This window comes from Paraburkholderia sp. 35.1, assembly GCF_050436525.1.
Lineage (GTDB): Bacteria > Pseudomonadota > Gammaproteobacteria > Burkholderiales > Burkholderiaceae > Paraburkholderia > Paraburkholderia tuberum.
Map to the genome: position 1 here is coordinate 2,928,225 of NZ_JBNDMJ010000002.1, position 115,343 is coordinate 3,043,567.

Sequence of the window (115,343 nt, forward strand, 5' to 3'; positions counted from 1 at the left end):
AGAAGGCTCTGACCTCATTGCGGAACGCCAGCTCTTCGTCGGTATATCGCAGATCCATGAGTGTCTCGTTTCGTCTTTATGGGTCGCCTGTCGGGTGCGGCTCAGGCCAGCGTTCCCGCTTCTTTCAACTCGCCAATGCGGCCCGGTTCGAGCCATGCCGCCAGCGCGGCGTCGATCGTAGTCGCGTCGGGCGCCTCGGGCGCCGTCGGCTTCGCGGGCACCGTGGCGGAGAAGCGCGGCGCCGGCGCGGGCTGCACAATGCCGTCCACTTCGATGAACGTGCCGCGCGCCTTCAGATGCGCATGCTCGGGTGCCTCGGTCCACGACAGAACCGGTGCGAAGCACGCGTCCGTGTGTTCGAGCAAGGTGGTCCATTGCTCGCGTGTGCATCGCTTGAATTTCAGCGCGAACAGTGCGCGCGCGGCGGGCCAGTTGCTTGCGTCGAGCTGCGTACCCAGCGTTTGCGGATCGATGTCGAGCAGGCGGAGGAGTTCGAGATAGAACTTGTCCTCGATGGGGCCGACCGTAATCCACTTGCCGTCCGCGCATTCATAAACGTCGTAGAAGTGCGATCCCGAATCCGTGATATTCGTCCCGCGCCCGTCGCGCCAGATGCCGGCAGCCTGCATGCCGAAGAACGTGGTAGCAAGGTTGGCCGTGCCGTCGACGATCGCGGCATCCACGATCTGTCCGGCGCCGCCGTTGCGCGCATGCAGGATCGCCGACAGGAGCCCCATTGCAAGGTACAGCGAACCGCCCGCATAGTCGCCGATCAGATTCAGCGGTATCGACGGCGGCTGATCGCGGCGGCCAATTGCGTTGAGGACGCCGGTGATCGCGATGTAGTTCAGGTCATGCCCGGCGTACCGCGCGAGCGGACCTTGCTGGCCCCATCCCGTGATGCGCCCGTAAGCGAGCTTCGGATTGCGTTCGAGGCAGGCCTGCGGACCTAGCCCGAGTCGCTCGGTCACGCCGGGTCGGAAACCTTCTATCAGGGCATCGGCGCGCTCCACCAGCGTGAGCACGAGTTCGACGGCCTCCGGGTCTTTCAGGTCGAGCGCAATCGTCTTTCGGTTGCGCAGCAACAGGTTGTAGCGCAGTGGACGCTCGATACCGAGCTTGACCGGCTGGCGACGTTCGATGCGCAACACCGTCGCACCCAGATCGGCGAGCAGCATCGCCGCCATGGGCCCCGGGCCGATGCCGGCCAGCTCGATGATTCGAACTCCTGCAAGCGGACCCATGGTTCAACCCTTGCGAGCGTGGGCGCGCATGGCGTCCCATTGCTCGTCGGTCCAGTCCTGCATCGCGCGGAAGGTCGGGCCGCCCACCCCCTGCATCCAGCGGCCGCCGTCGATCACGATCATGTCGCCGGTGATGTAGCCGGAGCCATTGGACGCCAGATAAGCGTAGAGATTGGCAAGTTCCGCGTGATCGCCGAAGCGCCGCAGCGGCACCGAGCGCTCCTGCGGCTCGACCTGCGAGCCCGGCGGGTACAACTGCTCCCATGCGCCCGGCGTCGGGAACAGTCCGGGCGCCACCGCGTTCAGGCGAATGCCCTTCGGGCCCCACTCGACCGCAAGGCTACGGGTCATGGCGAGAATACCCGCCTTCGCGGCCGCGGACGGCACGGTAAAGGCCGAGCCGGTCATCGTGGGCGTCGATACGGTACTGATCACGTTGCCCGGGTGACCCGCGTCGATCCAGCGCTTGCCCGCCGCGATCGTGCAATAGAAGCTGCCGTGCAGCACGATGTCGAGCACCGCATCCACCGCGCGCGCCGACAGGCTTTCCGTGCGCGCGATGAAGTTGGCCGCCGCGTTGTTCAGCAATACGTCGAGCGGACCATCCCGCCAGATGGTCTCCATCATCGACTCGACGGACTCGGCGCTGCGCACGTCCGCCTGCACCGTCGTGACACGCGCGCCAGGCACGACGCCGCGAAACTCGTCGGCCGTCGCGTCCAGCACTTCCTTGCGGCGACCGCAGATGACGAGATCGGCGCCCAGTTCGAGGTAGCGCAGGCCGATACTCTTACCAAGGCCGGTGCCTCCCCCGGTGATGAGGATTCTTTTGTTCTTCAGCAGGTCAGGCGTAAACATATGCGTTGAACTTCCAGTAGGGACAGCAACGGAGAATGGCGGCGTCAGGCACCCGTGAAAACCGGCTTGCGTTTTTCCATGAAGGCCGTCACCGCCTCCGCGTGGTCGCTCGTTTGACGGGTCAGCGGATTGAGGTCAGTTTCGAGGCGGCATGCGTCTTCGATCGAATTGCCCGCATTGACGAGGCTCGCCTTCAGGAGCGCCAGCGTCACTGGCGGATAGCTCGCGAAGCGCGCCGCGGCCTCGATCGCCGCATCGAGCGCGCCGCCGCTCGCGACCACCTCGCTGACCAGGCCGATGCGGCGCGCCGTGGCCGCGTCGATGACATCGCCTTTCAGCATCAACTCACGCGCCTTGCTGCCGCCGACCTTTTGCGGCAGCGTCCATAGAATTCCCGTGTCGGGAAGCAGTCCGACCTTGCCGAACGCACATGAGTACTTCGCGGTATCGGCACCGACCACGACATCGCATGCAGCCGCCAGCGACAGCCCCGCTCCATAGCACGTGCCCTCCACCGCCGCGACGACCGGCTTCGTGCCCGTATAAATCAGCTTGAACAGACGCACGCCCACCGCGATGCGCTCACGAAGCGCCAGCAACTGTAGAGTGGTCGCGTGCATTTCGGACAGGTCGCCGCCCGCGCAAAAATGGCCGCCCGCGCCTGTCAGCACAATGGCGCGCGTTTGCGGATCGTCGTGCATCAGCCGGTGCAAGACCTCGGTCAGCGCAACGCGCATCCTCATGGAGAACGCGTTACGGCGCTCGGGATAGTTCATCGTGACAATGCTCACGTCGCCTTGACGGCGCACCTGCACGATCTCGTCGGCGCCCGCGGCTTTTTCCTTCTGCTCGATACTCATCGCATTGCTCCCCGCGCTCACTCACCCGTGAAGACCGGTTTGGTCTTTTCCATAAACGCCTTGCAGGCAGCCTGATGGTCTTTCGACTGACGCAGGATGGGCTGATAGTCGATCTCGGCTCGCAGCGCGCCTTCCATGGTCGTCGCGGCGTTGGTCAGCGCGTCCTTCAGCAGCGCCACGCCGAGCGGCGGCAAGTCGGCAAGACCGCGCGCAACTTCGATTGCCTTTGCGCGCGCAGTACCCGGCCCGACGACTTCGTTGGCAAGGTGAATCGTGCCGGCCTTGTCGCCGTCGATTTCAGTGGCGAGCGAGAGCATCTCCCTCGCGCGGGCCATGCCGATGCGCTTCGGAAGCGTCCACAGAATACCGGTGTCCGGAATCAGGCCAACGCGCAGAAACGCCGCGCAAAAGCGTGCATTCGAAGCAGCCACGACATAGTCGGTCGCGACCGCGAGCGACAGCCCGGCGCCGAAGGCTACGCCTTCCACGGCCGCCACGACCGGCTTGGGTCCCGCCTGCATTTCACGCACTACCACGCACGACTCCGCCAGAATCTCGCGGCTTTGCAGGATCGTGCGCTGCGTCATCTCGGAGATGTCGGCGCCGGCGCAAAAGTGCTCGCCCGCGCCCGTCAGGACGATTGCCCGCGAGTCCGGATCGTCCACCATCAGCCGATGCATTGTGTCGCGCAACAACTGACGCATCTGACGTCCCATCGCGTTGCGGCGTCGGGGATTGTTTAGCGTCACGATCGCGACCGGTCCCTCGCGGGTCACCTCGATCAGCGACGTCGTATCGTTTTCTGCCGTTTCTTTTTCGCTCATGTTGGCTTCCTTCAGTCGGCCACGAACACCGGCTTGCGCTTTTCCATGAAGGCGCGCACGGCCTCCTGGTGTTCGCGGCTGCGGCGCAGGATGGGCTGCAGGTTGACTTCCGCTTCGATGGCGTCGTCGAGCGTACGGATGCCCGTCGCGAGCGCGGCCTTCAGGTGCGCGGTGGCCACCGAGGGCAGTTCCGCGTACTGTTGCGCCACCTTCGAGGCCGCGTTCAGCGCCTCGCCGGGCTCGACGACCTGATTGGCAAAACCGGTCTCGCCCGCTTCGACGCCGTTGAACTCACGAGCACTCAACATGAGCTCGCGTGCAAGGCCACCGCCCACGCGCTGCGACAACGACCAATAGAGCCCCGTATCGGGCAGCAGCCCGACCTTGACGAACGCGCTCGCATAGCGCGCGGCCGATGACGTGACGACATAATCGCAAGCAGCGGCGAGCGACAGACCAGCGCCAAACGCAAACCCTTCGACGGCGGCGACGATCGCTTTCGGGCCTTCCACCATCAGTCTGAAGATATCGAGCGGCAGTTCATTGCGCTGTCGATATTCGAGCACCTTGCGCGTCTGCATCTCCGAGATGTCGCCACCCGCGCAAAACGTATTGCCCGCGCCGGTCAGTACGATCGCACGGCAGGCTTCCTCATGATGCATCAGGCGATAAAGCCGCGCGTACAACGTCTCGCGCATCTTTAGCGAAAACGCGTTTCGCCGTTGGGGATAGTTCAATGTGACGATCGCGATTGCACCGTCTTGCCGGACCTGTACGATCTCTGCTGCATCGTTGCTGGTCTCTTCGCTCATCTGTCCGTCTCCTGTCGATCGGGGTTAGCGCTTTAGCGCTTACTCCGATCCCATGCAAAGCTGTTGACAGTGACCCTGGCGGGCGGCGTGTCTTTACAGGGTTTCCTGCGTCCCGAGAATCACCGTGGCCTGGCTCGAGAGCACACCACCGTTACCGTGCGCGATCGCCAGCTTCGCACCGGGTATCTGGCGCTCACCAGCGCGGCCCGTCAATTGCCGCATCGATTCTTCCATCAGGAAGAGCCCATACATGCCGGGGTGAACGCACGACAAACCGCCGCCGTTCGTATTGACCGCGAGCCGGCCGCCCGGCGCGATGCCGCCGTCCGAAACGAAGTGGCCGCCTTCGCCTTTAGGGCAAAAGCCGAGGTCTTCGAGAAACAGGATGGTGTTGATCGTGAAGGCGTCGTACAGCATCGCGACATCGATATCGTTCGCCTTCACGCCCGCCATTTGATACGCACGCCTGCCCGATTCCGCTGCGGCAGTCACCGTGAGATCCGGCATGCTCGCGATTTCGCGGTGCGAAGTGGCCGAGGCCGCGCCGAGCAGATACACCGGCTTGTCGGTGAGATCACGCGCTCGATCGGCGCGCACCATGACGATCGCTGCCGCGCCATCCGTCACGAGGCAGCAATCGCGCACGGAAAGCGGATCCGACACGAGGCGCGCGCCCATCACGTCGTCGATCGACAGGGGCGTGCGCATATACGCATCCGGATTCAGTTGCGCCCACTTGCGCGCGGCGACGGCCACCTCGGCCAGATGCTCACGCTTCGTGCCGTACTGATGCATATGACGCGCCGCCGCAAGCGCATACGACGACACCGGATTCATCGGCTTATACGGGCTCTCCCACGGCGAAGGACGCGACGACTGCACGAGCTTGCCCGCCGCGCTGCGCTGATTGCTCCCATATGCAATCAAGGCAACATCGATCTGTCCCGTACACAACGCCATGGCCGCCGTGTGCGCGTAGATTTCGAACGCCGATCCGCCGCTTCGGTTGTTGTCGGTGAACTTCGGGTTAATACCGAGGTATTCGGCAAACGTGAGACCCGACAGCATGTCGTCCGGCGTGCACACGAAAAGGCCGTCTACATCGCCAGGCGTAAGTCCCACCTGGGCGAGCGCGTCAACGGACGCACGCGCAGCAAGGTCCAGCGACGACAAGCCAGGTGCTTCCCCCATCCCATAGGTGGCGCCTGCCACCAGTGCGGTACGCCCGCGCAAGTTGAATTCCATTCGATCTACCTTTCATCGGTGTGACCGGCTGTTGACGGCCGGCTGCGGGTTAGCGGGCGTCAGGCCGGTTCGAACACAAGCAATGCCGCATCCCCTCGGTACACGATCTTCGCCTGCACCGGCATGCCGATGCGCACGGCCTCCGGCTCGATGCCCTCCACACAACTCAGCATGCGCACACCTTCTTCCAGATCGATCACTGCGACGTTGTAGCTGGGCGTGGGCGATTTCTGGCGCACCACGGTAGTGGAATAAACCGTCCCCTTCCCGCAGGCTTCGACCCACTCCAGATCGCGCATCCCGGTAACCGGCTCAGCCACCCGCGGGTAGAAGACATAGCGGCCGCTGCCGCGGCTGCGCTGGATCATCAAGCGGCCCTCGGCCAGGAATTTCTGATAATCGACTTCAGGACAAAGAGAATCCATTCCCCGCTCCTCCAAATCGTTTTGCCATGGGCTCGCGCCGAATCGAGCTGTTCTGTCGGGCCAAAATGGAACAAATAACCGAACACTGTTCCAAATCTTAAACGCACTGGGAGCGCGCTGTCAACGCCGGGAAAGCCCTGCCGTGCCCCGCCGTACAAGGCTGAAACTACATCCCGACCAAATTCCCGACGCACCTCGGACAAACCCGCGGGAGCCGGTTTCAGCGCTTGACGATCACCCGGCCCTTCGTTTAATTTATCGAACATCGTTCATAAAAGTGAAGACTTCGAATGTGATCAGGAAGTGGTCGGCGGGGGCGACGTATCCCCAGTCCGGAGACGAATCCGGGGGGCCGGCCCGAAAAAACCGTTAGCAAGAGAGCTCGAAGTGACATACGAACTAACAGACGACCAGCTTCAGATCCGCGACCTCATCCGTCGCGTCGCACGGGAGCGCGTGGCGCCGCGGGCCGACGAGATCGACCGTACGGCCGGGTATCCGCACGACATGTACGCACTGCTCAAGGAACTCGGCCTCTTCACGTTGCCGTTTCCTGAAGCGTATGGCGGTGCCGGCAGCGTGATGTCGGCCTGCATCGCCGTCGAGGAGTTTGGGCGGGTTTGCTACAACACGGGCTATCTGCTGGTCGTGCAATGGACACCCTTCGGAGCGATTCTCGAAGGCGGCACCGAAGAGCAGAAGGCTCGCCTGCTGCCGGGTCTCGCCTCCGGTGAGTTGCGCGGTGCGCTGTCCATTACCGAGGCTCAAAGCGGCTCCGACGTTTCGGGCATTCGCACGACAGCGCGCCGCAAGAACGGCGGCTATGTGCTCAACGGCTCAAAGATCTGGTGCACGAATTCGCATATCGCCGACTTCATTCTCGTCGCCGCCAGGACGCTCGACGAGGAAGGACAGGCGCTCGGGATCAATCTTTTCATCGTCGATCGCAACACGCCGGGCCTGACGATCGGCAACGAAGAAGACAAGATGGGCGCGCGCGGCGTGGCGTCGTGCCCCCTTTATTTCGACGATGCCTTCATCCGCGCGGAAGACCGTCTCGGGCCGGAAGGCGGCCAGGGGTTCAAGGTGGCAATGGAGGCGCTCAACACGAGCCGTCCCATCGTGGCCGCGCGCGCGGTTGGCATCGCGCAGGGCGCGATCGATCACACCGTCAAATTCATTCAGGACCGCGTTGCGTTCGGCCAGAGCATCAGCAACTTTCAGGGTGTGCGCTGGATGATCGCTGACATGGTCACCCAGACCGAGGCCGCGCGCCAACTCGTCTATCGCACGGCGTCGCTCGTCGATGCGGGCGTTAGCGGCCGTGAACTCGCCCCAATGGCGGCGATGGCGAAGATGTTCGCGTCGGATGTCGCCATGAAGGTCGCGACCGATGCCGTGCAGCTATTCGGCGCCGCAGGCATCTCCAACGAGTACCCGATCAACCGTTATTTCCGCGACGCGAAGGTGGTGCAGATCATCGAAGGCACCAACCAGATCCAACGCAACATCGTCGCGGACAGCGTGCTAGGCCGCATCAAGAAGAACTGACAACGACAGCTCAGCTAACAGCCGAGCCGACAACGACAGAGGACAGGCAATGGAAGAAATCGAAACGGTTGGTCTGGGAATTCACTGGGAGGACCTGCCCATTGGACGCAAGTTCAAGACCGTGGGCCGCACGGTGACCGAAACGGATGTCGTGAATTTTGTTTCGGTGACCGGCATGCTGGAAGTTCTGTTCACCAACACCGAGTTTCTTCGCGAGCAGTCGGCCATCAAGGGGCGCGTCGCGCCGGGCGCGCTGGTCTTCACGCTGATGGAAGGGCTGCTCACGCAGGCCACCATGCAGGGCGTTGGCTTCGCGTTCCTCAACATGGAACTCGACATCAAAGGCCCGACCTATGTGGGCGACACGATTCACGTGGAATGCGAGGTGATCGAATGCAGGCCTAGCAAGGGGCGCCCCGGACTTGGGCTGGTTCGCACCCGTAACCGCGTGATCAGGCAGGACGGCACGGAAGTGATGGTGTACACGCCGCTCAGACTCGTTAAAGGCAAGGACTACAAGGCCTGAGCATGGAAAATCCCCAACAACCCCTCGAACCGGCGACCGGCCCGTTAGCCGGTGTCCGCGTGATCGACCTGACCATCAACGTGCTCGGTCCGGTCGCCACGCAGCTACTCGGCGACATGGGCGCGGACGTCATCAAGATCGAACCGCCCGAAGGCGACCAGAACCGCAAGAATGGCCCTGGCCGCAACCCCGACATGGCAGTGTTCTATACGATCATGAACCGCAACAAGCGCAGCGTGATCCTGAACCTGAAGCAGGCCGAATGCCGCGAAGCGCTGCTCAAGCTCGTCGAGACCGCCGACGTCATCGTGCACAGCATGCGCCCGAGTGCCGCCGAGCGCCTCGGCATCGACTATGAAACCGTGCGGGCGCGCAACCCACGCATCGTGTACGCGTCGGGTGCCGGCTATCGAATCGACGGACCCTACAAGGACCGCCCCGCTTTCGACGACGTGATTCAGGGCGAAACCGGCATTGCCGCGATGAACCGCGACGCGGACGGCTCGCCGCGGTACTTCCCCACCGTGATCGTCGACAAGTTCTGCGGCTACGTACTGGCGTCGTCGATCGGCATGGCGCTCTATCACCGCGAGCGGACCGGTGTCGGCCAGCTCGTCCATGTGCCGATGTTCGAAACGATGCTGCAATTCAATCTTTTCGAGCATCTTTGGGAAGGTGCGCTGGGCTCCAATGACGGAACCGGCCTCGGCTATCCGCGCATGTTCTCGCCGCACCGCCGGCCCTACGCGACAAAAGACGGGCATATCTGCCTGCTCGCCGTGAATAACGAGCAATGGCGCCGCGTGCTGTGCGCAATCGGTGCAGCGCATCTGCTCGACGACCCGCGCTTCCACCACATGGCCGAGCGTATGCGCAACATCAGCGAGCTGTATCGCATCGTCGGCGACGCCATCCGCAACAAGACGACTGCGGAATGGAATGCGATCTTCGCCTCGGCGGACGTGCCGCACGGTCCCGTGCGCGACCTGAAAGACCTGATGCACGACGCGTACATCAAGGAGACCGGGTTCTTCCAGCGCTTCGAGCACCCGACCGAAGGCGACATGGTCATGACCTCGATACCGGTGCACTTCTCCGAGTCGCCCGGCAACGTTCGCTATCTGCCGCCGAATCTCGGCGAGCACAGCATCCAGGTTCTGGTCGAAGCGGGATATAGCGCGGACGAAGCAAGCGCGCTCCTCGCCCTGGCCACAGGAAGGGGCGAAGCCGTATCGGAAGCGCTGAGCAAGGATTAACTGGCGCGGCAGCGCCTCGCACATCACGGAGGGAATCAATGAAGGGGCTCAAGGAGAAGGTCGTCGTCGTCACTGGCGCGGCAGGTGGGATCGGAACCGCCATCAGCAGACGATTCGGCGACGAAGGTTCGACCGTCGCGCTGTTCGACCTGAACGAAGAAGGCGCCGTGCGTGTCGCGGCGGAAATCGAGGCGGCGGGCGGCAAGGCGCGAGCCTACCGCGTCGACATCACGGATCACGAAGGTGTGCATGCTGCGGTGGCGAGAGTCGAGGAAGAACTGGGACCGATCGAGGTTCTCGTGAACAACGCCGGCTGGGACATGGGTGCGTTCTTCCTGCAAACCGAGAAACCGTTCTGGGACAAGGTGGTGGCGATCAATCTGTACGGACCGCTGAACATGCACCACGCCGTGCTGCGACGGATGGCCGAACGTGGCCGTGGCCGCGTCGTCAACATCTCGTCGGATGCGGGACGCGTGGGCTCCTCGATGGAAGCGGTGTACTCGTTCTGCAAAGGCGGCCTCATCGCCTTCACGAAGACGATGGCACGCGAAATGGCCCGCCAGATGATTCCCGTCAACGTCGTTTGCCCCGGCCCGACCGCGACCCCGCTTCTCGACAACCTCGCGCAGGGCGAGAAAGGCGAGCGCATCAAGGCCGCCCTGGTGAAGGCCGTGCCGTTCGGCCGCATGGGCGAACCTGGCGACATCCCGGGCGTGGTGGCCTTTCTCGCGAGTGACGACGCCGCGTTCATCAGCGGTCAGGTCATCAGCGTGTCGGGCGGTCTGACGATGGCTGGATAAACGGCAGCGCGAACGCAATCAATCAACAACATTGGAATACGACATGGAATTCAAGGACATCGGCTATCAGGAGGCGGACGGGGTCGCGACGATCACCATCAATCGCCCGAAGGTGTACAACGCATTCAGCGCCAACACCGTTGAGGAACTCATCAAGGCCTTCGGCGCCGCGGGATGGAACAAGGATATCGGCGTCGTGGTGCTCACTGGCGCCGGCGACAAGGCGTTCTGCACGGGCGGCGACCAGTCCGGCGACGGCTACAACGGGCGCGGCACCGTCGGTCTGCCGATCGAGGAACTGCAAAGCATCATCCGCGACATTCCGAAGCCCGTGATCGCACGCGTGAACGGCTATGCAATCGGCGGCGGCAACGTGCTGGTGACGCTCTGCGATCTCGCCATCGCTGCCGAGACCGCGGTCTTCGGTCAGGTCGGCCCGAAGGTCGGGTCGGTCGATCCGGGCTTCGGCACCGCCTACCTCGCGCGCATCGTCGGCGAGAAGCGCGCGCGCGAAATCTGGTACCTGTGCCGCAAATACAGCGCGAAACAGGCGCTCGACTGGGGTCTCATCAACGCCGTCGTGCCCGCGGAACAACTCGACGCCGAAACGAAGAAGTGGTGCGACGAGATTCTGCAGATGAGCCCCACCGCTATTGCGCTCGCCAAGCGCTCGTTCAATATCGATACCGAGAACATCCGCGGCATCGGCGCGTTCGCGATGCAGGCGCTTGCGATGTACTACGACACGGACGAATCGAAGGAAGGCGGCAATGCGTTCCGCGAAAAGCGCAAGCCTGAGTTTCGCAAGTACGTGAAGTGACCGGCGGAAATGCCGGCGGGGCGACGCTCGGCTCGGCGTCGCCCTTTGCGCATACGCGCGCCGAAGTTCAGTATTTGCGGAAGTTCACGCCGACACGCGTGCCAAGCCCCGGGAGCCGGTTGATGGGGCGGCTGCCATGCTCCGGGGCGGCTTCGCCCCATGCGAACCACACGTCAGGCTCGCGCGCGTCGCCCACGCGCCGCCAGCGGCCGTCCACCTGCGGATTCCTGAGCGTCCCGAGACCGACCAGACGCCCGCGCGGATCGGGCATGAACGCCCACTCTTCGCCGAACGCCGAGTAACGGAGGCGTTCCTGCCAATACCCATTCGCGCCGAAATCGATGGTGCCCGTCACGTCATAGGTAAAGCGCACCTCGCCCTTCTCGTTGCCGAGAATCGCGAAGCCGAACATGTCGTTACCTAGCGTGAAGTGCCCGAAGTCGATGCTGCCATCCTTATAACGCGTCGCCCACGTGTACCAGACGAGTTCCAGCTTCTCCCGCACCAGCGCATCTTTCGTCTTGTAGATCTCGCCGCCTGCGTTGACGACTGCCGCGACATACCGTGCGTGGGACACGCGCGGCCCAAGACCGCCGCAAAGTAACGGGTGACGAATGCCGAGCGCACTGGCATAGCCAATGCCGCGACTCGATCCGGTGACGATTGCGACCTTGTCCGTGAGGTCAAAAAGCGATGAGGGCATACGTACTCCACAAAAATGGAGGCTTGTCGATGAAAGCCCTCGCGTCGCGCGCTTCGCTCAGGCAAGCGATTATTTCCCCACCTGCCACGCCATGCCGCCGCTTTGCTTTCTTTGCGCCAATGCCGCCTTCTCGATCCGCAACGCCTCTTCCAGCGAAGCTAGCGCACCCTGATCGATCACGCGCTTGACCGTCGCGACGAGCTCGGGTCGGCGGCTCGCAATCGTCTTCGCTAGTGACGCTGCCCGCTCCATCAGTTGCTCGTGGCTGACCACCTCGTTCACGAGGCCGATGCGCAACGCCGTGGCGGCGTCAATCGGATCGCTCGTCAAGCTGAACTGCTTCGCCCACCGCGGACCCACGATATACGGCAACCTCGCGGTCATGCCGCCCCCCGCGAGCGCGCCGATTTTCGTGTGCGTGTCGGCAAAGCGCGCACGCTCGGACGCGATGATGAAATCGCACCCCATTGCAAGTTCCAGCCCGCCTGTAACGGCAGCGCCGTTGACCGCCGCGATTACCGGCTTGGTGATGCGCGGCCACATATCGATCATGTCCGCGACCCGCGTGCGCGGCGCATCGGGCGCGGAAAAATCATTCAGGTCGAGCCCAGCACAAAAGGCCGGATCGGCGCCCGTCACGATAAGGACGCGCAGGCTTTGGTCCGCTTCGAAACGATGCAATGCGTCGACCAGCGCTTCGGTCAATGCGAGGTTCAGTGCGTTGCGGGCCGCGGGCCGGTTCAGTGTCAACGTGAGAACCGTTCCGTCACTCTGCACGCCGAGCAGATCGGTTGCATTTGCGTTCATGGCAATGCCTCGAAAGGGTTCACGCCGCCGCGACCAATGCCTCGTGCTGAATCTGGCGTGCGTAGCGATTCAGGTGGTAGTCCGTGTTGCCGAACAATGCGTCGAGCACCAGATGACGGCGATAGTGATGGCCCACCTTGTATTCATCCGTGATGCCGTAGCCACCGTGCAACTGGATACCCTGTTGCGTGACGAACTTCGCGCCACGAGTGGTCTGTGCCTTGCAGCCCGAGATTTCGACGCTCCGGTTCTCCCTGTCCTCGCTGATAGAGAGCAACGCACGGTGCAGTGTTGCGCGCGCCTGCATCGCTTCGATCGCCATGTCGGCCATCCGGTGTTGCAGCGCCTGGAAGCTGCCAATCGCCACCCCGAACTGCTTGCGCGTTTTCAAGTACTCCGCCGCGAGCTCGATAGCGTCTTCCATATCGCCCACCAGTTCGGCACAGATCGCAACGACCGCTTCGTCAACGGCGGCCTGCAGTCCTTCGAACGCTCGCCCAGCCTCACCCAGAACATTCGATTCCGCGACGATCACACCATCGAGCAGCAAGTCGGCAGATGGCGTGCCGTCGAGCAGCGCGCAAGTCTTCAGCGTCACGCCTGCCTGCTTCGGATCGACGACGAAAACCCCGATGCCGTCCGTGGCATCGGCTGCACCCGCCGCGCGAGCGACGACGAGCAGACGGTCTGCAACGGGCGCTCCAACCACGAGCGTCTTATAGCCGTCCAGCCGCCAAGACCCGTCCTCTGTCTTCTTCGCGGCGGCCGTCACGTAATGCACCTGACCCCGCGCTTCACGTTCACTTTGTGCGACCGCATAGACAGTCTCGCCCGAAACGATCTCGCCAAGTATCGCCTCGCGCTGCCCGTCTCGCCCGCAGCGCGTGACAAGCGACGCAGGAAACACACCACACATCACGTATGGTTCCAGCACCAGCGCGCGCCCGATCTGCTCGGCCACGATGGCGCTTTCGACTGACGAGAAACCGAGCCCGCCCAATTCATCCGGCACCGCGACACCGAGCCAACCCATTTCGCCGAACGTATGCCACGTCTCGCGCGAAAATCCGCCTCCTTGCGAAGCAAGATTGCGGCGATGTTCGAACGTATAACTCTTTTGCAAGAAACGTTGCGCGCTTTCCTGCAACATTCGCTGTTCGTCGCTCAACTCGAAGTCCATGCTGCACCCTCTTTATGCCGGCAATTGATGCGATCCCACGTCTCGGGGATCGAAGACCGTCGTGACTCGATACGGCGTCAAAGATCGAACAGTGCTTTGGCGATGATGTTTCGCTGAATTTCGGCCGTCCCGCCATAGATCGAGCAAGCCCGTCGATAGAAGACCTCTGCCGCCAGGCCTGGCGCGTATTCAGGTCCGATGAACCGGGCTTCGCGCAGCTCTCGCTCTTCATTCGGATCGGGATAGAACACGGCGCCGTAATCGCCGATCACCTCCAGCAGCATCTCCGTGAGCTTCTGATGGAGTTCAGATCCGCGTACTTTGAGCATGGATCCGATCGCCATACCGCCACTGCGCTCGTCGATCCCTTGATGCAGGATTTTCTGCACCGCCATGTCGATCGCGCGAACCTCCAATTCGTGCTGCGCCAAACGTGCCGCAAACGTCGGATCCTGGATCAATGGCTTGCCGGCCATCCGTTCGCGCGAGGCGTAGTGCCGGATCTTGCGCAGATAGCGCTTGAGGGAAGGCGCTTCAGCGCCAAGAAACGCCCGCTCGTTAAACAGCAGAAACTTGGTGTATCCCCACCCCTTGTTGACCTCGCCGATAAGGTTTTCAGCGGGCACACGCACGTTGTCGTAGAAGACTTCCGCCAGATGATGGCAGCCATCGAGCGACGCGATCGGCCGCACGGTAACGCCCGGCGACGACATGTCGAGCAGCAGGAAGGAAATGCCCTTTTGTGGCTTCGCTTCGCTATCCGTGCGGACCAGCACGAAATTCCATTGACCGTAGGCGCCGAAGCTGGTCCAGATCTTCTGTCCATTGACGATGTAGTGGTCTCCATCGCGAACCGCCGTCGTACGTAGCGATGCAAGATCGGAACCCGAGCCCGGCTCTGAAAAACCCTGTACCCAGAACACTTCACCACGCTGAATAGGAGGAAGAAAGCGCCGCTTCTGCTCTTCGTTGCCAAACTCGCAAATCACGGGTCCGACGAGCGACACGCCCGCCTGATTCTGTATCGGTGCGCCTGCCAGATAGCATTCTTCCTCGAAGATGTAACGCTGCATCGCGGTCCACCCCGTGCCGCCGTCAGCAACCGGCCAATGCGGCACCGACCAGCCGTGCGTTTCGTGCAAGATGCGCGTCCAGCGCTGTGAATCGTCGTCACCTGCCAGAAAGCCCTGCTGCCCGCGAAAGGCCAGGTCGGCCGGCAAATGCTCGTTGAGGAACGCACGAACTTCTTTGCGGAACGCGATGTCCGCGGGATCTACGCGAAAATCCATGGTTTAGCTTCCAGCGTTTTCAGTACGTTGAACCGCGGCGCGCGCCTCGATCTGCGCCCGCTGCTGCGCCAGCGTTGCCGACCAATGTGCGCGGCGTGGGCGGCACGCAATAAAGCTCGTCCACGACACCGCGCCGTCGCTCGAGCACATTGCGTTGGCTGATTGCGCTCTTTGCACTCAATTCGCCGTTATCGAGCGTCGGCTGCTCGCTTTCGAGCACGATGCGCGCAATGCGCGTCGAGCTGCCGCCAGGACGCGCGGCGAGCTGGTCGAGTCCGGTCTGGAAGAACGCGCGCACGCCGCGGCTGTTAATGATCTGGTCGACGCCCGGCGTCGGATCGTGAAGGTCGTCGCAAAGCGCACGGCACGCTTCGACGTCAGGGAAGACGAGCGCGCTCAGGTAGTCGCGGTCGTGCCCGGCAATCACGATATCCCGCGCATACGGGCCCAACACGTTCAGCGCGTACAGTCGCAACTCGGCGACGTTGACCCAGGTGCCCGAGGACAGCTTGAAATTTTCCGCAATGCGTCCGTCGAAGCGCAGTCCCAGTTCGAGGCGCTGCGGGTCGATGAACGTTGCTGCGTCACCGGAGCGGAAATAGCCTTCCTCGTCGAACGCGGCGGCGGTGCGCTCGGGATCTTTCCAATAGCCGGGCGTCACACAGTCGCCGAGGAAACGGATTTCCAGCTTCGCGCCGACCGGCGCCACCTTCACTTTGACGCCGGGCACGGGCAACCCCGCAATCGCTTCCCGTCGCGGATCCCAGGCCGCCGATAGCGGCGTTGGGCCTGCTTCCGTGCTGCCGATGCCCGACATGATGAGCACACGCTGGCCGATGGTACGCACCGCGAGCTCGTCGAGTTGAGCCCAGATGTATTTCGGCAGACTTGCGCCGCCGTAGTAGATGAGCGCGAGTTTGCTAAAGAATTTCTCGCGCAGTGCCTTGTCCGCCTGCAGATGCGGAATGAGCGAAGCCAACCCTTGCGGCGTATTGAGGTAGACCGCCGGCGCGATTTCACGCAATGCCTGCACCGTCGGGCCAATTTCCTCCGGCGTTGGCTTGCCTGGGTCCAGGTAGTAAGTCCCCCCGCCGTACAGCACCATGCCGAAGTTATGCGTGCCGCCAAAAGTGTGATGCCAAGGCAGCCAGTCGACGAGATCCGATGGCCCGTCCTGAAGAAACGCGAACACCTGGGCGACTTGCTGTCGATTGCTGCACAACATGCGCTGCGGGTAGATCACGCCTTTCGGTGCGCCTGTCGTTCCCGAAGTAAACATGATCTTGCCCACCGTATCCGGGCCGACTGCCTTGAACGCCTTGTCGACGTCGGCTGTAACCGGCGTCTTCAGCCACTGCGCGACGCGCGAACCGCCACGACCCTCCGGCAACGGACCGACGACGACACATTCCACGTCGCCGAACACCTCACGCAATGCACGGCCATACTGCGCGCCGTCCTCCGCGAAGACGAGGCCGGGCGTGCATACCGCCGCGAGTTGCCTGAGCTTCGAAAAGTCCTGCGATAACAGCGAATACGCGGGTGTCACCGGGATATAGGGAATCCCGACGTGCAATGCGGCGAGCGCGAAGAGCGCGTGTTCAAAGCTTCGATCGGAAAGAATCATCAACGGACGAGACGGCGACAATCCTCGATCGAGCAGCGCCTGCCCCAGCGCACGCGCACCGTCGAACGCCTGGCGGTAGGTCAGAGACTCCCATGACTTGCCGTCCGACGTCCGCCGCGCGAGCAACGCGCGCTCGGGCGTGACGCTCGCCCAGTGTTCGAGCCGCTCCGTCAAGCGGATCGGATACGCCTGGAGCGGTTCCTTCAGTTCATACACAACGCTTCCGTCTGGCCTTCGCTCGACGATGGCATCCATGCTGCCGACGCGAATCGGGCGAAACGGCACATCCATCAGGGCGTCGTGCGAAGCCGTACCTGCATCCATCTGAGTCGTCCTGTTGTTATCTGGCAAGTCATGTCCCGCGAGCGCTCGCATCGCCTTCCGATACCTGGAAATGTTGCGGGCCAAGTTCAACCAATAATTGAACGTCGATCATATTTCTGAACCAGAATAACGCGAAATCCCAGCCACGTCTATCCGTTGTCACCCACAAGGAAGGCCTGATAGCACACACGCAATCTGGCGCGAATGACGCGCGCAATGTCCGGCACGATCGCAGCCTTGCGCATCGCACAACAACGTGGACAGAAAACAAAAATTGTGCCAATTTCTGAACGCCATTCTCATTGTTAAACACGACACCGGAATTGCTCGGTGGCGATTTGCTGACACTGCCGACCGGTTCGATCGACGACTGGCTGCGTCTTGCTTATACCGATGTTCCCGAAAGGCTCTGGCCAGCGGCATCCCGGTCGCTGCTGGCGCATCTCGAACGACTCGACGAACAAGGTCGTCCGACTTCGCAGGCCTGATTGCGATCGTCATGCATGCATCGGCTGCCACGCCCGCTAAAACCGGGGGCGCGGGCGGCCTTGTTCGACGGCCGTCTTGTTGCGGACTCAGCTCTCTTCTACAAGCGCGGCCAGCCGGCCATGAATGAGTGCGCGCGCCTCGCCGACCATCCGACTCACGAGTTCCGCGCAGGTGGGAATATCCTCGATAAGCCCGATTGCGAGGCCAGCCGGAAACGTGCCGTCTTCGGTGTCACCCGTCTCGTACACTCGCTTACCGCGCTCACCGCTCACCAGCGGCTTGAGATCCGCAAACGTCACACCCTCTTTTTGCTCGAGTTCCAACACCTGCTCCGCTACCGAATTCCTGAAGATACGCGACGTGTTCTTCAGCGTGCGGAAGATCAACGCCGTATTGCGCTCGTCATGCTCTACGAGCCTGCGCTTGACGTTCTCGTGAATCGGTGCCTCCCGCGTTGCCATGAAGCGCGTACCCATATTGATCCCGTCCGCGCCGAGCGCGAGCGCGGCGACCATGCCGCGCGCATCGGCAATGCCGCCTGACGCAAGCATCGGAATATGCAGTTTCGCGGCCGCGGCCGGCAACAGGATCAGATTGGGCACGTCGTCCTCGCCCGGATGTCCGGCGCACTCGAATCCGTCCACGCTCACGGCGTCGCAGCCCAACGCCTCCGCTTTCAGCGCGTGACGCACCGACGTGCACTTGTGGATGACCTTGATTCCCGCAGCCTTGAATGCGGGCATATATGGCTCGGGATTGCGTCCCGCCGTCTCGACGATCTTCACACCGTTCTCCACGACCGCTTGCACGTACTCGTCGTACGGCACTGGCTTGATGGTCGGCAGAATGGTCAGGTTGACGGCGAACGGCTGATCCGTCATTGAGCGAACCCGAGCGATCTCGTTGCGCAGCGCCTCGGGCGTGGGCTGCGTCAGAGCAGTGATGGTGCCGAGCGCACCGGCGTTCGAGACGGCGGCGGCAAGTTCAGCGCGACCCACCCACATCATGCCCCCTTGAACAATGGGGTATCGAATCCCAAGCAGCTCTGTAATGCGCGTTTTCATGTGCTGATCCCTGTGTAAGTGCAACCTGATCTTTCGACCGGCAATGGGTCGAACGCCGCGTGTAAGATGCGCCGGTAGTTTGTATTTACGAACACTGTGCAATTATATACACTTCCTCCACATCGCCGACACTCGTGTGCCGCACTCGCGGACGCCGATGCGATTGCACGAGGCATGAATGATCAGGAGAGTTGATGAACAAGCGAGACAATCAGATTGGCGCTGAGGAAGTGTCGATTCGCCCCACGCCGGACGAGGCGGAACAAGCCGTGCGCACGCTGATCCGATGGGCCGGTGACGATCCCGAAAGGGAAGGTCTCATTCAAACACCTGCACGCGTCGCGCGCGCATACCGCGAGTTCTTCTCGGGCTATGACTCCGATCCGATGCAGATTCTCGCCACCACGTTTTCCGAAGTGGATGGCTACGACGAGATGGTGGTGCTAAAGGACATCCGTTTCGAGAGCTACTGCGAACACCATATGGTGCCTATCATCGGACGTGCGCACGTTGCCTACTTGCCCGAGCATCGCGTGGTCGGCATCTCCAAACTCGCCCGCCTCGTCGATGTCTATGCCAAGCGCCTACAGATTCAGGAGAAGATGACCGTTCAGATCGCCGATGCGCTGAACACCGTGCTGCAGCCGAAGGGAGTCGCTGTCATTCTCGAAGCTGCGCATCAGTGCATGAGTACGCGAGGCGTGCACAAGCCCGGCGCATCGCTGGTGACGAGCCGAATGCTGGGCGCATTCCGTGACGATCCTTCCACCCGCCGCGAGTTTCTGTCGATTGTCGGTCACAGCACGATTGCTCCATTACCCAATAGCTGAATGCCAACGTCGGCTTGCTGCCGACGTTGGCTTTCATGGCAAATCGATGCTGGTATCCGTGGCAAGCGTCGTTGCCGGCTTGCGTCTGGCCTTAAACCTCGCTGGGTTGGCGCGTCTTTAAAGGCCGTTCGTAAGAGACGTCTTCACGATTTCGTGCACTGACGCCATTGCCCATCAGGATTTCTCGCCACGCAGTAGGCACTTCCGCAGGGGTCAGTTCGTTGATCGCTTCGGAGATGCAGACACGGGCGGCAATCGCCCACACGCCATCACGCTTTTCGAAGCGGTCGATATAGCGCCCCACCGCTAGCGTGTCTGGCTTGACGCGATTTTCTCCGAAGAAAAGCCAGTACGTCTCCCCGTGCGCCTCGTCGCCCTGCAATTCGACGCTGTGATTGAACACCATATGGTGGTGCGACAACTGATGCTCGGTATGATACGCAAAGGCCCAGTCGACGAATTCCTCTGCATCCCCGACGAATGCGCCGTGGTCGTCGATTGCGTCCGGATGGTACGCCGACAGCGTCAACTTCCGGTCCATGCGATCGACCCCGCGGCAATAGCGGTGTACGCATTCGAGTATGTCCTGCTTATCCAACAGTGCTTCGACGCGCGCGCTCAGTTCTTCATTCATGGCTTCTACCGTTAGATAGTCATGGCGACAAAAAAGACGACCGCACCGATCACGGCGCCAATGAAGCAACAACCCTCGCCTGTCGACAAATCGGCTTCCTGCGCTCGCGCACGGCTCGCAATCGCACATCCGACGATGCCCGCCAATGCCGTCGCCCCGAGCACGGCAAACATCATCACGACGTCGAAGAGTGCGGACCGGCCTAGCTCTTCCATGCGCAGATCGCGTTGCAGCAGCCAGACTGCCGCCGCCGAAATCGACAGGAGAATGAGTGGGAGCCATACTCTACGCGCTTCCCGAGCGCTCTCGCGAGTCAGCGTTTTCATCGCGCCCGGCCCTCCGTCCGCAGCTTGCCCAGAGCACGAGGCGCCACCGCGCCCAACACGCGCGCCGCCCAATTCGATTGTTTTGCGCGAGCCGATTCGTCCGACGACGGAGCGCCCTTTTCAGCGCGCTGGCGACGATAGTCGTACGTATAGTCTGCAAGAGGACCACGTAAATCGCTGTCGAGAAAGTACATCGCATGTCTCCGATCAGGCTTATGCTCTCGGGCGCTTGCGTGGCGCCTCTTGATGGACATCCTAGGCCATGGAATATGGTTATGCAACAAGTCGTTCAATTAATGGCGTCGGTGTTTTCACTACCCGACAAGGCACAGACCGACGCGCATGCGCGAGCGCCCGCGGCACACATGGACGTGTGTGCGAACGGGTCGGCAATCAATCGGGGAAAGGGAATGGCAGCGCTAAGCCGCGTTTTCGACGCAGCTTAGCGATTCGAAAATGACACGCAGACGAGTGATCAGGAGACCTGGAAGCCGCCGTCGACAGCGAGAAGCTGACCGGTGACGTAGTCCGATGCCGGCGACGCGAAAAACAACACTGCCCTGGCGATATCGGAGGCAACGCCGATGCGGCCCAGCGGCATGCGGCCAGGTTGGGTGATCGGCCCGTGAGCCTGATGAACCTTCGTCGATGCGGCCGCGCCCTCGGTTGCCACGCCGCCGGGCAGCACTGCGTTCACGCGAATTCCGTCTGCTGCGAATTCGAGCGCTGCCACCTTGGTGAGGTTGTTGACGCCCGCCTTCGACGCGCCGTAGTCACCGTTGTCGAAAATCACCGGCTGCAGCGAAGCCACCGACGAAATATTGATAATGGAACCGCCGTTTTTGGCACCTTGCATTCGCTTGATCGCTTCGCGCATGCAGAGGAAGGTGCCGCGCAAGTTGATGCCGAGCACCTTGTCCCACTTTTCTACCGACGTCTCGACGAATTTCGTCTTCGGATAGATGCCCGCGTTGTTCACGAGAATGTCGAGGCGCCCAAGTTTGGCCTGCACCGTTTCGTACATCGCAAGAATCGACGATTCATCGCTGATGTCCACTTTGATCGCGATAGCCTTGCCAGACGCACTTTCGATTTGGCTGGCCGTCTGCTGCGCCGCTTCCTCATTCAGGTCCGCCGCGACCACCGCCGCGCCGGCCGACGCCAGCAGCAAAGCCGTCTCGCGGCCGATGCCTGAGCCTGCCCCTGTTACCACCGCCACTTTCTGATCGAGATTGAAAAGACTCGCCACATTCGTGCTCATTGCTCCTCCTTTGGCTCGCCGCGCGAGCGGGTGATTTTCTGAACGTCATTCGCAAAGATAAACACACCACTTTGGCGTGTCAAGATGAACGAGAAGCGGATGACGAAAGGAGCAGCATGAACGAAGCTGTCGAGCAGTGCGATTGCGCGTATCACCCCGCCGCCGGCGACGCGATATCGCGCATGATGTCGAGCATCGAACGGTGGTAGGGCTTGTGAGGTCTATCGGCCCACACCAGCGACACCTCAGTTTCGCCTGAAGCCGGAACATCCTCGATGTCGACGAAGGCGACACCCTCCACGGGCAGGTATCGCGCCGAGTCCAGCATCAGACCGATGCCCAGTTCATGAGACACGAGGTTGAGCATCGTGTATGGATGGCGCGCTTGCTGGGTCACCCGCGGCGACAGCCCCGCCTCGCGGCGCGCTGTCTCGAACGCAGCGAACAGCGGCTGCGACATCTGCTGAGGGAACATGATGAGCGGGTATCGCGCGAGATCCGCGATACGAATTGAAGGCTGCGCCGCCACGGGCCACTTCGCCGGAACCGCGGCCACCACACGCAGACGCTCGATGACCACGCTTTCCAAACCGGAGACGTCCGCCGAGCTGGTGACTACCACGCCCAGGTCGATGCTGCCGTTTTTCACGCTGGCGACGGTCAAAGCACTGCCGCGCTCGATCAACCGGACGTCAACGCCCGGCCATTGCTTGCGAAGCCCCTGAATGGCTAGCGGCATGATTCGCAGCGCACACATCGGCACGAACGCTACGCTCAGGCTCGCCAGTTCGTCGGCGGCTTGCCGCACGCGCCGTTCGGCCAACTCCGCTTGCGCGATCAGCGGCTTCGCTTCCGCGAGCAACGCGGCTCCGGCGGCTGTGAGCGAAACGCCTCGCGGTGTACGTTCGAGCAGCTTGATACCGAGCTGCTCCTCCAGCCGCATGATCGACTGGCTGAGCGGCGGCTGCGCCATGCCCAGGCGCGCAGCCGCACGGCCAAAGTGCTGGGTCTCCGCGACCGCAACGAAGTGTCTGAGATGCCGCAATTCCATGACGTGATATGGCTTTGATATCGGGTGTCCCCAGCATATTGCCTTTGTCCCGTTGCGGTGCACTACGGACGAACCCTGGTCATATCGGGTGCGCACTATCTTGACGTCCAGCACCGTTCAACATACATTTTAGAATGTCGTTCCACAATACGAACAATGACCAAGGCGGCTCGGGTGAGTCGCATCCGCTATCAATAGCCGCGCCGCCGCGGTTAAACAGGAGACACAAGTGAAGAGCCTCGAAGAAAAACTTGCCTATGGTTTAAAGGTATTCGGCGAAATCATGGGTGAAGACAAGGCAGCCGGCTTACGGGCCGCAAGCGAGTCCACCGGCTTCGGATCCGACATTTCACGCCTTGCCATCAACTACGCGTTCGCGGATGTCTGGGGCGACGACAAACTCGAGCGCAAGCAGCGCAGCCTCGTCACGCTGGGCATTCTCATCGCGAGCCGGCAGACGCTCGAACTGAAGAACCACGTCCGCATTGCCGTGCGCAACGGTCTGAGCGCACGCGAACTCGAAGGGGTGCTGATTCAGGCGCTTCCGTATGCCGGGTTCCCAGCCGTCGCCTCCGCGACCACGGCCGTTCTGGAGACACTGCGGGAACTTGGCATCGACACCACGACCCGCACTTCGGAAGAACGCGGATTGCTGTGAGCCGACATCAGAGCGCCCCCGCGACCAAAGGAGACAATTTATGAGCACACCAGGCGTGGATATCGTGCCGACGATGCGCGAATTCAACGTTTCCAATGACCTTCTCGACAATCACGCCGAGTTGCAAGAACGCTGGAACGAAGACGGCTACCTGTTCTTTCGCGACGTTCTCGACCACGAGCCGCTGGAGCGCATGCGCGGTCTGCTTGTTGATCACCTCGACAGCAACGGCTTCGTGGACCGCAACGACCGAGACGTGCGATGGACTGGCAAAGACCGCGAAAATTTCAGCTTTTTTCCCGTGAAGGCGATGAACGAGCAGCGTGCGGCACGCACCGTGATGGAAAACCCCGCAGTTCGTGCATTCTTTCAGCGGCTCTTCGGCGTACCGCTTTATTGGGTACCTTTCACCGAATACCGCACGTCGCCGCCCGCTATCGACAAAAGCCGCACACGGTTCGACTTCATTCATGAAGATGCGATCTACAGCGACCGCCTCGATTTCATTATCTGCTGGATTCCGCTCAGCGATATCGATGCGCAAGTCGGCGGACTGGCCGTCGCGGAAGGATTGCATAAGCTTGCATGCCTGCACAGGAAGGACGGCGACAAAATCGTTCCCATCGATCTCGCGAGCGTGCCAGAAGACGCATGGCGCCGCACGAACTACCGCTTGGGCGACGTCCTGTTGATGAGCCGACGCACGCCGCACTCTGGTCTCAGCAATCATTCGGACCGTTTTCGTCTGTCACTCGACACGCGCATCCTGCCGCACGGCGGAAGTTTCCCGTTTGAGCCCCGGCTGCCCTATGTGGGCACGCTGACGTCGATCGCATCGGACCAGATCGTCGTGCGCGACGTGCATGGTGAACATGTGTTGCGACTCGACGACACGAGTTATCTGCGCGGCCTCCAGGGCAACCGCCTGCGCGCAGACGAAATTGCCGGGGTTTATCAGCCGGGATCCGAGGTGATCGTTGCACATGAAGGCGGCCTCGTTCAAACGCTGCGCCCGCAGCATTGATCGTCGTGTCAGGCGCAAAGACGAAGCTTCGTCTTTGCGCCTCGCGCCATTCGCCTTGCCCTTTGGCCTGGCAATTCCGAAGCATCGATCACGGGCAGCCTTTGCTCGCGGTTTTATGAACATCGTGCTAATATCGGAACGATACGCTTGTGAACAACCAGGCCGCGAGCCTGCAATGGCTGTCACAGGGTTAGCGGCATCGCGCGCAAGCCGCCCAGGCGTGACACGCCTGGCCAACGTCTAACGTTCGACCTCAGGACAAGTCATGATCGATTCATCCGCCGCGGTACTCGTCATCGGCGCCACTGGCGCACAAGGAGGCGCCGCGGCTCGCCATCTTCTTGCGGCAGGACGCAAGGTACGCTTCCTGACACGCAATCCAGACTCGCCGGCTGCGCGGGCACTCGTCGATATGGATGCGCAGGCGCTACGGGGAGATCTGGACGACCGCGACTTGCTCGCAAAAGCGATGGAGGGCGTCGGTTCCGTCTTCTCCGTTCTCCTGACTGATTTTGATCGCAGCGACAGGGAACGCCGCCAGGGTTTTGCGCTCGTCAACGCAGCGCGCAACGCGGAGGTCCCGCAGTTCGTTCACACGTCCGTGGCGCAGGCCGGCAATCATGAGACGTTTCCTGGCTGGAGCGAGAAACGTTGGAACCGAAAATACTGGACGGACAAATGGGAAGTGGAAGAGGCCGTTCGCGCCGCGGGTTTCGAATCATGGACGGTCTTGCAACCGGCATTCATGATGGACAACCTCGCTGAGCCGAAAGCGGGCGCGATGTTTCCGCACCTGCGCGAAAGCTTGCTGCTCAGCGCGTTGCTACCCGACGCGCGACTCGACTGGATTGCCGCCGACGACGTGGGCGCGCTCGCGGCCAGCGCGCTAAACGATCCGCAACGCTGGCACGGTGAGACTGTGCCGCTGGCGTCGGAAAGACTCACGATGTCTGAAGTTGCGAATCGCCTCGGCAACGTTCTGGGCGCACAGATCAACGTTTCGCACGTGTCACCGGATGAAGCCCGAGCAAAAGGTCTCGCACCCGGATGGGTGAATGCACAGGAATGGATCAACGCGGTCGGGTACCGCGTCGATATCGATTCGCTTTCCAAACGTGGTGTCCAGCTCACCCCGATGGTGGACTGGATCGATGCGAATCGACAGCACATCGTACTCGCATAGCTGGTCGATGGACCGCGTGTGCAAGCCTCAGGTAATGGAAAATCCGCAATGAATGATCGTGTCCCCTCATGGTTCGACCACGCCATGGCCCAGCCGCGTCGATCTCACTTCACCGAAGGCGGCGGGGTGACTGTCCATTATGTCTCGTGGAACGCCGCAGACACCGGTAAGCCGCCACTTGTCTTCGCACACGGTTTTCTCGGGCACACGCACTGGTGGGACTTCATTGCGCCCTTCTTCACCGATCGCTTTCGCGTCTTTGCTCTGGATTTCCGCGGCATGGGCGACAGCGCCTACAGGCAGGAATACAGCGCCGACGTTTTCGTGCGCGACCTCGTCGCTGTCGTGGATGCAATCGGCTCTGGACCGTGCGTCGCGGTGGGCCACAGTTTCGGCGGATCGCGTCTGCTCCAGGCGTGCGCGACCTTTCCCGATCGTCTCTCGCATGCAGTCGTGCTCGATTCGTATTTCATGCTACGCGGCGAAACCTTGCCTGCAGTGGAACGACGCCCGCCGCCCCGCCCCTATCCGGACTGGAATACTGCACTCAGTCGCTTTCGACTCATCCCGGAACAAGATTGCGAGCCGTGGCTGCTCGAGCATCTCGCGCGGACATCACTTCGTCAAACCGCCGACGGCTGGGTATGGCGCTTCGACCCGAAGTTGCGGAATCTCCAGCCGGTCGAAGGCGAAGAAGACCTGCTGACCCGCATCGCGGTTCCGGTCAGCTACGTTCACGCCGAGTGCAGCAGCGTAGTCAGCGCCGATCGCGCGCGCCGCATCGTAGCTGCGATTCCCGGCGCGAAGGGTCCCATCACGATGCCACGCGCAGGCCATCACATGATGCTTGACCAGCCACTCGCGCTGGTGAGTCTCTTGCGAGCATTGCTAGCATGAATTCCAATCTGCGCGAATCGAAAACTGCGCCGTGGTCGAGCGGTTTGCCTCTTGCGGCCCTGATTGCGCGCGCCGTCGAAAAGCACAGCGCGACGCCACTCCATTTTCATACCCAGGCCGGTGCCTACACTTGCACCACCGAGTCCCTGCTGCGCGACGCGAAAGAGATTGGCAAGGCACTCACAGCCCTCGGTCTGCGTCGAGGCGATGTGATCGCGATACAGCTTCCCACACAGCGCGAGACTGCGCTTCTGTATCTGGCTGCACTGGAGATCGGTGCGGTACTCGTGCCGATCGTACACATCTACGGTCCCGCCGAAGTCGGCTTCATCCTTCGACAATCCCGCGCCCGCGTTCTGTGCGTGCCCGATTTCTGGTCCCGAACCGACTACCTGGAGCGTGTCGCCGCGCTCGGCGACACGCCCGACCTCGAGCGCGTGATCGTCGTTGGCGATCGGGCGCCCTCGAACGGCATCACGTTTGGCGCGCTGCAGCGACTCGCCGCGACAACGCATGAACAACGCCCTGCCGACCCGCCAACGTCGGAAGACATCTGCCTGCTGCTGTACACGTCAGGAACGACAGCTTCGCCCAAAGGCGTGCAGCACTCTCATCGCACAGTAGGCGCAGAGTGGCAGATTCCGTTCATCGATGGGCCTGGGCCGTACCTCACGCCCTTCCCTGCTGGCCATATTGCAGGCTTCAATTTCCTGTTGCGTCCATTCATTACAGGCACCGAGATGGTGTTCATGGACCGGTGGGACGCCTCGCTTGCCGCGCGACTGGTCGATGAGTATCGCGTGCGCCTTTCGGGCGGCACACCGTTTCATCTCCAGGGGCTCCTCGAAGCCGCCCGCCGCGACGGGCGCAGCCTGGCGTCCCTCGCTTCTTACGGTCTGGGCGGCACGGGTGTCACGCCGGAGCACGTCGCCATGGCCGATCGGGCCGGCTTCGCGGGCACCCGCGCGTACGGGCTGACCGAGCAATCGACAGTGAGTGTCGGCTGGGCCGATTCGCCTTTTGATATCCGGGCTTGCACGGACGGTCGCATTCAACCCGGCTCGCAGGTGCGCGTTGTCGATGAGTTGGACAGCGACCTGCCTGCCGGACGCGACGGCGAGATTCTGATCAAAGGACCGGAGCTGTTTGTCGGCTACACCGACCCGGCGCTCAATGCGGCCGCGTTCACTCACGACGGATGGTTCCGGACCGGCGATATCGGCCGTCTCGACGCAAACGGCTGCCTGACCATCACGGACCGAAAGAAGGACATCGTGAATCGCGGAGGAGAAAATATATCGTCGCTCGAAGTAGAGCGAGTACTTGCCACTCACCCGGCCGTGCGCGATGTCGCCGTCGTGGCGCAGCCAGACGCACGATATGGCGAAAGAGTCTGTGCGGTCGTCGTCTTGCACGAACGCACGTCGCTCGACCTGATCGCAGTCCAGACCCACTTTGCCGGCGCGAACGTGGCGAAGCAAAAGACGCCCGAGCAACTTTGCATCGTTGCAGAGCTGCCGCGCACGCCTTCGGGAAAGGTGCGAAAAGGCGATCTGCGCAAGCAACTTTCCGCGTAGTAGCAAATCAGCTGGTGCTTATCGAGCGGAGCCGTCCCGGCGCGACTTGAAAAACCGATCTCGTTGCATTGACACCTGATCGGACGAAACGAGCCGATCGTAGATCGCACGCGCTGCGGCCATGCCGGCATCGAAATCGGGCGACTCGGCCGCGGCGGCGATGGCATCCAGACACTGCCTTTCTATTGCATCGCTACAGCTGAGGCGTGAGCGCGGTTTAGGACCTTGATGAACAAGGACGCACCGTAACGCCGTTACGAACTGCGCGAGATGTTCAACGCGCTGCGCTGGATCGTACGCGCGGGTGCACCATGGCGTTTGTTGCCAAATGACTTTTCGCCCTGCGAACTGGTCTACCAGCAGACGCAACGCTGGATTCAGGCCGGCTGTTTCGAGGCTATGGTCAATGACCTGCGTTCGATCATCCGGATCGCGCAGGAGCGTCGTGGCCAACCCAGCGCGGTCATTCTCGATGGACGGAAGCTGCAGTCGACCTGCGAAAGTGGACCTCGCGCCGGTTACGACGGTTACAAGCGCAAACGCGGCAGCAAGGTCCACATGGCGGTTGATACTTTGGAGCAACTGCTTGCTGTGCATGTTACGCCGGCCAACGAACAGGAACGCGCGCAGGTCGGAGAACTGACCCGTCAGGTTCAGCAGGCCACCGGCCAGACGGTCAAGGTGGCGTTCGCGGACCAGGGATACACCGGCGAAGAGCCTGCGCAGGCAGCACTCAACGAAGGAATAGAGCTTCAGGTAATCAAGCTGTCGGAGGCGAAAAAGGGCTTCGTTCTGTTGCCGCGCCGTTGGGTGGTCGAGCGCAGCTTCGGCTGGCTCAACCGCTTCCGCCAACTGGCCAGAGACTATGAGCGATTGCCTGAAACCTTGGCCGGTTTGCACTTCGTCGTTCTCCGTGCTTATGCTTGTTCACTTTGCAGCCCTTAACAAAAATGCCTAACACCCTCTAATTCTTTATTGTTTTGACTGTGACGTCACTTCGCCTGAAAAGCTACAACCAGCATAGGCCATGCGCGTGAAATAGCAATTGTGGCGCTTTGGTTTTTTCGGACGCGGATTGGGATAAAACGTAGGATGCAAACGGGAGTGGTTGATGTTGAAGAAACTGATTCCGAGACGCTTCAACTCTCATGCCGAGCCACAAGGATCGGCGCTTTCCCGAAAGCCGAGTGTCCACATTGGGTCGAGGGCGTGTGAAAACGCAGATTGAACGCGACGTTCGAGAAAGTCGGGCCGCCAGATTGCGCTGTATTGGCTTGACGGTGACTCGGTAAGGGTAAAACGACACCCGAAAACCGAGTACTTTTGCGTTTTCACACGCCCTCGGTTGATTTCATCCATTGACCAGGATAGTGGCTGCCACTCAACGTAGCCGCCGGATTACCGGTCCTTCCGGATCATTGAACGGGCATTTCAGTGTCAATTGCCGAACGTCCGCACTGGGTCGTTAGCTGACTTTGACACGCACCTTGGCTGAGCCGCTCGGACATTCTTGCTGAACGCGGTTCCGCGCCGATGTAATCGGGCTGTTCTCACCCAGTGTGGGCCCGTTCTCATCGAATGGGGTCCGGAGTACGGCGAGATTCTCAACTGATGCGGTCCCGACGTCAGGACGACCCGAACTGGTATCAGGGGGCGCCCTACATCGCGGAGGTGGTCGTGTTCAATGAGCGTGAGTTGGCGCACTGTCATCCTCACGAAAGCAATACATTCACACTCGGGCTTGCCATATTCAAGACGGGATGCACTGACGCTTACCGAATATGAGTTCTGACAGAATCGGATGCGGGTGGGGAGACGGAAGCTGCAACAACTTTCCGTGTCGACTCACCCGGCAGCGGAGCTATAAAGCCCCGCGTGGAACGCCCGCATCTTCAGATTTGCCTGGCAGCTTGCGATCAGGGGGCGAGAACTTGCCACTGCTGGCTTTGCAAACCTTCGTATTGCCAAAGGTCTGCATTTGCACCAGAAGCCGTCGAGCCACCCTTGACATCGAGGCACGAACCGGGCGCGTGGGCCGGACACAGACGGTAATACTGCGAGCCGGTCGAGATGACACGCCAGATCTGATTGGCGGCACCGTGGTAATTCCACACCAGAACCTGCGCCCCGTCTCCGGTACCCGCTCCGCTCACGTCCATCGCCAGGCTGCTACTGGCGGCGGCGACCTCATATTCGCCATTGCCCAGATTGACGAAGCTCCACAGTTGGCTTGTCGACCTCGTATAAGGAGTTTGCGTCAGCAAGCTGCCGTTTGCCTGGCCGGCCGGTGCCAGCGCCAGCCCGCTCGATCGGGATACGATCTGATATGTCCCGTCCGGAATCGGCCCGACGCCTCGTGCACTACCATGACCCTGCACTGAATAGTTCGCACCGACCGTGTAGGAGCCGAAATTGTCGATCTGCCACCAGCTATTGGCGAGCGCCGTATTGCCGGCGAGCGTGCCGGTTCCACTGCGGGTGATGATGCCTTCATTGGTGTTGCCAATGGCTGTATTGCCGACTATCGTTCCAGTCGTGGACTCCATGTCGAGACCGCTCATGGACAGACCGTTGTAGTTTGCAGTGCCAGGCGCGGTCGAGCCGTTGAAACTCAGGTCGTTGTTCGAGACGGTGAGATTGGCAGGAGTTTGCTGGGCATGAATACCCAGCCGATAGTTGCCGACGAATGTCGAGTTATCGACAGTGATCGCGTTGCTCCCCGGTCCGTTGATATGCAAGCCATCGCCCGCCCACGAGTTCAAGAAGCGCGAGTTGGTAATCGTCACATTCGTCGAGCCCCATAAATACGCATTGTGCCAGGCAAGGCCGTCGTTACCGTGCACCATAATGCCGCTATCGTGAAAGTAGGAGCGATCGATGGTCAGTCCATTGATGGACCCGGTTGCCATTCCTTCCGCCGTGTTCCTCACCTCGACGTTCAGAATCTTCAGGTTGCTCGCGTCGACAAGCTCCAAACCCTTCGCGGCTTCGTTGAGGCCACCGCCCGCCACCGAGTAGGCGTTGTTAGGATCAAAAGCCGCGGATTTCGGAACCTGTCCGTCAAGCACAAGGTTCGAGATGGTAATGTCGTGCAGGCTCCTCTGGCCATTCACAAGGATTAGGTTCCATACATAGGGCGTCGACGGTCCTTGAATCACCGTTGCGGCACCTTGGCCCGTCAACGTGATGTTGCTGCCCGGGATCTGGATCGAACTGCTCAAGGTCCAGACGCCCGCGCCGAGCGTAACGGTGCCGCCACCCGCTGCCGCTACCGATTGAAGTGCGCTCTGAATGCTCTGCCCGGGCTGAACGGTGGCGTCCAGCGCGTGCGCGCCCTGCGTCGGCAACAAAGCAGAGAGAGCCAGAGACGTTACTAGACTAATTGACCATCGTTTACTTTTCATGGCGAGCTCTGAAAAAATCGACGTACTGAGATGGAGGCGCCGTGGGGTGGCGGCAGAAGAGGCCAGGAGAAGGAGCACGATTGGGACCGTCAAGAGCCATGCTTCGTGCTTGATGCGTCGTCGCGATCAAGCGGTTTATCGTCATCCGCGGGCCGGACTTGAGGGGCCTTTCATAAATTTTGTGTTCAAGGCATAACATGTAGCTCAAGGAGCATGTATGCCACGCAAACCCAAAACGGCCCCCCAGGCCCAGCCGGCCTTACCGTCAATTCCAAAGGAACTAAGGAAACACTGATTTATCTGGCTCGGTCGCGACAGCATTGCGTTGCGCGCCATTCCTCGCTGACCCCTGATAGGGCTGAAGATCCGCTGTATTGGGCGGTCATTGCAGTGAAGCACTTCCCACAGCAGACGGCAGTAATATTCGGCCAATAGTTCACGCGCTTCTGAACGTCTTCCTTCAACTCGCCGCATTCATCGCAGCGATCCAGGACACTGACCTGCAGCGGTCGGGAGCGCCACTGTTCGAGCGCGTTCATGTCAGCAGCCCTCGTGTTGATCTGCGACGCCGACGGCGATGATGTTCGCGGCCATCTTCCGCAGTTCTGACGACGTTGGATCATCTCGGTGCAGCTCGAGTAAATCTCTTGCGTTCATGCTCATCGTGGCCCTCACTGGATACAGATGTGGCTAAGGTCAACAGTCCGGCGATGTACGTTCTTGTTCAGCCAGGGGACGAACGTGTACTCGTCGTACGCGTTGCTACCGATATGAATCCAGTGCAGAACATTTAACATGGCGCCACTTACTGTAAATGAAATCCCAAAGTCCATGGAATCAAGATAGACGGACGACCCAAAGAAAACCATTCTACGAACGGTCGCTGCAATCCTCCGTTGGCATAGCGCATTCATACGTTTGGATACCTCGATGGCATCCAGGAAGTGAGTGTTCGAGTCGGCGATGTACCGGGAGCCAGTCATACGCAGGTGACCGTGTCGACGTTGCCGGGAGACAGCATGCCACTCACGAAGTCTGAAGGCGACGTGGTTGCCGATCTTGATGTTTGGGCCTGTCAGATCTGTTGTCCAGTGTGGCATTTTCCGCCAGCGGGCAATCGACATTCGCATGTTGCTCGAGACGCAGATCACCGACAACACGATCCGATTCAAGCCGTCAAAGACGGCCGGCACGAGTGGCAAGGTGCTGGACGTTGAGATCACGCTGCAGATCCGCGCGGTGATCGATCGCGCGAAGGCGATCAAGAAGAAGTACTTGATCACCAGCCCATACCTGTTCCCCACGCAGAAAGGCGGGGCGTATTCGAAGACCGGGCTTCATTCGATGTGGCGCCGCGCAAAGGATCGCGCCAACGTCACTGACAGCATCCAGTTCAAAGAGCTGCGGGCGCTCGGTGCAACAGACGCCGCAAAGGCCGGGAAAGGTCGGTGACTGTCACGCTGACAGCATCCGACGGGCCGACATCATGTCCGTGCTGGATACCGTCAAGGCGCGCGGTGCCGCGCGTCTGGCCAACCGGCTGCTCGCCGAACTGAGGCAGATGTTCGGCTTTGCACTGGTGCGCGAGATTGTGGCGGCCGATCCGACGACCGGCATCGAAAAGAAACACGTTGGTGGTCAGGAGGAGGAACGCGAACGTGTGCTGTCGGAGGCCGAAATCCGCGCGTTGTCAGCCAGACTCGCCGACGCCAATCTGCTCAAGTCGACGCAGCACGCTGTATGGGTCATGCTCGCGACGCTCACGCGGATCGGCGAACTGACCCGCGCGCGCCGTGCCGACATCGATCTGGCAGCGGGCACCTGAATCATTCCGGCGGACCACTCGAAAAACGCGAAGGAGCACACGATCTACCTAAGCGAGTTTGCCAAGACCCACATGCGGGCGCTGCTCGAACTCGGCGGCGATGAAGTCTGGCTCTTCCCGGCCGCCCGGCACGACGGGCCAGTGTGTTCCAAGTCCATTACGAAGCAGATCTATGACCGCCAAGGCGCGGCAAGCGGCACGCCGTTGCAGCACCGCAGCCAGCACATCGACGCGCTCATCTTGCCAGGCGGACGGTGGACCCCTCACGATCTGCGCCGAACGGGCACGACGCTGATGGGCGAGCTCGGCGTCCATGGCCACGTGATCGAGAAGTGCCTGAACCACCTCGAACAGAACAAGATCAAACGCACCTATCAACGGGCGGTCCGGCAGCAGGAACAGGCGGACGCATGGCGCCTGCTCGGCGCACGCCTGGAACTCCTGATGGATATCCCGTCGAACGTCGTGCCACTCCGGCAGGACGCCGCGCTCTCCGTGGCCGCATAAAACCTACGGCGAAAGGTGTTCTGCGCGCCGTACGCGCGGACGCTTGCAGTCTTCGTCTCGCGCTCAGGCGATTCGCCGCTCAGCCCCATAACGGCCTGCCTAGTGCTCAGAGACTTGCGAACGAATTCGGTCAAACCTTTGATGACGCGGAACCGAATAAATTGGACTTGCCGGATTTGCGACGCGAATTTGTTGGATTCGCAGAAGGGTGAGATTGGCACACGTTGCGCCCGTTGCGAATGGCTGCCGTCGCCAATTGTTGCCGCTCCGCGTCAATTCACTGGTTTCCGATGCTCAGTACCGTTCCGCACCCATACGCGGGAATATTGCCGAGCCCACGAAAGCAACATCGGAGATCTCTTATGCTTGAAGAGTTCTTTCAGGGCCTTAGGCAAGGAGAATGACCATGCGCATGCTTCTCAACATACGGATTCCCCACGAGCCATTCAATGCTTTTGTGCGCGATGGCACCATCGAGGAAGTGATGGCAAAGATACCTGAAGCGATGAAACCGGAAGCAGCCTATTTTACGGAGCAAAGCGGAGGACGCGGAGCCATCCTCGTCATCAACCCTGATGAGCCATCGCAGATTCCCGCATTTGCTGAGCCGTGGTTTCTCACGTTCAACGCCGACTGCGAGTTTCGCGTTGTGCTGCTACCGGAAGACCTGCAGAAAGCCGGGTTGGAGATGCTCGGATCGAAGTGGAAATAGCAGGCGCTGCATGCCGCGGAGCTGGGCCGCAGCACCGCCAATGAAGCCTTGCGGTCCGCCTTGTCGCGTCAAGAACAGGCTCTCTTACCAACCTAACGCTGACGGATCGCCGAGTACAAGTTCGCTACCAATCGCGCGGCGACCATGTGCAGGGACTGAGCCGTGGACAAGGTGCGGAACCCCTCCTGAAAATCCCATGAAGCAATGAGGGGGTGCCCGAGCGTCCTGACGAATGCTCTGCGCATTCTTTCGGTATCGCCAAATCCGGTCTCTCTGGCGATCACCGCAAGTGAGAGTTCCCCGGTATCGACGAGGCTGCGAGCGGCATCGACCCGCAGGATGAGCAAGATCGACAAGGTTTTGTACACCAGCAAGACGCGTACGTCGTCGGGCGTCCGCGACGGCGAAAGATAGCCGCCCGCGCCCGTGCCGAGATCCACCTCGGCGTCGACCGTCAGGTCGGCCGGCAGCGCAACCTACAACATCGACGTCGCGATCGACATCGTCTGAACGCCGTCTCCATTACGAAATGCGGTGCCTGGAGCGCGAGGGATGTGCGCTACTCGAATGCAACGAGGGCTTGCGGCGAAGGTGGCAGCGGCGTCACCGTTACGTTGGAAAAGCCGGCTTCGCGGCCCATTTGCTCGAGTTCGCGCGCGGTGTACGCGTCGCCTTGCGGCGTGGACGCAAGCATCATAAAGGAAAACGCGGCGGCGAACGGCGGCGACACGCGATCCTCGTCGGGAACAAATTCCACCGCGAGCGCTCGCCCTGCGGGACTGAGGCTCCTGCGGACTTTCGAGAGTAATTCCACGCAGGTTGGCGGATCGAAGTGGTGCAGGAAGTTCGTGATCAGCGCCAAATCGAAATTCGTACCCCAATCGACTTCGAACGCACTGCCGGCGACCGTGCGGTAACGCGAACTGACACCGGCCGCTGCGGCTTTCTGCGTCGCGACCTCGAGAACCGGTTGCCAGTCGGTCGCCACGATTTCCGCGCCGGGGATCGCTTCGGCGATCGCGATTCCGAACAGCCCATGCCCGGCTGCAATGTCCAGCACGCGCTTCGGTGCCTGAGGCCGCGCACTCACGTGTTGCGCGATGCTCTGTGCGGTTTGTGTCACGAACGGTGCCATCGCACGCGCAAACTTCACCCAGACGGGATGCTCGGGCGCTATGTTGCCCAGCCCTACGGCTCCTCCGTTGCGAACGAACGCGGCGGGGTCGTCCAGCCACAGTGCCGTCATTTCAGGAGCCGCCAGGAAATCCACGATGCTCCCCATCCAGGCCGGCGAGGAAGTCGTCAGGAATGCGGTGGTCGACGGCGTCAATCGGTACTGTCCCGTTTCCTTCTGCAGAAACCCGTGCACGGTCAGAAAGTCGCAGAGTATGCGCACACCGCGCTCGGCGGCCTTTACCCGCTCGGCTATACGCTTAACGTCGCCGTGCTCGTCCGCTATCGCGGTGAACAGATCGAGCTCGACGGCGGCTTTCACCGCGGCAGTCTTCTGATAGGCTATCGCGGCATCGACGAAGGCCTGCGGAGAGATGTCGTCCATGGTCGGTAGCCTATCGTGAGATACCCTGCAAACAGATGTTTGAATCGAATCTTTCTTGGCGGTTTTCAACGCGTTTGTGCAGCATGGGGCTTCTGATAAGCCTAGTCGAATAATGGCTGCGCGTCGAACCTCTGATTGGAGCGGGGGCGAGCGACCACTCCGCGGGCCTGCGCGGATTCGGCGAAACCCCGATTTCGTGGCGCTGGCGCGCTCCGTTAGTCTCGGCCGGAACCCGAATTTCTGGGTTCGGCCGTCTTCAGCCCTTCGACCGCGCGCCGTGGCGGACATTCGGATGTCGGCTCGGAGCCGGACATCGGAGGCTCGCCGGCCGGCCATCATGTAACTCGTAGCCATTGATCGAACGATTACCCCGAGATCAAGGCAGGCACGCCGGCATGTAATCGCGCGCGGTTAACACACGGCTTGAGTGCGCTGCCGGAGTCGATAGGCTAAACACCGGCTGGGTTTAAGGTCTGTCTTGGTCGAGAAGAAGTTACGACTCTCATTGCGCGCCTGTCCGGAACAATCAGGCAACGAATCAAGAGGATCTGACTAACATCCCCTTCCTGCATGTGCCATCGTAAACGGAGCACTTTTCGATGGAGGAGCAGCATGCTTAAGACTCGGAAGCTTGGACGTGAAGGACTTGTGGTGTCGGAGATCGCGCTGGGCTGCATGGGCATGTCCTTTGCATACGGCACGCCGGACGACGAGGAATCGGTCGCAACGATCCATCGGGCGATCGAACTGGGTTGTACGTTTCTCGATACTGCGGAAATCTATGGCCCATTCACCAACGAAGAACTGCTCGGCCGTGCGTTGAAGGGGCGCCGGCACGAGGTCACGATCGCGACCAAGTTCGGTTTTGCCTTTGAAAATGGTGTGCGCGGCCTCAATAGCCGCCCCGAGCACATCAAGGCAGTGATTGATGCTTCGCTAAAGCGCTTGCAGACCGATCACATCGATTTACTGTATCAGCATCGGGTCGATCCCGATGTGCCGATCGAAGATGTTGCGGGCACGGTGAAGGACGCGATCGCGGCCGGCAAGGTGCGCTTTTTTGGCTTGTCCGAAGCGAGCGTCGATACCATCCGGCGGGCGCACGCGGTGCAACCGGTTTCCGCCTTGCAGAGTGAATATTCGCTGTTCGAGCGCGGTGTCGAAGACAAGGTCTTGCCGGCGCTTCGTGAACTCGGCATTGGTTTTGTGCCATATAGTCCGCTTGGCCGCGGGTTTCTGACCGGCACGGCGAAGCGGGCGGAAGAGTTGCCCGCCGATGACTGGCGTGCTGCCAACGATCCGCGCATTCAGGGCAGCAATTTCGACGCGAACATCAAACTCGCCGACTTCGTCAAGGCGCTGGCGAAGGACAAGTCCGTGACGCCGGGCCAGATTGCCCTCGCATGGCTGCTTCATCAAGGCAACGATCTGGTGCCGATCCCGGGCACCAAGCGGCGCAGGTACCTCGAGGAAAACCTTGGGGCGGCTTCAGTGACGCTCACGGCCGCCGAGCTGGAAAGCATTCGCGCTTTTCTCTCGCAGCACAAGACGGCGGGTGCGCGCTACCTGCCGGCGATGCTATCGAATCTCGATCAGTAGCGCAGCGCGGACGATCAGGCGAGCTCCGCGAGGCAAGCCTCGAGGGTGGCGATCAGGCGGTCGACGTCAGTCGTAGAGGTTTGGTTTGTTTTTATTGAGCGTGTTGTAGTACCTTCGGCAGTTCCACATTCTGATGCATTGGCGCTGGATGATCGTCAGGTCATCCAGTCGCTCCTGACGAGCGACAACGCAAATAGCAGCCTTGGCCAAGCGTGCTTGACTCGTACACCGTGAACGTCTGCTCTACCTTGGGGAAGAGCCGTAGATGGCTCGCCATGTCGAACGTCGGTTCAGGGTCGACCTTCGCCTGTCGGCGAGCCGACCGTGCCGGGTTGCTGCCGGTGCGGTGGCCCATGATAGTCTCGGCGTCGAGGATGGCCTTGATACGGCCGCGCACCCGGCGCGCGGTTTCCGCCTTTTTCGTCCAGATCGGCTGGAGAATCCGCACGATCATCGCGGTGTCGATATCGCGCACCCGGACCTCGCCGATCACCGGGTATGCGTACCTCTTGAGCGTATGACCCCACTGTTGGACATGCTTGCGGTTTCGCCACTCGGGCTCCCGCGCGCAGATGAACGCTTCGGCTGCCTCACGGAACGTCACGTTGGCATCCGCCGAGATATCGAGCAACTGTCGGCGCTGCTGCTCGCGCCGCGCGAGGGTGGGATCAATCTGGTCCCTGACCATCTCGCGGTAGCTGGCGGCCAGTTTCCTCGCCTCGCCAAGCGAGACTCGCGAAACCGGACCGAGGCCCATCTCCCTCAGGCGGCCGTCAAGCCTGAACCGGAACACCCACAAACGCGCGCCACTGTCCGCGATCTGCATGTAGAGACCACCGCCGTCGGCGTAATGGCCCGGGGCCACCTCCTTTGCGATCCGCAGTGCGCTGAGCCGGTGCAACTGTCGTCCTGACATGATTCCCTCCTACCCACTTACCCATCTTCCTACCCATACTTCGTGTGTAAATTGTGTGGGACCTTACCGGAATCAGCAAGCACGCCGTTACCCATAAACCGCTTTAAAATCAGCCGCCTAGAGGACGTTTTCGGAAGTGTGGAGTTCAGCAATTAATGTCGCGGTTTGACAACCAATTCGTGTCGTTTTTCACGGGTCGAACCGCCCGATTTCGCACCCGTCCGCTCCATGTCCAACCAATTCGTGTCGCCTTGACAGGCAGACACTTAAATTCTCGACGGTCTGTCCCTTTATGCGGCAAAGCAACGTCAATTCACTACGGCAAGGACTTCGGTGGCAGTTGGCCTAACTCTGTACCACCGTCGCGCCAATATCTTCGCTCCGATCGAGCGCACGCAGTCTCAACTGCATCTACCAGAGCGCTCATTCCCTGCTTTCGCTCGCGGACCATTATCGGTCAAAGGTGTTGTGCATCAGGCGTGAACTGACGGGCAAGTCGTCGGCCTTATGGAAAGCTTCGCATAAGGCAGAGGATTTTTAGCGAAGCGGAAGCGGCACGCCGGGATGATCGCAGGCACGGCACGAAATCCGCGTCCGCTTCGCTAAAAATTCTTTGAGCGAAACCGCTCCGCTTGCGCTGGCAGCTATGGGCATTGAATCAGGGTGGTGACCGCGATGTTGCAGATGGCGGTGCGGGATGGGCCGTGGAAGACGGTCCGTTGCTGCGCGTGAATTATGCGAGAGCGCTGGTGTGATTGTGACGGGCGGTGCGTTGTTGGCGGTGGCGCCGCGACGGCCGCGGCGCGGCCAAAGCGCTGCCGCAACCGGGCGACCGGTTGTCCGGGTTGGTGCGCGGAGAGTGAAGGCGCGGGCGTCACGGCACACCAGCGGGAGGTGCCCGCGGTCGGGCGTGATGCGGGATGAGTTCGATGCATACCATGTGTCCGCGCGCACACGCTGGACAGTCACGCAGGGACCGACCGGTGAGTCTGGCGTAGCGGTCACGATAGTCGTGGCTAAGCTCATCAGCGGCAGTCGCGCGCGGCGGTATGACCTTGAGCAGGCGTCGGCATTCGGCGAGTCCAGTTTCGCGGCGCCGGTTGCTGAGGAACCCGTAGTGACGGATACGCTGCAGTCCGCGCGGCAGCACGTGAAGCAGGAAGCGGCGGATGAACTCCGGCGCGTCGAGCTGCATCACGCGCTGGGCGGATTCATGGCGGTAGTCTTTCCAGCGGAACGTGACGTGTCCATCGGCCATGTCGATCAGGCGATTGTTCGAGATGGCGACCCGATGCGTGTAACGCCCCAGGTAGTCGAGTACCTGCTGCGGGCCGCCGAACGGTTCCTTTGCGTACACCACCCATTCCGCGCGTCGCGGGCCATCCAGATAACGGGCGAACGCCTTCCCGTGCTGCAGGGACGCGAGGGCGTTGAAGAACCGCAGGCGCCCGGTCTCAAAGGCACGCCGCAATCGCTCGAGGAACAGACGCCGGAACAGGCGTGATAGCACGCGCACCGGCAGGAAGAAACCAGGACGGCAGGCAATCCAGCGTGAGTGGTCCGGCGCGAGACCGCCGCCTGGCACCACGCAGTGCAGGTGTGGATGGTGCAGCAGATTCTGGCCCCAGGTATGGAGGATCGCGATCAAGCCGATGTCAGCGCCGAGGTGTTTGGGATCAGCAGCGATGGTCTGCAGTGTTTCGGCGGTGGCCTGGAACAGGATGTCGTAGACCACTGCCTTGTTCTGGTAGGCGATCGCCGCGATCTCTTGCGGGACCGTGAACACCACGTGAAAGTACGGTACCGGCAGCAGATCGGCCTGACGGTCGTCGAGCCATTGTGCGCGGGCAAGCGACTGGCACCTGGGACAGTGGCGATTCCGGCACGTAATGGAGTGCACTCCATTACGTGCCGCAACCGTCATTGCCCGAAGTGCCAGGGCAGTGCCGCACATCGCTGGCTCGAGGCACGCCAGGCCGATCTGCTTCCGGTTGGGTACTACCACGTCGTCTTCACGCTCCCCGCGCCGATCGGCGCAATCGCCTGGACCAACAAGGCCGTCATCTACGGGCTGCTGTTCGATATCGCCGCCGAAACGCTTCGCACCATTGCCGCCGATCCGAAGCACCTCGGCGCCCAGATCGGCGCGACGCTCGTGCTGCACACCTGGGGCTCGGCGCTCACGCATCATCCGCACGTACACGGGATCGTCCCCGGCGGCGGCCTGTCGCCCGATGGCGAGCGCTGGATCGCCTGCCGGCCCGGCTTCTTCCTGCCGGTGCGCGTGCTCTCACGCCTGTTCCGCAGGTGCTTCCTCGAAGCGCTTGCGCAGGCACACCGGTGTGGCCGGTTGCAGTTCTTCGGCGAGTATGCCGGACTCGCCGACCCGGCTGTCTTTGCCCGGTGGCTTGCGCCACTGCGTGCCTGCGAATGGGTCGTCTATGCCAAGCGTCCCTTTGCGGGACCCGAAGCGGTACTCGCCTACCTCTCACGCTATACACATCGCGTCGCGATCTCCAGCCAGCGCCTGCTCGCATTCGATGAACGCGGCGTGACGTTCCGCTGGAAAGACTATCGTGCGAAAGGGCGCACCCGCCACAAGACCATGACCCTGGAGGCCGGCGAGTTCATGCGTCGCTTCCTGCTGCATGTGCTGCCCGGCGGTTTCCATCGCATCCGTCACTATGGACTGCTTGCGAACCCGGTGCGCCGCGCCAATCTCGCGAAGGTGCGTGCACTGCTGCACGTCGCGGCGGAGGTCGACGCATCACCCAAAGAGACTCCCATTGAAACTCGGCCGGCCTTCATCTGCCGGCACTGCGGCGCCCCGATGATCATCATCGACATCCTGGCGCGGACCGCACCGATTCGCGCACCACCCACGCGCCGGGGCGAGACATGAGCGCTCCTGTTCCTGGACCAGCAACCCGATCGTCGGCTCTGCGGCAACGCGGCCCGCGAGCGGACGTTTGCGCCTGTCGTTCCCTGCGCTCCCTCACACCTCCGATCCGCCATCACGATTGCGCCACTGCACCGCTTCGTCACCCCGTCACGGCCCATCCGCCAATCAGTTCGACCGCTCATCGAGCAACGTCCCTGACCATTGCGGGCTATCAATCCCCATAGCCTTCGCAACCTCAAGCGCATCGGAATACTCCGCGGTTTCCTCCCTTCAGGTTTGTCCAACGCCTGCCCGCATGCGCTATCTCGTGCTTGCGGGCCCGCGGACATGGGCAGGCGTCGAACAAACCTTAAGATGACCCGCCGAGCGACTAGCAGGAGGGAATGGCCGCTGTAGTTGGAAGCTGCCGAATATGTGCTGCTGGGCCCACCGTCGCATGTGGGTCGACCTTCGCCTGTCGGCGAGCCGACGAGCCACCGTTCAGCAGTTGATAACACCGGCGAATGTGATTGACGTGTAGAACGGTCTCCAGGCATGGGGCGCTAAAATTGTACGTAGCATTGGTCCGTTCCGTGGAACCGATTGCCCCATCCCGATCTATCAACGGCAGGCAAGCATGAACACTCACTACGCGTGTTTCGTTCGTCCGGCGCTGGCTGCAATTTGCGTGGCTTCCCTCGCAACGCTCGCCGCTTGCGGCGGAAACGCCTGTATCGGCCTCGACAGTTGCGGTGGCGGAAACGTGACGCCAACCGTCGCTATATCCGGCACGGCCGCCACCGGTAGTGCGGTCGCCAGCGCGACGGTCACCTTCAGTTGTGCGCAGGGCTCGGGCTCCACCCTGTCCGACGGCGGTGGACACTACGCGATTATGTTCAATGCCGCGCCTCCCTGCATCCTCACCGTGACCTCTGGTGGCATTGGCCTGCATTCGGTGGCATTTGCCGGCGGCACCTTCAATACGACGCCAGAGACCGAACTGATGTTTGTCTACATCGCTTCGCAACTCGGCACGAGCGAGAGCGGTCTGATAGCGGGCTTCCCGACCAACTCACAGTTCCAGGAGGTGCTGGCAAACCAGGCCGACGTGCAGGCTGCGCAATCGGCAGTCGTCACGAATCTACAGCAGCGCTATGCGGTCACGCTGACGGCACCGGCGTTTCTAACGACATCCTTTACAGTTGGCCAGATAGGTGTCCACAGCGACCTGGGCGCGCTAGCGGCAGCAGGGGCTCTCGACGCCAATGGCATGCCCGATCAGGCCGCCGTCTCGCTGCTGTCCGCGGCGGGTCTCGCCCATCCGCTTACAGCGACGTCCGCACCTTCTTCCGGCACTGGCAGTACTGGCAGCAACAGCGGAATGATGTGACGTGCGGCGAGCCCGGGGCCATCGAGTCAGCCTCGGTGCCAAAAGAGGTTGCGCTCGTCTACTTGGAAGAACACCACCCCTCTTCCTGCTGCGCAGCGTGGGCAGTGAGCATCGTGGACTGGAGTCGGCCATCTACGGTCCTCCGCAATTCATTGGCGAATGTCCTCAGCCCTGGCTGACTCTCTGGTTGAGACGAAGCTCAGGATTTCGCAATGCCCGTTCCACGGCTGACAATGAGGTCGCGCCGCGCCAGGCCGAGTGTCCGGTGGTTGTCGTCGAGGTGCCGTCCGCCGCGCTTTACGACACGTTGCTCGATGAGGTGTCAACGCCGACTGAAACCTGACCCACGTTTCGTGGTTTCGCCGAAGTAAATCTGACCCACCTGGGTCCTGTATCACGCGGCTACTTTCGTGTTTGCCCGCGCGCTTGTTTGTCCCGCCTTTCTCTTGTCCTTCAATCGATAGCTTTCACCGCCGATTTGTACGATATGGGCGTGATGTAGAAGCCTGTCGAGCATCGCCGCTGTCAGCGTCTGGTCGTCGGCGAAGGCTGTCGCCCACTGCGTGAACGGCAGGTTGCTGGTCAACACGATTGAGCCGCGTTCGTAGCGTTTAGCGACGACATTGAAGAAGAGGTTTGCCTCCTCGCGCCCGAATGGCAAATAGCCGATTTCATCGATGACGAGCAGCCTCGGTCCTATCACCGCGCGATTGAAGAATTCCCGCAAGCGGTTCTGCTGCCGGGCGGCGGCCAGTTGCATCATCAGGTCGGCGGCTGTGATGAACCGCGTCTTGATGCCCGCCTGCGCCGCGCGGTACGCAAGCGAGGTCGCAATGTGTGTCTTGCCGACCCCGGATGGCCCGAGCAGCACGACATTCTCGGCCCGCTCAATGAACGCCAGACTCGCCAGCTCCTGAATCTGAGCACGCGGTGCGCCGCTGGCGAAGCTGAAGTCGTATTGCTCCAGCGTCTTGATGCCGGGCAGCGCCGCCAGCTTCGTTAGCACCTGACGCTTGCGCTGCTCGCGCGCACCGAGCTCCGCTTGCAGAAGCTGTTCAAGGAAATCGGCCATACTCGAATCGGTCGTCGCAGTGCGTTGTGCGAGCGGCGCCCAGTCGGTGGCGATGCAGTCCAGCTTCAGCTGTGCACACAGTCCGGCAATCCGTTCATGTTGCAGATTCATGCTGCGACCTCCAGCAACGCGTCGTATACCGCCAGCGGATGCTGCAGGCTCTCACGCGGCAGCACGCGACGGTTGTCCGGCACAGCAAGCGCAGGTGCCTGCGCCGGCAACGGCAGAAGCGCCGCCTGCTCGGCAGCAAGCCTCACTGCCGGCCGCTCGCCCGTCGTCGCATGACGGCGCGTGTTGGCAACCTCCGCCAGCCATCGACCGATATGCGCGTTGGCGGCCTCTACATCCAGCCTCAAGCCCGATGACCTGAGCGTCGCGGCAAGCGGCACAACGAAGCTCTCCTTCAGATAGCGGTTGAACCGTTCGACCTTGCCCTTGGTCTTGGCGCGATACGGGCGACACACCTTCGGCGTGAAGCCGTAAGTCTCAGCCAGCGCAAGCAGCTGTGGGTTCCAGCGATGCTCGCCAACGCCGAATGCATCGCGCTCGATGACCACTGACTTCGCGTTGTCGAACAGCACATGCTCCGGTGTGCCGCCGAAGTAGACGAGCGCCTCACGTAGGCATTCGCACAGTGTCGCGGCATCCTCACGCGCGGTGAACCGCGCGAAGCTCGCGCGGCTGTAACCCATCGTCGCGACCAGCGCGAGCAATGGCTCGCGTCCTCGCCGGATAACCGTGAAATCGGCTTGCATCTGCTTGCCGGGCGCGGTCTCGAAGCGCACCACTGGCTCGGCTTCAGAACGCTTGTGGGGCACCAGAAACGCCTTGAGCTGACTGATGCCACCTTCGTATCCCGCCTCCTGCAATTCGCGTAGCAGAACCGTTGCCGGAATCCAGTGCGGCCGCGCGGCGGCGACGCGCTCCAGCAGATAGACCTTGAACGGGTCGAGCTTCGTTGCTCGCGGCTCACGCTGGCTATAACGGCTTGCCTGCTCGTTCCTCAGATAGCGTCGCACGGTGTTGCGCGATAAACCTGTTTGCCTCGCTATCTCACGCACCGCTGTCCCGCGCCGGGCCAATACCTTGATTTCCACTGCTTGCTCCTGAGTCAGCATCGGCGGCAAAAGCCGCCATCATCTCCCAAGTGGGTCAGGTTTACTTCGGCGCCAGGGTCATTTTTACATCGGCGCTAACAATGAGGAGGTGCTCGCATGAACGCCGCCTACGATGCTGGCCGTATCGCACTTATGCTCAACGAACTGCGCCTGCCAACGATCGGCCGGTTGTGGCCGGACTTCGCTGAACGCTCGGACAAGGAAAGCTGGCAGGCGTCGCGGTTACTCGGTGCATTGCTCGAACATGAACTTGCCGAGCGCGCCAAACGGAGAATCGAACGTCATCGTGCCGAGTCACATCTGGATCCGACCAAGACGCTCGCCACCTTCGACTTCGGTGTTGTGCCTATGGTCTCAAAGGCGCATGTGATGGCGCTGGCCACCGGTGATTCGTGGCTTGAGAAAGGCGCCACGATTCTACTGTTCGGGCCGCCGGGAACTGTCTGGCGACGCTTTGAGGTTCAGTTAGAAATTCCAAAGCCGGATTTTCCGGTGCGAATGGAAATAGCACGCACTTTCATGACTCCCCTGACACCGCCTGAAAGTCATCTTCGCCTGATCGCATGGTTTACAGAGGGAGCAAGCGGTGCGGAAATCGAGATGCTCGTTCGGACGTACAAGAAAGCAACGATTGTGAACGCTGAGTCGGAGCGGGGGTTGCTGGACACTCTTCAGCAGTTTGCGACACGCAATGCCGCTCGAGTGGAAGAATCTAGGCGCGCGCTACTGTTCGCGGAACCAGGGACGTTGTTCCGGGCCATGAAAAGCGACCCCCGCGCCAGCGCGGCAGCACGTCCATCGACTGCCAGGGCAGGCGCGACGCCACGCCCATCTGCGCGTCCATTGCCAGCGCCGCTCAGCAACTGGCCGGAGTGCCTGACGCTTTCGCCCGCCAGAGCCGCCTGCCGCGCGCAGGCTGTGTCGCCAAGGCGTACGGCACCGAGAAGGTTCGCCCCGCCACGGTCGTGAACCTCGTCACCGTGCGCAGTTGCTTGCCCTCGCCGCCATGTTCGTACTCGGTCGCCCCCACCCGGATCTCGCAAAGCGGATCAAGCGTCCACTGCCCGACCTCCCGTGCCTGCCTCGTGCTCAGTACGGCCGCGCCGCGCAGAACGATATACCCGCCGACGAACTGCTCATCCCCCCATTCAAATCCCCAGAACGATGAAGCAACGTGCGGCTCGCGATCCGGGCGCGCAACAGGGAAAATGAGCGGATAGCGGTCACGCAGGATTTCTGCAGCTCGTCATGCATCTGTGCCTGTCCATCTTTGGATTCGTAGCGGCAAACGCCTAATTCTCACACAGGGCATCCGTCTTTTCCAGGCACGGAAAGCCGGCGACATTCGGCATACTGGTTTCGGATCGTCGCGCGGCCGGGCCCGGACACGTCGATTTCAATTACATCGTCAACCTGCCAGCCTTGGGCCTCAAGTTCCGCCCAGAGCGCGTCAGGCAGTTCAAGCATTGTGTCGCCGCTGCCATCCGGTGCGTCCTGAATCTCGACTGTCCAACGTTTTGGGGCTACCACAAGATGTTCTCCCGTCATTGCGGCCTCGGATCCATCGTACCCAGATCCATGCAGATCGTTGCGGGCGTCCTCGACCGGCATCAACACGAAGGGTCCTAGTGAGCCGCGTGAGTCGCCATTCCGGCTAGTTCCGCCTTCAGCCGGGCCAAGGCCTGTGGCGAAGCGATGCCGAGGACAGGATCCGTGAGCACCAGATGTTCCCGTGCCCAGCTTAGCCAACCATCCCCGTTGTCGTCGAGTGCGAGCCACGCGACCGGTCTGCGCCGGACAATGTCCGCGCAGACTTGGCGGCCGCGGGGCATTTCCCTGAAGCGCGACACGTCCATCTCGCCGTGGAACGTTGCGCCGACAACGCGCGCGCGGAGCCCAGCCGGCAGCCGGTGTGCGACCTTGAGAACGCTGCGGTAGACGATAACCCAGCTGGTCGAAAGCACAATCCGCACGTCCGGGTAGGGATCGAGCATGCTGGCCAGCAGGTCCGCATGTTCGAGAACCGCGTGGCCGGGTGGCGAGACAACGACCGGGCCAGCTCCCCCGTCTTCGCCAAACGTCTTCCGGATGCAACACGCCATCAAGATCGAGATAGAGGATCCGGCCGCCCTTATGCGCTGGCGGCGGGATCATCCTGTGCCGCCGGGCCGATAGGTGAACAAACCGTGCCATCCAGGGTCTACACGTGAACGTCGGCGAGCCACTTCGCGACGCGCGAAGCACGTCGCGATCGTTGATGCCGGTAGCCGGGTCGAGCAGGCCGAAGTGTTCGACAACTTCGCCCGGGTCACACGAGTCGAATCGCTCAATGCCGAACACCGCATCGTCAATCGCCAGCCAGTGCTTCAGGAGTTTGGCGGCCGCATAGCGGATGATGACATCGGTTCGTTCGATGCCGGCGAGCAGGGTAGCTCCAGCGCGACTTGATGTCGCCCGTTGTTCCGGCAACCCGATGACGCAGAGCTGACGGTATAGTGTCGATCACCTTCTGCTCTGGCATTTCTGAAGCCACGATGTAGTGAGCACGATTTCGACCTTCGAGTACCCGGCGAGCAGTTCCTCGAACAGCGGGGCGAATTCCGGCAAGGGGCGCTCGGACTTCGCCGCAATCATCGAGATACGGTGTGTCGACGTGCAATGTTCCATCGAAGTCGGCGAACAGCGTCGGTGGGGGGTTGTCCAGAACCAGCGGCATGGACGCCGGACCCGGTGGCAACGCCATTCTAGGACCTGCCGCAGCTTGGCGGATGATCATAGGGGTACGCTTGACCTGCATTGCGCATCACGACTCTCATCCGACATAGCTCCCAATGTTACGTCTGGCCGCCCCAATGACTTCCAGGGGCCGATCTAGCGCATCCTTTGGCGCAACCGCCTGTGTCAGTTCGGCACTGATCCACCCGTTCGGGAAGTGAAACCATGCCGCGATCTTGCCGGTTTCGGCGACAGGCCCGAGCGCCGCGAGAATCTCTCGGATGACGGGCAGTGGCTGGCAAGCCGTGTCGAACTGGTAGGCCGCAAAATACGCCCGGCCGTCGAACGTCACGCTGTAGACGCGGCCACGCCGCTTCCAATCGCTTGCTGGCTGAGATCGGTTGGCAGGCGGCCGCTTTTGCCGCGCGTTGATCTGCTCTGCGGTCAGCCATTCGCCCTGGTCGAACACGGTCCGCATGGTTTTCAAGCGGCGACGACGTTCATTCAGCATGACCATGCGGAACCTCCCTCTGTCAGAATTGACGGTGTGAACACTGCCGGTGTTTCGCAGGGCTAGGCGGGTGCCGCTCGCGTGCACGTTGTCCCAGCCCTGCGCCACACGTTCGGCACGCAGTCGGTAACCGCCGACGATCTGCTCGAAGTGGAGCAGCGCATACTCGGTCAGCCAGTCGCTCGCTTCGAATACAAATACAGCCTGTCTGGCTGCCTACAGCACCGAGGCCGGCCTTTCGCTGACAAGCGCCCTTGCCGCTGTGTCCGGTTCGCGCACGCCGGCCGTCGCTCCATGTAAAGCCTCCTTAGACGGCCACATCCACTGGACCATGCTTCGGTCCTCTAGCCCTGCGCCCCTTGTCCGAGACCGAGACGCCGCTGGACACCTGAATGACATGGTCCGCACACTGTCGGCCCTGTTGTGCGCTGGCACCGACAACAAGTTCGTCGATCGTCAGCGAGCGGATCGGCCCACGTCATGTTGACGAGAACCAGTGCTGCACGCAGGTCAGACCGGCGCGCCTCGTGCGCCTCGCTTCTCCGGCATCAGCGTTTCCCGCAAAGAAAGTTGAACCAGTCGTGCGCATAGGCGCGGCCGTGATCGGGAATGGCCGAACCGGCCAGACTCTGGTCGAAGAATGTTCGGGTTGGCTCTGGAATCTCATCTAGCCGCACGTAACGATGGCCCGCATCGTTGGTGCGGACCTTCACCTCCAATTGCACAGGTCGCGGTGGCAGTTCTTCACGGCCCTGAGTCAGGGCTGCAGCAATGCAACGCGAGGTAAGATCCCACACACTGCTCGACCATCGCGGATACTTGTACACAAAAGCAGGCTCCCCGACCACACCGAATGGCGTTTCCTTCAAGACCACTTTATAGTCCGAGAGCGCGCCGTCGCCCAGCCGCGCAATGTTTGCCGTTGCGATGACTCGCTTATCGCATTCCCGCCCACCGGGCAGCAACTCAATGGTCACTCGAAGCATCGGCCTTTCCTCTCCTTGACAGTCGCCGCAATAAGTTGCTCGTTCGAGAGTTCCGAGGAGCACCACGACGCGCCGCCGTCGCATCGCACCGTCTTCATTCCTGGTACCTGCTGACTCATCATGAAGGATGGGTGGTCACCCCCGCCGCCGCATTCACAGCGCCGCGCTCAGCCGGCAAAGGCGTATGCATTCGCCCGCGCATCGTGCAAAGCATGGTGCTCACCGCCATACAGCGCGAAGTACGCTGCACGCCGCCGGGACTCATGCCGGCCAGCGATGTTCTCGAGCGCCCAGCCGCGTGGCAGTGGACCATCAAGGAGGAACCGCAGGAGGTCCAGGTCCGTTTCGTAGTCGCAGCAGAGCACTGGCCCGGACGTGGCTGGAATGTCGGCAACCCAAGCATAGAGCGCCTCGCGCAACCGATCAAACGGCATGGCACGCCTCTCGAAGCGACCGAACTGAGGCAGCACCATCGCGCGGACGAACTCGCTGCATAGCGCCGCATCGTAGTCGCTGCGCTCGCCGTAGAACTCACAGCCGTTTTCGCCGACGATGGCGAGGCTGATGAGTTGGCAGCGCTCGAAATCAGTGAACTCGGTGTCGAGGAAGTAACGGTTATTCCAGCTGCTGCGGGACTCGGTCAGTACCGGCCAGACTAGCGAGCCGTGAAAGTTGGTATCGGTCATGTCAGCCCACACCTCCCTCTGTCCTTACGTGGTGTGCGCCAGAGCCCCCTGCCGCGCGCAGCGTGCAGCGCGCGTCGCAAAAGCGTACCGCACCGAGAACGTGCGCCCCGCCATCGTCGTGAACCGGGTCACCGTCACCAGCCGCTCGCCCTCGCTGTCCTGTTCGGGATTGGTGCCCTCTGAAAGCGGCCGAGTCGCGGCAGCACCCCGGCGGGCACAAAATCACTGCACAGCGCCGCATCGTAGTCAGTGCGCTCGCCGTAGAACTCGCACGCGTTCTCGCCCACGATGGCGACGCTGACGAGTTCGCAGCTTTCGAAACCGGTGAACTCGGTGCCGATGAAATAGCGGTTGTTCCAGCTGCTGCGCTCCCCGGAGGGAACATGCCAGACCATCGCGCAGGGAGAGCGGTTATCGGTCATCTCGGCCCGCACCTCTCACCTTGTCACGCGACGCGCACCACTGGTAGCGCCTCGCCACCTGCTGCCCGACTAGGAAGGGCCCGGCCGGTGCGACGACGTCAACTCGGTCACAGGAATGCCGTCGAGGCTCCTCTCCTGCACGAGCCCTGAAAGCGCCGCTAACGTTCATCACCGGATACGGCTTGCACTCGCCTCATCTACACAAACCATATTGCCAGTGATGCAGGATGCGCATCTCCCACGGCGCTCTGCCTGCGCAAGCAGTTCGACCGCGCTGCGTCCGCCAAAGCAATCGTCTGAGATCACGGCTAGGCGGCCGCCAAAAGTCATGACGACATCACCGCCTATCATCAATTCTTCGGGCACCGACATCAGCGACCTGGGGAATGTCGGGCGCTACGACTCATTTTCTTCGCGTTCAACTCGTCCGCTCGAGAAATCGATGCTTGAGGGCTACTCCAATCCCCGCCCAGCGTTCCCCACAGTACCGGAAGTGAACTGCTCGAGAGTGTAATGTCAGCGTCTGACGGATAATGTCGCAAGAGTTGAATGGCCAGGGTGCGGACAAGGCGATGGTCAAACTGGCCGGTGTGACTAGCAAGTATCGCGAGTAACTGTCTGGTTCCATGCACCGAGCGCGTCCGTTCTGCAGGCGTCGTCATCGCTTTCTCCATACCCTAGCCGAATGACTTACCGGCCAGCTTGGCCGACAAATCACTATCCCATAAACGACACTATAGTCGCATATGCGAGATATGCAAGTCGCAACAACCTAACCTTTTAACGACTACAGTATTACGAATGGGATGCGGGCCAAGAATCAACGCGATCACGGCCGGACCGTGGCTTCGGTTACGGACTGCACGGGCGATGGCTGTCTGGAGCGCGCCAGACGCGGTGTTTGCCAGAAAGGCGACGAAGGCCGCGCACCAGCAAATTAAGGTTAGGTTAGGGTACTTCCGTGAGGTCTATACGGAAATCCGTTCGTCCCAACGCCCTCATGCATTGCAGGTAAAACGCGAAGCTAAAGCTACCGCGAGATAGCTTGTTAGCGATGGACCGCTCGGTCTCGCGAACTCCGAGGCCCGCAAGTAAGAGCGCCAGCTGCCGATAGCTGACCCCGTGCCGAACAAGCTCAGCACGAAGCACATTTCTCGCCACCAGATACCAGTCCATCCGCCCTACCCCACCAAAAAGGCGGATTATTCCTTGCCTCTCCCAAATACGTCTCTATAATCTCATATATGCGACTTAAACCCCAAATTAGCGATGCCCCCCACCCTAAGTGTGCATGCGACAGAGGCATCCAAATAGCCCAAACCCTTCCGCCTAGACCCCTTAGACGGAGTTGGACGCTGGCAAACGTTTATACGAATGAGCAATTGGTCAGAGCTTACACGGCGCCTTCTATTGCCAAAGCAACCGGTTATGCTTCAAGAGCGATTCGAGTAGGAGCGTTAAAAACATGCTGCTCTTTCTCAATTTTGACGGCGTGTTACATCCTAACGCTGTACAGTTCGACAAAAAAAACGGCCCAGTCCTGGACGCGCCACGGCATCGCCTCTTTGAAAGCAACGATGCACTTGCAGAACTCGTTTCTGACTTCACCAACTTACGTCTAGTACTTAATACGTGGTGGACATACTTCCTTGGGTTCGATGAAAGTCTACGTCGTTTGCCAAAGTCTCTCTCATCGCGTGTTATTGGGTCAATCCTTCAACACGTCAGCTTTTGCCCGAATCTTCCTCATCGCATCGCACTAGCAGCGGATGCAGTGGGCAACGTAGCCGAGCCAGCCCTTATCCTTGATCACGCAGATGCCAGATATCCCAAGCATATCCTTCGCGTTACCCTCCTCCTCGAACCGCAAATAGGACTAGCTGATCCTCGGGCTGTTCAAGCACTATATCGCGTCGTTTCCCGTGCGACAGAAAAGGAGACCAGACTTGCGGAGAACGGAAGCTCGCGAAAAGGGATGCCCCGAGGGCCCTCGTAAATTCATCAAGCTTTACATTCTTTCGCCATATAACGAAGAACGTGAATTCTCGTGCGTCCATTATCCATTTTAGGTCATGAGTAACTCTGGCGCTTGTCATATAGCACTGCACGACAGTAGTGCGGGCGCACCGGTGCAATAGGAGACCCCGTGATCAAGCAAGTGCCCCCAGACTCACAATCGCCGGAAGGCTGGCCAGTGTGTTCCCTGTCGCGCTCAAAGTTATTTGGCGTCACGCCGTATGGCTTTAACGGAGCAACGCGCGAGCACATCGTCAGTCTTTTCAGACGGACTTCGAATGCGCAAGCGCTACTGCCCCGTTCCCTTGCATTTCACGTGATAGTTCCTCCGATGGGCATTCCGACACTGGTCTCGGCGGATTTCATCGCAGATAAGTGCTACCGTCTCAATCTATGCGGGATGGGCGCGAGCTCTTCTCGCTGGGTTGATCTATTGAATCAGCTCACCTCTCGCACCAACCTGCAGTCATTGACGTTATCGTCTTTCAGAAATCTCGTGTCGTCGTATCAACTCATCGAGTCCGCAAACCGATTCTGTCCCGCATGCTACGCAGAGGACGAAAGGGCTGGACGTGACAAATATGACCGACTCCTATGGGCGATACGTTGTGTTACCGCATGCCCAGTACACGAACGTCGACTGATTCTCGAACCGCAATTCAAAGGGCGGCGCCCCTTTCCGTTCACGGTTCCAGGCATATCACGAATTGATGGCAGTAGTCTTGCGAACTTTACTAGCGACCTGGCTTCCAAGTACGAGGTAGACGTTGCCCAGATGGTATCTGAATTGATTGATGACCTGGAAATTGAACCACAAAAGATATCGCTGACAGCCACTTTTCTAAATCACGTCGCGAACCACCTGTTTGACGGAAATTCTGCCGCTCTTGCAGGCCACCTTGGACTTTCCAAATCGCAAGTTCACGGTTGGATGCACGGCGGAATTTTGGCTAGCCTGTCATGCGTGACTCGAATTGCTTACGCCTTCAATTGCTCTATATCAGACGTAATCTCGGGATATACGGATAGTCCGCGACTACATCATGGGAGCGAATTTCCCCGTGGCTTATTTGGCCTCGCGCGACGGTCCGGTTATCAGATGCCGCGCAAAAAAATACTGGCCTCCCTCTCGGCCTTCATGAAAGATAATCCGGACTCGAATGCTAAGGACGCGGCGAGCCACTTCGATGTATCACCGAGATTTCTTCGAGATAACTTTCCAGAGCAAAACAAAGCGCTGGTTACCGCTGGTCGTCTTCATACGCAGCGAATTGCTCAGGCGAGGCAAGACGCCAAGGATCAAGCATATGAGAGACTGTATCTCGCCCTGAAAAACAGTGGCACGTATCCATCAAGAAGAAAGGTGGCGAAGCAACTCAAAGAACAGGGGATTAGCTTATCATTTGCTGATGAACGACGCGCGCAGAAGAGCGTAGAAACAGCACGTTGGACATTAAGTAGCTTTCGTACAACCGATCGGCAAGGCAGCCCCGATCACGCGGCGAATTGTTAACGAGGCGGATTCTCGAATACCAATCTTGCACGAAACGACCAAACTCTTGCCAAAAGGCAAGCCATAAGTGGAACCCGACTGTATAATCGGATTTGCTAAAAAATGAACCAAACGATCGCCAACCCTTCCGAACAGACCCTTCATTACCATCGCGCATTATCGCAATGGTCACCTGCCGATTAAACCGCGCGACGCTCATTATCAATGCATATGTGAATGCATACTCAAAAATGTCGCCCAAAGATTGCGCCCTACAAAGACAATACATCAGCATATTGATCAGTTTATATCCTTCCTCACCGGGATATCGAAATAGGTTATCCAGAAATCGTTCACTTTTGTCCTCGAGGACTGACTCGAACAAAGGATGAATTGGCATGTAGTTTTGCTCCAACTCCGTCCGACAAGCTTCCATTTCCGATAAACTATAATCCGCAGATGCCGCCCATTGCCACGTCAACGCAGTGTCATCCAACAAGAAATCGACGAATCGCCTGCGATTGGAAAGGTCTTGCTTGCATGAACGAATGATGCGGCTGCTCGATTTATTCAACCGTTGTGACCGAATCATCTTCTCGAACCGCTCCCAGCGACGCCTGCCACTATCGAATAGGACGCCTGGTCGCTCAACCATCCGGGCTATAACGGCAGTACTGTTTCCATCCGCCAATATCCGGGCGGCCTTTAGCCATAGTCTCGCACGAAGATAGCCTAGACAGTCTTCGCGAGACAGCATCGAAGGGGCATTTCGAACACGAGGCAACTGCACGTAACAACCAGGCGAAGAATCGTAAGCGTGCACCGGAACGAACGCGTAGGCCATCGTTGAAACTGAGCTCGGTCTCATCACCCTTGACACCTATGATGGTCCTCAGGTTCATCCGGTTCCACGGTTGAAATCTAGGACATTTTACGAAATTCACCTTTCGGCGCTTTGGAGTCTCAGCCTTTACCTAGTCTCGCCGCACGAGCGAAACAGCAAAAACAAGCCGCGCCGTAGCTTTACCCTCGAGCAAGCCACACCTTCATTCTTTCCTGCATGTTAAAGCCACCCAACAACGCAGTGCAAGGCGACGGCTCTCGGTTTTTCCATTGGTTGGTCACATACAAAATTAGCGCCCGATCGATCAAAAGGCAAAGAAAAGCCGCGCACCTAATCGTCGGGATGTCAAGGCTAGATTAGTGGCCCATCGAAGCCTCGAAGTCATCGCTTACGGTCAGTTCGAATCCCTGAGCGATCCCGTCGAATTCGCAGCCTGGCTTGCACCCGCAGCACGGGCGGAGTGGGTGGTCTACGCCAAGCCACCCTTTGGCGGTGCCGAACACGTGCTCGATTACCTGGGCCGCTACACCCACCGAGTCGCCATCTCCAACAACCGGCTGCTCGCTTTCGACGGGCACACCGTGCAGTTCCGCTGGAAGGACTACCGGCACCCGTCCAGACAAAGGACCATGACGCTCACGGCCGACGAGTTCATCCGTCGCTTCCTGCTGCATGTGCTGCCTGACGGCTTCAAGCGCACTCGCAGCTACGGGTGGCTCGCCAACCGCCACCGTGCCGACAAGCTCGCCATCTGCAGGCAGCTACTCGGCGTCGAAGCACCCGCCGCTGCCGCAGCCGAGCCCGGGGGAAGACTCCCGTGACCGCTACCAGCGACCACCGGCAAGTCACTACGCGACTGCCCCGTATGTGGCAAGGGACACATGCTCCACATCGAAGACATGCCCGGCAGCCTTCCACGGGCCCCGCCAGTTCCCAACCATGCGCGCTAGTTGCCACCGCACCTGTTTCCGTACACGTTCGCCTTTCCTGACGAGGCCAACGCGGCCGCACTCGTGCCTTCGATCTGCTGGCGCACCAGCGCACTCCAATAGGGCGGGTGATTTGCCTGTTCACGCGCACATTCCCGCTTCCTTTACACGTGATGCTTCCCACTCTCTCCGGAAGTGCGTGTGTGATCGCCCCTGCACGAGATCACAAATTACCGCGGCGGTCATTCAACGCCCATAGCGGCCACCGCCTGTAGAGCGGTTTAGCACAAACATTTTTTTGATTACCGGTTGCGGATCAGGTCCGACGACATGGCGATGCGCTGGTTGCCGCGACCGCCAACCAAAAAAATCTCTGCCTTATGCGAAGCTTTCCATAAGGCCGATTTGCCGACCGCCGCCGTTCCCTCTCCCGCATGAGGCGCGCAGGCTGAGGCTTTTGCCGTGATAAGGCGCGGTTATCGCCGCTACGCCCCGGGCAACTCCGGCGGCCTCTCCCTACGTGCTGACTCGTATGGTTCGGATGGGACCCCGGTTTAAAAAACATCCCCAGCTATGCCAAGCATTCCTACAGAAAAGAAAAGAAATGTCGAGGCCAGATAGAAATGTCGCAGGGCTGGCTAAATACAGATGTCGTAGTCTTGATGTCGGGTTTGAGTCTGTCTTTAACGGTTTGAATCCACGTAGTGTCGAAGGACAGCCTTGAACGGGCAGGGCGTGTCAGTCCGTTCAGCGAGTGCGTGCAGACCGTTGGCCAGGTGTTGAAGGCGTCTTCGACTGCTGTGCGATCTGCACGATTGCCTGGTTCAGGTCGGCTCGGGTGAATGCGCGTTGCTTCTTCGTGCCGGGTGAGGGTTTGGGTTTGCGTACCGCCGCACCACGATTCGTACGTGATGGCGAGCCCGAGATCCGGCGGTTGTCGCGCTGCGCCTGCAGGGCTTGCGCGACCTGCAGCGCATGACCGAGGCGCTTGTGCTCGATCACGGCACCCTGATCAATCTCCGCGAGCTTGTCGTACGGCACACAGGGCAGCACGACGCCGTCCGCGCGGATCTCAAGGCGCCCGTCCGGATACTCCCACACGTCGATGTAGCGGCCGATCAGCCTGCGGGTCGCCGGCGTATCGTCGAGCAGCCAGATCACGCGATCGTTCAGCAGCGTCAGCGCATCCGACACCTTGCGCTGGACCCGCCACGTCAGGATCGTGTCGAGATTCTCGTCGGCGCGCAGCGGCCGGTGCGCATCGTACGTGCTTCTAGGCAGCTTCGCGAAACGCGCGTTATAAGCGGCCATGAAGGCGCAGGCATAAGCGTTCGCGGCTTCGATGGTGCTGATATCGCGCAAACGCAGTTCCTTCACGAGGCGGTCCTGCAGCGTCAGGTGAGCCCGTTCGACACGCCCCTTGGCGGGGCTGCTGTTGGCGCAGAACGCGTCGATGTTCAGCTCGTACATCGCGCGGCCGAACTGCGTGACGCCTTTGCCCGCCGTCTCCGCGCGCTTCTTGACATGGAACACGCTGGCGCGGTCGCTGTAGAACGCCACCGGCTTGCCATGCCTTTCGAGATACGCGCGCGTCGCCTCAAAGTAGCTGAAAGTCGACTCGGTCGCTGTGAAGTGCAGCGCCATGATCCGGCTGGTGGCATCGTCGACATACACCAGCAGCGTGCACGCCGGTGCCCGTTCCTCAAACCAGTGATGGTCACTGCCGTCGATCTGCACCAGTTCGCCGAAACAGGCGCGTCGGGCACGCGGCTGATAGACCTTCGGCGGTCGCTGTTTGCGCGGCACCCACAGGCCCGCGTCCGTCATCAGGTGCCGCACGGTTTCCTTCGACAGCACCAGCCCATGGCATTCACGCAGCTTCTCGCACGCGAGCGTCGGCCCGAAATCCGCGTAGCACTCGTGGATCAGTCCGAGCGCCCGGTCAAGCACCGTCTGCGGCAACTGATGATTGCTGCGCACGCCGCGCCGCTGCGAAACGAGCCCAGCGGCGCCTTCGTCGCGGTAGCGGATCACAAGCCGCTCGACCTGGCGTCGGCTCAAACCCAGCCGTTCAGCAGCGCGCCAGGTCATCAGCCGCGCCTCGGCAACCGCCTCAATGACCTTCAGCCGGTCAAGCTCCTGCATGCTCATCGTGATCGTCCCGGTGCGCGTCATGGCGGTCTCCACAGGCAGGAAAACCGCACCAGCATGCGCTACAGATCCCTGGGGTACGACATCTGTACTTTGCTCAGGTACGACACTACTACTTTGCTCCCACAAGAAAACCGATGACAACTTTAATTATGTCAAATTACGCCTACTGAACCGTGCGATGCCGCGCCCTGTCCGTAATGCTGGTGCTTGCCTTTGGCGGCCCATGCCTGCATACTAGCTAACATTGATTAGCTAATACGTCGGTGGTGCCATGCTCACGATCAACATGCACGACGCCAAGTCGAAACTGTCAAGCCTGGTCGAGCGGCTGGAGGTCGGCCAGGAAAACGAGGTCATCATCGCCCGCAACGGCACGCCCGTCGCGCGGCTGCTACCGTTCGCGGCGCCGCGGCGCATCGGCGCCGCGCGGCACCTGCTGGCCGGCCTGGCCGTGCCCGCCACCGTCGAGGCGTTCAACGCCGCTGATGACGCGATCGCCGCCGACTTCGAGGCAAGCGCGCAGCAGGGACTCACTCCGTGAAAGTGCTGCTCGATACGCATATCGCGCTGTGGGCCGCCGAAGGTGCGCCACAGCTGTCACCGCAGGCCGCCAGCCTGATCGAGGATCCGGCCAATACGTTGCTGGTCAGCGCAGCCGCGATCTGGGAGATTGCCATCAAGCATGCGAAAGGCAACCTGCGCGTGCATCCGCGCGATGCCCGCTCGGCGTTCCGCCTGTCCGGTTTCGTCGAACTGCCGATCACGGGTGAACATACGGAGGCAGTCTCGATGCTTCCTTTCCATGCGGATCACGCGGATCCGTTCGACCGCCTCATGATCGCCCAGGCGCTGCACGAGGGGATGCCCCTGCTGAGCGCCGACCCGAAGGTGTGGCGCTATCACCCCACCCTGATGCTGCAAGCCTGACTTCGCCTGTTTGCTTGACACCGGCTCGCTCTAACGGGTGTCGCCGCGCACTCGGGCGACGCTGCATCGGCTTCAGCCGTCGGCGCGCGAAGTCACTGACTTCGGGAAGATGCGTAGGGCACCGGTTGTGCAATCTCATGTTCCTTCAGGTACGCCCGGATGGCTTCGACCGGATACGGTTCAAGCGGTAGAGGTACCAGGTGTCGCGAGCCGCTTCCACCGTCTGCAGGTCCGGGCCGGTCATTCGAAGATTAGAGGCGCCTCTGGGAACTCAATTGCCAGGCGTCGGCCTCCAGTCGACCGTCCCGACGTTGGCCCGAAATCGTCAATTTGAGAACGGAGTAGATTTGGACATCTTCTACTACTGGAAAGACTTCGTATCGGATGTAAACGAAGGGCGGATAGGTACACTTGGCGCCGATACTCGCAAGCTGGCTGAACTTCAGGAGCGGCTGCCGCGCAAGGTGTGGACGTTCATAACGCCTAAGGGGATGAAGGGGAAGCTTAAGCTTATCGGTTCCATGTGGATTACCGACGAGAGGCCCGCGAACTTTGTACCCAAGTGGCCGCCCAACCTTTTCTATGACGCTGCTTCACCCAGGTCAGTTCTCTTCACGAACTCAGGGAGTCCCGAAAAGATTGAGGAAGTCAGTTCCTACTTGAACAACCGGTTCAATCAAGCCTTCAGATCCAACTTTCAAGGCGAAAAAGGTCTTCACGCGATGGAAGCCGACGTCGTCCGCGGTTTCGAAAAACTCGTGCGTGACTACGAGACCGTCCAATTTATGGATGGGATAAAACAGCCACCGTTGCGATGAAGTCAATATTATCGTCCGGACTGCGACATAACGGGCAACTTCAGCGACAACGTTTCCGCGTCGCCATCGACTTCACGCGACACCGTCGTCGCCTTGCCGTCGGCCACCACAACCTTCGACGCGAAGGTCGGCTGCGGCAGATTCGCCAGCGCAGCCGGCATCTGGCCCGTCTGGTTCGAATCGTCGTCGATGGCCTGCTTGCCGAGATTCACCAGTTGCGGTTGCTCCTCGTCGACCAGCGCCTTCAGCAGCTTCGCGACTGCAGGCCTTCATTCGATTCGATCAGAATCGCGCGGTACGCGCCGATCGCCAGCGCCGTGCGCAGCGTTTCCTGACATTGGGCGACCGCCCGCCGACACGGCGGCCACTTCCGTCGCCACGCCGGCTTCCTTCAGATGTACCGCCTCTTCAACGGCGATTTCGTCGAACGGGTTCATCGACACCCCGACTGGAGCGGAGCCAGACCTGGGAAGAGGTAACGCGATTCTCGAGGATGTGAGGGAGGATGAAACCGCCGAAGGTCGTCTGCGCGGCATGGCCGCCGCGCTGGCCGATAGCGCGCGCCTCGGAAGAGGCATGCAGGTGGACGTGAGCCGCGCGCGCTCCCTTTAGGAGCAGGCCATTGAACTGGGGCATAAAGCCTCGGCACACAATCTCGGTCTTTTCCGGGAAGGCGTGTGGGGCGCAGAAGACAGGAGCGTTGCCCGGACCGCACAAAGGCCATGCAGAGCTATCGACGCGGTGGAGACGACAAACGTTGCCAACGTCGCCTGGAAGCGCTGCGTTGAGGCAGTACCGCCTGCGAGTCGGGCGGGTGGAAAATCCTGACAGGCACCCGACGGTTTTCTCTCATCAATTGATAAAAGCAAGGTTACGGAGAAGAGACTCCCCGTCCTCCGTGATGCGAGGGCGTACTGCCCCGCCCGCAAGTCGCTCCAGTGCGACAAGCTGGCGTTCAAGCAATGTTCCAAGTTCTTCCCGATCGGCAATGTGATCGGCGGAGTCCTTGACCAGCATCAATGTTGCAAATTCGTGGGCGCTCAGCACGGGATGCTCCTGATGCAAAGAGAGAAACGATCGTCGTCAGGTGTTCCGGTGACGGGCGTCCGGTGACCACCCACAACGGTGGGCTTACTACCGGGGGCGAAAAAGCTTAACGTCGAAATGTGACAGCATGAGGACGGTCTTTTGGGCGCTGGAGGCCGGTGGCGGAGGACGCATATGTAGCAACTGACGCATTAGACGACAACGTCGCCTCTATAATCAAGATATTCAGAGTATCAACATCGCATGGAGCCCTACGTTATGAGTCAAGCCCGCGGGCGATATGCGGGATCCCGGGACAGCGGCCAACGCCAACCTCGCCACGAAAAAAAATCCCCGCCCAGCCGGCAGGGACAACCGTATGTGAAGGCGCCTCCTCCTCGAGACCCCGCCCAGACTGCCTCAATTTTCAAAACAAGATCGTTTCAGTTTCTGGTCGATGCGGTGGGCGCGGAGAATATCGCGATAGCACTTGAATCGAACATGACGCGCGTGGCCGAACTGATGAAGGGCGAGCGGTTCACGCCCGAGACCGCCTTTCACATGGAAACCACGCTTGGATTGCCGCACGGCTTTTTTGACCAGCCCAATCCCGTACTCGCGGCAGAGACAATCACTCGTCTGAAGTCACCGCTCGACTTCATTCAAACGGACGACGAATCAAACGTGCCTGAAGCAACCACGCGGGCTTCTGCCCTGAACGTCGATCAGCAATCATTTCTTAAAGATAGTTTGTCCGAGGAAGCGCAAATGCCAAAGAAAGCAACTGGCGTGTCACCCAGAGCTGTCAAGAATAGTCGAAGCGAAATGGCCGGAAAGACTAAACCTCACGCGCCGCTCAAAGCTTCGCCTTCGAAATACAAGACGTCTCCTAAGACACCCCAACAGCACCCGCTGGCTTTGAGCGACAGCGCTGAGGTGGAGAACATCCGACGCGCTAACCTCCACGTTCTCACGAGTCGCAACGGATCGAAAGTAAGACTTGGCGTGGTCATGGAGATGAGTGGATTCAACATAGCCGATCGACTACATGGCAAGAAGCGCATGGACAGTGTCGAAGCAAACCGGTTCACGGAGCAGTTGGGATTGCCAGTTGGCTGGTTGGACACGCCGCGCTCCGAGGCCGAGATCCCAGAGTCGGTGTCGCGTATGCTTATGCCTGCTTCGCGCGGTCGCGTATCGGTTCAACAACACGAGCCGCTTGCGGCCGCTGCAAATGATGGCGTACCAGGAAAGCTCGCCAATGCGAAGGCGCGCACGGGGCGCGCGCGGGCGGGCGCCCTGGGCGATCTGGAAAGGCCCTCACCTGTTTCGGCGGATGTTGCAGCAGAGAATGAGACGATCGTCGTCAGCCCGCAAGATCATGCAAGTGATTTCCCCGACGATCTTGCCAGTCACTCACTTGAAGAAAGTAATGGGGAAGCCGCGGCAACCACACCGGCAACCCTTGAGTCGCTCCCCGCCTCCGCCATACCGCAGCCAAACCCGGTACTGGTCCCCTTCGCTTGCATGACCAGCCTGGACGATCTTCATGGTATTGAACCGATAGCGGAAGCATTGATCAAGACGCTTGCCGGTAAAGCACGCACGGGGCAATTGGACGAATTGAAAGCGCTCGAGCTTTTGCAGCAAGCTGTCCTGTTGTGAGTAAGTGGTAGCGTGGCAGGCCCCCTCGTGCCATGATGCATCAAGCGCATCGAGGTGGCGGGGCCCGGTGCGCGAAAGTTCGCCCCGTTTTCGGGGCGACGATCGACCACGGATCCCGTCGCTGACCGGTCGTGAGCCGCCACGAACGTGATGGCATTCCAAGTGCATCGATACGGGCAGGACGGACAAGTCCTGCTGATGACCCATCGCCTCACGCACAATCAGACCGCGTAATTCGCGCAATGACCGGCGCCGAAGGCGCTACCACGGGTCGATTCGAGAAAAGCGGCCAACAACCTATGTTGTGTGCAAAGCGGCCACGCAAACGACGCCGTCCAGATAATCGCGAAGGTCTGCCTCTACCTGGCTTGGTCTGATGAGGCGGTCGACCTGACGACTGCGCCACGGATCGACGCTGCTCACGTCAATACATCGGCATGCACGAAGTCGAGTTCTGTGTAAACAAACGCATTCACCCGCTGCCGGATCGACATAAGAATTGCGTGCCACGGAGCTTAGCGGACCCAAAGATTTCCAATTCAACTTCATACAGTCTGCCCAAACGGTTGCGTTGCCTCCAGCGCCGCCCTTCAATGCGCCTGCCGCCCTGTGCAACGTAGCTCGACAGCGCCTCAGGTACGACAGTACGATGGGCGACCCGCCATTCGCCATTACGCCGTTCAAAGCGGTCGACATACCAACCCCAAGCCTCGCCCGCTAATGCATCGTCCGTGTTTGCTACGACTCTGTCTGCGGTTGTATGGTCCGTTGAATCGTAACACTCGGCGTTGTAGAAAGAACGTCAACGATCAACGGATCCCACAGCTTGGTTGGCCGGAAAAACCCGGCAGCGTCAGGAGCTTGCGTTGCTGGTGAATGGATGCATGAGTGAGTCCGTTTGCCTTGACCAGATCGATGATCAGCGCAAAGAAACCATCCATGTTCTTACGGCCGTCACCCCTGCCCGCTCGCCCTTATGGTCCCCACCAGCTTCCTGTGCTTTCTGCGTTGCGGTGCTCGCCGTATGAAAAGCCTCTCGCCGTATGAAAGGCGTAACGGGGCCGCTGAAAAAATGCGGTAACGGGGGCCGACTGCTAACGAGGTCCGAATTGGATCGGCCGGTGTTTCTCTCGGTTAGCGTTTTGCACTTGATTGCAAGATGCATCCCGTCCAGACATATCCCGGGCTTGACCAATGGTCAGATCGGCGCGAAGATTCCGCGCGAACGTGACCGATTTTCACGGCATTCCGGAATCGGCGATCACGATACCGGAACGGTGTCGTACCGCAGTGCAACGGTGTTACGCATATCCACAACCGAGACGGGTGGGCTGCCAGATTTTTGTCTGGAAACAGCATGCCCGCACCGAGGATCGCTATGCGTAAGGTAAAAGAAGTATTGCGTCTGAAGCTGTCCTCGTCAATCAAGCGGGCATTGGCGCATCATTGCGCCACCCGGATCTGCTCGTTCGCGACGGCGAGCCGCGCCGCCAGAACGCGCGCGACGAACATGTGCATGCGCGCCGCGAGCGCGGGATCGTCGTTTTCAATGCGCCGGAGCGTTGAGAGGGCGAGCCGTAGCACCACGGTCGGCTCGTCGGCGACGACGTCCGCGCTGCGCCGCGCGCCGCTGTATGCGGCCATCTCGCCAACGATCGTTCCCGCGCCGAAGCTCTTCAGTCGCAGCGTGCGGCCCTCGCCTACGGGCAGCGCCACGGTCACCCGGCCGGTCTGAACGAAGTAGATCGAGTCTCCCGGATCGGCTTGCCGGAAGACGTACTCGCCGGGCGCGAGCGTGAGCGTGTCCAGATGGGGCCGCAGCGCATTGAGTGTATCGGGCAAGGCCGAGGCAAATGCGCTCGCGCTCGTCAAGCGCGTCGCGCTCAGAATTTGCGTTTCGATCCATTCGAGCCCGCTATCCAGATCGGCAAAAAAATGCGGGCCGCTGGGGCTTTTCGTATCGGTGATGCCTTCAGCGAACCACGCCTTCAGGGCGGGCGAAAGGCCGGTCAGCACGAGTTGCGCGTTCACGCGCGTGCACGCCTGGAGCAGGCGCACGAAGCTCGCGATGCTCGATGTGTCCACTCCGTGCACTCGCGCGAAATCGACAAGCACGAAGCGCACGCTCGCCAGAGGGTTCTGCGCAGCGGGCGGCGTCTCGATGCGCGCGCGAATATGCGTGAGGATCGAGTACGCGGTGCCGAAGAAGAGGAAGCCTTGCAGCGCGACGCCATAGAGCGCGTGCGCCTGGGTATCGAGCGCGCGGTTTTCGTCGACGGTGTGCTCGAAGTTCGAGCGCCGTCCGCGCCCGTCGAATTCGAGGCGGAAGCAGTTGACGCGCCCATGACGCACGACGAACAGCAGACACGCCGCGATCACGCCGAGCCGCACGCCCGCGACGATCCCGTAGACCGCGATGCACAACATGATCGCCGGAATCAGCAGGTAGTCGTGCCATGGCAGCCGCCTGAACGAATCGACGAGCCATTCGATCAGCATTGCTGCGCCGATAAAGAGCTGCAGCCCGACGAGCACGGGCTTGGGCAGGAGCGCCATCAGGCTGGGAAAGAACGCGATCGCAACGAGCGAGAAAACCGCCGCGAGCACGCCCGCGCGGCGCCCGCGGACACCCAAGCGCCAGTTGATCATCGTGCGGGTCATCGATTGCGCGCCGACCAGTCCGCCCGCCAGTCCGGTCATCAGATTCGCGAGGCCCGCCGCGCGCATCTCCCGGGTGAAGTCTATATCGTGCGAGGTCGTCACGCCGATGCTCGTAGTGTTGAGGAGCACAGTCATCGACGAGACCGCGGCGATCGCGAGTATTTCCGGCGTGCGCGAGAAGAGCACTGGCAGCCACGCTTCATGCACGAGCGAGAACGGCAGCCGCATGCCGGCGATCGGCTTGTATTGGAAGAGCAGGCCCATCTGGCGCGCGTCTTCAAGGCTCTTGCCGGCCGACATCAGCCCGATGTAGAACAACGCGATACCGAGCGTCATCATGGAGGGCAGCACGACCACAAAGCGCGATCCCGGCGTGATGCGCGTCAGCACCAGCAGACCTAAGCCCACGACGAGCGCGGGCACGGTCGCGAGCAACGGCAGATGCATCAAGACGCGCGGCAGCGCTGCGCCGAGGGGCACATCGGTGAGCACGCGTAGTGCGCCCTCCACAAGCAGCAGGCCCGTGCCCGCAAGAAAGCCGCCGATCACCGGAAACGGAATGTACTGGATCGCGTTGCCGCGCTTCCAGTATGCGAGCACGAAGAGCAGTGCGCCGGTTGTGAGCGACGACACGGCGATCAGCATGAGCACAGTGGAAAGCACGGCGCCGTCGCTGCCGCCTGCGGCATGCACGGACAGCGCGATGGCCGCGGCCAGGCCCGTGAGTAGCGCGGTCCCGTTCGAATCGGGGCCGGCGATCATGAAGGGCTGCGAACTCGCGAGCGTGATCACGAGCGCGACAATCACGCAGCTCAGAAGCGCCGTCGGCATGCCGGTCGGGAGCAACGGCGAGAGCCCGGCCGAGAAGATCATGGCGCCGTAGCCCGCGGCGTAGGAAAGCGCGATGAGCGCGGTGAGTAGACCCGCGAGCGTGTCCACGCCGAGCGACGAAAGCGCCATATGGCAGCGCGATGCACGCTCCATCGACGTGTCGAGGGAAGCTTGCATGAGTTTGCGGTTTTCGCTCGCGTTCTCGCTCACGATGATTCCGGCTACCGGCAGCTGGTTCAACGCAATGCCGGCAACGGTGCGTATGAAGGCGGGCCCCTCAGGAACTTGCAGGACGCACTAGCGTCGGCGCCGGACGCACAACGTCATCCGCCTGCCCGGGTATGCGAGAAATCAAGCTGGCCTCGCGGATTGGGCAGGCGGAGTGGCAATTTTTGAACCTTTTTTGCGCCACAGAGACATGAGCGGGCTAGGCGTACATTTCCGGGCGCAAATCGCTTACCTCAACGATCGCATCAGCTGGGATCTGGCAACGCCGCGCGGCGGACAATATCGCGTCGGCGCTCGGGGCCTCATAAAGGCAGTACGTCTTCTTTTTATCGGCACTGAGAAAGGAGAAGAGCCATTGGACGCCTTCCTCGTCATTGATCTGTTTTATCCCTCGTGCCGCTTCGTTTGTCAGCTCCAGTTGCTCAGCAAAATTGCGTTCGATTATGAAACGTGGCATGGCGATCTCCTTTCAGATTGGACGCATCGCGGCGCCCCGGGCTATGGACGTGAATTCAGGTTCTTAACATTTTCTGACCCGATTGCCAGAACTTCCGTTGATGCGTTGTAGCAAAGCGAACATTCCGAGTTTCTTGGCCGTCTCTTCGGATGCTGCGAGCAACTGCGCCGCCCGGCTCCTGTCTTTGTCGTGATTGCGGGCGGCCAGCATGACGGCAAATTCATGTTGAGTATGAGCCAACCACGGCAAAGCCTGAAGTCGAGCGTCCATCTGCAGCGCATACTCGAAATAGTTGTGAGCCGCCGTCCAGTCACCGAGGACGCTTGCGAGCATGCCAAGATAGCGTGCCGTCGAGCCGCAGCACAGGGTGAAAGCCGGGACCGTAACGACCTGGTCCTTGAATGGCTCAAGGAGTTCATAAATACGCGCAGCCTGCTTCTGTTCCTGGAGACGCACAGCGACTTCTGCCAAATACGTCAATGTGATAAGCCGCTTGCTGTCAACCGGGATTGCCGATTCGGTGAGTTCCATCTGATCCAGACCGTCACGGGCCTGCACGTCAAAACCCAGGTCACTCCAGATCAGCATGAGGCCTGGTCGCCAGACCGTGTCCGTGGGATGATCGTTGACAAACCGCTGGAACACGGGCGCGACCTCTGCAAGCCGGCCCTGTTCCCGGCGTATCGTGAACATCTGCATCCCGTAGACACCCGCCGCGAACGCCCCATTTCCGCTTTCGGCAAATTCGAGTGACTCCGTCGCGTTGCCCTCGGCTATCGCGAAGTCTCCGATAAGTATTGCTCGCATGGCCTGTGCAGCAGTCGCGCACCATCGATCCACGAAGTGTCGGCCACTCTTGGCGATTTCGCGGTATCGCTCGAGCGTTGCTTCAAAACGTGCTAAATCACCGACCTCCAGATAGCCAGTAAGACATCTCGCGCAGGCATGCCCAATGGAGTGGTCATCGTGAAGCTCTTCCGCGATCTGGCGAAGTTCCTGCATGACCTCGCGTCGGGCAGCAAATGCGTGCGACGGTAAAGGTTGAGCGCCAACATGCATCAACTTGCAAGCCAACGCGTCGAAAAGGCTGGGCCGATCGTTCAGACGTCTCGCAAGCGCGACCGCTTCTATAGCGAACTGAACGCCACGAGTGGACTCCCCCGTCATATGAGACGTACGCACGAGTCTGCTCAATAGGCGGCAACGCTCGATCGTCTCTTCGGTCCCGAGCAGGCCGAGGGCCTCTTCGAGCAGCACGATGGACTCCTTACCCGAGCCTTCGAGAAAAGTTTCAGCCCTGTCGAACCCCAATGCCGCCTGAAGCAGGTACACCGGCAGTTTCTCATCGCGTGCAATCTGTGCAGCATTGCGAAACGTTACCATTGCCTCACGTCGTCCCAGTCTCTGTTCGGCCTCGCCGCGGATGAGCATAAGAGGCAGCATGCGATTGCAACGAACGTGTTGATCCAGTTGGAGGCTACCGGCCAATTGCAGTCCACGCTCCGCATGAACAACCGCCTCATTGTAAGCGGCGCACGTCAAGGCTCGTTCTCCGGCGCGTTGCCAATAAGCGATGGCGGGTTCGTGCAGCTCGGCGGCTGTCAGATTTTGGGCGATAAGTTCTGGCTGCTGTTCCACGACTTGCGGGTATTGCTGTTCGAGCGCGGTCGCGATCATGGCGTGATAGTGCCGGCGCCGCGTTATCAGCAAGGACTGGTAGGCGATCTCCTGAATCAATGCATGACGGAAGTGAAAAGCCTCCCCTACCGTTGGGGCACCCGGTGCCGGCAAGATGATCTCTGCCGCAGTGAGCTGGCTAAGGATTTGCTGAAGTTCGCTCTCGGGGATTGTCGAAATTATCGAGAGAAGTTTGCGACTGAATTCACGTCCGATCGTCGAGGCGATCAGGGCGGCCTCCCTGACCGCCGGCTCCAGTCGGTCGAGTCGCGAAAGTAGTGAGCCTTGGAGGGTATCGGGAATCGCAATCGTCTGCGACGTCGCCTTGACTGCGTAGTGGGTGCCAGCGTCGCATAAGAAGTTGCCATGAATCACCGCCTTCGTCAGTTCCTCCACAAAAAGCGGTACACCATCCGTTTTTGCGACGATCGTGTCCACCACGACTCGCGGCAGCGGTTTGCCAGGTGTCATGCGCTCTATCATCGCGTTACAGTCACTTCGCGAAAGCCTGTCCAGATTGAGCTGGACAAGGTGCGGGTACGGCCACCGCGGCTGGAATTCGGGCCGGGCCGTAATCAGGACCATGAGTTTCGCGGACACCAGGCGCTCAAGCATCAGCGTGACAAAATCAAACGTCGAAGGATCAATCCAGTGCGCATCCTCGATGACGACCAAAAGTGGCTGTGTGCTAGCCGACTGCGCAATCATCGCGATCAGCACGTTCACGTAGCGACTCTTGAAATCTGGCGAAGACGCATCAAGAGAGGGATGTTGAACTGCGGTGGAAATGCCCAGGAGCGAAGAGAGCACGACCAGCGTTTCTTCATGATCAACGTCCATTGCCCGTATGCACGCTTCGAGCCGCTCAGGATCGTTCCCATCACCGGCCTTATGACCAATGCCGAACGCGTGCTGTAGCCACTGTAACAGCGGCCAGAAGGGACTGTCACGATAGTAAGCAGAACAGTGGAGTGGGACGATCTGATGCGGCTCGGCATCGATCGCGCTGCAAAAAGCCCGTAGGACGCGGGATTTACCGATTCCTGGATCACCCGTCAACAGCACACAACGCATCTCCCCGTCGCTGCTCTGCCTCCAACGCTGCCGTATCATTTCCAGCTCGGGTGCTCGACCGATGAGCGAAATCTCCGATCGAGCTCGCGCCTCGGATTGCGCCAGTACACGATAGACCGGGACGTGTTGGGTAATGCCCTTCAGTTCCCGCCAGCCAAGCTCTTCAAGTTCGAACGAATCCTCAATCAGCCGTTTTGTCGCGGGGCCGACCACGAGCGAGTCTGATGGTGCGATCGTCTGCAGACGCGCCGCGACAATGGGCGTTTCGCCGACGATCGCCTGGTGGTCCAGTGACGATCCTGCGCCAACTTGTCCCGCTACAACGAGACCAGTTTCAATGCCAATGCGCACGTGCAGGCACACGCTATCGTCGATTCCGGCGTCCGGACTGGCACGCCTAACCGTTGAGAGGATCGCTAGGCCAGCCGTCACCGCGCGGACTGCATCGTCCTCGTGCGCCCGCGGGTAGCCGAAATAGACGATGAGCCCGTCGCCAAGGTACTGGGCGATACGGCCTTCGCGTGCCTCGATGGCGCTCGCGCAAACCTGATGGTAGCCACCCAGCAAGCGGCGCGTGTCCTCCGGATCCAGATGATGTGTCAGTTCTGTCGACCCGACCAGATCCACGAACATGACGGTCACCTGCCGCCGCTCGGCCTGCACGGATTGTATCGAGGGGGGCGCATGAGATTCGTCGGTCGGACCAGTCGCCTCTCGTAGCGGTGCGCGCGCGTCCTTCAACCCTGAAAGCGCTTTGAGCAGCCGCTTTCGATCGCCGACCTGGAGGCCCAGTTCCATGAGGTCCGGTTCGGACAGGTCGCCGATCACATCCCAGTCGATGCCTTGCGAGATGAAGTTCGCAGCGTGCGTGCCGAGGCCGATCCGCGTAAGCCACGACGATAGGTCGCCGGGAATTGGATGGTCCATTCTCAGCCTTATGGCCGCACGTCCAGACGCCCAGGCCTAAGACACCCCTGAGCCATGGGGATGGGTGGTCCTCCGCAACAGTGAATACGCTGCTTCGTAGCCATGTCACGTCCTCTGCTTCGACGAATTAGGACACCAAGAAGTTGATCCGGACACTAGACTACTGACTCAGGGTGCTGGATCACTGCAATCTCGTTCAACTTTTAGTCTGCGCTGCTCTTTCGAACATAGTCGCCAAATCATGAGAGCGCAATGCGGAAGGGCGAAAAGACGCTGAGTTATGCCGAAAAATACGCAGTTCTGTCGTCCGTAAGCGATCCATTAGCGCCGCCCCTCTGAGTAGTGGACAAGCGCGTTGAGTCGTGCGGTGGATTTGACTGCGGATCAGCTCGGAGCGGTGCACATCTTCCAGGGCAGGAGCGCGTCGTAGTCGTCAACGGTCTTTGCCAGGGGAAGACGCTCGAACAGCCAGGTCAGATAGCGGTACGGATCGATACCATTGGCTTTCGCCGTTTCAATCAGGGAGTAGAGATTGGCGCTTGCATTCGCACCATCAACCGTATCGGCAAAGAGCCAGCCGCGCCTCTTATAGAAATGCGTCTCTAAGCGAAACTATCGACACATCGTAATTAGGTTCTGTCGCGATAAGAATGGAAGGACGTGCACGTTCAGATATGATACGGACTACTTATATAATCAGCGAGTAAAATTGCTCGGCGCCGGTCCGCTGAATTCCGGCGTCTTTCATCTGCCCTTTCCGTATCATATGCATCACTTCGATGCCCGACAGGATGATGCTGGCGCAACGAAAATCCTTGAATCCCATCATCGGCTTGATGATGCGTTTGATGGCACGATGATCCTGTTCCACTATGTTGTTCAGATACTTGACCTGCCATCAACTGACGGGATGTTCAAATCGTGATAGGTCACCAAGTTCCGAGAGCATTCCGACTGCCGTGACGAATTGCACACCGCGCATCGCCTGCAACCCGAGTACGGCCGGATAGAACCGCCAGTTGATCACCGCCTCGCGCAAGGCGGTCTCGAGACGCTCGCATTGCGCAAGCCGGTCCTCGATCGTGCGCCGGTGTTCGTTAAACGCCAGTTGTTGCCACTCGCTGTCAAACGTATGCTCACTCAGCCAGCGTCGATGGGCGGGGCCCCAGTTGGCGTTGCCGGTATAGCGCACGCCGTGCGCGAGCAGGAAGGACTTCAGTCGATGCCGTGCCTGTCTGAGGTCATCCCGCGCGCATGCCCACGCGCGAGCCAGATCCCGAAACGCTTCATCTTCAACGCCAGGCACGTACACGGCCGAGAGGTCACCCGCACGTAGCGCGCGCACCAGCTTGATTGCGTCGCGCCGGTCGGTCTTCACGCGCTCACCCGGCTTCCTTGGAATCAGCGACGGCGCACAGACCATGCACTCGAAACCCTGCTCGACCAGTCGCCGGTACAGACCATAGCCACAGGGACCTGCCTCATACACCACGCACACGCGCCGTGCCTTCGATTGCAGCCGCTTGCACAGCCGATCAATCTCTGCCGGGGTCGTTCCTATCTTGCCGAGCAACTCGACTTCGCCGGCATCGATCGAATAGGCGACCGTGATCGATTCCTTGTGAACATCGAGTCCAACGTACACCGTGCTATTGTGTTCCATGCTGGCCTCCGTGCCGGAAATCGCCGGGTGTGGCCCTGTCCACACCGTGCGGCTCTGGCAGACATGCTAACCCGCGTTTGATTCCTCACGGCGGGCCAGCCTCTGCCTCACGGAAAGTCATACTGCCTTCCACTGGCCGCGCACCTTGATGTAGCTCTCATCCATTCGCCAGCTTTTGCCTACCGGACGTTTGTGCTTGCGAAACGCCTTTTCAAACAACGGCACGAGCTTGATCACCCACCGATGCACGCTCGAATGATCAACCTCGAACCCTCGTTCCGCCATCATTTCCTCGAGGTTTCGCAGGCTCAGCGAGTACGCTACATACCACCGCACGCACAGCAGGATCACATCCAGCGGGTAGTGCAATCGTTTCAGCACCTTGGCGATGCCAGGGGGCAATGTCGGGCGCGGCGTCTTGGCCATCGTGATCGTCATCCATTTACGTCAGCTGACTTTACCTCAAAGCCTTAACGCGACAAAGCCCATCGGTTGACTGCACTATCGGTCATGACCCGTCGTTCACCGTTGCCGTCCTGCGGGCATCCAAATGCCTGTCCCACGGCATTCAAGGATCATTCGATTCTCTTCAATTAACGTCGCGCACTCGCGCCGCCGTTGAGCACGCAAGACAATATCGCACCACACCTCGTGGTAGCTCCTAAAATTGAAGGCAGACGCCCGCGTTCCGTCGGTTCGACGGTCAGCGCGAAATTTCTCCGCACGTAGCGCGATCGAGTGAAAGAGGTCACTCTTGCGGCCGCAATCCACACTTGCGGACGCAATTACGATGACGCCTGACACGATTGATCTCGATTTCCCGCCGCAGAAGGTGACGCACGTTTCGCCAAAGGGCAAACGATCAATTGGTCCTGATGGGAAACGCCGCTTGGTCGAGGCATGCCTGCGGCCTGGAGCGTCGCCTCGAGCTGCCTCTGATTCGACGGCAGGCCGAGTCATATGGGCGTCGCGCGTACAAAACCATAACCAACCTGCAACGAATCATGTCACCGCGTGTTGCGCGGCAAAGATGAACGTCCTCCGGATTGCCATTTGTAATCTGGGTTGACTACAACTCTGCTACGGACTTCCATGAACGTTCAAGACCAGCGACGGCAGTACCTCTTAAGTTCAGCCTGGGTAACCTTTCCGGGAGGCTAATTCCATGTTTATCGGCGTCCAGTTCAACACAGAAATGTTAGGGAACCTACTGCGCGAACGCTTCAAACGGGTCCCGCTTTGCGTCGACGCTCAGATACAGGTGAACGACAATCTTTATGTCGTCGATCACATCGTGATCGACAACCAAACGCTGTTCGGCCGCGGCAGCGGGTTCGACGTCGCCATTCCGGTCAAGGGCGCCGCCACGCCGACGTTCGCAACGACGCAAGCCATTTCCGTCACCCAGGCCGTCACGGTCGTGCTCGTCACGGAAGACACGCTGTTGCAAACCGGCGCCGCGCCTCCTGATCCAACCGCCCTGATCAGTGTTCCGCTTCTCGTCACCTTCGACATGACCTTCGGCGTGTCGAGCGCCGGGACGTCTGTCACTCTTACATACAATACCGTCGCCCTCGTGATAGACGACCCCGCCGTCGACGTGTCGTCGATCAATGCCATCCTGCAAGCGAACATTCCCGCTCAGACCAGCGCGCTCGATATCCTGTCGCTCCTGTCCTCGCTCCCGATAAGCGGCAACGTTGTCATGTCAGGCGCGGGCATCACGCCCGATAGCAACATCATCGAACTGCGGATCGAGGTAGGTCAGCAACCTTTTGTGGCGAGTCCGGAGTACTGGGAGTATTTCCTCGATCCGCAATTGGTTGAAGGAGGAATCCTCAAAGATCTGACCAATGGCGATGACCTCGCAGTGTGGATGAGCTTCTGGGAGGACGGCTTTGCATCGTTGATCCAGCAGCAATTCGAAAATGCATTCCAGGGCGCGGATTCGCCTTTCCAACTCGATACGAGTGTCGATATCAACTGGCAGCCCGGCGCAAATCCGCATATTTTCGTTAATTTCGGCGGCCGCGCGATGAACGCGTGTGACTGCTTCTGGAGCACGCAGAACGTAAACGTCGATGTCGACGTAACCATCGCACTGACAATCTCCGCAGACGATATCCGCTACCAATTTGACTTCAACTACAGTGCGGATCCGCTCCAGACTTTTTGCTGCGAAGTGAGCGCCGCCCTTTTATGGCCGTATATCGGAGCGAAATTGCTCGAGGGCGGAAAGTTAGACGCGGGGGAATACACAGGCGGAATATTTTTATTTTTCATTGCCGCATGGGTCATTTTCGACATTTCCCTGGGACTTGCTTCTTCGTACCAGCCTTCAATACCCCTCTCGAAGTTGTCTGGGAACTGCTCCCAAACCGGTGCTCAAACCATCGTCTGCCTGCTTCCCTTCCCAACCGACACGGTTGCTAGGACCTGCGATGCGCCGCTCATTCAACACCAGGTGCCGACGCAGATTTACGGCATCGAAGCCGACACTGTTCCCGCGCCCGACGATGGGATTCAGACCTACATCCCAATCTTCCCGGATGGCGCGCTGGTGATCGCCGGCACGAACACGATTCAAGCTACCATTCCGTGCACGCTCGTATGCACGGTCAATCAATTCGATTGGCGCTTCCCCACACCGACCTGCGGGACGCTGCTCGGATCGATCACCATGTCGGCGTCGGTGGTGCTGAGCGGCAAAGGCGACATTCCTTTGTGGCTGTGCAAGGTTAACGCAATCGGCGTGACCGCAGACGCGTATGCGCCGTACATCACGGTGTCGTACTCGTACTGCCCGATGCTCATCACGATCGCGGTGGACGTGCCGGCCGACGCGCTGCCGGCGGGGCCGTGCGAACTGCTCGTGCAGACCACGGCAGGCGCGCGGATCGTCACGCTCGCGCCGATCGCCGTGGTGACTTCTGAGCAGATTCAGGAATTCAACGACGGGGTAAAGCGCTGGCGGCTCGACCATTGCTTCACCGCGCTCGATAACTGGTATCGGTTCTTCAGGAACTTCAATCTCGCTTGGCTCGTCGATCCGGCGCCGGAACAGGTGGACAGCGAGCGTGAGTCGCACCTCTGGAACGTGATACTGGGCGGCGCGACAAGCGGCGACCTGCTTGCCCTGATCGGCCCCGACGGGCAAACCCTCTCGCAAGGTCTGGTCGATGCGAACGGCGTCGTGGAACTCTCGGCGCTACTCTATCCGTCATCCGCTGCGCCAAGGTATGAACTCTCGCTGCGACGCGTGAGAACGGCTGCGGAGCCGTCATCCGCAGGCGGTACCGCGATCAAAATGATGGTCAAACAGATTCTACTCGTGGAGCAGTCGACCCTGCTCGAAGGACGCAACCCGATGGCGGCTGTCATCGAACAGCGACGCGGCGCAAGAACGCTGAGCGTCGCCATGCCGGGCGGGATCAGTATCTTCAACATCTCGAACGCCGCAACGCCCAAGCTGATCAAGCAATGCATCTGCACCGTGCGAGGTGCCCAACGTGACGCGTTTAACCGGCTTCTGACCTGGGATGACGCGGGCATCATCGTCTGGCAGGCTCACACGCCCCGGCGCGTGTTCGAAGTGGAAGGCGTGCGCGATGTGCAGGTCCTCCCGAGCGGCGGCTATCTCATCGAGACGAGACATGAAACAATTTGCGTCGATGCGTCGTGGCAAGCCGTCGGACTCGATTCCGCGAAGACAAACGACCTTGTTAAGGCAGGTTTCGATACGCGCAGCCGCTTCGGGCTGATAGCAAACATCGAAGCGGGCCGGGTCAGTTTGAAATCCATCCAGGGAACGCGAACCTTGTGACGCGGCTACACCCCGGATTTCTTTCGTTGGAGGAAGCGCACGGACGCCCGCGATAATTCATTCAACTGGTTGCGCGTTTTGAGTGGATCGAAGATGCCATCAGATCAGGAGTGCAAATAAACCATGAATTTAGAGTCATGGCAAGCTGCACGCAGCGACGTGGCGGCTTGATGTGCGAAATAATGCGTGTGGCATTGGCGAGCGCGATGACGGCGCGTTGCGCCCGAGAGTCAGCCTTGTGCAACGGGACGCGTGATCAGTTTCGGCAGTAGTGCCGAAGATTGATCATCGTGTAGGCGAGCGTTTTGAGCGCGTAATGCACGTCACTGATGCGCTCGAAACGCAGCAGCAGGCGTCGGAACGTGTCTTCCCAGGCAAAGACGCGCTCGATGGTCCGGAAGCGTTCCTCGAAGATCGCAGGATCAAAGCGCTGCCTGCGGCCTCGCTTCGGCGTTTTGCGCCCACGCGGGTTCTCGGGGATGTTGGGCACCATGCCACGGTTGAAAATCACCTTGCGGTTCGCGCGGCAGTCGTAGACGCCGTCCAGACTGACGGTTGAGCCTTGCAGGTCCGCGCCGATGGCGCGGGCCATGGCGCTGAGTTCGGGCAGCGCATCGCGCAGCAGCGGCGATTCGTTGCGGTTGCCCGGTGCCGTCACGAATGGCGCGATGATGTTGCACTGGCGATCGCAGAAGGCCAGCACCTTGTCGCCCTTGAGATGGTTGTGTCCGCTGTAGCCCAGGTTGTCGCCGCCTTTCTTCGCCGCCGTCGTCGTGCCGTCGCCGTGGATAACATCCAGATCAAGCAACTGGTCGTCATGAAGTCGGCCGACCGAGCCCGCAAAGACCCGGTCGATGCTGCCATCGGCCTGCCAGCGCCGCATCATCCGGTAGATGCGCGTATGGTGGATTTCAGGCAACCCCTGTGCATTCGTCTGGATCGGCAGCATCTTCCACTGACACCCCATATAGAGCGCCTGCAGGATGTAATTGAAGATCTTGCACAACGGTAGCGTGGGGGCTGGTCCGCGTCGGCCGCGGCTCAGGTGGGGCAAGACGAATTGCTCGAACTGCGCTTCGCTCAATTCGTCGGAATCGCTTGCCGTGATTGGCTTCGGATCATTTGAGCCTGCAAAGGCTCGACATTTTAGTCGATCGCCTCGCTGCAACGCGAATCTCCGTCCGGCAACGCTTTCAGACAATTCCATCCCCCGGGAAAACGCGCAACCAGTTGCTTGCTAATTAACCCTGGCGGAGATGAATCCTGGCGTGAGCGAACCCCGTACATCAATATGGAATGTACTTTTTGGGTATTTGATACTCTTTCATCAGCTCTTCGACGATCTGCTTGATTCGTGTGCGAGACAGAAGGCGGCCACCACCGAGTTTTGCTTCTTCGGCATCCAATACGTTCTTGACCCGCATATTCCATTCGAAGCCGGTCGTTCGTCCCAGTTTGTAGTTGCCGCCACCGTGGATGGCCACGTGCTCGGACTCGTCGAGCATGACCGTGAATCGATCGATATCCCATTTGCCTGTGAATCCGTGGTCTTCGAACCATGTTCGAAATTGCTGCGGAAATACGTGATGCTGCGGTTTCTTCGCCAGGCCGGCTCTGGTTTTGGTTGCCTCCTGCATTCTCGGTCCGGTTTCTACTTCTTTCCCCGTTACATCGCTCACAGACGACTGAAACTCGGCCATTTCTTCTGCCAAATGCTTCTGTTTCAATTCTTCGAGTGAGAGCCCGCGCTCGGACGGTGTTAGCGGCTCGTCGAACGGCGCTCTCTTATATGGCGTCGCCCTCGGTGTCGCAGGCGACGCGGCAGTTTTGGGCGCCTTGGGCGCTTCGACCGCCACGTTGGACGGATGGACCTTCGGCGGCCGCAAGTCCGACACCTTGGCGGGCGCCGTCCGCGTGGAAGACACCATCCGCGACTCCATCACATTCGTCGCTGGATGCGCCACGTCTCGACCAACGCCTGCGGCGACCCTTCCCTCTGCGCCGAGCATTTCCGACTCGGTAAAGATCGCCTTGGCTGCCTCGAAAAGTTCCACCGCCTTGTTGACCAACCCTTCAAACAGTTTCAATGCGCCTTTGACGGCATTGCGCAGCATTGCCAGTATTTCGGAAGCAAAGCCCTTGAACCATTCGAACACCTCGACTGCCTTGCCGGCGACGAATTCCGCCGCTTTGCCGAGGAAACTGGCGCCTTTCGAAATGAGGTTGCCAATGGCATCGCTGAAAACCAGCAGGAGAACTTGCGCGACCACTGCGCCGCACACCTCGCCGATGCCCTGCCCCATCTCGAAAAAGTCTTTCTGCAGATAGTCGAACAGCGAGTGTGCCGCACTCCCGCCAAACTCACGCGCCTTGCCGACCGCCAGCTGCATCAGATTGTCGAGAAAGCCGGAAAACTTCTGGATCGCTCCCTTCGGATCCGCGATGAAATCGGCCAGCGTCTGGTTCAACTGCGTGCCCATCTCGCTGAATTTTTCCAGCAACGTGACGATTTTCTGTTGACGCTCTGCGCTGACGGCGATACCGACCGGCGACCATTTCGCGAGCCACTCGATTGCGGATATCGCGAGCCGGACCGCGCCGACGATTCCCTTGATCAGATCGGTGATCGGACTCACGAGACCAATGACGAACCCGAGAAGAAATCCGCCGTGGAATTTGATCGCATTCCACGGTACGAAAAGCGCAGCAAGATGATTCTTCGCGGCATCCGCGCGACCGGACTTCACGTCGGCTTGCAAAGCCCCCATGAAGCCCTCGAATAGCGCCTTGAGGAACGGCCAGGAGGCGTCGCCGAAAGCGGAACGCCCGACCTTGTCCGCCACGGTGCCGATCGTGTACGGCTCGTCGGCTGGCGCACACTGGATCTTTTGTATCGACAACGGTTGCACGTGCGGATCGAAGATATGACGTGCGTCGGCTTCGTGCCCGGAGCGCGAGGAATCCAGCTCAGGGGTCTCCACGCGCCGCGCCGAGCGTTGCTGCGCGACGTGCTTCAACTCGTGATGCAGCAGTAGCCGGCCGCCGGGCGACGCGGGCGCGTAGCGGTCGGCGCCGAACACGATGTCGTTGCCCAGCGTGAATGCCGCCGCGTTCAATGACCTCGCGACGTCCGACGCGCGGGCGCCGGTATGAATCCGGACCTGACCGAAGCTGTATCCGTAGCGCGCCGCTGCCTCGTGCTGCACGTCCTGCGGCAACGCAACGCCGTCGCCGCGAGCGACCTGCGCCGACTGAGCCGCGAGGCTCGCCGCCGGGGTTTTTGCGTCGCCAGCCTCGCGCGCATCCCGGCGCTGCGGAGCGCGGCGCGCGGGCGCGGCTTCCTGCGTGCCGGTCCTGCCGATCGTGGAAGCAAACATGCTTTTACCTTGCGTAGCCGATGAACGTGATTGGAACTCTTTCGAGCAGGCCGTTACACAGCCTCCTTGACGATCGCGAGTCCGCCAACCGTCATTCCGTCCGGAATGCCGAGCACGCCGTCACGTCGAATTTCCGTGCAGCTCCTGTCGAACGCCGCCTCACTGAAGCCGACACCGCTCAGCCTGAGCGGCGCGAGCGCCGCGTCGAGACGTTGCGCGTCGAAGATCTCGCGGCGCATATCGTCCTGGAACCGCTCCGGCCGCATCGCATAGTCGAACGTGAGAATCAGCAGCCCGCCAGGCTTGAGCACCCGCAGCGCCTCCTTCAACGCGTACTGCTTGTACACGATGTGCTCGACGACCGACACGCTCAGCACCACATCGAAGCTCGCATCGGCTGCCGGCAGGTTGTAGAGCGACGCGAACTGTGCGCCGATGCGCTCGCGCGCCGCCCACGCGAGAAAGCGGCGTTCGACTTCGGCGTTACCGTCGGCGTCCCACATGTAGTCGATGTCGTACAGGTGAACGTGATGCCCGAGCGTCGCCAGATACGGTGCGAGCGCGCCTCGGCCGCCGCCGACATCGGCGATCGCGAGATTGCTCCGGTCCGCGCCGAAGCGCTTTTCGATCTGCGACGCGACGTACAGGTACTCCCATTGCTTCGACGCGTGAATGTAGAGCCCGACGTCGGCGCGCCGCGCGTGCTCGGAAATCGGCACGGCAGGAATGTCGAGCCGCGTGAAGATGTCGTGGAGCACGGCGGCGCGCTCGGTGCGCAGCGCGCTGTCATAAAGCCGCGCATCGGCAAGCGTGTAGCGCGGAGGTTCCTGGGTGCGCGCGGCCAGCGCGCGCAAAGCGCTGCGCTCGACGTATTCCGGCGCCACCGCTGCCATGCAGGCCGGCTGCGCGAGGCCGCGCGGACACTTGGCGAGCCAGTCGGGCGTCGACCACCAGCAGCCTCCGCACGATCCCGAGGACAGGTTGATATTGCGCTGATAGCCGAAATAAGCGGCGAGCGTGGGCCCAAACAGCGCGACGGACTGCGTGTGCAGCGCGCTCCCCATGTGAACGAGGCCAGAATCGGTGTCGACGTGCAGCAACGCATGCTTGAGCACCCACGCCGCTTCGTGAAGATCGGTGCGCAGCACGAGATCGATATCGACACCGGGAATGTGCCGGCTCTTGCTGCCGCCAAGCTGCACGAGGCACAGCCCCGGCATGCTCGCCTGCAGACGCTCGACCAGGCGCTTCCAGTATTCGAGCGGCCAGCATTTGGTGGCCTGGCCGGGCGGGGGTCCTTGCAGGTTGTCGAAGCCGTCGTGCAACGTCAGATACGGCTGGTTCTTCCCGGTCAACAGCTCGTCGACCAGCGCAATGCGATTCGGGTCCGGCGCAAGAAACGCGCAGGTGGAGGCGTCGATTGGCAGGTTGCCGAGAAAGCCGAGATTGGCGATGACGTTGCGCCCGGCCTGCGCGGACAACCGCCCCCACAGGCCGTCGAGCAGCGGATGGCGATCGAACAGGCCGCGATACTGCGCGAGGCGCCGGTCGGCTTCGTCGGCGATTTTCAGCAGCGCGGGGCTCAACGATTCGACCTCGTTGCGCTTCAGGATTTCATACCGCACGAATTGCGCGACGAAGATCACCGCGTGGTACGTATGGCGTGCGTCGCGCAGCGCCGAATCCGGATAGACGGCGTGCACGAAGCGCGCCGCGTTGAAGACGAAGCGAGCCGCTTCCGGCGCGTGATAGTACACGTCGATGCGCGGATAGCCGGTCGCCGCGAAGAGTTGCTGGACGAATCTGCCGGACACGATCACGTCGCCCAATCCGCCGCACAGATAAATCGCCACGGCGAGCTCACGTTCGTTCGATGAGGCCATCGCGTCGCTCCCTCATGGATACGCCGGTTGCGCGACCCGCTGCGGCAACGCGCGGATGGCGCCACCGGCGAAATACAGGTCGATCGCGCGTATCACGTCATCGGGATCAATCAGGTCCATGCAGCGCGGCAGGTCGCCGACCACGTCGACGCATAGCTGATCGGGGCGGTCGCCCGGCGCCCGGTCGCCGAGCGGGCGCACGCGCGACTTCCAGCAGCCGCCGTCGTCGCAGCAGCGCAGTGCGCCCGCGCGATGCAGAAACTGATGATGCGGATACGCCTCCCAATGCGGCGGCTCGCGGCCGCCCGCTACCACCACGCACGGCCGGTTCTTCGGCATGCCCGCGCGCACCTCGACGGCCGCCGCGAGATGCATCAGCAGCGTAACGGGACAGAGCACGCCCTGAGCGTGATGCACGAGGCGGATCAGCTGACGCAAATCCGTCTTACCTCGCAAATCGATCACGTCGCGCAACGCCGGATGCTCGTGGCCGTTCTCTCCTACCTGCACGAACTGAATCTTGCCGGCGAATTGATCGACGACCGCCTGATACCGCTCGCGCGCCCACCACTTGATCGTGAAGTCGCGCTTGCCTCCGGCCACGACGATCCAGAACGGGATGGGCCAGTGCACGATCTCCTCGACCTGCGAGATCCACTGCTTTTCGCGCGGTGCGAGGTGGATGTCGCCGCAAAAGCGCGTCGGTCGTACCGCAAGCCCCAGTGTCGCGTTCAGATAGTCGATGAAGCCGAGCAGAAAGTGATACGGCGCGTGATTGCTCTGGTGAATCAGCGGATAGTGGCAGTCGATCACTTCGACGTCGCGCTCCTGCTCCCGCAGCGGCGTGATGTGCGGATTGTGTTCCCACAGCGCGGGGCACGGCGTGCGCACGTCGGTTTCGAATTGGCCCGGATACGCGGCATGCAGGTCGCGCACGGCGGCCGTCAGCATCACGATGTCGCCCGGCGACTGGAAATTGCGCAGTATCAGCTTTCGCATGATGAGCCCGCTTCACGCCTGCACGTTGCCGATCTGCAAGCACGACGGCGCCGCGATGGCCTCGCGGGTCGCCTCGAGCACGTTGTCCGCCACGAGCCACAGCGTGGGACGCCGCAGCGGCTGAACATACGACTGCGACGATGGCCCTGCCCCGGTGTAGCGGTGCCCAGGCGACGTGACCACCGTGACGCGCACGCTGGTTTGGAAGCCGGACAGGTGGTTCTCGCGCACGATGAGGCGCTTGCCCGCATAGCCGAATACGCGAATGCCGTCCGCCTCGATGTCCGACTGCGGGGCGCTCGACAGCGTCGCGCGATTGTTTTCGATCAGTAGCGAAGCGGCATTGCCGACGAAGATCGCATAGCGCGCGGCCGCGTGGCCAAGGATCGGATCGACCAGCACCTGGATCTCGTTGTCCCGGATCGTCACGGTGCTGGCCGCATCGACCGGTGTCGCCGGCTTGGCCTCGCGGTGACTGAAACCCATCGCAACGCCCTGCATGAAGCCGTCGATCGTATTACGGCTCACGTTCAGGCTCGCGCATGCGCGCCCGCCAACGGCGACGCCCGCGCGCGCCGCCGACACCTGCGCCTTCTCGAAGAATCGCACGATGCTCTGAAATCCCGAGAACTGGGCCTGCGCGGTGGGGTCCGTCAGCAGCGTCGCGGCGGCCTGCTTGACGTACTTGAGCAGATCGCCGTTCGATGCGAACTGCTTCGGCGCGTTGCTATCGACGTAGGTCTGCCAGACGTTCTGCAATTGCGTCGGTGTGTTGAAGCTGATCGTCGATTTGCCGACGCTCACCTGCGTGTTCGGCAACCGCGCGCTCGTGCGACCCACCGGTGAACCAGCCGCGGCGGCTGCACCCGCACCCGGCGCCGCGCTCGCCGCCGCAGCGCCGGTGGCGAGCGCGGCGGGGGTCGTCGACGCGCCGGCGGCCGGCACTGTCGAAGGCTCGGCCGCAGTGGGCGGTGTGGCCGCAGTGGCCGGTGTGGCCGACGCGGCGCTCGCTGCGAGCCCCGGCAGACTCACGCGCGGCGCGGCGAGATTCGTCGACAGCGCCCCCGCCGCGCGCGCGGCAGCGGAAGCGGAAGCGGAAGAGGCAGCCGGCGCTGCGGTCTTTGCCGCAGCGATCGCCGCACTGCCGATCAGCGCGCGCTCCGCGAGCTTCCGGTACGCCGGGTTCTGCAGCGCGTCCCGGAAAGGAGGCGGCTTCGTATGGCTGCCAATCAGCTCGTTACCTTCGACGAACGCCTTCTGAACGTGGATCAGCATCATCCCGTACTGCATCTGCCCGACCGTGAAGCGGGAGTTGAGCACGCGCACGGTGCCCGCGCCGGTCGCGGCGTTCGCGTCCGTGATCGTGTTGCGCACCGTCAGACAGGCCGCTCCCGAGCTAAGCGCGCCGGTGCAGGCGAGCGTGACCGTCTCGACATTGACCTCGCCGCAGTCGTCGAACTCGAGCGCGCCGCCGACATGCTTCGTCGTTGCATCGACGGGCGTGTCCGCGCGCGTCGCGGTGACGCTCAGGTCGCACACTTTCACGCTCGCGCAGCCCACGAAGCGCAGCACCGCTTCGAGCTTCTGTCCGACGATCTTTGTGCCCGGCCCCGCACCCGTGACCTTCACGCTGCCGGTCGTCTTGATCACGACCGTTTGCGAGGTGTCGAATTCGCCGACCGCGAAGCAGATCTCGGCGTCGGCTGCCGGCTGGTTCGCGAACAGCGCGGCGAGCTGCGCGGTCCAGTTCGCGGTCGACTCCAGCGTGATCGTGCAAGGGCACTGCGAGATGTCGAGCGCCGTCAGCGGCGGGAACCTCAGCCGGCAATCGACCACTGCGCTCGCGCCCTGCGGCGGCTGGAACAGATAGCCGTCGAACGCAACGATGCCCAGCTTGCAATAGTGGCGAACGACGCCTCGCGGCGCTTGCGGCAACGGCTTGCCGCTCGCGTCCGCAGGCCATTCGATGGTGCCGATCGCCTGCTGCGCCGTCGCCGTGCGCGCCGGAATCAGCCAGTAGTCGCCGACCGCGTACTGGCCGTTCGAAAACTGCACCTGCACGCCGTTTTCCAGATCGACCGGCGTGCCATCGGCAATCGCGACGCCGCTGGCCGTTGCGTTCGCGCTCTGATCCCAGCGGCGCAGCTTCGGATGCCGCGCGAGGTCGACGCCCTGCGCCGGCGCGCTTTGCAGCGTAACGGTCATCTGCGCGTCGCTGGTAACGGCGACCTGCAGCAGTTCGCCGTGGCCGTCGACGAATTCCGCGCGATCGTCGCTCAATTCGACCCAGTCGCCGGGCGCAAGGCCGAGCGACGCGTCGCGCCCCGTCGAACTCACGTAGAACGTCGTGCCGCTCACGATGCCTGTCGCCGGCTGGCCCGGCGCCGGCACGATGCCGAATACCACCGAGCCGTTCTCGCGCGACCACTTGAAGGTCGCGCTGCCGTAGCCGCCAGCCGTCTCGATCTCAACGCGATACAGCTGGTTTTCGAGGCTCTGGTAGCCGCTCTCGGGCGGCAGCGTGCAGGGCACGGGATCGGTTGGAGGCGCCGCGGTGAGCGCGGTCAGCTGTCCCGGGTTGGCGCGCTGCGGCCAGGGCGAAGGAATCGCTGCGCAGGAGGGATTGGCGCCGTACTGCGTCGTATCGATCTTGCCGAGCCGAACCTGCCAGACGACCTGCGAGCGCAGGCACGTATCCGGGCCGCCGAGCGCGATTTCCTGGATCGACGGGTCGTCGATCGGCGTCACGACCCGCTCCCACACGTCGAGGTACGCCGCATAGACGCCCTTCCCCGCGAGACCCGTCGGGCTCGCGTCGCCGTCGAGCGGCAAATACGGCTGGGTGAGCAGCGTCGTATCGGCGTCGTTGACCACGAGAATGCCGTCGACGTAGATGCGCCCGTGCGCAATCGTCAGGTCGTTGCCCGGCAGCGGCGTCGATCCGGACGAACTGCTGCTGCCGCTGCTCGATGAACTGCCGGCAAAGCCGCCGAAGTCGCCCGGGAGATTCGCTCCGCTCGCGCTGCTGCCGAAGCCGCTCTGGCCGAACACACTGCTCATGCTGCTGAAACTGCTGATGCTGCTGAAACTGCCGAAGCTGCTCGAAGAACTGCCGCTCCCCGCCGGAACGCTGATGCCGAGCGCAAAGCCCCCCGCATAACCGGGGGCGAGCGACGTTTCCGGCACGCCCGCCGGCCCAATCACATCGGTGAGCGCGCGCTCCGAAGCGGCGAGGTCGATCGACACCTGCTCGTTGTCGTCTGCGTCGAGCACGACCCGGCCCTGCTGGTGCAGGACGCGCCGGTAGTGCTTGCGCGGATCGAAGGTATCGCGACTGCGATCGGCCTTCATCACACTCTCCTCGTCATTGTGGGCGCGGGCTCAGCTTGCATGGATCACTCCGGCCTCGAGCCCGATGCGCAGATACTCGGTCAGGCGGAACTTCAGATTCGCTTCGCGCCGCACGTTGTACAGGCCGTGGAACACACCCATCTCGTCGCCGCTCTCCGCACCCTGCGCGAGCTCGGCGGGTCCGCTGTCCGCGAGTTGCAGGTAAGCCGCGAGGCCGGGCAGCCGGCTCACGAATACCGGCTCGACCCGCAACGCCACCTGCGCGCCGAGTGCCTGTTGCGCGGCGCTGTCGAGCGCGGGATTCCGCGCCACGGCGACCGAGAGCGCCGCGGCGATCGCGAGGTCCGGCTGGCAGCGGAATCGCCGTGGCGTAACCGAGCCGGGCGGCACGTAGCTGTAACGCACGCAGCCCGCGTGGGTGCGCTCGAACCGCGCGATCCCGCTCACGATGCTGTTTTCGATCAGGCTCGTCTCGCGCGCGCTGATCGTGCCGAGCACGGTCGACGCGGCGAGATCGACCTCGCCGCAAGGGCTCACGCCGTCGCCGCCGACGATCGCGGCTGCCTGGTCCGAACCGGCATCGATCGCGCTGTCGCTGATCGAGATCGTCACGCGTTCGTCGATCTGCAGCGCCGCGCACAGCGCACTCGCGATATTCAGTGTGCCGCCGCCGTCGTAAGTCCAGACGAGCGGGCCGCGCAGCGTACAGTGCTCGAGGTTCAGCGTGAACGCGCTATCCGGCGCACCGGTCGAGCCGCTCGAAGACGAGCTCGAAGACGAACCGGAAGACCCACTCGAAGACGAACTCGAAGACGTACCCGAAGACGAACTGCTCGAATTCGACGGGCCCCGCACCAGGATTCCGTCGCTGACGCCGATGCCGCGCAGCGTGACGCTGCCGCCCGCCACTGCGTCGATCGTCAACGGGCCGAGCACGATCGGCCGCGCGTAGTCGGCTGCGCGCACGACCAGCGGCGCGCCTGCCGGCGTCAGCGCGAAAGTGTCCTCGAAGGTCCCGCTGTCGGCAATCTCGAACACGCCCTGCTGCAGCTTCGACGGCGCGGCCGCGGCGAACGCCGCGACCGTCTGCGCCGCGGCTTCGCCCGGGTCGGGCGGGCGCATGTAGGTGCCGCCGCCGTACGGTCCGCTGAATGCATACGCACAGGCGACGCGCACCGGCGCAGGCGGTGCGCCGTTGAACATCAGGCGGCCGAGTTCGGGGTCGAACGCGGCGCGAATGCCCGGCTCCGTCGGCGCGGTCCATTCGGACAGGTTGCAGCAGCACAGCTGCAACGGGCCGATGGGTGCGCCATTGCTGTCGAAGATCGCGAGCACGGGACGCACGCCGAAAAACGCCGGCGTATACGACGCGAGCGTGCCGGCGTGAACCGCGCGCAGCGATTCGAGCTCGACATACAGTGCATCGCGGCGCACCGGGAACGGCACATTGGCGCGCGCGGTGACGACGAAGTCCTGCGCAAGCGGCTGCGCCGGATTGACGAGCGCGACATCGCGCCCGAACGGATCGAACGTGTAGCGGTTCGGGCCGACGTTCGCGGCCGTGCCGAGCCCGACCGTGCCGAACGTGGCGTCCTTGCCGACCAGCGTCGCGCCGCCAAACACGCGCAGACGCCACACGAACACGCCCACGTTCGGAATGTTGTAGCGCCCGCGCCCGCTCGCGATGCGGCGCACGTCGGCGCTGCGCGTCATCATGTCGAACGCGGTGTCGAAGTCCGCGGCGCTCTGGAAGCCGTGCACGTCGACGCACGCGTTGCCGGCGCGCACATGGTTGCGCACGTATTGCGACACGGCGAGGCGCGCGAAGAACTCCACCGCGACCGTGGGCCAGCCGGTCAGGTCGAAGCCGAGCTGATCGAGCACGGCGAGGGTGCCCTTGCGCCGCCGGTAGCCGATCGTATCGGCCACGTCCGCACGCGCGGTCGCGTTCAGCGGCGGAATGGGCCGCACCGCCCGATAGCCGATCAGCTCGCCGATGTACGGAATCACCCACGGCGCGCAGGTCTGAATGAACAGGTCGTCGTAGAGCTGTTCGAGATCGGCGTCGATCAGCCGCGCCTGAGCGGCGAGCACACTGAGCAGGTTCAGCAGGCTGCCGCCCGCTTCGGCATCCTGCGTACGCGTCGCGACCGGCAGCAGCGCATAGATCGAGTCGGTATCGAGCGGATTCATGCGTGCACCACCGCTGGCAACGGTCCGCTATCGAGCGTGAGCAATTCGGCGCCGCTCAGCGCGCCGCCGCGTAGCTGCGGCGGCCTCGCGCGCAGCCTGTGGGTCGTCGCGAAACCGTTGCCCGCATTAGCATTGGCATTGGCATATGCATTGGCGGACGTGCTGGCGTTGTCGTCGGCGGCGCCGGTGTACTTCAGCGCGTCGAGGCTCAGTGCGATGACGCCCGGCACCGCCTGCAGCGTCGCGATCACTTCGCTCGCAAATACCGGCTGCATGAAGCTGCGCGCATCGAAACCGAACGCCGCGCGCAACGCGCATATCGCGCTGGCGACAACGGCGTCGGCGTCGAGCGTCGGATCGACGGTGAGCGTCGCACCGATGGTGAAGCTGCGCGGCACGTAGCTGCATAGCGTGATCGGCACTGTGCCGTCCGTCGCGTCCTGCATCGACTTCACGAGGTAGCCGAACTGTGCCGACGACGAATCGAGCGTCGCACCGCCCGCGCCAGCAACGGTCACGCACGCGACCTGGCTGCGGCCGTCCCACGCCCAGACCGCGTCGGCCTTCGCGATCGCCGCGCTCGCGCGGGCGAAGTCGCCGACGTCTTCGAGCGTGACGATGCGATCGAGCGCGCGCACCGTCGTCGCCGCATTGAGCCGGCCGGAGTCGCGCGTTTCAGGATCGCCGCCGCCGCTTGCCGCGACCGGGTTGATCACGCCTTGCAGGCCGGTGGGCCGCGTGAGCAGCGTCGTGATGCGGCCGGCGTCGACATTGCCCTCGCTGCCCAGCCCCTGGCGATAGGTGGCCGTGACGTTGTTCTGTCCGGACGGCAGCCGCGCGCCGCTGTCGGTGCCGTCGCCGAACTGCACGAGCGTATTGCCGGACGCATCGACGGAAGTCGTGAACACCCGCGCGCTCGACGCCTGCGACGCGAGCCACGGCACCTCGCTCCACAGTGCGCCGTTCACCCTGACCGCCAGCGTCGAAGCCGTGCCGGATGGCGTTGCCGCGCCGACATAGGTGAGCGGCGGCTGCTTCAGCGCGAAGGTCTGCCACGTGGCGGCCCCGTTGCCGCTACCGAGAATCTCGCTCTTCGACGCGCCCTCTGTCGCCGGCGCAACGTTCGCGTTGATCGTCACCGACGTGCGATCGTAGCTATGCACGAGGTCGAGATCGAGGCCGATCTGCGTGTAACCATCGACGAGCGCGAGCGCGGCAATCTTGCGGACTTCGCTCACGCTGCGGCTTCCCTGGTCGAGCGCCGCGCCGGTGATCGCGACTTGCTGCCCCACCGCGAGGCCCAGCTGCGCGGACGCGAGCACGATGCTCGACCCGGCGACCCGGTTCGTCGCGGGCTCGGGCTCGGGAGCGACGCTGTACTGACTGGTCGCGCCGAGCACAGTGGTGGTTCGCAGCGCCAGCGAGGCGGCGCTGGCCGGCGCGTTCTGCAGCGAGATCTGCGTGACTCTCGACGACAGCATGAAGCCCGTGCGCGCGACTTGCCGGGCTGCCGCGATCTGGCACACGATCGGCGTCGCGTCCGGCGCGACGAGCACGACCCAGCCGTTGGCGACGAGCGCCGGATAGACCTGGTCGAGCGACAGCCAGCCGGCGCTTCCCGACGGGTCGGTCGACACGGTGGCCGGAGGTGTGTCCCAGTTCGGCAGCACCGTGGTTTCGACGCCGCTGCCGATCGGAGAGAACGTGGGCAACGACGCCCACAGCGGCGCGTTATGGCCGAACAGCGCCGCCCGCACGCCGAGCCGGAACACCTGGATGGCCGGCGCCGTGCCGGGCAGCGCGTTGATGTTGTCTTCGAGTTGCTGGATCGGCCATTGCAGCTTCAGCGCCTGGGCCACGAGGTCCGCCTGGTCGCCCCATGTCACGCCGCGGATCGCGCCCGCGAGCGCGGCATCGCCGAGCTTGCCGGCGAGCGTTTGCGGCGTCGGCGACGGATCGGGCATGGCCGTCGGCGGGTCGCCTCCGTTGTCGAACACCACGAGCGTGGTTTGTGTGACGGTTTCCAGCGTCACCTGCGCGACGCGGTTTATGCCGCTTTGCGGGCTCGCGCCGCCGCCGATCAGCACCAGCAGCCAGTCGCCTGCCTGGATGCTCGCATTGAGCCCCGCAAGCCGCAGATACCCGGGATTCAGATTGTCAGCCGTGTCGGTCAGCGCGCGCGCCGCGCGCGGCCGCAGCGCGTTCCAGCCATAGCGCGCGTCGATGGCCGCGAGGGTCTCGAAGGTCACCGGCTGTTCGCCGGGCCCAGGCACGCTCTGCGCCTGCAGGCCGACCGGAACCGGCACGACCGGCGGCACCAGTTGCGCCTGCGGGCCCGCCGGGGCCGCGCTGGACGGCGAGCCCGCCAGCGCAGTCGGCGGGGCCTGGATCGTCAGCGCGAGCGGCACGCTCGCCGCCACGCCCGGCGCCATCCGGTAGCCGACCAGCTTCGCGAGTTCGCGCACCGACACCGGGTCGGTTGCCGTGCCGAGATAGTGCTCGTTGGCGCTGCGCTCGCTGTAGAACGTGAGGATGTCGCACACCACCGCGAACGCGTCGAGCAGCGCGATCGTGAAATCGTCGTCGCTGCGGGTTTTCAGCGCGTCGAGCGCTTGGGTCGCGGACAGCGCGTCGATCATGCTCGCGCGGAATTGCGCCCACGTTCCCACGCGGTACGCGAGCGCCGGCAAGCCGGGCCGGTTCGAGACCGTCACGGGCGTCTCGATCGAAACGCCCGCGCAGCAGTCGCAGTCGCAGTCGTCGTTCATATTCCGCCATCCACGGTGAGTTCGAAGACGCCCCGCTCCGGATAGTCCGGATCGTTCGCCAGCTCGAAGAGTTCGGTGGCGCCCGGCACCAGCACGCCCGCACGCAGCGCGGCGTTGCCGGGCAACTGTTCGCGCTCGAAGCGCGTGATCCTGACCGACATCACCCCTGCCACGCGTTGCGCGAGCGCCACCAGCGGGCTCAGGTAGAAAGGCTCGCCCATCAGGAAGCGCCGCGGGCTGAACACGCCCGGGGTGCCGTCAGGCTGCAGGCCGCTCGTGAACATCGAGAAAAGCAGTCGCGCGAGATCCGCGGCCACGAAACCACTCGCCACGCACACATGCATCGCGACGCGCAGCGGCACGCGCACCGCGTCTTCGACTTCGAGGTCGTGCCCAGCCATCCGGTAGCTGTTGAGATACGCTTCGAGGCCGGCCTTGAACGCGCTGTCGACCGCCGTCGCATCGGTGCGCTCGACCGTCACGAACACCGTCGTCCAGCTGCCGGTCCAGCGCAGGCTCGCCGCCGCGCGCATGATCCCGGGGTACATGAGCGTGCGGTCGACATAGTCCTGCGCGGTCACCGCGCGTTCCTGCTGGCGGAACGCGACCGGCGCGTTCTGGCGCGCGTGCGCGAGCGACTCCGGATCGCGTCCGCCGAAGGCCGGCAGCGGATTGCTGACGGCGTCGACATAACCGCCGCCCACGAAGTTGGTGTCGATCAGCGTGATCGTGTCGGCGCCGACGTTGCCCGCCGCGCCGTTGCCGACGCGGTAGAAAGCCTTGAACACCGTCGACGGCTCGACCGCGCGGCCGTTCACGCCGTCGCCGAAGCGCAGGTATGCGGTGCCGTCGTTTTCGACTTCGGTTTCGAACGCCGGCGTCTGCGGGCCGATTTCCGCGTCGAGCAGGTCGCCCACCGCGTACCAGTCGGGCAGGCTGCCGTCGGCGTCCGTCCCGGTCAGCGTGATGACCGGCGCGGTGTCGCCGGGGCTCCACTGCGCGGCTTGGGCGGCGGGTCGGATCGGCAACTGGCCGTTCGCAGGCTGGTCGCTCACGTAGGGATTCGTGGCCGCCATCGTCACGCCCGGCTCCGATAGCGCCGGCCGATAACGGCCATAAGGCGGCACCGCTTCGAGAAGCTCCGGCATCGGCTCGAGCGGGCTGCCGAGCGTTCGCCCGTGGTCGGCCAGCACGACGTTGCCATAGGCGACGCTCACGCTCGGCAGCGGCTTGTTCCCATGTTCGGCATCCGTCACGCTCGACACGCACAGCGGGAACGTCAACGCATCGGCGTCGTGCCAGACGATGCGGGTCACCGCGCACTGCGTGAGCCGGTCGACGCTCTGCTCGCCGTCACGCACGAGCCGCACGACGCAGCGGTTCGCGGGGTTCGCGTCGGGGGGCGCGCCGGTGAGCGGACCCATCGCTTCGGCGAGAATCAGGATGTCGCCGCGGCTGAGCGTGTAGTGGCCGTAAAGCGTTGCCGAAGTTGCGCCCACCGCGAGACACGAGTGCTGCGCGCTCCATGCATAGAGCGGCATCCGGTTGTTGTTCCGGTACAGCGGGCGCGGGTCAGGCGCGGGCGAGTCGCCGTTGGTGTAGCGGTCGGCCATCACCTCGAAGAACGCCGCGCCGGCCGCCAGCGCCGCGTCGTAGGTTCCGGTGTCGGCCGGCAGCGCGGGAGCGCTCGCGCCGTCGAATACCGTGCAGCAGCGGGTGCCCGGCGGCACGCCGCCCGGCAGGTCGCCGCCGAGGTCGAGTTGCAGCCACACGCGTGCATTGCTGCCGTCATCGAGCCGATAGTCGACGAGCCGCGCGTGACGGCGGATCGAGATGCGCAGCCGCGCGGTGGACAGATACGCCTCGGTGTCGATCACGTCGTGCCGGTAGCTCAGCTGGTCGGCCACATACGCGAGTACTTCCACCACCGCAACGCCGAGATCGGCCGCATTGCGTTCGCTCCAGCGCGGCGCGAGCAGCGCGAGCCGGTCGAGCATCACCTGCACGAAGGCCGGATAGTCGCGCGCGAGGTAGTCGATCTGCGGCGGCGTCTGCGCCGCTTCGGCGCACACGCAAGCCGTCTTGCAGTCGAACTGCTTCGCGCATTCGACGTGAAACGTGAAGGTCGCCGCGCACAGCACGGGATCGAAGCCCGTGGGCGCAATCAACGGGTCGGGCGGTTCCGCGGCCGGCGGCGCCGGGGGCTGCGTGCCGATCTGCAGCGTGTACGTCGAAAAGTCGCCCACCTTGTTCGTGACGACCTGAAGCTGGTTCGTCGCCGGGCCACGCTGCACCGAGGTCACGGCGATCGACGTGATGCGCTCGCCGCCCGCAATCGAAACCAGTGCTTTCGTGAGCGGCGCGCCGACGGCGCCCGGCAGCGCCGGATCGACATCGGTATCGATGTCGAAGATGAACTGCACGATCAGCCGTGCCTCGTCCGCGGGATCCACCTGGATGAAGTCGATGCCGTTCACCGGCGTGAGCTTCGGGTCCGTCTGCGAGCGGCGGACCAGGTTGCGTCGGTCGTCGAGCGCCGCTGAGCTCACACGCTTCTCCCGAACACGACGCTCGCGGCGTCGCCGCTCGCGCGGTCGATATAGCTCACCTTGACGGTGAGCGTCGAATCTTCGCTGTCCACCTCGACACTGGCGATCTGGATCAGGTCGCCAAGCCACGTCTGCAACGCGCCGGCCACCAGCACCTGGGTGGTTGCCGCGAGCGCGGGGCTGTTCGCGTCGAACACGAGGCCGAGCACGCCGCTGCCGAAGGTCGGGCGCATCACGCGCTCGCCGGGCGTCGTGAAGAGCACGGCCTCGATGAGGTCCTGCAGATGGCGCGCGCGCGTTGCCTCCATCGTGCGGCCGCGGCCGTCGATGCGGTAAGGCGCGGCGACCGGCAACATCGGCACGGGGTTCATAGCGCGCTCACCCGGGTCTGCGTCGAGACGATCAGCGGCGGCCCCTGCGGCGCGCCGGTCGCGCCCATCGACAGGCCCTGCGAGGCCTGCGTGATCGGCGGCGCGCCGTTCACCTGCACGCGCATCGCCGGCGTGAGCCATTGCACCCGCAGGCACGGCGGCGGCGGCGTGAGCGCGCAGCCCGCCACCATGAACTGGTCGGCGAGCGTCGCGACGGGCATACCGCTCACCAGTACGCGCGGGCTGCCGGGCAGCACCGTGATCTGGCCGCCGTGCGGACACATCGCCACAGCGCCGACATGAAACAGCGGTCCGGCCATCAGCGTCTCCTAGATCACGGTCAACGCACCTTCGTTGACCGTCACGGTCGGGCCGATCAGCGTGAGCGAAGCGCCCTTGCCGTTTTGAATGTAGATGCCCGTGTCGTTGACGATCAACGTTGCGCCGGTCGTGCTTTTCAACATGATTCCGCCGGTAGGACCCGGCAGATCGCTGACCACGATGCCGTTCTGCAACGTGGTCTGCAGCACGATCGTCGCGACTTCGGGCGGCGCGGCATGCACGAGCACCGGCACTTCGTCCGCGCCGCCCCAGAAGCAGCCGACCCAGATCGGATAGTCCGGATCGCCCTGCTCGAACTCGACCCACACGCCCGAGCCCACCGGCGGCACGCTCGCCACGCCCATCTGGATGCCGGCCACCGGCATGCACGGCATCGCCCACGAGGTCGGCACGACGGTGGACACGTCCGGCACGATCACCTGGATCCGGCCGATCTGCATGGGATCGACGTTGTTGAGCACCGTGCCGCGGTACTTGCCGAAGAACTGCTGCGACGCGTTGGAGCTTTCCTTTTCCAGCGTGTTTCCTGATTCGTTCTGCGAAGTGCCGTAATCGCTCATGACGGTAGGCTCCCGAGTGTCGAGACGAGGCCGTTGCGGCTCAGTTCGAATTCCTGCTTGTATTCGCCGCGCTTGATCTTGTGCGTGACGCCGGTGACGTAGTAAAGCCCGTCGAACGCGAGACCCGCGCCGCGCAGCCCCACGAGCGAGCGCGCCTTGAGCACCCGCCCGTAGCGCAGCACGTTGAGCGAACCGCTCGCGCCCACCGCCTCGGCGCTCGTCGACGCGCGCGCCATCGCGATCAGCGCCGCGCGCATCGCGGACCACTTCGCCGCGCCGGTGGTCAGCTCGATGCGTGTGGGGATCGGCTCGATCGCGCCGAGCGGCGGGTTGAGCGGCGAGATGTCGCCGACCGTGATCGGAATCGGCGTCTTGGTGAGCGGCTCCTGGATAAAGACGATCGGCAGCGCCTTGCGATTGTTCTTGAACGTGAACTGCAAATGCTCGACGTTCGAATACGCGTCGGCGTCCACCGCGAGCGCGGGCTGCACCGGGCCCACCTTGATCTGCGGTCCCCAGTAGGCGATGCTCGTGCCGGGCTGCGGGCCGGGGTCCAGATAAAAGACGTAGCCGACCTGGTCGGCGAGCCGCCGGATGTGCTTCAGGTCCGTGCCCTTCTGGCGCGGGATGCGGTCGATCGGCAGCGGGACGTCGATCAGCACGCTGGGGATGATCATCGGCGCGACGCCCAGCACCGCGTACTTGACGAGCAGCAGCGCGACCTGCGCTTCCGCCGGCATTGCGGGCAGCGGCAGGCCGCTCGTGTCGAACAGATCCATCACGCGTGTCAGGTCTTCGCCGATGACCGTCAGCGTGGTCTTGCCGTTCTGCACGTCGGTGCCGACGTGATGATCGGTCATCACGCCATCGATCAGCACATTCATCGAGCCGTTGACCGTGACCGCGACGACCACGCGCATCACCGGCGGGATGCTGCCGCCCGCGACGAGAAAGAGCGTCTGCAGCGGCGAATCGACGTCGATCAGAAAGCTCAGCTCGAAGCCGCTCGTGCTCACCGCGCGCGTCGACACCGTCACCGACTGCAGCGCGTCGATCATCGTCTGCGACGCCTTGACCGGCACGATTGGGCCGATCCACAGCGACAGTTCGATCGCATTGGTCATGACAGGCCTCCGGGCGTGCTGGGGGCAAGCGGGATTTTCACGCTCACGTCGGCGGGCGGCGGCGTGGTTTGTCCTGGCGGGACGGCCGGCTGCGGCGGTTCGAGCGGATCGCTGGGGCGCACGGCGAGATTCGCGTCGGCGATGCGCCAGTACAGCAACGGATCGCCCAGATAGCGCGCGGCGAGCAGGTCGACGCGATCGCCCTGCTGCACCCGGTGCAGTGTGAGCGTCGGGTACAGCGCGGCGTCGGCGATGATGCGGCGCTTGATATAGCGGATCACCGTGCCGTCCGGCGCGGTGAAGGTGAGCACGGGCAGCGCGTAATAGCGGCTGCTCGTGTCGTAGCCCGTCGCGGGCAGCGCGCCCGCCGCAAGCAGTGCGTTCAGCATGTCGCTCATGGGACACCCGTGATGCCGAGATTGGCCAGCGTGCCGCCTGCCGCCTCTTGCGCGAGCCGCTCCTTTTGCTGCTGATACGCGAGATAGATGCTCCCGCCGCTCGACGAATACGGCAGGTCGTCGATGCTCAGCACGCGCAGCCCGAGCGACACCTTCGCGCGAACGGGATTCAACGCGCTGTCGAACATTTCCTCGGTGACGCTGAACTCGGTCACGCGCACCGGCACCACGCGATTGCGGCTCCATACGAACAGCGCGAGCGGCGCATCCATCGGCGCGATTTCGAGCACGCCCTGGCGCGCGTTCGCGTCGGCGGTCGCGAGTTGCTGCGTGGTCGGATAGATCATCGTTTCGAGCGCCGCCAGTTGCGAAGCGATGCCGTTGGCGACCGCGTCCGGATAATTGCCGGGATCGGCCAGCGCATCGGTCGCGTCGATCTCCGCGTCGAACTTGAAGGTTTCGATCGCGACGCCCTTCAGGCGCAACTGATCGACGTGCGGTCCGCTGTCGGCGCCGACGCCCTGCACCTGGAGCGAGCGCGTGAGCGTCTCCGGGTTGTACTGCAGCGCGATCACGCGCAGCAACGCGGCGCTGGCGGGATCGACGAGAACGATGCCGGCCTTGAGCATCATGAACTCCGGTAGGCAGCCCGGCGCGCGCGCTGCGGCGAGCGCGCGTCGCGCTGGAGCTGCGGTTGGGTTTGCGCGAGGCCGTCCCAGATGCGCGTCGCGAGCGCCGCGCCGAGCGAGCGTGGCGTGGCCCAGGCGTCCATGCGCAGCGGGCTCGCGACATAGCCGTCCACCGCCGCGCTGCGGTACGCCCCGCGCCCGGCCGCGATGTGCTGCGCGAGCGCCGCTTCGAGCGCTTCGGCGAGCGCGCGGCGCTGGCTCGGGCCCAGCGTTGCGCCCGGTTCGTTGCGGTGCAGGCTGAGTCTGTCGATGACGACGACCACGCGCGACGTTCTCATGTCCACCCTCCGATTTCGACTTCGCTCGGCGTACGTTCGAGCTTCGCGCATTCGGCAAGCGCGGCGTGCCGCAAATGCTGCATCGACACCGCGCCGGCCTCGTTCGCCGCGAGAAAGGCCGCTGCAACGACGATGTTGCGGATGCTGCCGCCCGCCACGTGCAGCCGCGCCAGTTGCGCGCAATCGATCGGCCCGACCGGGACCCCCGAGCCGAGCAGGCGTTGCCAGATCGCGATGCGCTGCGCGTAGTCGGGAAACGGAAAATCGACCACGAAGCGCAGCCGGCGCATGAACGCGGAATCGATCGCACCGCGCAGGTTGGTCGTGAGGATGGAGATGCCCCGGTACGACTCCATCCGTTGCAGCAGATAGCTCACTTCGAGATTCGCGTAGCGGTCCTGGCCGCGCTCCACTTCGCCGCGCTTGCCGAAGATCGCGTCGCACTCGTCGAACAGCAGGATCGCCCCGCTCGATTCGGCCGCATCGAACACGCGGCTCAGGTTCTTCTCGGTCTCGCCAATGTATTTGCTTACCAGCTGGCTCAGGTCGACGCGAAACACGTCGAGGTCCATCGCCGTGCCGAGCACTTCGGCGGCCATGGTCTTGCCGGTGCCGCTCGGTCCATGGAACAACGCGGCAATGCCGAGTCCGCGCCCGTCGCCGCGGCCCACACCCCACTCGTCCTCGACGAGGCTGCGATGGCGCGCATGCGAGACGATCTCGTGCAGTGTCGCGAGCGGTGAGTCGGGCAAGACCAGTTCGGCCCATCCCGCGCGCCGTTCGAGCCGTTGCGCGAGCGCGGCGAGTTCGTTACGTGCGCTCACGCGCGCCGCGCGCCACAGGCGTTGCGCAAGCGGCGCGTCGTCCGCGGCGCCGCGCGCGCGGCGCGCGGCCGTGGCGATCGCGAGCGAATCGAAATCGAACTGCGTCGTCACGCGATCGATCGCCGTGCGCAGCGCAGCGTCAGGCTGCGGGCCGTCCGCGAGCGTGCAGCCCAGCGCCGTGCCCCACAGCTCGACCTGCTCCGCACGCGGCACCCGCGTGACGTCGAACAGATGCATCGGGCGCAGCGCGCAACGCAACGGGTAGCGCGTGCCGAGCGCGACCGGCGTGGCGAAGCGCTCGACGAAGCGAGCCAGTCCGTCGCGAGCGTGGATCTCGGGCAATTCGTGCGCATCGATGAAGAGCGCCGCGCGGCGCAACAGCGCCTCGCGTTGCCAGGCCCGCGCGCGCGCTTCGAGGTCGTCCGCCGCGCCGTTCAGGATCGACGGGTCGAGCGCCCACGTGCCGAAGCCGAGTTGCGCGAACGCCCGGGTCGCGACCTCGCGCTGGCCGACGCGGTCGTTGCCGGTCAACTGCAGGACGGGCGTGCTGCCTTGCGGGGCCGCCACCGCCAGCACCTGCGCGACTTCACGCGCGACGCGCGCGTGGGTGGGGGCGAGCACGGCGCTCACGTCGAGCGGGCTCACGTAGCCGTCGATGCGCGCGTCGAGTTCGCTCACGCCCGCCAGTTCGTGCAGGAAGGCTTCGTCGATGCGCAGCGGCGCCTGCGTGATCGGAGCCGCGCGCCCCAGCTCGACCAGCCCCCAGCGGCGCAGCGGGCTCGACGGCGCGAGCGCGCTCCAATGCGCGTCGTCGAATACGGCGAGCGCGAGCCCGAAGCTCGGGTACGGGCGCGCCGGATCGCCGTGCGCCTGCGCGCACAACTCCGCAAAGCCCGCTTCGAGCTCGATCGCCGCGCACAGCACGACGATGCTGCGCTCGAACGACGACAGACCGAGCCGCGCGCTGGCGATGTCGAGCGCGCTATTGCCCTCGCCAGCAGGCGCTTGCTGTGCTGGCTGCTGCATTAGCGGCCCGGTGACCTGCTCCGCACACTGAACGTGCCGCGCGACGCGCGCGCGCACCTGCGCGATCTCGTCGGTCAGCGCGCGCTGGTTCGCGTCGAGCCACGCGGAGAGTGCGTCGTCGGTTTTCACAGCGTCACCTTCGGCGTGCTGAACGCGTGGGTACCCGCATCGAGATCGAGCGGGCTGTCGGCGCCATCGACGCGGATGCGCACGAGATAGTCGCCCGCCGGGACGCCTTGGGTATCGACCGTCACCTCGTTGGGCGGCGCGAAGCCGTCGGCGGTCGCATCGAACAGATACGAGCGTGCCGTCGCACCGGCAGGCGGATTGAGCGGATTGAGCAGCAGCGATATTTTTTGCGTCGCGGTAAACGCCGGGTCGAGCGTCACCGTGATCGGCACGAGCGGCGGCGACATCGGGGTCGTCGGCGCGCCGACCTTGATCAGATAGTCGTTCGGCGGCGCCGCATCGCGGCGGATGCGCGGCTGCAAAATGAAAGACGCCGCGTTCGATTCGGCAAAACTCGTTTTCGGCGGCGTGCCGAAGTCGACCTGCCGCACCACGCTCACCGTGTTCAGGCCCGCCGTCAATACAGGCAGCGGCGCGCTGATCGTTGCGCCGGTGCCTTTCACGGTGGGCGTCTGCGGCGCGGCGGGGTTGCCGCCGAACACGACGACGGTGTTCTGCGCGACGAGATTGGAGCCCGTGAGCGTGATCGACGCATCAGGCGCATACGGGATGATCTGCGGTGCGATCGCGTCGATGACCGGATCGACGAACGGCAGCACGACGATGTTGCGGCTCAGCACCGGCAGCGCCGCGACGACCGGCGTCTGCGTCTCGATCAGCACGACCGAAACCGCATACGCCGCCGACACGCGGAACTTACTCTGAAATGCGGTCCACAGTTTCGACAGTTCGTCGGTGCCGATCTGCTGCGGCACGATCTTGATCATCTCGATCTGGTTCGCGAGATCGGCGCTCGCGAGCGCCTGGTCGAGCGCCGTGGCTGGCGACTGGAACACCTTCGCGATCTTGTCGCGAAACAGCACCGGAATTTCGTGCACCGCCTGCATGCCGACGCCGAGCATGATCTGCGCTTCGTAATCGCCGGCGCTATAGGCGCTCATCAGGTAGTGCAGATCGATGGCGAGCGGCGCGCGGCCGATCTGGCTGCCGCTGCTCGAACGCGTGGGCAGCCCGACTTCGCGCCAGCCCTGGTTGTACGTGACGTGATAGAGGAACAGGTTCAGGTGCGTGACTTCGCCGTCGATGACGGTGACCAGATGATCCGGCGGCGACGACGACGTGGTGGCGCTGCCGAGCACCGTCGGCAGCAGGAGTCGCGCGGCCGCGACTGCGTCGTCGACCACCGCGGCGATGACGCGGGTGGTCGCCGCAATCGCGAGAGCGGTACTCATGGCCGCCCCCGATCGCGCGTCCGGAGATAGGCGTCGAGCGAAGGCGCGCGCAGGCCCGATTCCACCCGGCGCGCAGGCGCGCTCGCGGCGGATTGAGCGGACGTCGCGTGCACGTCGATATGGCCGATGCGGACCATCACGACGGGCGCGTCGTCGAGCGTTCGCGTCGATTGCTGCACGGCCGCCGGACGCACGCGCGGCGCGGGCGGCGCGGCTTCGTCGTGATTGCGCGCCGCGCGTCGTGCACGGGCCACGTCTGCCGCGCTCGCAGTTTCGAGTGCGTCACCCGGCGCAGGCTGCCCGCGCGCGATCTCGCGAGCGCCGCCCGGCAACGGACGGAGCGACTGCCTTGCGGGGGGCTCGGACCCGTTGACGGAGGCATCGGGCGGCGCGGCGTCGGAGCGTTCGCTGTCGTCCGCTCGCCAGATCGGCTGCAGCGATCGCAGTGACGGCACCGTCGCGTCGAGCGGCAACAGGCGCTCCGCGCGCGCCGCGTCCTGAACCTCGAATGCCTGCGGTGCGGCCGGCTCGCTCGATGCCGCGTCCCCGTATGAAGCCGCCGGCGCGTTCGTGTGAGGCGCTGCGGCGATAACGGCGGCGGCGTGCGTGCTCGCGAGCGCCTCCTCTTCCTGCATCGTGACTTCGGGCTCGCGTTGCGCCCGCTGCGGCGCTGCGCCGAAGCGGTAGCGCGGGCGCGGTCTGAGCCTCGGCCCGCCGCCGAGCGTCAGCGAAACGACGCGGTCGATATAGCGGCTCACCGTACGAACTCCAGATAGCGCCGACGCCGCGCCTCGGGCATCGCGAGGATCGCGGCTTCAGCCCAGCCGTATGCGCTGGCGAGCGCGTCGACGTCTTCGATCAGACGCCGCGCCGACGCGCTCAGCTCGTCCCACAGAAACTCGCCGATATCCACGGCCAGGACGCTCGCGCCACCGCATTCGGGACAGTCCATCGCCAGTTCGATCGACACGCCGTCACACAGCCGCTCGATCCCATCGCCGATCGCTTCGGCCAGCGGGACGGCGAGCTTGTCTTCGCTCAAGGGGGCGGCGCTGTCGGGCAGGCGGCAGCGTTCAATCAGCGCACGCGCGGCCATCTGCGGCTCATCGCAACGCGCAATGGCGGCGAGATCGTAGCTGTTCGGTACGCGAAAGCCGACCGTGCGCCCGCCGACCGTCACCGTGCCGTGCTCGCGCGCATCGGCGCGGCCGCACTGGCCGAGATCCACCGTGATATCCGTCTTGCACGCGCAGACCTCGCACTGGCCCACGCCGTCGAGCCGCGCGCCGAACGCGGCGATGCGGCTCGCGATCAGCAGTTCGTCGCGCCGCTGGATCGACAGCGCGGCGAGCGTCGCGCGCGGCGCGTGCGTGAACGCTTCGAGAATCGACAGCGCCCGGTCGAGCGGGTGCTCGCGCTCCGCGCGCTCCCACACCGCGAACAGCCTTTCGCCATCCGGCACACCCACGACGCGAAGCATCGCGACGCCAGGCGTAGCGGCGCCAGCCGTCGTCATGTCTACGACGTGAGGGTCGGCTCGGTGGGTTCGGTGACCGACGTGTCGCGCTCCCATCCCTCGTTCTCCAGTTTGATGTGCTGGATCGCCACCGCGTTGGCGTTCGCATCGAGATCCGGTTGCGCCTGATATTCTGACACCCAGCAGCGGAACACCTTGTACGCGATAACCTTCTGCCCTGCCTCGTTGTACAGCTCGATGATGATGTCCTTGCGAAAGTCCGCGAGCGACACCTCGGCGCCGAGCCCCGCGCCGAGATTCCATACCTTGTTCGCCCACGCCTCGAAGTCGGGGTCGTGCGTGACGCCGCGCTCGAGCGTGATCGCGTCGAACTCGGTGCGGCCCGGCGATTTGCGCGTCGTGCTGGGATCTCCGCCCTCGCGATGTTTGACCACCTCGGTCGTGCGCTTGAGCATGCCCACCTTGCTCACGCCCGCTACATAGTGGCCGTCCCATTTGACCTTGAACTTGAAATTCCGGTAAGCATCGAAGCGTTGCGGATTGACACTGAATTGCGCCATGGTCGTATCCCTCAGGCGGAGCCGGTCTGGCCAGCAAGCTGCTGGATCTGCAGTACGACGAATTCGGCGGGCCGCAGCGGCGCGAATCCCACCAGGATGTTCACGATGCCCAACGCCTGGTCAGTGGGCGTCGTGGTCTCGCTGTCGCATTTCACGAGGTACGCGCTTTTCGGCGTCGAGCCCGCGAACGCCTGCTGCAGAAAGAGCCCCTGCATGAACGCCTGAACGTTGAGGCGAATCTGCGACCACAGCGGCTCGTCGTTCGGCTCGAACACCACCCATTGCGTGCCGCGAAACAGACTCTCCTCGATGTACAGCGCGAGGCGCCGCACGGGCAGATATTTGTAGTCGTCGGTGAGCGCGTCGGCGCCGCGCAGCGTGCGCGCGCCCCACACCACATTGCCCGTGAAGCGGAAATTGCGCAGGCAGTTCACACCGATCGGATTGAGCTGGCCGTTGTCGGCGTCGTTCATCGGCACGCTCAGACCCTGCACGCCGACGAGTCCGGCCGCTGTGCCCGCCGGCGCCTTCCAGACGCCTCGCGACGCGTCGGTTTGCGCAATCACACCGGCCACGGCGCCCGACGGCGGATAGTTGTCGAGCAGGCCGGGGCGCAGCGGATCGACTTCGATCAGCATCGGGAAATAGATCGCGCCGTAGTCGCCGCCCGCCGTGAGATTCAGTCCGGATGGCCCGGCCTGCGCGGCGTCCTTGACACTGACCCAATCGCACGGCGGGTCGACCAGCAGCACCGCGCGCCGCGACTTGCAGTAGGCGAGCGCAAGCGGATAGACGGTGCTGTAGAACACGCTGCCCGAGTTCCACGTTGGCGTGTCGGGCGGGATCGCGAGCAGATTGAAGATGTCGGTGTTCTCCAGCGCGTAGATGCCGGTCTTCGTGCTCGGATCGCCCGGAACGTAGATCCCGGGATCGACGATGATCGCGCTATCCACGCCGCCGCTCAGGTTCGGCCAGGGGCCGAGCGTCTGCGGCGGATTGGGCGGCGAAGGCAGGTTCGCAGGGGTGGGCGTGGTGACGGGCGTAGCGGCGGGCAGCATCGGCGAGCCGTCGGTGTGCTGCTGCATTGATACGAGCTGCGATTCGATCGGCAGCACGAGGTCGATGCGCCGGGTGCCGTCCACCACTGACACGTTACGGATCGTCTCGTTCACGCCACTGCCGGTATCGGTCACGAACAGATCGAAGAGCTGCGTCTTGTCGCTGTAGCCGAGACTCGTGACCACGGTCTGATCGAGCGTCGGCTGCACGACCACATGCACCTGCACCAGGTTGCCCCACGTGCCCGGACTCGCGGCCTGCAGCGCGAGGCCGATCGAATCCGCGCCGGACTCGTCGATGCGCGCAACGCCATCTGCCTGCGGGCCGAGCGAAAAGCTGCTGGTCGTGGTCGACGAAACCGAGCTGCTCGAAGTCACGCCGCCACCGCCGACCGAGGACGTGCTCGCGCTACTGCCCGATGACGACGCGCCTGACGACCACACACGCACGATCACCGCCTGGCCGCCGCCGTTGGCGAAGAAGTCGCGCACCGCGTAGCTGAGCGGATAGCCGAGGGCGAGGCCGCCGAACATGCGGCCGAAGTCAGCAAAGCTGTTGACGATTTGCGGGGAGTCGATCACGCCGCGTGCGGCGCGCCCGATGAAAGCCGCAATCGAAGTTGGCACGCCGGTGATCGCGTGGACGCCGCTGGGCAGTTCTTCGACGTAGACGCCGGGATAACTCAAAGTAGCGGGCATGTGTCGGCTTCCTCGCAAGCTGAGTGCGTCAACGATTGCAAACCGCCTCGCGCGGCTCGCACCAGTACTTCGAACCTGCGCGACGTGCGGCGCTCGCTAGCCGTGCGCTGTCCGATAGATCACGTGACCATCGTGCAGGTCGGTCTCGCGCACGACGCCCTTGCGCACCAGCTCCGCGAGCGCACGCAGCACCTCATCCACGCTCGCATCCTTGCACCGCTGGCCGACCCACCAGCAGCGAATCCCGTCGACACTGTCCGCGGCGTTCGGATGCATCCGCAAATAGTCGGCGATTCCGTGTTCGAGATCCCGCACCAGTTCGTCATCCGTGTTCGCCATGGTCGTCGCCCGACAGGTGATGGGCTGCCGCGAACCTCGGCGCCGCAACAAGGGTGCCAATGCTCGTGTATCGGGCGAACGCGTGACGCGCAGGGCTTTCGTCGCAAGAGGCCGGGCGCTCGCTGCGGATGAATTCCCTCAGCGCGCGGCTCGCGCGCCGCCGGTCTCGCATAGCCACAACTGGTCGCACGCGCGACGCTGACGGGTGGGGCGTTTCCACCCTGTGCGGCAAAAGCCCATCAATTGACAACGGGAAACCCGTTGACTATGTTGAAGGTGTCCGAGGTAGGGCCGGCCATGCCGTTGGGTTCGAATCCCAGTGCTTCACCAGGAGGTGGCGAGACAGGGATGTCTCGCCCTTTCGCAACGTGCCTGCGCAGACGCAGGCATTCAGTTGAAGTCCTGCCTCGTGATCCCGTGCTTGCGCAACAACTTGCCGAGGTCGCTGCGATCCTTGCCGGATAAACGCGACGCAAGGCTCAGATTGCCGTGCGACTTCGAGAGCAACGCCTCGATATACGAGCGTTCGAAATCGGCAACTGCCCTCGCCTTCGCTGACTTGAAGTTTCCGATGGTCAGCGGCTGCGCGGCGCACGACTCATCCCGCGGGCCGTTGATGTGCCACGCATCGCCACGTCTGCTTACGCTCGAGATCGACAACTCCCCCCCGTTCGTCAGGATGAACTCGCGCGAGACGAGGTTTTCGAGTTCGCGCACATTCCCCGGCCAGAAATAGTCATGCAGCTGATCGAATGTATCGGGACGAAACGCTTTGGGCGGCAGGCTCGAGCGCTGATTCAGACGTTCGAGAAAAGTCTGCGCAAGCACGGCGACGTCGCCGTCGCGCTCGCGCAGTGGCGGCAGATGCAGCGCGAGCACGTTCAGGCGATACAGCAAATCATGGCGGAACGCACCTCGCCGCACCATCGAGCTCAGATCGGCGTTGCTCGTGCCGACGATGCGAACGTCGGCACACCGCACGCCCGATGAACCGACCGGCCGGTATTCCTTGTCCTGCAGGAAGCGCAGCAGCGAGACTTGGGCACGCGCATTCATCGCCTCGATTTCGTCAAGAAAGAGCGTGCCGCCGTCGGCTTGTGCGACGAGTCCCTGACGCGTTTCGCGCGCGTCCGTGAAGGCTCCGCGCACATGCCCGAACAACTCGCATTCGACGAGCGTTTCGGGTAATGCACCGCAATTGACCGGAATAAAGGGCCTATCACGCCGCGCGCTCAGGTAATGAATGGCGCGCGCCACCAGCTCTTTACCGGTGCCCGTCTCACCGGCTATCAGCACCGTCAGATCGCATGCGGCGAACTTCTCCGCTACTGCCATCGCCGCAAGAAACTGTTGAGACTGGCCGAACAAATTGAACCGCGCCAGGTTATGCATTTTGGCCCTCCGGTCGCGATATTCAATAACGGGTGGTGCAATAGAAAAAAGATGAAAGCCAACGATCCGTGGAAGTGATGTCCAGCGCGGTGATTACGACAGTTTAGTGGCGCACGCAATCCCGGCAAGGGGTTTTTCTGGAAAATCTTCCGAACGCGTGAGAGTCTCGACGAATCGGCCGTATCGCCGTGAGTTGAATGGAGTGAGTCATCCAATTTTTTAACGGATGCAAGATCATTTTTTCGGTTCGAACAGCGATCCGACGACATCGAACCCGCCTTCTTCCGATACGAACTAGATCGAATGAATTTGAGTAGCAGGTCAAAGCCACACCGAGCCGTGGACGCTTCCCTGACCCGCCGATTCGTCGCCGCGAATCGCGGCGCTACCCAATTCGCATCAAATGATGGATATTAGTACAGCGTCGATCGAATTCTGTGGAACAGCTAGGGAAACGCTGATTTATTCAGCTCGGTGGTCATCGCTGGCGTAGCCGAGGACGTTATAGAAGAAGGCAGCTTACGGAACAGACTCACGATGATGAAGAGGCAGATCGGCTTCGCAGAAGCGGAAATTTCGGGCAAGAAGAGATTGACGAGGCGCCAACGCTTCCTGGCGGAGATGGAGAAGGTCGTTCCGTGGCAGCGCTTGCTGTCGGCAATCGAGCCGCACTATCCGAAGGGCACGCGAGGCCGCCCGCCAATTGGCCTGGAGCGAATGCTGCGAATCTACTTCCTGCAACAGTGGTACGGGCTGTCGGACGAAGGACTGGAAGACGCGCTGTATGACAGCATCGCGCTGCGAGCCTTCGCCGGCATCGATCTGGCAGTCGAGAACGTGCCTGATGCAACCACGCTGTTGAAGTTCCGGCGCCTGCTGATCGAGCACGAACTGACACGGAAGTTGTTCGACGAGATTGGCATCTCGCTGTGCGAGCGTGGACTGATGATGAAGGAAGGCACGCTGGTTGACGCGACGATCATTGAAGCGCCGCCGTCAACCAAGAACGCCGGGAAGAGTCGTGACCCGGAAATGCATCAAACGAAGAAGGGAAACGAATGGCACTTTGGGATGAAAGCCCACATTGGCGTCGATGCCGACTCGGGCCTGATCCACAGTGTGGTTGGCACGGCGGCCAACGTGTCGGATGTATCGCAAGCGCATGCCCTGCTGCACGGACATGAGGAGCAGGCGTTTGCCGATGCGGGCTACATTGGCGTAGACAAGCGCGAGGAAATGACGGGCAAGACCGTGAAGTGGCACGTCGCTGCCAAGCGGGGAAAGATCAAGGCGATGCAGGCGGGAGCGCTGAAGGACTTGGTGATGGCGGTCGAGCGAACCAAGGCGCAGATCCGTTCGCGGGTTGAGCATCCGTTTCATATCGTCAAGAACCTGTTTCATCATCGCAAGACCCGATACAAGGGCTTGGCCAAGAACACCGCGCAACTGTTCAGCCTGTTCGCTCTGGCGAATCTGGTGATTGCGCGAAATCTGTTGCGATCGGTCCATGGGAGCAATCCGTCAAGCGTATGAAAAATGCGAGCAGGGAGGCTCGTTTACGCGTCCAATTCACCGAATTGAGCGTCGATTTGCTTCGTCATACAGAAAATTCGACGCCATCTCGCCTGCAACTTGGGCAGTTGGTCCATTGATCAGCGTTTCCCTAGCATTAATACGCCTTTTCCGATCCGCAGTCCGCCATGATTCGGTCGAAATATCTCGGCTATTCTTCGGTTAGGTTTCCAGAGTAATGATATTTAGTTTGGCCTACGACCGACGGAAAGCCGTCAATTTGTCAGCAGTACGTTTCTCGTCCCCCTGAATTTACCGAAGATAGCGCCCGGCATTTTTGGCGTGCACCAGCACGCGAACTCGATGCGCCGCTGAAGATAGGCTCGCGTGATTGCGCGGCGGCCATGCAAAATTTTTTTGCAGAGCCAGATACGCATCCTATTTTAAATACTGATGCGCCAGAGGTTCTCTATAGAAGATTTGTGCAAAACGGGTGACGACCGTCGACGTAAAAAAGGCATTTTCCGGCGCATGAGATCACGCGGTTATTCCCCGTGGCGGAAATTCGCTTGGTGGAACGAGTCCTATGAAGCACAGAAGTCCTCTTCGTCGCCGCACGCTCTGTCTGTGGTGCGCTCGCGTCCCCATGGAGTCGAAGCCAGCGGAGCACAAACCTGGCCGCTTTGTCGCGCTACTCGATATCGTGACGAAGGCGCTCATTCCGATCGTGCTGGTCTGGTCACTTTTCATCGTCGGGCTCAATATGAAGGCCCGCACGCTGGTCGAGCCTGTTTCCGTGCCGACGGCGCTAAGCGGTACAGGCGTGACCGACGTAGCGTTGCAGCAGGCACTCGTGATCCAACTCGACAGCCTGATCAGCGACGCGAGACAGACGATGCCGGGCGACATCGAAGATCAGATCGAGGCGGACGTGCCGCAACCCGTGATCGATATGCCGGGTACCGGCATCTCTTTGCAAAGCTTCGTCCAATACACGAAACAGTTGCTGGGCATCGGGGACGTGATGATCCGCAGCGTGCTGATTTCAGATGCAAGCGGCTACAAGGTTCACGTCTATGTCACGGGTACTTCCGACGCGCTGGATACCGAAACCACTGCCGAAAAAACGCCGCTGGAAGCGCTCTCCCGCGCAGCAATGCTCGTCATGCAAAGCTACGACAAGTTCGTCTACGCTTCAGCGCTGGCAACGAAAGACAGAACCGCGTGCTACGAGCGAGGAAACTGCGATTACACGGAGTCGATCAAGGCCTTGCACGAGGTCCTGAAGGATGACTCGTACGTTCGGTACCACAAGTGGAGCTGGCTTGCCCTTTCGAAAGTGGACGAGGATCGGCACGACTTCGCGGGGGAGGTGACAAAAGCGCTGCTGGCAATCCGTCAAGATCGGACCTTGTTCTGGGCTTATTACAACTGGGGCATAGGGCTTAGCGAAGGGTTCTGGTGCAAATAGACGGTCTGGAAGAGATGGTTCCTATAGAAAAGATTTCTTATCGAGCAGACAGGACAGCATTCCAGACGGCGGGCGCAGAGGTATCTTTGAGGCCAAGCTTCGCCAGGTTGAATTGGCCTTTGCGAATGCGATGCGTCAACTCAATGCCTGCCAGAGTGATCGCAGCGTTCCTGAAACGGTTGAAGCCGAGCATGACATTCGTCCGGGACTTGACGTGGCGATGGTCCTGCTCGATCAAGTTGTTGAGATATTTCGAGGATCGGACCTTGGTGTCCTTCGGCAGCAGACCGTCGGCCTTCATCTCCCGCACAGCACGGTGTGAGGCGGCATAGCCATCGAGCGTGATGGTCTTTGGTGGCTTGCCCTGATGTTTGGTTGCCTTGCTGAAAAAGGCTTTGGCCGCCTTCACGTCACGTTTCGCCCTGAGCAGGAAGTCAACCGTCTGACCCGCTCGATCCACCGCCCGATAAAGATAGACCCATTTGCCGCGGATTTTCAGGTAAGTCTCGTCGGCACGCCACGACGCGCCCGCTGGCGCGCCGAAACGGTTCCAGCGCTTGACGAACTCCGGCGTGTAACGCTTCACCCAACGCAGGATCGTCGTGTGGGCCAGCGACAGGCCACGCTCGGCCATCATCTCGACAAGATCACGCAGGCTGAGCTTGTAGCGCAGATACCAGCGCACGCACAGAATGATCACGTCGCGGTTGAAGTGGCGACCTGAGAACAGTTCGTCCATACTCTTGAGCTTGCTCATTGTCGGATGATGAGATCGGGGGGCAACACTTTAACCGATTCACCTTCACTATTTGCACCAGAACCCTTCACGCATGGTTTATGGCAAGCTATATTTTCAAGATCCCATCGAGATCGAACCAGAGAAAACATGAGCCTCAATACATACATGCTGTTTGAGCTTGCCCGTAAAAAATGGATCCCTTGCTGAGTGTGTAAAACTCACGCGAGGAGGAAGGAAAGATGGGTAATCCGAGAGCACGGTACACGCAGGAATTCATGATAGAAGCCGTGCGCATGGTCCGCAACGGCCAGAGCATGGCGGCGGTGGCAAAGATACTAGCCATTAGCCCGAAGACGCTGCACAACTGGGTTAAGGCCGATGCCGCTGGCAAGCTGAACGGCGCAGGCAAGCAGGTTTCTCCCGAACAGATGGAGATTGCCCGGCTGCGCGCGGAGTTGGCACGCGTGAAGATGGAGCGCGACATATTGGAAAAAGCCACGGCGTACTTCGCAAAGGTGTCGGATTGAAGTACGCCTGGATTGAACTTCACAGCCGACAATGGCCGGTTTCCCTGACCTGCCAGGTGCTGGGTGTCAGCCCCAGCGGTTACCATGCCCGCAAGGCCCGGGACGTCGATACGGAGCGTCCGCGCCGACGTATCAGCAACGACGCCCTGCTGGTCCACATCATCAAGGCCGTGCACGCTGAATCCAAAGGCGAGTACGGCTGGCCGCGGGTGTGGAAGAAGCTGCTTGCCCAGGGCATTCGCGTCAGCAAGGATCGTGTCCAGCGGCTCATGAAGCTGCATGGCATCAAGGCGAAGACCAAACGCCGCTTCAAGGCCACCACCGACAGCAACCACAACCTGCCGGTCGCGCCGAACCTGCTGCAACGCGATTTCTCGCCTGCTCGCCCCGATCAGGCCTGGAGTACGGACATCACGTACCTCTGGACTGACGAGGGCTGGCTGTACCTGACGGTCATCCTCGACCTGTTCAGCCGTCAGGTGGTGGGTTGGTCGATGCAGCCACACATGCGCACGGAGCTGGTGTCTGACGCGCTGCGTATGGCGTGGTTTCGCCGCCGGCCGGAAGCGGGCCTGATCGTCCATAGCGACAGGGGTAGCCAGTATTGCAGTCATGACTTCCAGGACCTGCTTAAGGGCTACGGCATGCGCAGCTCGATGAGCCGTCGAGGAAATTGTTGGGACAACGCGCCGACCGAAAGCCTGTGGGGATCGCTCAAGCGAGCACGCATCCTTGGCCAGCGCTTTGCAACGCGTCGCGAAGCGATGGACGAGGTAATCGACTGGTTGAGCTTCTACAATCATTCGCGCTTGCACTCGACGTTGGGCTACGTCAGCCCGATGCAATTCGAGCAGGACTGGCACGCCGCCCAGAACCAACGGGTGGCATAATCTCCGCTCAGTTAAGGGATCCGAAATTCGCGGGCAACGTCAGTTCGTCGGCGCGAGTCTTGTTTTGTGCCTCGTCCCAGGTCCCGATATGTTGTTCTTGCTTGGGCGAACCATTGCTCAGGGGCGTACGGCAGGTCTATGCGCCGCGTTCGGGATTAATCTCGGCGCCTACGTCCATTTGCTCGCTGCGGTAACTGGTCTCTCAGCACTTGTCTTAGCATCAGCGACGGCATTCATCGCGGTGAAGTGGGTAGGCGCTGCATACCTGCTCTATCTCGGCTTGGGAGCATTGCGCTCTAATGGAAGCTTTGCTGTTCCCGTCGGCGATGCTAGGAAGAGGGCGTTGCATCTCATTTTTTGGCAAGGGTTTCTCAATGACGTCTTGAATCCGAAAGTCGCGCTGTTTTACATCGCATTGCTTCCCCAGTTCATGAATGCACACGATCCGAGTCCTGTGAAACATCTCGTTGCGTTAGGCGTGGTTGGCAACATGGTTGGGATAGCAACGAGTATTACCTACGTGTTTCTCGCAGCGCGAATGACGAGCGCACTTCGCCGCAACCGGGCAATTTCCTCCTGGTTGACCAAGGCGATGGGGGCTCTGTTTGTTGGACTAGGCCTGAAGTTGGCAACAGAAAAAGTCTGATGCAGCTTTCCTCCCATCGCGCCAACGATCGAGGGTCCCGCAGACGGTCACTCCGGCAGACCCCGACGTTGGTAATCGGCTGTCGCGGTGACGACTTCAGCGATTGTCAACGATCTAGCGGCTGGTGTCGAACGACCGTTCGTGGCCGAACCCGGGCGGATGCCAATCCGGCGATGTATCACGGGCCGACTCTCCGCGTCCGGCAGAGGTCGACCCTCATTAGGCCTTCGGGCTAGCGGAATACAATATGGCGCCTACGGACGCGGAGCCGACGCTCGAACGTCCGCACGAAGACGCGTATGAATGACGCTTGATGCGTGCTGCCCGATGCGCTTTTTGCCTCGCGACCACCCAAATGGCCAAATGCTACGCCGACATACAGCTTTGATTTTGGCGAGAATTGTATTGCCGTTTGAACTATAAGAAAGCGCGAGAGTCGCGTCATTTCCGGGTGCCAGCAAAGCCTCGCAAAGCCTCGCCCCGAGCCACTGGGCTGAGAAGACCCATCAAACTTTAAACTATTCAGCTTTTGTGTATCGGCGTTCTATGGCCGCACGGATCTTTCGCCGGCATTCCTGAATATCCGCTTCAGCCGCGTTTTCAATGCCCGCGATCTCACCTGCTAGTTCCGGGTCCTTTATGCAATCGCGCAACCAACGAGAATAGTCTCTCGCCCGAGCATGGTAGCGCCATGTCTCGTCATCGACGCCTTCGCCGATCTGACAGAACATTTCCAAATTTTGCGCCCGCAGATTAAGCGCGCCGTCCGGACCGCGAAAATAGAAGCTTGTATCCTCACCGAGCGTCCCCGAAGCATATTTCCGCACATGCCGACGATGCTCCGCGCTTGGCGGGATCACATGAACCTCTGCGGGTTGTTGCCCCTCACCAATCGGCCATACCAACGCGCAGCCGGCATCGAGAGCGGCGGGAAGACTTTCCGGAGCAGCCAAGCCAGTTGCTGCCGCAAATTTCGCCACAGTATCCCCGATGGCGATTCCGAGGGCGACCAACCATGTCGTGCCGATAAGCGCGGATTTCGCCATATGGTCGGGATGAACTGTGATGAAGGCCACCCGATCGAAATCCGAGGGCAAGCTCTTGGCCATTGATTCGTTTTGTGAAGGCATCATATGATGCGCCTCGTCGATTACCAGCCAGTGCGGCCGACCGGTTCGCACGCGGAGGTCAATCAACTTTGGCATCAGGGATGACAAAAAATTCGGACGGTCGTCCAGTGGCAGTCCAAGAAGACTGATCGCGACGTTGCGATCCGGATACTCGAGAAGCTCGGTCACGTTTTGCAGAGATGGTGACCGCTCAGCGTCGCCGACGCAGGTAACGCCTACAAAGCCCTCGTAATCCCCCTCCGGATCGATGATGCAATACTGCATGCCGGCAACTGCGAGGCGCTCGAGAAAGCCCTGCGTGAATGTGGATTTTCCACTTCCAGAGGTGCCACAAATAAGCATTCGACCCGATCGGCCGACCTGCATCGAAACCGGTTCCAGTTCATCGGAGTTGGCGTCCATCACTGTGCCGAGTGCCACAGTATGACGGTCGCTACAGGCAACCTCCGTCAAATCGTTGTTCAGGATGCCATCCACGACTTCGGCGACACCCGCTCCGCGCGGAGAGTCTGTTACCCAATCTGCGGCCGCCTTCAGCATTGGAACGGCGTTCGCGACGGCGACTGAGCAGCCGCAGGCGTTTAGCAAAGCATGATCGTTCTCGGCGTCGCCCACGCCCACGACATTGATCGAGGCTAGAGATAGATTGCGCAGCGCGGCCTTCAGCCCGGTGGCCTTGTTGATCCCCGGCGGCAACACCATTACCGCGCCCTTGTTGAAAATGATCTGCAATTCAAGCCCGAGATCCTTGACGGTTTCCAGCACGATGTCCTGGTTGGGCTCCCAAGTCGCGACGATCACATGACCGACGGACAGGGGCGTGACGCCACGGTCGCGAAGCTGGTTGACGAATGCAGCCGGCGGCGGCTCAGCCAACAGATCGACCACCTGGGTCGCGGGCCGATAGAGAACGCCGCCATTTTCGGCGACAACCTCCTCGAAGATGTCCAGGCGCGGGCAAACCCGTTTTAAATCCTCAAGCTCTCTTCCGGTGGCCAGGATCAGGCGCCGTCCGGACTCGCGAAGGCGTGCCAGCGCCTCGAAGGTGGAATCCTTCACGACCCCATCTTCTGCGATCGTCCCGTCATAATCTGTTGCAAGCGCGTAGAAGAACATGGCCGCACACCGTCTTGGATTGAGAGTCCAATTCTGAGGCCCGCGTCGTGACAGAAAGGGAATGAACAAGCGTCGACTGCTTCACGAAGGGTCTCCGGTCAGTTCCCGTAACGCACCACTCCGCGCCTTGCGAATAAGATCGGCACTCGACCGACAACGCAGCCGACATTGACGACGCAGATAATGCGTACTTTGTCCAGACCATTATAGTATTTATCGCGCGCGTCCTCTGCCGGACGCGGTCCGGCACCTAACTTGCGCAGGCGGACCCTGAGCCGACATTGGCCGGGCCAAATTGGGCGCCAGAAAGCGGACCCTCGCGTCGAGTATCAAACCCCAGGGTTACTTTTCGGTTTGTCATCTGCCCTCAGCTGGATGAATCGTTGGCAGTGGTTGATGCCCGTCGCGGCTCGCACGAACGGCTCATCCGGCAAAGGTACGTCGACTGGCCGTATATGGCCGCGGCCGCCGGATGCGTCGGGCTCATGTCGACCCACTCGGCCGTTCAGTCACAATTTCCGGCCGTCCGGTTCTGGATGGCTGGATGACGTTCGGCTTCGGGAGTAGGAGCAAGGTCAAACTGCCAGAGCGGCACATGCCATCCAAGAAAAGATGTTCCTTCACGCTCTCAAATTTTGTCGCGTTAGGGCCTCCCAAGGTGGGGGGCGAGAAAGCGTACACTGCTAGTCAGTAAGCTATCCGATGGCGTGGTTGTTTGCCTTTCCAGAAGTTGGGCCGTCTATGAACAGAACTTACGCCTACAAAGGCTTCGAAGTGACCGTGGGTCTGAAGCCAAGTGGCAATGAAGGTGTCTGGTTGCGACGGCCTCATGGCTTCGTATCTGTCGTGCGCATCAGAAGTGCCGGCGCTATCGGCGACGCGTTTAAGCCGATAAGTTTGATGGCAGATGGCCAGCGGCCGTTCGCAACGGAGGCCGAGGCGTTTACGGCGGGGTACAGCGCTGCACTGCGGCTGATAGACGACGGCGTGGTGCTCTAGCACCGATAGCGGTTGACGCGGGCTGAGGACTCTGCGGTTTCTAGGGGCGACGTCACCAGGAGCGGCCTCTCGCGCGACGGAATCGAACGCCTCAAGTTGGCCGCGTGCTGCCCGATCCGAACGGTATCCGCAACCCGAATGCCGCGCGCCCGCGATCGGCAGCGCCCGACCCACTTCTGCCCCTCGACCGACGGTATCTCAACGGGAGCTTTAGCTGCGGAGCAGACAGTCGGAAAAGTCGTTCGGAGGGAGGCGCGAGCGATGCGCCGGCGTGGGCGCTACACTCATATCTGTACTCCGACTGCGATGACGATGGAGACGGCGAGGATCCACAGCTCGATGGCGGTGAAGCGGGGGTATCCGATCTTTTTCATCGTCTTCCTCTCCTTATGACCCGCAGCCCGAACTTCATTGGGCATTCCCGGCCGGCAAGTACCTGGCTCTGGCCGTCGTCGATGTGCAACAAATCAACGGCTTGTACCTCAGCCGACGGTGAAACCTCGGCCCGAGGTCGAGGTCGACGCGCCGTACTTGGCCGGGGTCTGCGCCTGGCTACCGGTGGCAGGCGCGTTCCGCCGCTCGCTGACCGCTCGGTAAAAAAAAGCCGGCGGAAGCCGGCTTCGAAGCAGGTTCCGTTTTTCCCAGGGGTGCGGAGGTAGGAACCTGAGGAGACTCATTGTGTCAACGCGTTGGCCGGGTGATGTCCTACAACAGTTCACAAGCGTCCAAACTAAGACCTGCCGATTCGATCCTCGCCTCCTAAATAACAATCGCACCGTCCATGGAACCATGGTATGCGGATGCTCCCAAGACGGCCATTCTACGAACGGTTGCCGCAGTCGTACGCGAGCGTCGGGCTCTTATACTCGTGTATATCATCGAGACGATGAAGCGGGTCGGGCGTCGAACAAACATATTGCAGTACAACAAGACGGAGCGTGCCTGCCCGAGCGGCGGGTACTGCGGGGTAGCA

The 115,343-nt window shown here is 61.9% G+C and carries 94 protein-coding genes and 10 pseudogenes (1 of these 104 only partly in view); 35 read left to right on the forward strand and 69 right to left on the reverse strand.

Going from position 1 to position 115,343, the window contains the following annotated elements; all coding sequences use genetic code 11:
* The 8 genes from OKW27_RS19285 to OKW27_RS19320 form a co-directional block, all read right to left on the reverse strand.
* A protein-coding gene (locus OKW27_RS19285) for an acyl-CoA dehydrogenase family protein (RefSeq protein WP_429334457.1) crosses the window boundary here: on the reverse strand, positions 1-58 show its start. The gene continues 1,142 nt to the left of window position 1, outside the view; the window shows 58 of its 1,200 coding nt (coding positions 1-58); the start codon lies at positions 56-58; its stop codon lies beyond the left edge, outside the window.
* Positions 59-101: 43 nt separating this feature from the next.
* Positions 102-1,244, reverse strand: coding sequence for a CaiB/BaiF CoA transferase family protein (locus OKW27_RS19290; RefSeq protein ID WP_429334458.1), 1,143 nt, complete (start codon positions 1,242-1,244; stop codon positions 102-104).
* Between the two features lie 3 nt (positions 1,245-1,247).
* Positions 1,248-2,102, reverse strand: a complete 855-nt coding sequence (locus tag OKW27_RS19295; protein ID WP_184061961.1) for an SDR family oxidoreductase — start codon at positions 2,100-2,102, stop codon at positions 1,248-1,250.
* 44 nt (positions 2,103-2,146) lie between these two features.
* A complete protein-coding gene (locus OKW27_RS19300) occupies positions 2,147-2,962 on the reverse strand; it encodes an enoyl-CoA hydratase/isomerase family protein (RefSeq protein ID WP_429334459.1) in 816 nt (271 codons plus the stop codon).
* A gap of 17 nt (positions 2,963-2,979) precedes the next feature.
* A complete protein-coding gene (locus OKW27_RS19305; RefSeq protein WP_184061963.1) occupies positions 2,980-3,786 on the reverse strand; it encodes an enoyl-CoA hydratase/isomerase family protein in 807 nt (268 codons plus the stop codon).
* An 11-nt stretch (positions 3,787-3,797) separates the two neighbouring features.
* Positions 3,798-4,598 (reverse strand): enoyl-CoA hydratase/isomerase family protein, encoded by an 801-nt coding sequence (locus OKW27_RS19310; protein WP_429334460.1) that lies wholly within the window; start codon positions 4,596-4,598, stop codon positions 3,798-3,800.
* A gap of 93 nt (positions 4,599-4,691) precedes the next feature.
* Positions 4,692-5,843 carry a thiolase gene (locus OKW27_RS19315; protein ID WP_429334461.1) on the reverse strand — a complete coding sequence of 384 codons (1,152 nt, stop codon included), beginning with the start codon at positions 5,841-5,843 and terminating at the stop codon, positions 4,692-4,694.
* 59 nt (positions 5,844-5,902) lie between these two features.
* Positions 5,903-6,268, reverse strand: a complete 366-nt coding sequence (locus tag OKW27_RS19320) for a Zn-ribbon domain-containing OB-fold protein (protein ID WP_018425526.1) — start codon at positions 6,266-6,268, stop codon at positions 5,903-5,905.
* 387 nt (positions 6,269-6,655) lie between these two features.
* Between OKW27_RS19320 and OKW27_RS19325 the strand changes: the two genes are divergently transcribed.
* Genes OKW27_RS19325 through OKW27_RS19345 form a run of 5 tightly spaced genes read left to right on the forward strand, consistent with a single transcriptional unit; the run spans position 6,656 to position 11,224 of the window.
* Positions 6,656-7,819: an acyl-CoA dehydrogenase family protein gene (locus OKW27_RS19325; protein WP_184061967.1), complete on the forward strand. Its 1,164-nt coding sequence runs from the start codon at positions 6,656-6,658 to the stop codon at positions 7,817-7,819.
* 49 nt (positions 7,820-7,868) lie between these two features.
* A complete protein-coding gene (locus OKW27_RS19330; RefSeq protein WP_429334462.1) occupies positions 7,869-8,345 on the forward strand; it encodes a MaoC family dehydratase in 477 nt (158 codons plus the stop codon).
* Positions 8,346-8,347: 2 nt separating this feature from the next.
* On the forward strand, positions 8,348-9,601 hold the full coding sequence (locus OKW27_RS19335) for a CaiB/BaiF CoA transferase family protein (RefSeq protein ID WP_429334463.1): 1,254 nt from the start codon (positions 8,348-8,350) through the stop codon (positions 9,599-9,601).
* Positions 9,602-9,639: 38 nt separating this feature from the next.
* Positions 9,640-10,404, forward strand: coding sequence for a glucose 1-dehydrogenase (locus tag OKW27_RS19340; protein WP_018425530.1), 765 nt, complete (start codon positions 9,640-9,642; stop codon positions 10,402-10,404).
* 43 nt (positions 10,405-10,447) lie between these two features.
* Entirely contained in the window at positions 10,448-11,224 is a 777-nt protein-coding gene (locus tag OKW27_RS19345) for an enoyl-CoA hydratase-related protein (RefSeq protein WP_018425531.1), read from the forward strand.
* Between the two features lie 67 nt (positions 11,225-11,291).
* Here OKW27_RS19345 and OKW27_RS19350 read toward each other — a convergent pair whose 3' ends face one another.
* From OKW27_RS19350 to OKW27_RS19370, 5 genes are all read right to left on the reverse strand, one after another.
* A complete protein-coding gene (locus OKW27_RS19350; RefSeq protein WP_429334464.1) occupies positions 11,292-11,927 on the reverse strand; it encodes a hypothetical protein in 636 nt (211 codons plus the stop codon).
* 69 nt (positions 11,928-11,996) lie between these two features.
* The gene (locus tag OKW27_RS19355) at positions 11,997-12,734 is read right to left on the reverse strand and encodes an enoyl-CoA hydratase (RefSeq protein WP_429334465.1); all 738 of its coding nucleotides are present in this window, start codon (positions 12,732-12,734) and stop codon (positions 11,997-11,999) included.
* Positions 12,735-12,753: 19 nt separating this feature from the next.
* Positions 12,754-13,914 carry an acyl-CoA dehydrogenase family protein gene (locus OKW27_RS19360; RefSeq protein ID WP_429334466.1) on the reverse strand — a complete coding sequence of 387 codons (1,161 nt, stop codon included), beginning with the start codon at positions 13,912-13,914 and terminating at the stop codon, positions 12,754-12,756.
* A 77-nt stretch (positions 13,915-13,991) separates the two neighbouring features.
* Positions 13,992-15,203, reverse strand: coding sequence for an acyl-CoA dehydrogenase family protein (locus tag OKW27_RS19365; RefSeq protein ID WP_429334467.1), 1,212 nt, complete (start codon positions 15,201-15,203; stop codon positions 13,992-13,994).
* A 19-nt stretch (positions 15,204-15,222) separates the two neighbouring features.
* Positions 15,223-17,154: an AMP-binding protein gene (locus OKW27_RS19370; protein WP_429334468.1), complete on the reverse strand. Its 1,932-nt coding sequence runs from the start codon at positions 17,152-17,154 to the stop codon at positions 15,223-15,225.
* A 323-nt stretch (positions 17,155-17,477) separates the two neighbouring features.
* On the opposite strand from OKW27_RS19370, the gene OKW27_RS19375 reads away from it, so the two are divergent.
* Positions 17,478-17,642, forward strand: a complete 165-nt coding sequence (locus tag OKW27_RS19375) for a hypothetical protein (RefSeq protein WP_429334469.1) — start codon at positions 17,478-17,480, stop codon at positions 17,640-17,642.
* An 87-nt stretch (positions 17,643-17,729) separates the two neighbouring features.
* Here the strand turns inward: OKW27_RS19375 and OKW27_RS19380 are convergent, their stop codons facing one another.
* On the reverse strand, positions 17,730-18,707 hold the full coding sequence (locus tag OKW27_RS19380) for an NAD(P)H-dependent flavin oxidoreductase (RefSeq protein ID WP_429334470.1): 978 nt from the start codon (positions 18,705-18,707) through the stop codon (positions 17,730-17,732).
* Between the two features lie 194 nt (positions 18,708-18,901).
* On the opposite strand from OKW27_RS19380, the gene folE reads away from it, so the two are divergent.
* A complete protein-coding gene (gene folE, locus OKW27_RS19385) occupies positions 18,902-19,537 on the forward strand; it encodes a GTP cyclohydrolase I FolE (protein ID WP_187611726.1) in 636 nt (211 codons plus the stop codon).
* A gap of 91 nt (positions 19,538-19,628) precedes the next feature.
* Here the strand turns inward: folE and OKW27_RS19390 are convergent, their stop codons facing one another.
* The 4 genes from OKW27_RS19390 to OKW27_RS19405 form a co-directional block, all read right to left on the reverse strand.
* Complete coding sequence (locus OKW27_RS19390) at positions 19,629-20,171, reverse strand: nuclear transport factor 2 family protein (protein ID WP_184032187.1); 543 nt, start codon at positions 20,169-20,171, stop codon at positions 19,629-19,631.
* Between the two features lie 11 nt (positions 20,172-20,182).
* Positions 20,183-20,497 (reverse strand): hypothetical protein, encoded by a 315-nt coding sequence (locus OKW27_RS19395; protein ID WP_184032186.1) that lies wholly within the window; start codon positions 20,495-20,497, stop codon positions 20,183-20,185.
* Positions 20,498-20,972: 475 nt separating this feature from the next.
* Positions 20,973-21,758, reverse strand: coding sequence for an SDR family NAD(P)-dependent oxidoreductase (locus OKW27_RS19400; protein ID WP_090808728.1), 786 nt, complete (start codon positions 21,756-21,758; stop codon positions 20,973-20,975).
* Positions 21,759-21,909: 151 nt separating this feature from the next.
* Positions 21,910-22,809 (reverse strand): LysR family transcriptional regulator, encoded by a 900-nt coding sequence (locus tag OKW27_RS19405; protein ID WP_090808726.1) that lies wholly within the window; start codon positions 22,807-22,809, stop codon positions 21,910-21,912.
* 229 nt (positions 22,810-23,038) lie between these two features.
* On the opposite strand from OKW27_RS19405, the gene OKW27_RS19410 reads away from it, so the two are divergent.
* The 6 genes and pseudogenes from OKW27_RS19410 to OKW27_RS19435 all read left to right on the forward strand — a co-directional run.
* The gene (locus tag OKW27_RS19410; RefSeq protein WP_008917662.1) at positions 23,039-23,467 is read left to right on the forward strand and encodes a carboxymuconolactone decarboxylase family protein; all 429 of its coding nucleotides are present in this window, start codon (positions 23,039-23,041) and stop codon (positions 23,465-23,467) included.
* A gap of 55 nt (positions 23,468-23,522) precedes the next feature.
* Entirely contained in the window at positions 23,523-24,491 is a 969-nt protein-coding gene (locus tag OKW27_RS19415) for a phytanoyl-CoA dioxygenase family protein (RefSeq protein WP_429334471.1), read from the forward strand.
* A gap of 265 nt (positions 24,492-24,756) precedes the next feature.
* Positions 24,757-25,674: an NmrA family NAD(P)-binding protein gene (locus OKW27_RS19420; RefSeq protein WP_429334472.1), complete on the forward strand. Its 918-nt coding sequence runs from the start codon at positions 24,757-24,759 to the stop codon at positions 25,672-25,674.
* Positions 25,675-25,722: 48 nt separating this feature from the next.
* Positions 25,723-26,571 (forward strand): alpha/beta fold hydrolase, encoded by an 849-nt coding sequence (locus OKW27_RS19425; RefSeq protein ID WP_429334473.1) that lies wholly within the window; start codon positions 25,723-25,725, stop codon positions 26,569-26,571.
* The gene (locus OKW27_RS19430; RefSeq protein WP_429334474.1) at positions 26,568-28,148 is read left to right on the forward strand and encodes an AMP-binding protein; all 1,581 of its coding nucleotides are present in this window, start codon (positions 26,568-26,570) and stop codon (positions 28,146-28,148) included. Before OKW27_RS19425 ends, OKW27_RS19430 begins: the two co-directional genes overlap by 4 nt.
* Positions 28,149-28,358: 210 nt before the next feature.
* Positions 28,359-29,093, forward strand: a pseudogene (locus OKW27_RS19435) (IS5 family transposase); the annotation flags it as partial.
* 971 nt (positions 29,094-30,064) lie between these two features.
* Here OKW27_RS19435 and OKW27_RS19440 read toward each other — a convergent pair.
* Positions 30,065-31,552, reverse strand: coding sequence for an RICIN domain-containing protein (locus OKW27_RS19440; RefSeq protein WP_090808706.1), 1,488 nt, complete (start codon positions 31,550-31,552; stop codon positions 30,065-30,067).
* A gap of 1,131 nt (positions 31,553-32,683) precedes the next feature.
* Here OKW27_RS19440 and OKW27_RS19445 point away from each other — a divergent pair.
* From OKW27_RS19445 to OKW27_RS19460, 4 genes are all read left to right on the forward strand, one after another.
* Positions 32,684-33,004: a hypothetical protein gene (locus tag OKW27_RS19445; RefSeq protein WP_429334475.1), complete on the forward strand. Its 321-nt coding sequence runs from the start codon at positions 32,684-32,686 to the stop codon at positions 33,002-33,004.
* A gap of 34 nt (positions 33,005-33,038) precedes the next feature.
* Positions 33,039-33,377 carry a hypothetical protein gene (locus tag OKW27_RS19450; protein WP_429334476.1) on the forward strand — a complete coding sequence of 113 codons (339 nt, stop codon included), beginning with the start codon at positions 33,039-33,041 and terminating at the stop codon, positions 33,375-33,377.
* 3 nt (positions 33,378-33,380) lie between these two features.
* Complete coding sequence (locus tag OKW27_RS19455; RefSeq protein ID WP_279613277.1) at positions 33,381-33,884, forward strand: tyrosine-type recombinase/integrase; 504 nt, start codon at positions 33,381-33,383, stop codon at positions 33,882-33,884.
* A 406-nt stretch (positions 33,885-34,290) separates the two neighbouring features.
* Positions 34,291-34,596: a panthothenate synthetase gene (locus tag OKW27_RS19460; RefSeq protein ID WP_429334477.1), complete on the forward strand. Its 306-nt coding sequence runs from the start codon at positions 34,291-34,293 to the stop codon at positions 34,594-34,596.
* Positions 34,597-34,688: 92 nt separating this feature from the next.
* Here the strand turns inward: OKW27_RS19460 and OKW27_RS19465 are convergent, their stop codons facing one another.
* Both OKW27_RS19465 and OKW27_RS19470 read right to left on the reverse strand, forming a co-directional pair.
* Positions 34,689-35,036 carry a hypothetical protein gene (locus OKW27_RS19465; protein WP_176078868.1) on the reverse strand — a complete coding sequence of 116 codons (348 nt, stop codon included), beginning with the start codon at positions 35,034-35,036 and terminating at the stop codon, positions 34,689-34,691.
* Positions 35,037-35,155: 119 nt separating this feature from the next.
* Complete coding sequence (locus OKW27_RS19470) at positions 35,156-36,223, reverse strand: methyltransferase (protein ID WP_429334478.1); 1,068 nt, start codon at positions 36,221-36,223, stop codon at positions 35,156-35,158.
* Between the two features lie 543 nt (positions 36,224-36,766).
* Here OKW27_RS19470 and OKW27_RS19475 point away from each other — a divergent pair.
* Positions 36,767-37,753 carry an aldo/keto reductase gene (locus OKW27_RS19475; protein WP_429334479.1) on the forward strand — a complete coding sequence of 329 codons (987 nt, stop codon included), beginning with the start codon at positions 36,767-36,769 and terminating at the stop codon, positions 37,751-37,753.
* A gap of 160 nt (positions 37,754-37,913) precedes the next feature.
* On the opposite strand, the gene OKW27_RS19480 is transcribed toward OKW27_RS19475, so the two are convergent.
* Entirely contained in the window at positions 37,914-38,669 is a 756-nt protein-coding gene (locus tag OKW27_RS19480; protein ID WP_429334480.1) for a tyrosine-type recombinase/integrase, read from the reverse strand.
* An 874-nt stretch (positions 38,670-39,543) separates the two neighbouring features.
* A pseudogene (locus OKW27_RS19485) lies at positions 39,544-40,557 on the reverse strand (IS91 family transposase); the annotation flags it as partial.
* Between the two features lie 6 nt (positions 40,558-40,563).
* Between OKW27_RS19485 and OKW27_RS19490 the strand changes: the two are divergent.
* Positions 40,564-41,571, forward strand: a pseudogene (locus OKW27_RS19490) (IS91 family transposase); the annotation flags it as partial.
* A gap of 616 nt (positions 41,572-42,187) precedes the next feature.
* Entirely contained in the window at positions 42,188-42,940 is a 753-nt protein-coding gene (locus OKW27_RS19495) for a hypothetical protein (protein ID WP_429334481.1), read from the forward strand.
* A 394-nt stretch (positions 42,941-43,334) separates the two neighbouring features.
* On the opposite strand, the gene istB is transcribed toward OKW27_RS19495, so the two are convergent.
* Positions 43,335-44,123, reverse strand: coding sequence for an IS21-like element helper ATPase IstB (gene istB / locus OKW27_RS19500; RefSeq protein WP_429334482.1), 789 nt, complete (start codon positions 44,121-44,123; stop codon positions 43,335-43,337).
* Positions 44,120-45,130 carry an IS21 family transposase gene (gene istA / locus OKW27_RS19505; protein WP_429334483.1) on the reverse strand — a complete coding sequence of 337 codons (1,011 nt, stop codon included), beginning with the start codon at positions 45,128-45,130 and terminating at the stop codon, positions 44,120-44,122. Before istA ends, istB begins: the two co-directional genes overlap by 4 nt.
* A gap of 96 nt (positions 45,131-45,226) precedes the next feature.
* On the opposite strand from istA, the gene OKW27_RS19510 reads away from it, so the two are divergent.
* Positions 45,227-46,099 carry an ATP-binding protein gene (locus OKW27_RS19510; protein WP_429334484.1) on the forward strand — a complete coding sequence of 291 codons (873 nt, stop codon included), beginning with the start codon at positions 45,227-45,229 and terminating at the stop codon, positions 46,097-46,099.
* A gap of 330 nt (positions 46,100-46,429) precedes the next feature.
* Here the strand turns inward: OKW27_RS19510 and OKW27_RS19515 are convergent, their stop codons facing one another.
* Both OKW27_RS19515 and OKW27_RS19520 read right to left on the reverse strand, forming a co-directional pair.
* Positions 46,430-46,747, reverse strand: a complete 318-nt coding sequence (locus OKW27_RS19515; RefSeq protein WP_429334485.1) for a hypothetical protein — start codon at positions 46,745-46,747, stop codon at positions 46,430-46,432.
* A gap of 8 nt (positions 46,748-46,755) precedes the next feature.
* A complete protein-coding gene (locus OKW27_RS19520) occupies positions 46,756-47,124 on the reverse strand; it encodes an HAD domain-containing protein (RefSeq protein ID WP_429334486.1) in 369 nt (122 codons plus the stop codon).
* A gap of 292 nt (positions 47,125-47,416) precedes the next feature.
* On the opposite strand from OKW27_RS19520, the gene OKW27_RS19525 reads away from it, so the two are divergent.
* Positions 47,417-47,578, forward strand: coding sequence for a hypothetical protein (locus OKW27_RS19525; protein ID WP_429334487.1), 162 nt, complete (start codon positions 47,417-47,419; stop codon positions 47,576-47,578).
* A 364-nt stretch (positions 47,579-47,942) separates the two neighbouring features.
* Here the strand turns inward: OKW27_RS19525 and OKW27_RS19530 are convergent, their stop codons facing one another.
* The 6 genes from OKW27_RS19530 to OKW27_RS19555 form a co-directional block, all read right to left on the reverse strand.
* Entirely contained in the window at positions 47,943-48,362 is a 420-nt protein-coding gene (locus OKW27_RS19530; RefSeq protein ID WP_429334488.1) for a hypothetical protein, read from the reverse strand.
* Between the two features lie 542 nt (positions 48,363-48,904).
* The gene (locus tag OKW27_RS19535) at positions 48,905-49,342 is read right to left on the reverse strand and encodes a hypothetical protein (RefSeq protein ID WP_429334489.1); all 438 of its coding nucleotides are present in this window, start codon (positions 49,340-49,342) and stop codon (positions 48,905-48,907) included.
* A 167-nt stretch (positions 49,343-49,509) separates the two neighbouring features.
* On the reverse strand, positions 49,510-50,028 hold the full coding sequence (locus OKW27_RS19540) for a hypothetical protein (RefSeq protein WP_429334490.1): 519 nt from the start codon (positions 50,026-50,028) through the stop codon (positions 49,510-49,512).
* Between the two features lie 134 nt (positions 50,029-50,162).
* On the reverse strand, positions 50,163-50,450 hold the full coding sequence (locus tag OKW27_RS19545; protein WP_429334491.1) for a hypothetical protein: 288 nt from the start codon (positions 50,448-50,450) through the stop codon (positions 50,163-50,165).
* 371 nt (positions 50,451-50,821) lie between these two features.
* Positions 50,822-51,124: a BPSL0761 family protein gene (locus OKW27_RS19550; RefSeq protein ID WP_429334492.1), complete on the reverse strand. Its 303-nt coding sequence runs from the start codon at positions 51,122-51,124 to the stop codon at positions 50,822-50,824.
* Positions 51,125-51,398: 274 nt separating this feature from the next.
* Entirely contained in the window at positions 51,399-51,626 is a 228-nt protein-coding gene (locus tag OKW27_RS19555; protein ID WP_429334493.1) for a DUF6471 domain-containing protein, read from the reverse strand.
* A 289-nt stretch (positions 51,627-51,915) separates the two neighbouring features.
* On the opposite strand from OKW27_RS19555, the gene OKW27_RS19560 reads away from it, so the two are divergent.
* From OKW27_RS19560 to OKW27_RS19570, 3 genes and pseudogenes are all read left to right on the forward strand, one after another.
* On the forward strand, positions 51,916-52,446 hold the full coding sequence (locus OKW27_RS19560) for an HAD domain-containing protein (RefSeq protein ID WP_429334494.1): 531 nt from the start codon (positions 51,916-51,918) through the stop codon (positions 52,444-52,446).
* A gap of 150 nt (positions 52,447-52,596) precedes the next feature.
* Entirely contained in the window at positions 52,597-53,979 is a 1,383-nt protein-coding gene (locus OKW27_RS19565; RefSeq protein WP_429334495.1) for a TniQ family protein, read from the forward strand.
* A gap of 1,200 nt (positions 53,980-55,179) precedes the next feature.
* A pseudogene (locus OKW27_RS19570) lies at positions 55,180-55,752 on the forward strand (IS91 family transposase); the annotation flags it as partial.
* Positions 55,753-56,478: 726 nt separating this feature from the next.
* Here the strand turns inward: OKW27_RS19570 and OKW27_RS19575 are convergent.
* The gene (locus OKW27_RS19575; protein WP_429332122.1) at positions 56,479-57,906 is read right to left on the reverse strand and encodes an ISNCY family transposase; all 1,428 of its coding nucleotides are present in this window, start codon (positions 57,904-57,906) and stop codon (positions 56,479-56,481) included.
* 250 nt (positions 57,907-58,156) lie between these two features.
* On the opposite strand from OKW27_RS19575, the gene OKW27_RS19580 reads away from it, so the two are divergent.
* The 3 genes from OKW27_RS19580 (at position 58,157) to OKW27_RS19590 (ending at position 59,630) form a co-directional block, all read left to right on the forward strand.
* Entirely contained in the window at positions 58,157-58,426 is a 270-nt protein-coding gene (locus OKW27_RS19580; RefSeq protein ID WP_090812518.1) for a type II toxin-antitoxin system Phd/YefM family antitoxin, read from the forward strand.
* The gene (locus OKW27_RS19585; protein WP_132460036.1) at positions 58,423-58,812 is read left to right on the forward strand and encodes a type II toxin-antitoxin system VapC family toxin; all 390 of its coding nucleotides are present in this window, start codon (positions 58,423-58,425) and stop codon (positions 58,810-58,812) included. The genes OKW27_RS19580 and OKW27_RS19585 overlap by 4 nt, the downstream gene beginning before the upstream one ends.
* 347 nt (positions 58,813-59,159) lie before the next feature.
* Positions 59,160-59,630, forward strand: a complete 471-nt coding sequence (locus OKW27_RS19590; RefSeq protein WP_429334496.1) for a hypothetical protein — start codon at positions 59,160-59,162, stop codon at positions 59,628-59,630.
* A 26-nt stretch (positions 59,631-59,656) separates the two neighbouring features.
* Here OKW27_RS19590 and OKW27_RS19595 read toward each other — a convergent pair.
* Both OKW27_RS19595 and OKW27_RS19600 read right to left on the reverse strand, forming a co-directional pair.
* Positions 59,657-60,067, reverse strand: a pseudogene (locus tag OKW27_RS19595) (electron transfer flavoprotein subunit beta/FixA family protein); the annotation flags it as partial.
* A 415-nt stretch (positions 60,068-60,482) separates the two neighbouring features.
* Positions 60,483-60,677 (reverse strand): hypothetical protein, encoded by a 195-nt coding sequence (locus OKW27_RS19600; RefSeq protein WP_429289665.1) that lies wholly within the window; start codon positions 60,675-60,677, stop codon positions 60,483-60,485.
* A gap of 258 nt (positions 60,678-60,935) precedes the next feature.
* Between OKW27_RS19600 and OKW27_RS19605 the strand changes: the two genes are divergently transcribed.
* The gene (locus OKW27_RS19605) at positions 60,936-62,321 is read left to right on the forward strand and encodes a hypothetical protein (protein WP_429334497.1); all 1,386 of its coding nucleotides are present in this window, start codon (positions 60,936-60,938) and stop codon (positions 62,319-62,321) included.
* An 809-nt stretch (positions 62,322-63,130) separates the two neighbouring features.
* On the opposite strand, the pseudogene OKW27_RS19610 reads toward OKW27_RS19605, so the two are convergent.
* The 8 genes and pseudogenes from OKW27_RS19610 to OKW27_RS19645 form a co-directional block, all read right to left on the reverse strand.
* Positions 63,131-63,265 (reverse strand): annotated as a pseudogene (locus OKW27_RS19610) (PaeR7I family type II restriction endonuclease); the annotation flags it as partial.
* A 499-nt stretch (positions 63,266-63,764) separates the two neighbouring features.
* Complete coding sequence (locus tag OKW27_RS19615; RefSeq protein WP_429334498.1) at positions 63,765-65,990, reverse strand: SLC26A/SulP transporter family protein; 2,226 nt, start codon at positions 65,988-65,990, stop codon at positions 63,765-63,767.
* A 250-nt stretch (positions 65,991-66,240) separates the two neighbouring features.
* Positions 66,241-66,498, reverse strand: a complete 258-nt coding sequence (locus OKW27_RS19620; protein WP_429334499.1) for a DUF4242 domain-containing protein — start codon at positions 66,496-66,498, stop codon at positions 66,241-66,243.
* A gap of 63 nt (positions 66,499-66,561) precedes the next feature.
* Positions 66,562-70,176: an AAA family ATPase gene (locus tag OKW27_RS19625; protein WP_429334500.1), complete on the reverse strand. Its 3,615-nt coding sequence runs from the start codon at positions 70,174-70,176 to the stop codon at positions 66,562-66,564.
* Positions 70,177-70,560: 384 nt separating this feature from the next.
* A pseudogene (locus OKW27_RS19630) lies at positions 70,561-70,761 on the reverse strand (transposase domain-containing protein); the annotation flags it as partial.
* A 103-nt stretch (positions 70,762-70,864) separates the two neighbouring features.
* Positions 70,865-71,071: pseudogene (locus OKW27_RS19635) on the reverse strand (DDE-type integrase/transposase/recombinase); the annotation flags it as partial.
* 12 nt (positions 71,072-71,083) lie between these two features.
* Positions 71,084-71,839: pseudogene (locus OKW27_RS19640) on the reverse strand (IS110 family transposase); the annotation flags it as partial.
* A gap of 126 nt (positions 71,840-71,965) precedes the next feature.
* Positions 71,966-72,265: pseudogene (locus OKW27_RS19645) on the reverse strand (IS6 family transposase); the annotation flags it as partial.
* 739 nt (positions 72,266-73,004) lie between these two features.
* On the opposite strand from OKW27_RS19645, the gene OKW27_RS19650 reads away from it, so the two are divergent.
* On the forward strand, positions 73,005-75,662 hold the full coding sequence (locus OKW27_RS19650; RefSeq protein WP_429334501.1) for a hypothetical protein: 2,658 nt from the start codon (positions 73,005-73,007) through the stop codon (positions 75,660-75,662).
* Positions 75,663-75,918: 256 nt separating this feature from the next.
* Here the strand turns inward: OKW27_RS19650 and OKW27_RS19655 are convergent, their stop codons facing one another.
* The 23 genes from OKW27_RS19655 to OKW27_RS19765 all read right to left on the reverse strand — a co-directional run bounded on the left by OKW27_RS19655 (position 75,919) and on the right by OKW27_RS19765 (position 105,340).
* On the reverse strand, positions 75,919-76,830 hold the full coding sequence (locus OKW27_RS19655) for a transposase (protein WP_429334502.1): 912 nt from the start codon (positions 76,828-76,830) through the stop codon (positions 75,919-75,921).
* A gap of 118 nt (positions 76,831-76,948) precedes the next feature.
* Entirely contained in the window at positions 76,949-78,880 is a 1,932-nt protein-coding gene (locus tag OKW27_RS19660) for an eCIS core domain-containing protein (protein ID WP_429334503.1), read from the reverse strand.
* A gap of 212 nt (positions 78,881-79,092) precedes the next feature.
* A complete protein-coding gene (locus tag OKW27_RS19665; RefSeq protein WP_429334504.1) occupies positions 79,093-80,922 on the reverse strand; it encodes a methyltransferase domain-containing protein in 1,830 nt (609 codons plus the stop codon).
* A gap of 12 nt (positions 80,923-80,934) precedes the next feature.
* Entirely contained in the window at positions 80,935-81,921 is a 987-nt protein-coding gene (locus OKW27_RS19670) for a glycosyltransferase family 9 protein (RefSeq protein ID WP_429334505.1), read from the reverse strand.
* Between the two features lie 12 nt (positions 81,922-81,933).
* Positions 81,934-85,272: a DUF6519 domain-containing protein gene (locus tag OKW27_RS19675; protein WP_429334506.1), complete on the reverse strand. Its 3,339-nt coding sequence runs from the start codon at positions 85,270-85,272 to the stop codon at positions 81,934-81,936.
* Between the two features lie 30 nt (positions 85,273-85,302).
* Entirely contained in the window at positions 85,303-87,465 is a 2,163-nt protein-coding gene (locus OKW27_RS19680) for a hypothetical protein (protein ID WP_429334507.1), read from the reverse strand.
* Positions 87,462-90,233: a hypothetical protein gene (locus tag OKW27_RS19685; protein ID WP_429334508.1), complete on the reverse strand. Its 2,772-nt coding sequence runs from the start codon at positions 90,231-90,233 to the stop codon at positions 87,462-87,464. Before OKW27_RS19685 ends, OKW27_RS19680 begins: the two co-directional genes overlap by 4 nt.
* The gene (locus tag OKW27_RS19690; RefSeq protein WP_429334509.1) at positions 90,230-92,782 is read right to left on the reverse strand and encodes a putative baseplate assembly protein; all 2,553 of its coding nucleotides are present in this window, start codon (positions 92,780-92,782) and stop codon (positions 90,230-90,232) included. Before OKW27_RS19690 ends, OKW27_RS19685 begins: the two co-directional genes overlap by 4 nt.
* Positions 92,779-93,153, reverse strand: a complete 375-nt coding sequence (locus tag OKW27_RS19695) for a GPW/gp25 family protein (protein ID WP_429334510.1) — start codon at positions 93,151-93,153, stop codon at positions 92,779-92,781. The genes OKW27_RS19690 and OKW27_RS19695 overlap by 4 nt, the downstream gene beginning before the upstream one ends.
* Positions 93,150-93,473, reverse strand: coding sequence for a hypothetical protein (locus tag OKW27_RS19700; RefSeq protein ID WP_429334511.1), 324 nt, complete (start codon positions 93,471-93,473; stop codon positions 93,150-93,152). Before OKW27_RS19700 ends, OKW27_RS19695 begins: the two co-directional genes overlap by 4 nt.
* A gap of 9 nt (positions 93,474-93,482) precedes the next feature.
* Positions 93,483-94,055, reverse strand: a complete 573-nt coding sequence (locus OKW27_RS19705) for a phage baseplate assembly protein V (protein ID WP_429334512.1) — start codon at positions 94,053-94,055, stop codon at positions 93,483-93,485.
* On the reverse strand, positions 94,052-95,179 hold the full coding sequence (locus OKW27_RS19710) for a hypothetical protein (RefSeq protein WP_429334513.1): 1,128 nt from the start codon (positions 95,177-95,179) through the stop codon (positions 94,052-94,054). The genes OKW27_RS19705 and OKW27_RS19710 overlap by 4 nt, the downstream gene beginning before the upstream one ends.
* The gene (locus OKW27_RS19715) at positions 95,176-95,577 is read right to left on the reverse strand and encodes a hypothetical protein (RefSeq protein ID WP_429334514.1); all 402 of its coding nucleotides are present in this window, start codon (positions 95,575-95,577) and stop codon (positions 95,176-95,178) included. The genes OKW27_RS19710 and OKW27_RS19715 overlap by 4 nt, the downstream gene beginning before the upstream one ends.
* Entirely contained in the window at positions 95,574-96,209 is a 636-nt protein-coding gene (locus OKW27_RS19720; protein WP_429334515.1) for a hypothetical protein, read from the reverse strand. The genes OKW27_RS19715 and OKW27_RS19720 overlap by 4 nt, the downstream gene beginning before the upstream one ends.
* Positions 96,206-96,544 (reverse strand): hypothetical protein, encoded by a 339-nt coding sequence (locus OKW27_RS19725; RefSeq protein WP_429334516.1) that lies wholly within the window; start codon positions 96,542-96,544, stop codon positions 96,206-96,208. The genes OKW27_RS19720 and OKW27_RS19725 overlap by 4 nt, the downstream gene beginning before the upstream one ends.
* Positions 96,541-98,523 (reverse strand): ATP-binding protein, encoded by a 1,983-nt coding sequence (locus OKW27_RS19730; protein WP_429334517.1) that lies wholly within the window; start codon positions 98,521-98,523, stop codon positions 96,541-96,543. The genes OKW27_RS19725 and OKW27_RS19730 overlap by 4 nt, the downstream gene beginning before the upstream one ends.
* Positions 98,520-99,815 carry a DUF4255 domain-containing protein gene (locus OKW27_RS19735; protein WP_429334518.1) on the reverse strand — a complete coding sequence of 432 codons (1,296 nt, stop codon included), beginning with the start codon at positions 99,813-99,815 and terminating at the stop codon, positions 98,520-98,522. The genes OKW27_RS19730 and OKW27_RS19735 overlap by 4 nt, the downstream gene beginning before the upstream one ends.
* The gene (locus OKW27_RS19740; protein WP_429334519.1) at positions 99,812-100,573 is read right to left on the reverse strand and encodes a hypothetical protein; all 762 of its coding nucleotides are present in this window, start codon (positions 100,571-100,573) and stop codon (positions 99,812-99,814) included. Before OKW27_RS19740 ends, OKW27_RS19735 begins: the two co-directional genes overlap by 4 nt.
* The gene (locus OKW27_RS19745; protein ID WP_429334520.1) at positions 100,570-101,331 is read right to left on the reverse strand and encodes a hypothetical protein; all 762 of its coding nucleotides are present in this window, start codon (positions 101,329-101,331) and stop codon (positions 100,570-100,572) included. Before OKW27_RS19745 ends, OKW27_RS19740 begins: the two co-directional genes overlap by 4 nt.
* Before the next feature lie 2 nt (positions 101,332-101,333).
* Complete coding sequence (locus OKW27_RS19750; protein ID WP_429334521.1) at positions 101,334-101,852, reverse strand: phage tail protein; 519 nt, start codon at positions 101,850-101,852, stop codon at positions 101,334-101,336.
* An 11-nt stretch (positions 101,853-101,863) separates the two neighbouring features.
* Positions 101,864-103,609, reverse strand: coding sequence for a phage tail sheath family protein (locus OKW27_RS19755; protein WP_429334522.1), 1,746 nt, complete (start codon positions 103,607-103,609; stop codon positions 101,864-101,866).
* A 96-nt stretch (positions 103,610-103,705) separates the two neighbouring features.
* Positions 103,706-103,948: a hypothetical protein gene (locus tag OKW27_RS19760; protein ID WP_429334523.1), complete on the reverse strand. Its 243-nt coding sequence runs from the start codon at positions 103,946-103,948 to the stop codon at positions 103,706-103,708.
* 390 nt (positions 103,949-104,338) lie between these two features.
* Complete coding sequence (locus OKW27_RS19765; protein ID WP_429334524.1) at positions 104,339-105,340, reverse strand: sigma-54 interaction domain-containing protein; 1,002 nt, start codon at positions 105,338-105,340, stop codon at positions 104,339-104,341.
* 540 nt (positions 105,341-105,880) lie between these two features.
* Here OKW27_RS19765 and OKW27_RS19770 point away from each other — a divergent pair.
* Together OKW27_RS19770 and OKW27_RS19775 are read left to right on the forward strand one after the other, a co-directional pair.
* Positions 105,881-106,873 carry an IS5 family transposase gene (locus tag OKW27_RS19770; RefSeq protein ID WP_429334568.1) on the forward strand — a complete coding sequence of 331 codons (993 nt, stop codon included), beginning with the start codon at positions 105,881-105,883 and terminating at the stop codon, positions 106,871-106,873.
* A gap of 625 nt (positions 106,874-107,498) precedes the next feature.
* On the forward strand, positions 107,499-108,323 hold the full coding sequence (locus OKW27_RS19775) for a hypothetical protein (protein WP_429334525.1): 825 nt from the start codon (positions 107,499-107,501) through the stop codon (positions 108,321-108,323).
* Between the two features lie 37 nt (positions 108,324-108,360).
* Here OKW27_RS19775 and OKW27_RS19780 read toward each other — a convergent pair whose 3' ends face one another.
* Entirely contained in the window at positions 108,361-109,080 is a 720-nt protein-coding gene (locus OKW27_RS19780) for an IS6 family transposase (protein WP_429334526.1), read from the reverse strand.
* 221 nt (positions 109,081-109,301) lie between these two features.
* Between OKW27_RS19780 and OKW27_RS19785 the strand changes: the two genes are divergently transcribed.
* Positions 109,302-110,479, forward strand: a protein-coding gene (locus OKW27_RS19785) for an IS3 family transposase (RefSeq protein WP_429334527.1) whose coding sequence is annotated in 2 segments (ribosomal slippage) — positions 109,302-109,557 and positions 109,557-110,479 — 1,179 coding nt in all. Because the reading frame shifts where the segments join, the coding sequence is not laid out codon by codon here.
* Between the two features lie 64 nt (positions 110,480-110,543).
* The gene (locus OKW27_RS19790; RefSeq protein ID WP_429334528.1) at positions 110,544-111,125 is read left to right on the forward strand and encodes a LysE family translocator; all 582 of its coding nucleotides are present in this window, start codon (positions 110,544-110,546) and stop codon (positions 111,123-111,125) included.
* A 518-nt stretch (positions 111,126-111,643) separates the two neighbouring features.
* On the opposite strand, the gene OKW27_RS19795 is transcribed toward OKW27_RS19790, so the two are convergent.
* Complete coding sequence (locus OKW27_RS19795) at positions 111,644-113,371, reverse strand: HAD-IIB family hydrolase (RefSeq protein ID WP_429334529.1); 1,728 nt, start codon at positions 113,369-113,371, stop codon at positions 111,644-111,646.
* A gap of 741 nt (positions 113,372-114,112) precedes the next feature.
* Here OKW27_RS19795 and OKW27_RS19800 point away from each other — a divergent pair.
* On the forward strand, positions 114,113-114,370 hold the full coding sequence (locus OKW27_RS19800; RefSeq protein ID WP_429334530.1) for a hypothetical protein: 258 nt from the start codon (positions 114,113-114,115) through the stop codon (positions 114,368-114,370).
* The last annotated feature ends 973 nt before the right edge of the window (positions 114,371-115,343 follow it).

What these genes read in the sequence shown, in the direction of transcription:
- OKW27_RS19290 (WP_429334458.1), bottom strand. Translation starts at nt 1,244, where the DNA reads ATGGGTCCGCTTGCAGGAGTTCGAATCATCGAGCTGGCCGGCATCGGC.
- OKW27_RS19295 (WP_184061961.1), bottom strand. Translation starts at nt 2,102, where the DNA reads ATGTTTACGCCTGACCTGCTGAAGAACAAAAGAATCCTCATCACCGGG.
- OKW27_RS19300 (WP_429334459.1), bottom strand. Translation starts at nt 2,962, where the DNA reads ATGAGTATCGAGCAGAAGGAAAAAGCCGCGGGCGCCGACGAGATCGTG.
- OKW27_RS19305 (WP_184061963.1), bottom strand. Translation starts at nt 3,786, where the DNA reads ATGAGCGAAAAAGAAACGGCAGAAAACGATACGACGTCGCTGATCGAG.
- OKW27_RS19310 (WP_429334460.1), bottom strand. Translation starts at nt 4,598, where the DNA reads ATGAGCGAAGAGACCAGCAACGATGCAGCAGAGATCGTACAGGTCCGG.
- OKW27_RS19315 (WP_429334461.1), bottom strand. Translation starts at nt 5,843, where the DNA reads ATGGAATTCAACTTGCGCGGGCGTACCGCACTGGTGGCAGGCGCCACC.
- OKW27_RS19320 (WP_018425526.1), bottom strand. Translation starts at nt 6,268, where the DNA reads ATGGATTCTCTTTGTCCTGAAGTCGATTATCAGAAATTCCTGGCCGAG.
- OKW27_RS19330 (WP_429334462.1), top strand. Translation starts at nt 7,869, where the DNA reads ATGGAAGAAATCGAAACGGTTGGTCTGGGAATTCACTGGGAGGACCTG.
- OKW27_RS19335 (WP_429334463.1), top strand. Translation starts at nt 8,348, where the DNA reads ATGGAAAATCCCCAACAACCCCTCGAACCGGCGACCGGCCCGTTAGCC.
- OKW27_RS19340 (WP_018425530.1), top strand. Translation starts at nt 9,640, where the DNA reads ATGAAGGGGCTCAAGGAGAAGGTCGTCGTCGTCACTGGCGCGGCAGGT.
- OKW27_RS19345 (WP_018425531.1), top strand. Translation starts at nt 10,448, where the DNA reads ATGGAATTCAAGGACATCGGCTATCAGGAGGCGGACGGGGTCGCGACG.
- OKW27_RS19350 (WP_429334464.1), bottom strand. Translation starts at nt 11,927, where the DNA reads ATGCCCTCATCGCTTTTTGACCTCACGGACAAGGTCGCAATCGTCACC.
- OKW27_RS19355 (WP_429334465.1), bottom strand. Translation starts at nt 12,734, where the DNA reads ATGAACGCAAATGCAACCGATCTGCTCGGCGTGCAGAGTGACGGAACG.
- OKW27_RS19360 (WP_429334466.1), bottom strand. Translation starts at nt 13,914, where the DNA reads ATGGACTTCGAGTTGAGCGACGAACAGCGAATGTTGCAGGAAAGCGCG.
- OKW27_RS19365 (WP_429334467.1), bottom strand. Translation starts at nt 15,203, where the DNA reads ATGGATTTTCGCGTAGATCCCGCGGACATCGCGTTCCGCAAAGAAGTT.
- OKW27_RS19370 (WP_429334468.1), bottom strand. Translation starts at nt 17,154, where the DNA reads ATGGATGCAGGTACGGCTTCGCACGACGCCCTGATGGATGTGCCGTTT.
- OKW27_RS19380 (WP_429334470.1), bottom strand. Translation starts at nt 18,707, where the DNA reads ATGAAAACGCGCATTACAGAGCTGCTTGGGATTCGATACCCCATTGTT.
- folE (WP_187611726.1), top strand. Translation starts at nt 18,902, where the DNA reads ATGAACAAGCGAGACAATCAGATTGGCGCTGAGGAAGTGTCGATTCGC.
- OKW27_RS19390 (WP_184032187.1), bottom strand. Translation starts at nt 20,171, where the DNA reads ATGAATGAAGAACTGAGCGCGCGCGTCGAAGCACTGTTGGATAAGCAG.
- OKW27_RS19395 (WP_184032186.1), bottom strand. Translation starts at nt 20,497, where the DNA reads ATGAAAACGCTGACTCGCGAGAGCGCTCGGGAAGCGCGTAGAGTATGG.
- OKW27_RS19400 (WP_090808728.1), bottom strand. Translation starts at nt 21,758, where the DNA reads ATGAGCACGAATGTGGCGAGTCTTTTCAATCTCGATCAGAAAGTGGCG.
- OKW27_RS19405 (WP_090808726.1), bottom strand. Translation starts at nt 22,809, where the DNA reads ATGGAATTGCGGCATCTCAGACACTTCGTTGCGGTCGCGGAGACCCAG.
- OKW27_RS19420 (WP_429334472.1), top strand. Translation starts at nt 24,757, where the DNA reads ATGATCGATTCATCCGCCGCGGTACTCGTCATCGGCGCCACTGGCGCA.
- OKW27_RS19425 (WP_429334473.1), top strand. Translation starts at nt 25,723, where the DNA reads ATGAATGATCGTGTCCCCTCATGGTTCGACCACGCCATGGCCCAGCCG.
- OKW27_RS19430 (WP_429334474.1), top strand. Translation starts at nt 26,568, where the DNA reads ATGAATTCCAATCTGCGCGAATCGAAAACTGCGCCGTGGTCGAGCGGT.
- OKW27_RS19440 (WP_090808706.1), bottom strand. Translation starts at nt 31,552, where the DNA reads ATGAAAAGTAAACGATGGTCAATTAGTCTAGTAACGTCTCTGGCTCTC.
- OKW27_RS19450 (WP_429334476.1), top strand. Translation starts at nt 33,039, where the DNA reads ATGTCCGTGCTGGATACCGTCAAGGCGCGCGGTGCCGCGCGTCTGGCC.
- OKW27_RS19460 (WP_429334477.1), top strand. Translation starts at nt 34,291, where the DNA reads ATGCGCATGCTTCTCAACATACGGATTCCCCACGAGCCATTCAATGCT.
- OKW27_RS19475 (WP_429334479.1), top strand. Translation starts at nt 36,767, where the DNA reads ATGCTTAAGACTCGGAAGCTTGGACGTGAAGGACTTGTGGTGTCGGAG.
- OKW27_RS19480 (WP_429334480.1), bottom strand. Translation starts at nt 38,669, where the DNA reads ATGTCAGGACGACAGTTGCACCGGCTCAGCGCACTGCGGATCGCAAAG.
- OKW27_RS19495 (WP_429334481.1), top strand. Translation starts at nt 42,188, where the DNA reads ATGAACACTCACTACGCGTGTTTCGTTCGTCCGGCGCTGGCTGCAATT.
- istB (WP_429334482.1), bottom strand. Translation starts at nt 44,123, where the DNA reads ATGAATCTGCAACATGAACGGATTGCCGGACTGTGTGCACAGCTGAAG.
- istA (WP_429334483.1), bottom strand. Translation starts at nt 45,130, where the DNA reads ATGCTGACTCAGGAGCAAGCAGTGGAAATCAAGGTATTGGCCCGGCGC.
- OKW27_RS19510 (WP_429334484.1), top strand. Translation starts at nt 45,227, where the DNA reads ATGAACGCCGCCTACGATGCTGGCCGTATCGCACTTATGCTCAACGAA.
- OKW27_RS19520 (WP_429334486.1), bottom strand. Translation starts at nt 47,124, where the DNA reads ATGCTCGATCCCTACCCGGACGTGCGGATTGTGCTTTCGACCAGCTGG.
- OKW27_RS19530 (WP_429334488.1), bottom strand. Translation starts at nt 48,362, where the DNA reads ATGGTCATGCTGAATGAACGTCGTCGCCGCTTGAAAACCATGCGGACC.
- OKW27_RS19535 (WP_429334489.1), bottom strand. Translation starts at nt 49,342, where the DNA reads ATGCTTCGAGTGACCATTGAGTTGCTGCCCGGTGGGCGGGAATGCGAT.
- OKW27_RS19540 (WP_429334490.1), bottom strand. Translation starts at nt 50,028, where the DNA reads ATGACCGATACCAACTTTCACGGCTCGCTAGTCTGGCCGGTACTGACC.
- OKW27_RS19545 (WP_429334491.1), bottom strand. Translation starts at nt 50,450, where the DNA reads ATGACCGATAACCGCTCTCCCTGCGCGATGGTCTGGCATGTTCCCTCC.
- OKW27_RS19550 (WP_429334492.1), bottom strand. Translation starts at nt 51,124, where the DNA reads ATGGAGAAAGCGATGACGACGCCTGCAGAACGGACGCGCTCGGTGCAT.
- OKW27_RS19555 (WP_429334493.1), bottom strand. Translation starts at nt 51,626, where the DNA reads ATGGACTGGTATCTGGTGGCGAGAAATGTGCTTCGTGCTGAGCTTGTT.
- OKW27_RS19560 (WP_429334494.1), top strand. Translation starts at nt 51,916, where the DNA reads ATGCTGCTCTTTCTCAATTTTGACGGCGTGTTACATCCTAACGCTGTA.
- OKW27_RS19575 (WP_429332122.1), bottom strand. Translation starts at nt 57,906, where the DNA reads ATGACGCGCACCGGGACGATCACGATGAGCATGCAGGAGCTTGACCGG.
- OKW27_RS19580 (WP_090812518.1), top strand. Translation starts at nt 58,157, where the DNA reads ATGCTCACGATCAACATGCACGACGCCAAGTCGAAACTGTCAAGCCTG.
- OKW27_RS19605 (WP_429334497.1), top strand. Translation starts at nt 60,936, where the DNA reads ATGAGTCAAGCCCGCGGGCGATATGCGGGATCCCGGGACAGCGGCCAA.
- OKW27_RS19615 (WP_429334498.1), bottom strand. Translation starts at nt 65,990, where the DNA reads ATGCAAGCTTCCCTCGACACGTCGATGGAGCGTGCATCGCGCTGCCAT.
- OKW27_RS19620 (WP_429334499.1), bottom strand. Translation starts at nt 66,498, where the DNA reads ATGCCACGTTTCATAATCGAACGCAATTTTGCTGAGCAACTGGAGCTG.
- OKW27_RS19625 (WP_429334500.1), bottom strand. Translation starts at nt 70,176, where the DNA reads ATGGACCATCCAATTCCCGGCGACCTATCGTCGTGGCTTACGCGGATC.
- OKW27_RS19650 (WP_429334501.1), top strand. Translation starts at nt 73,005, where the DNA reads ATGTTTATCGGCGTCCAGTTCAACACAGAAATGTTAGGGAACCTACTG.
- OKW27_RS19665 (WP_429334504.1), bottom strand. Translation starts at nt 80,922, where the DNA reads ATGGCCTCATCGAACGAACGTGAGCTCGCCGTGGCGATTTATCTGTGC.
- OKW27_RS19670 (WP_429334505.1), bottom strand. Translation starts at nt 81,921, where the DNA reads ATGCGAAAGCTGATACTGCGCAATTTCCAGTCGCCGGGCGACATCGTG.
- OKW27_RS19675 (WP_429334506.1), bottom strand. Translation starts at nt 85,272, where the DNA reads ATGAAGGCCGATCGCAGTCGCGATACCTTCGATCCGCGCAAGCACTAC.
- OKW27_RS19680 (WP_429334507.1), bottom strand. Translation starts at nt 87,465, where the DNA reads ATGAATCCGCTCGATACCGACTCGATCTATGCGCTGCTGCCGGTCGCG.
- OKW27_RS19685 (WP_429334508.1), bottom strand. Translation starts at nt 90,233, where the DNA reads ATGAACGACGACTGCGACTGCGACTGCTGCGCGGGCGTTTCGATCGAG.
- OKW27_RS19695 (WP_429334510.1), bottom strand. Translation starts at nt 93,153, where the DNA reads ATGAACCCCGTGCCGATGTTGCCGGTCGCCGCGCCTTACCGCATCGAC.
- OKW27_RS19700 (WP_429334511.1), bottom strand. Translation starts at nt 93,473, where the DNA reads ATGGCCGGACCGCTGTTTCATGTCGGCGCTGTGGCGATGTGTCCGCAC.
- OKW27_RS19705 (WP_429334512.1), bottom strand. Translation starts at nt 94,055, where the DNA reads ATGAGCGATTACGGCACTTCGCAGAACGAATCAGGAAACACGCTGGAA.
- OKW27_RS19710 (WP_429334513.1), bottom strand. Translation starts at nt 95,179, where the DNA reads ATGACCAATGCGATCGAACTGTCGCTGTGGATCGGCCCAATCGTGCCG.
- OKW27_RS19715 (WP_429334514.1), bottom strand. Translation starts at nt 95,577, where the DNA reads ATGAGCGACATGCTGAACGCACTGCTTGCGGCGGGCGCGCTGCCCGCG.
- OKW27_RS19720 (WP_429334515.1), bottom strand. Translation starts at nt 96,209, where the DNA reads ATGATGCTCAAGGCCGGCATCGTTCTCGTCGATCCCGCCAGCGCCGCG.
- OKW27_RS19725 (WP_429334516.1), bottom strand. Translation starts at nt 96,544, where the DNA reads ATGAGAACGTCGCGCGTGGTCGTCGTCATCGACAGACTCAGCCTGCAC.
- OKW27_RS19735 (WP_429334518.1), bottom strand. Translation starts at nt 99,815, where the DNA reads ATGAGTACCGCTCTCGCGATTGCGGCGACCACCCGCGTCATCGCCGCG.
- OKW27_RS19745 (WP_429334520.1), bottom strand. Translation starts at nt 101,331, where the DNA reads ATGACGACGGCTGGCGCCGCTACGCCTGGCGTCGCGATGCTTCGCGTC.
- OKW27_RS19750 (WP_429334521.1), bottom strand. Translation starts at nt 101,852, where the DNA reads ATGGCGCAATTCAGTGTCAATCCGCAACGCTTCGATGCTTACCGGAAT.
- OKW27_RS19755 (WP_429334522.1), bottom strand. Translation starts at nt 103,609, where the DNA reads ATGCCCGCTACTTTGAGTTATCCCGGCGTCTACGTCGAAGAACTGCCC.
- OKW27_RS19760 (WP_429334523.1), bottom strand. Translation starts at nt 103,948, where the DNA reads ATGGCGAACACGGATGACGAACTGGTGCGGGATCTCGAACACGGAATC.
- OKW27_RS19765 (WP_429334524.1), bottom strand. Translation starts at nt 105,340, where the DNA reads ATGCATAACCTGGCGCGGTTCAATTTGTTCGGCCAGTCTCAACAGTTT.
- OKW27_RS19770 (WP_429334568.1), top strand. Translation starts at nt 105,881, where the DNA reads ATGAAGAGGCAGATCGGCTTCGCAGAAGCGGAAATTTCGGGCAAGAAG.
- OKW27_RS19775 (WP_429334525.1), top strand. Translation starts at nt 107,499, where the DNA reads ATGGAGTCGAAGCCAGCGGAGCACAAACCTGGCCGCTTTGTCGCGCTA.
- OKW27_RS19780 (WP_429334526.1), bottom strand. Translation starts at nt 109,080, where the DNA reads ATGAGCAAGCTCAAGAGTATGGACGAACTGTTCTCAGGTCGCCACTTC.
- OKW27_RS19795 (WP_429334529.1), bottom strand. Translation starts at nt 113,371, where the DNA reads ATGTTCTTCTACGCGCTTGCAACAGATTATGACGGGACGATCGCAGAA.
- OKW27_RS19800 (WP_429334530.1), top strand. Translation starts at nt 114,113, where the DNA reads ATGAACAGAACTTACGCCTACAAAGGCTTCGAAGTGACCGTGGGTCTG.